Origin of the sequence: Lactobacillus hamsteri DSM 5661 = JCM 6256, from assembly GCF_000615445.1 — a bacterium.
Taxonomy (GTDB): domain Bacteria; phylum Bacillota; class Bacilli; order Lactobacillales; family Lactobacillaceae; genus Lactobacillus; species Lactobacillus hamsteri.
In genome coordinates this window covers 1-112,877 of record NZ_BALY01000001.1, presented here as the reverse complement: position 1 = coordinate 112,877, position 112,877 = coordinate 1, and the positions used below count along the sequence as shown (strand labels likewise).

The 112,877-nt window shown below is 36.0% G+C and carries 88 protein-coding genes, 5 tRNA genes, 15 pseudogenes and 1 riboswitch; of the genes and pseudogenes, 25 read left to right on the top strand and 83 right to left on the bottom strand.

The annotated features are described in order from the left end of the window. Positions 1–17: 17 nt before the first annotated feature. Positions 18–2,414, bottom strand: coding sequence for a phosphoketolase family protein (locus JCM6256_RS00555; protein ID WP_025079910.1), 2,397 nt, complete (start codon positions 2,412–2,414; stop codon positions 18–20). Between the two features lie 310 nt (positions 2,415–2,724). Here JCM6256_RS00555 and JCM6256_RS09320 point away from each other — a divergent pair. Then, positions 2,725–3,196 (top strand): annotated as a pseudogene (locus JCM6256_RS09320) (DeoR family transcriptional regulator); the annotation flags it as partial. 98 nt (positions 3,197–3,294) lie between these two features. On the opposite strand, the gene JCM6256_RS00545 reads toward JCM6256_RS09320, so the two are convergent. Continuing rightward, positions 3,295–4,479 carry an RNA-guided endonuclease TnpB family protein gene (locus tag JCM6256_RS00545; protein ID WP_025079909.1) on the bottom strand — a complete coding sequence of 395 codons (1,185 nt, stop codon included), beginning with the start codon at positions 4,477–4,479 and terminating at the stop codon, positions 3,295–3,297. 108 nt (positions 4,480–4,587) lie between these two features. On the opposite strand from JCM6256_RS00545, the gene JCM6256_RS09315 reads away from it, so the two are divergent. Next, complete coding sequence (locus tag JCM6256_RS09315) at positions 4,588–4,953, top strand: bacteriocin immunity protein (protein ID WP_025079908.1); 366 nt, start codon at positions 4,588–4,590, stop codon at positions 4,951–4,953. Positions 4,954–5,150: 197 nt separating this feature from the next. On the opposite strand, the gene JCM6256_RS00535 is transcribed toward JCM6256_RS09315, so the two are convergent. Further along, a complete protein-coding gene (locus JCM6256_RS00535; protein WP_025079907.1) occupies positions 5,151–6,071 on the bottom strand; it encodes an SLAP domain-containing protein in 921 nt (306 codons plus the stop codon). A gap of 338 nt (positions 6,072–6,409) precedes the next feature. Between JCM6256_RS00535 and JCM6256_RS00525 the strand changes: the two genes are divergently transcribed. Further along, the gene (locus JCM6256_RS00525; protein ID WP_025079906.1) at positions 6,410–7,279 is read left to right on the top strand and encodes an Rgg/GadR/MutR family transcriptional regulator; all 870 of its coding nucleotides are present in this window, start codon (positions 6,410–6,412) and stop codon (positions 7,277–7,279) included. A 256-nt stretch (positions 7,280–7,535) separates the two neighbouring features. Here the strand turns inward: JCM6256_RS00525 and JCM6256_RS00520 are convergent, their stop codons facing one another. The 10 genes from JCM6256_RS00520 to JCM6256_RS00475 all read right to left on the bottom strand — a co-directional run bounded on the left by JCM6256_RS00520 (position 7,536) and on the right by JCM6256_RS00475 (position 15,490). After that, complete coding sequence (locus JCM6256_RS00520) at positions 7,536–8,261, bottom strand: GntR family transcriptional regulator (protein ID WP_025079905.1); 726 nt, start codon at positions 8,259–8,261, stop codon at positions 7,536–7,538. Then, positions 8,262–9,185 carry a nucleoside hydrolase gene (locus JCM6256_RS00515; protein ID WP_025079904.1) on the bottom strand — a complete coding sequence of 308 codons (924 nt, stop codon included), beginning with the start codon at positions 9,183–9,185 and terminating at the stop codon, positions 8,262–8,264. A gap of 126 nt (positions 9,186–9,311) precedes the next feature. Next, positions 9,312–10,007 carry a ribose-5-phosphate isomerase RpiA gene (rpiA, locus tag JCM6256_RS00510; RefSeq protein WP_025079903.1) on the bottom strand — a complete coding sequence of 232 codons (696 nt, stop codon included), beginning with the start codon at positions 10,005–10,007 and terminating at the stop codon, positions 9,312–9,314. Positions 10,008–10,009: 2 nt separating this feature from the next. Next, on the bottom strand, positions 10,010–10,930 hold the full coding sequence (gene rbsK / locus JCM6256_RS00505) for a ribokinase (RefSeq protein ID WP_025079902.1): 921 nt from the start codon (positions 10,928–10,930) through the stop codon (positions 10,010–10,012). A 93-nt stretch (positions 10,931–11,023) separates the two neighbouring features. After that, entirely contained in the window at positions 11,024–11,491 is a 468-nt protein-coding gene (locus JCM6256_RS00500) for a Dps family protein (protein ID WP_025079901.1), read from the bottom strand. Between the two features lie 93 nt (positions 11,492–11,584). Beyond that, positions 11,585–12,514: an alpha/beta hydrolase family protein gene (locus tag JCM6256_RS00495; protein ID WP_025079900.1), complete on the bottom strand. Its 930-nt coding sequence runs from the start codon at positions 12,512–12,514 to the stop codon at positions 11,585–11,587. Positions 12,515–12,583: 69 nt separating this feature from the next. After that, on the bottom strand, positions 12,584–13,246 hold the full coding sequence (locus JCM6256_RS00490) for an amino acid ABC transporter permease (protein WP_025079899.1): 663 nt from the start codon (positions 13,244–13,246) through the stop codon (positions 12,584–12,586). Between the two features lie 13 nt (positions 13,247–13,259). After that, on the bottom strand, positions 13,260–13,892 hold the full coding sequence (locus tag JCM6256_RS00485) for an amino acid ABC transporter permease (RefSeq protein ID WP_025079898.1): 633 nt from the start codon (positions 13,890–13,892) through the stop codon (positions 13,260–13,262). After that, positions 13,892–14,734, bottom strand: a complete 843-nt coding sequence (locus JCM6256_RS00480) for a transporter substrate-binding domain-containing protein (RefSeq protein ID WP_025079897.1) — start codon at positions 14,732–14,734, stop codon at positions 13,892–13,894. Before JCM6256_RS00480 ends, JCM6256_RS00485 begins: the two co-directional genes overlap by 1 nt. Before the next feature lie 18 nt (positions 14,735–14,752). Further along, the gene (locus JCM6256_RS00475) at positions 14,753–15,490 is read right to left on the bottom strand and encodes an amino acid ABC transporter ATP-binding protein (RefSeq protein WP_025079896.1); all 738 of its coding nucleotides are present in this window, start codon (positions 15,488–15,490) and stop codon (positions 14,753–14,755) included. Between the two features lie 299 nt (positions 15,491–15,789). Here JCM6256_RS00475 and udk point away from each other — a divergent pair, with 299 nt between their 5' ends. Beyond that, entirely contained in the window at positions 15,790–16,431 is a 642-nt protein-coding gene (gene udk, locus JCM6256_RS00470; RefSeq protein ID WP_025079895.1) for a uridine kinase, read from the top strand. Positions 16,432–16,499: 68 nt separating this feature from the next. On the opposite strand, the gene JCM6256_RS00465 is transcribed toward udk, so the two are convergent. The 4 genes from JCM6256_RS00465 to JCM6256_RS00450 all read right to left on the bottom strand — a co-directional run bounded on the left by JCM6256_RS00465 (position 16,500) and on the right by JCM6256_RS00450 (position 21,204). Continuing rightward, a complete protein-coding gene (locus JCM6256_RS00465; protein WP_025079894.1) occupies positions 16,500–17,078 on the bottom strand; it encodes an ECF transporter S component in 579 nt (192 codons plus the stop codon). A 52-nt stretch (positions 17,079–17,130) separates the two neighbouring features. Continuing rightward, positions 17,131–17,220: riboswitch (TPP riboswitch) on the bottom strand. Positions 17,221–17,252: 32 nt separating this feature from the next. Beyond that, a complete protein-coding gene (locus JCM6256_RS00460; protein ID WP_025079893.1) occupies positions 17,253–19,022 on the bottom strand; it encodes an ABC transporter ATP-binding protein in 1,770 nt (589 codons plus the stop codon). After that, positions 19,022–20,758, bottom strand: coding sequence for an ABC transporter ATP-binding protein (locus JCM6256_RS00455; protein ID WP_025079892.1), 1,737 nt, complete (start codon positions 20,756–20,758; stop codon positions 19,022–19,024). The genes JCM6256_RS00460 and JCM6256_RS00455 overlap by 1 nt, the downstream gene beginning before the upstream one ends. Then, positions 20,755–21,204, bottom strand: a complete 450-nt coding sequence (locus JCM6256_RS00450) for a MarR family winged helix-turn-helix transcriptional regulator (RefSeq protein ID WP_025079891.1) — start codon at positions 21,202–21,204, stop codon at positions 20,755–20,757. Before JCM6256_RS00450 ends, JCM6256_RS00455 begins: the two co-directional genes overlap by 4 nt. Positions 21,205–21,418: 214 nt before the next feature. Between JCM6256_RS00450 and JCM6256_RS09310 the strand changes: the two are divergent. Beyond that, a pseudogene (locus tag JCM6256_RS09310) lies at positions 21,419–21,901 on the top strand (histidine phosphatase family protein); the annotation flags it as partial. A gap of 111 nt (positions 21,902–22,012) precedes the next feature. Here the strand turns inward: JCM6256_RS09310 and phnD (JCM6256_RS00440) are convergent. From phnD (JCM6256_RS00440) to JCM6256_RS00430, 3 genes and pseudogenes are all read right to left on the bottom strand, one after another. Further along, positions 22,013–22,951 carry a phosphate/phosphite/phosphonate ABC transporter substrate-binding protein gene (gene phnD, locus JCM6256_RS00440; RefSeq protein WP_025079890.1) on the bottom strand — a complete coding sequence of 313 codons (939 nt, stop codon included), beginning with the start codon at positions 22,949–22,951 and terminating at the stop codon, positions 22,013–22,015. Between the two features lie 194 nt (positions 22,952–23,145). After that, positions 23,146–24,083, bottom strand: a pseudogene (phnD, locus tag JCM6256_RS09305) (phosphate/phosphite/phosphonate ABC transporter substrate-binding protein). A 222-nt stretch (positions 24,084–24,305) separates the two neighbouring features. Beyond that, positions 24,306–25,388 (bottom strand): M42 family metallopeptidase, encoded by a 1,083-nt coding sequence (locus JCM6256_RS00430; RefSeq protein ID WP_025079889.1) that lies wholly within the window; start codon positions 25,386–25,388, stop codon positions 24,306–24,308. 112 nt (positions 25,389–25,500) lie between these two features. On the opposite strand from JCM6256_RS00430, the pseudogene JCM6256_RS09300 reads away from it, so the two are divergent. The 3 genes and pseudogenes from JCM6256_RS09300 to JCM6256_RS00415 all read left to right on the top strand — a co-directional run bounded on the left by JCM6256_RS09300 (position 25,501) and on the right by JCM6256_RS00415 (position 28,095). After that, a pseudogene (locus JCM6256_RS09300) lies at positions 25,501–26,705 on the top strand (multidrug efflux MFS transporter). A 9-nt stretch (positions 26,706–26,714) separates the two neighbouring features. After that, a complete protein-coding gene (locus JCM6256_RS00420) occupies positions 26,715–27,293 on the top strand; it encodes a hypothetical protein (protein WP_025079888.1) in 579 nt (192 codons plus the stop codon). A gap of 1 nt (position 27,294) precedes the next feature. Continuing rightward, on the top strand, positions 27,295–28,095 hold the full coding sequence (locus tag JCM6256_RS00415) for a MurR/RpiR family transcriptional regulator (RefSeq protein WP_025079887.1): 801 nt from the start codon (positions 27,295–27,297) through the stop codon (positions 28,093–28,095). Positions 28,096–28,126: 31 nt separating this feature from the next. On the opposite strand, the gene JCM6256_RS00410 is transcribed toward JCM6256_RS00415, so the two are convergent. Both JCM6256_RS00410 and JCM6256_RS00405 read right to left on the bottom strand, forming a co-directional pair. Then, entirely contained in the window at positions 28,127–28,606 is a 480-nt protein-coding gene (locus tag JCM6256_RS00410) for a VOC family protein (protein WP_025079886.1), read from the bottom strand. Positions 28,607–28,627: 21 nt separating this feature from the next. Next, the gene (locus JCM6256_RS00405; RefSeq protein WP_025079885.1) at positions 28,628–29,605 is read right to left on the bottom strand and encodes a Gfo/Idh/MocA family protein; all 978 of its coding nucleotides are present in this window, start codon (positions 29,603–29,605) and stop codon (positions 28,628–28,630) included. A 364-nt stretch (positions 29,606–29,969) separates the two neighbouring features. Between JCM6256_RS00405 and JCM6256_RS00400 the strand changes: the two genes are divergently transcribed. Beyond that, positions 29,970–31,304 carry a solute carrier family 23 protein gene (locus tag JCM6256_RS00400; RefSeq protein ID WP_025079884.1) on the top strand — a complete coding sequence of 445 codons (1,335 nt, stop codon included), beginning with the start codon at positions 29,970–29,972 and terminating at the stop codon, positions 31,302–31,304. Between the two features lie 58 nt (positions 31,305–31,362). Here JCM6256_RS00400 and JCM6256_RS00395 read toward each other — a convergent pair whose 3' ends face one another. Together JCM6256_RS00395 and JCM6256_RS00390 are read right to left on the bottom strand one after the other, a co-directional pair. Beyond that, complete coding sequence (locus JCM6256_RS00395; RefSeq protein WP_236694712.1) at positions 31,363–31,800, bottom strand: GNAT family N-acetyltransferase; 438 nt, start codon at positions 31,798–31,800, stop codon at positions 31,363–31,365. A 211-nt stretch (positions 31,801–32,011) separates the two neighbouring features. Then, a complete protein-coding gene (locus tag JCM6256_RS00390; RefSeq protein ID WP_025079882.1) occupies positions 32,012–33,784 on the bottom strand; it encodes an oleate hydratase in 1,773 nt (590 codons plus the stop codon). 168 nt (positions 33,785–33,952) lie between these two features. On the opposite strand from JCM6256_RS00390, the gene JCM6256_RS09295 reads away from it, so the two are divergent. After that, entirely contained in the window at positions 33,953–34,408 is a 456-nt protein-coding gene (locus tag JCM6256_RS09295) for a TetR/AcrR family transcriptional regulator (RefSeq protein ID WP_238318563.1), read from the top strand. A 3-nt stretch (positions 34,409–34,411) separates the two neighbouring features. Here JCM6256_RS09295 and JCM6256_RS00380 read toward each other — a convergent pair whose 3' ends face one another. From JCM6256_RS00380 to JCM6256_RS00370, 3 genes are all read right to left on the bottom strand, one after another. Next, a complete protein-coding gene (locus JCM6256_RS00380) occupies positions 34,412–35,866 on the bottom strand; it encodes an MFS transporter (RefSeq protein ID WP_025079881.1) in 1,455 nt (484 codons plus the stop codon). A gap of 110 nt (positions 35,867–35,976) precedes the next feature. Next, positions 35,977–37,446: an MFS transporter gene (locus JCM6256_RS00375; protein WP_025079880.1), complete on the bottom strand. Its 1,470-nt coding sequence runs from the start codon at positions 37,444–37,446 to the stop codon at positions 35,977–35,979. An 89-nt stretch (positions 37,447–37,535) separates the two neighbouring features. Next, positions 37,536–38,210, bottom strand: coding sequence for a type 1 glutamine amidotransferase (locus JCM6256_RS00370; protein WP_025079879.1), 675 nt, complete (start codon positions 38,208–38,210; stop codon positions 37,536–37,538). A gap of 177 nt (positions 38,211–38,387) precedes the next feature. Here JCM6256_RS00370 and JCM6256_RS09290 point away from each other — a divergent pair. Beyond that, positions 38,388–39,144, top strand: a pseudogene (locus JCM6256_RS09290) (MIP/aquaporin family protein). Between the two features lie 57 nt (positions 39,145–39,201). On the opposite strand, the gene JCM6256_RS00360 reads toward JCM6256_RS09290, so the two are convergent. Both JCM6256_RS00360 and rlmD read right to left on the bottom strand, forming a co-directional pair. Next, entirely contained in the window at positions 39,202–39,762 is a 561-nt protein-coding gene (locus tag JCM6256_RS00360; RefSeq protein WP_025079878.1) for a DNA-3-methyladenine glycosylase I, read from the bottom strand. 1 nt (position 39,763) lies between these two features. After that, entirely contained in the window at positions 39,764–41,107 is a 1,344-nt protein-coding gene (gene rlmD, locus JCM6256_RS00355) for a 23S rRNA (uracil(1939)-C(5))-methyltransferase RlmD (protein ID WP_025079877.1), read from the bottom strand. 391 nt (positions 41,108–41,498) lie between these two features. On the opposite strand from rlmD, the pseudogene nhaC reads away from it, so the two are divergent. Together nhaC and JCM6256_RS00345 are read left to right on the top strand one after the other, a co-directional pair. Beyond that, a pseudogene (gene nhaC / locus JCM6256_RS09285) lies at positions 41,499–42,874 on the top strand (Na+/H+ antiporter NhaC). Between the two features lie 89 nt (positions 42,875–42,963). Beyond that, on the top strand, positions 42,964–43,677 hold the full coding sequence (locus JCM6256_RS00345; protein ID WP_025079876.1) for a Bax inhibitor-1/YccA family protein: 714 nt from the start codon (positions 42,964–42,966) through the stop codon (positions 43,675–43,677). An 84-nt stretch (positions 43,678–43,761) separates the two neighbouring features. On the opposite strand, the pseudogene JCM6256_RS09280 reads toward JCM6256_RS00345, so the two are convergent. The 18 genes and pseudogenes from JCM6256_RS09280 to JCM6256_RS00255 all read right to left on the bottom strand — a co-directional run bounded on the left by JCM6256_RS09280 (position 43,762) and on the right by JCM6256_RS00255 (position 65,249). Continuing rightward, positions 43,762–44,681, bottom strand: a pseudogene (locus JCM6256_RS09280) (diacylglycerol kinase family lipid kinase). 23 nt (positions 44,682–44,704) lie between these two features. After that, positions 44,705–46,135 carry an Asp-tRNA(Asn)/Glu-tRNA(Gln) amidotransferase subunit GatB gene (gatB, locus tag JCM6256_RS00335; protein WP_025079875.1) on the bottom strand — a complete coding sequence of 477 codons (1,431 nt, stop codon included), beginning with the start codon at positions 46,133–46,135 and terminating at the stop codon, positions 44,705–44,707. Between the two features lie 4 nt (positions 46,136–46,139). Next, positions 46,140–47,579: an Asp-tRNA(Asn)/Glu-tRNA(Gln) amidotransferase subunit GatA gene (gene gatA / locus JCM6256_RS00330; RefSeq protein WP_025079874.1), complete on the bottom strand. Its 1,440-nt coding sequence runs from the start codon at positions 47,577–47,579 to the stop codon at positions 46,140–46,142. Next, a complete protein-coding gene (gene gatC / locus JCM6256_RS00325) occupies positions 47,579–47,887 on the bottom strand; it encodes an Asp-tRNA(Asn)/Glu-tRNA(Gln) amidotransferase subunit GatC (RefSeq protein WP_025079873.1) in 309 nt (102 codons plus the stop codon). Before gatC ends, gatA begins: the two co-directional genes overlap by 1 nt. Before the next feature lie 11 nt (positions 47,888–47,898). Continuing rightward, entirely contained in the window at positions 47,899–49,038 is a 1,140-nt protein-coding gene (locus JCM6256_RS00320; RefSeq protein WP_025079872.1) for a CamS family sex pheromone protein, read from the bottom strand. A gap of 15 nt (positions 49,039–49,053) precedes the next feature. Then, entirely contained in the window at positions 49,054–51,063 is a 2,010-nt protein-coding gene (ligA, locus tag JCM6256_RS00315) for an NAD-dependent DNA ligase LigA (protein WP_025079871.1), read from the bottom strand. Positions 51,064–51,096: 33 nt separating this feature from the next. After that, a pseudogene (pcrA, locus tag JCM6256_RS09275) lies at positions 51,097–53,345 on the bottom strand (DNA helicase PcrA). 90 nt (positions 53,346–53,435) lie between these two features. After that, positions 53,436–54,073: pseudogene (locus JCM6256_RS09270) on the bottom strand (glycoside hydrolase family 73 protein). Between the two features lie 130 nt (positions 54,074–54,203). After that, positions 54,204–54,288: transfer RNA gene (locus JCM6256_RS00300), tRNA-Leu, on the bottom strand. Between the two features lie 54 nt (positions 54,289–54,342). Continuing rightward, positions 54,343–54,801 (bottom strand): SprT family protein, encoded by a 459-nt coding sequence (locus JCM6256_RS00295; RefSeq protein ID WP_025079870.1) that lies wholly within the window; start codon positions 54,799–54,801, stop codon positions 54,343–54,345. 2 nt (positions 54,802–54,803) lie between these two features. Continuing rightward, positions 54,804–55,502 (bottom strand): glycosyltransferase family 32 protein, encoded by a 699-nt coding sequence (locus JCM6256_RS00290; protein ID WP_025079869.1) that lies wholly within the window; start codon positions 55,500–55,502, stop codon positions 54,804–54,806. A gap of 4 nt (positions 55,503–55,506) precedes the next feature. Beyond that, a pseudogene (locus JCM6256_RS09265) lies at positions 55,507–56,936 on the bottom strand (oligosaccharide flippase family protein). 10 nt (positions 56,937–56,946) lie between these two features. Beyond that, positions 56,947–58,095 carry a CDP-glycerol--glycerophosphate glycerophosphotransferase gene (locus JCM6256_RS00280; RefSeq protein WP_025079868.1) on the bottom strand — a complete coding sequence of 383 codons (1,149 nt, stop codon included), beginning with the start codon at positions 58,093–58,095 and terminating at the stop codon, positions 56,947–56,949. A gap of 90 nt (positions 58,096–58,185) precedes the next feature. Beyond that, positions 58,186–60,855 carry a calcium-translocating P-type ATPase, PMCA-type gene (locus tag JCM6256_RS00275; RefSeq protein WP_025079867.1) on the bottom strand — a complete coding sequence of 890 codons (2,670 nt, stop codon included), beginning with the start codon at positions 60,853–60,855 and terminating at the stop codon, positions 58,186–58,188. Positions 60,856–61,024: 169 nt separating this feature from the next. After that, positions 61,025–61,855, bottom strand: a complete 831-nt coding sequence (nadE, locus tag JCM6256_RS00270) for an NAD(+) synthase (RefSeq protein ID WP_025079866.1) — start codon at positions 61,853–61,855, stop codon at positions 61,025–61,027. After that, a complete protein-coding gene (locus JCM6256_RS00265) occupies positions 61,852–63,330 on the bottom strand; it encodes a nicotinate phosphoribosyltransferase (protein ID WP_025079865.1) in 1,479 nt (492 codons plus the stop codon). The genes nadE and JCM6256_RS00265 overlap by 4 nt, the downstream gene beginning before the upstream one ends. An 83-nt stretch (positions 63,331–63,413) precedes the next feature. After that, on the bottom strand, positions 63,414–64,502 hold the full coding sequence (locus JCM6256_RS00260; RefSeq protein ID WP_025079864.1) for a glycosyltransferase: 1,089 nt from the start codon (positions 64,500–64,502) through the stop codon (positions 63,414–63,416). A 3-nt stretch (positions 64,503–64,505) separates the two neighbouring features. Then, positions 64,506–65,249, bottom strand: coding sequence for a WecB/TagA/CpsF family glycosyltransferase (locus JCM6256_RS00255; protein WP_025079863.1), 744 nt, complete (start codon positions 65,247–65,249; stop codon positions 64,506–64,508). 133 nt (positions 65,250–65,382) lie between these two features. On the opposite strand from JCM6256_RS00255, the gene tagD reads away from it, so the two are divergent. Next, positions 65,383–65,769, top strand: coding sequence for a glycerol-3-phosphate cytidylyltransferase (gene tagD, locus JCM6256_RS00250; RefSeq protein WP_025079862.1), 387 nt, complete (start codon positions 65,383–65,385; stop codon positions 65,767–65,769). Positions 65,770–65,821: 52 nt separating this feature from the next. Here the strand turns inward: tagD and JCM6256_RS00245 are convergent, their stop codons facing one another. The 16 genes and pseudogenes from JCM6256_RS00245 to JCM6256_RS00165 form a co-directional block, all read right to left on the bottom strand. Beyond that, on the bottom strand, positions 65,822–66,520 hold the full coding sequence (locus tag JCM6256_RS00245; protein WP_025079861.1) for a GntR family transcriptional regulator: 699 nt from the start codon (positions 66,518–66,520) through the stop codon (positions 65,822–65,824). 57 nt (positions 66,521–66,577) lie between these two features. Then, entirely contained in the window at positions 66,578–67,693 is a 1,116-nt protein-coding gene (locus JCM6256_RS00240) for a hypothetical protein (protein ID WP_025079860.1), read from the bottom strand. A 157-nt stretch (positions 67,694–67,850) separates the two neighbouring features. Beyond that, positions 67,851–67,922 (bottom strand) — tRNA-Gln (locus tag JCM6256_RS00235). A gap of 55 nt (positions 67,923–67,977) precedes the next feature. Continuing rightward, positions 67,978–68,059: transfer RNA gene (locus JCM6256_RS00230), tRNA-Tyr, on the bottom strand. 63 nt (positions 68,060–68,122) lie between these two features. Continuing rightward, positions 68,123–68,674, bottom strand: coding sequence for a hypothetical protein (locus tag JCM6256_RS00225; protein ID WP_025079859.1), 552 nt, complete (start codon positions 68,672–68,674; stop codon positions 68,123–68,125). A 374-nt stretch (positions 68,675–69,048) separates the two neighbouring features. Next, entirely contained in the window at positions 69,049–70,818 is a 1,770-nt protein-coding gene (locus tag JCM6256_RS00220; RefSeq protein ID WP_025079858.1) for an SLAP domain-containing protein, read from the bottom strand. Between the two features lie 330 nt (positions 70,819–71,148). Continuing rightward, positions 71,149–71,469, bottom strand: coding sequence for a DUF898 family protein (locus JCM6256_RS00215; RefSeq protein WP_025079857.1), 321 nt, complete (start codon positions 71,467–71,469; stop codon positions 71,149–71,151). A gap of 73 nt (positions 71,470–71,542) precedes the next feature. Then, positions 71,543–71,614, bottom strand: a tRNA-Gln gene (locus tag JCM6256_RS00210). 185 nt (positions 71,615–71,799) lie between these two features. Beyond that, complete coding sequence (locus tag JCM6256_RS00205; protein ID WP_025079856.1) at positions 71,800–72,459, bottom strand: putative quinol monooxygenase; 660 nt, start codon at positions 72,457–72,459, stop codon at positions 71,800–71,802. An 82-nt stretch (positions 72,460–72,541) separates the two neighbouring features. Beyond that, positions 72,542–75,040: pseudogene (locus tag JCM6256_RS09260) on the bottom strand (AAA family ATPase). Positions 75,041–75,067: 27 nt separating this feature from the next. Further along, positions 75,068–75,271, bottom strand: a complete 204-nt coding sequence (locus JCM6256_RS00195; RefSeq protein ID WP_025079855.1) for a hypothetical protein — start codon at positions 75,269–75,271, stop codon at positions 75,068–75,070. Between the two features lie 21 nt (positions 75,272–75,292). Further along, a complete protein-coding gene (locus JCM6256_RS09255) occupies positions 75,293–76,408 on the bottom strand; it encodes a DUF8462 domain-containing protein (protein ID WP_035438034.1) in 1,116 nt (371 codons plus the stop codon). Between the two features lie 234 nt (positions 76,409–76,642). After that, the gene (locus JCM6256_RS00180) at positions 76,643–76,870 is read right to left on the bottom strand and encodes a pyridoxamine 5'-phosphate oxidase family protein (RefSeq protein ID WP_025079854.1); all 228 of its coding nucleotides are present in this window, start codon (positions 76,868–76,870) and stop codon (positions 76,643–76,645) included. Between the two features lie 139 nt (positions 76,871–77,009). Next, positions 77,010–78,485 carry a glycoside hydrolase family 1 protein gene (locus JCM6256_RS00175; RefSeq protein WP_025079853.1) on the bottom strand — a complete coding sequence of 492 codons (1,476 nt, stop codon included), beginning with the start codon at positions 78,483–78,485 and terminating at the stop codon, positions 77,010–77,012. A 74-nt stretch (positions 78,486–78,559) separates the two neighbouring features. After that, positions 78,560–80,539, bottom strand: coding sequence for a beta-glucoside-specific PTS transporter subunit IIABC (locus JCM6256_RS00170; RefSeq protein WP_025079852.1), 1,980 nt, complete (start codon positions 80,537–80,539; stop codon positions 78,560–78,562). Between the two features lie 134 nt (positions 80,540–80,673). Next, a complete protein-coding gene (locus JCM6256_RS00165; RefSeq protein ID WP_025079851.1) occupies positions 80,674–81,516 on the bottom strand; it encodes a PRD domain-containing protein in 843 nt (280 codons plus the stop codon). Between the two features lie 271 nt (positions 81,517–81,787). On the opposite strand from JCM6256_RS00165, the gene JCM6256_RS00160 reads away from it, so the two are divergent. Both JCM6256_RS00160 and JCM6256_RS00155 read left to right on the top strand, forming a co-directional pair. Beyond that, positions 81,788–82,075, top strand: a complete 288-nt coding sequence (locus JCM6256_RS00160; protein ID WP_035438033.1) for a type II toxin-antitoxin system RelE/ParE family toxin — start codon at positions 81,788–81,790, stop codon at positions 82,073–82,075. Between the two features lie 10 nt (positions 82,076–82,085). Continuing rightward, positions 82,086–82,406: a HigA family addiction module antitoxin gene (locus JCM6256_RS00155; RefSeq protein WP_025079849.1), complete on the top strand. Its 321-nt coding sequence runs from the start codon at positions 82,086–82,088 to the stop codon at positions 82,404–82,406. A gap of 324 nt (positions 82,407–82,730) precedes the next feature. Here the strand turns inward: JCM6256_RS00155 and JCM6256_RS00150 are convergent, their stop codons facing one another. Beyond that, positions 82,731–84,062, bottom strand: a complete 1,332-nt coding sequence (locus JCM6256_RS00150; protein ID WP_025079848.1) for an RNA-guided endonuclease InsQ/TnpB family protein — start codon at positions 84,060–84,062, stop codon at positions 82,731–82,733. Between the two features lie 98 nt (positions 84,063–84,160). On the opposite strand from JCM6256_RS00150, the gene tnpA reads away from it, so the two are divergent. Beyond that, a complete protein-coding gene (gene tnpA / locus JCM6256_RS00145; protein WP_025079847.1) occupies positions 84,161–84,625 on the top strand; it encodes an IS200/IS605 family transposase in 465 nt (154 codons plus the stop codon). A gap of 9 nt (positions 84,626–84,634) precedes the next feature. Further along, positions 84,635–85,422 (top strand): annotated as a pseudogene (locus tag JCM6256_RS09250) (Cof-type HAD-IIB family hydrolase). A 48-nt stretch (positions 85,423–85,470) separates the two neighbouring features. Here JCM6256_RS09250 and JCM6256_RS00135 read toward each other — a convergent pair. The 4 genes and pseudogenes from JCM6256_RS00135 to apf all read right to left on the bottom strand — a co-directional run bounded on the left by JCM6256_RS00135 (position 85,471) and on the right by apf (position 88,335). After that, a complete protein-coding gene (locus tag JCM6256_RS00135; RefSeq protein ID WP_025079846.1) occupies positions 85,471–86,055 on the bottom strand; it encodes a histidine phosphatase family protein in 585 nt (194 codons plus the stop codon). 6 nt (positions 86,056–86,061) lie between these two features. Further along, the gene (locus JCM6256_RS00130; protein WP_025079845.1) at positions 86,062–86,637 is read right to left on the bottom strand and encodes a histidine phosphatase family protein; all 576 of its coding nucleotides are present in this window, start codon (positions 86,635–86,637) and stop codon (positions 86,062–86,064) included. A 69-nt stretch (positions 86,638–86,706) separates the two neighbouring features. Further along, positions 86,707–87,515, bottom strand: a pseudogene (locus tag JCM6256_RS10440) (SEC10/PgrA surface exclusion domain-containing protein). Between the two features lie 167 nt (positions 87,516–87,682). Next, a pseudogene (gene apf / locus JCM6256_RS09240) lies at positions 87,683–88,335 on the bottom strand (aggregation-promoting factor). A 634-nt stretch (positions 88,336–88,969) separates the two neighbouring features. Here apf and JCM6256_RS00110 point away from each other — a divergent pair. Then, entirely contained in the window at positions 88,970–89,743 is a 774-nt protein-coding gene (locus JCM6256_RS00110) for a Cof-type HAD-IIB family hydrolase (RefSeq protein WP_035438031.1), read from the top strand. Here the strand turns inward: JCM6256_RS00110 and JCM6256_RS09235 are convergent. Further along, positions 89,744–90,063: pseudogene (locus JCM6256_RS09235) on the bottom strand (DMT family transporter). Between the two features lie 222 nt (positions 90,064–90,285). Between JCM6256_RS09235 and psiE the strand changes: the two are divergent. After that, positions 90,286–90,696 (top strand): phosphate-starvation-inducible protein PsiE, encoded by a 411-nt coding sequence (gene psiE, locus JCM6256_RS00100; protein WP_025079843.1) that lies wholly within the window; start codon positions 90,286–90,288, stop codon positions 90,694–90,696. 70 nt (positions 90,697–90,766) lie between these two features. Here psiE and JCM6256_RS10725 read toward each other — a convergent pair whose 3' ends face one another. Continuing rightward, positions 90,767–91,792, bottom strand: a complete 1,026-nt coding sequence (locus JCM6256_RS10725) for an SLAP domain-containing protein (protein ID WP_025079842.1) — start codon at positions 91,790–91,792, stop codon at positions 90,767–90,769. A gap of 154 nt (positions 91,793–91,946) precedes the next feature. Further along, a complete protein-coding gene (locus JCM6256_RS10860) occupies positions 91,947–92,105 on the bottom strand; it encodes a helveticin J family class III bacteriocin (RefSeq protein ID WP_236694714.1) in 159 nt (52 codons plus the stop codon). A 425-nt stretch (positions 92,106–92,530) separates the two neighbouring features. Between JCM6256_RS10860 and JCM6256_RS00090 the strand changes: the two genes are divergently transcribed. Next, positions 92,531–93,385 (top strand): helix-turn-helix domain-containing protein, encoded by an 855-nt coding sequence (locus JCM6256_RS00090; RefSeq protein WP_025079841.1) that lies wholly within the window; start codon positions 92,531–92,533, stop codon positions 93,383–93,385. A 65-nt stretch (positions 93,386–93,450) separates the two neighbouring features. Here the strand turns inward: JCM6256_RS00090 and JCM6256_RS00085 are convergent. The 3 genes from JCM6256_RS00085 to JCM6256_RS00070 form a co-directional block, all read right to left on the bottom strand. Beyond that, a tRNA-Thr gene (locus tag JCM6256_RS00085) sits at positions 93,451–93,523 on the bottom strand. 64 nt (positions 93,524–93,587) lie between these two features. Further along, positions 93,588–94,346 (bottom strand): NADPH-dependent oxidoreductase, encoded by a 759-nt coding sequence (locus JCM6256_RS00080; protein ID WP_025079840.1) that lies wholly within the window; start codon positions 94,344–94,346, stop codon positions 93,588–93,590. 81 nt (positions 94,347–94,427) lie between these two features. Beyond that, complete coding sequence (locus JCM6256_RS00070; protein WP_025079839.1) at positions 94,428–95,756, bottom strand: FAD-containing oxidoreductase; 1,329 nt, start codon at positions 95,754–95,756, stop codon at positions 94,428–94,430. A 187-nt stretch (positions 95,757–95,943) separates the two neighbouring features. Between JCM6256_RS00070 and JCM6256_RS00065 the strand changes: the two genes are divergently transcribed. Next, positions 95,944–96,384: a LytTR family DNA-binding domain-containing protein gene (locus JCM6256_RS00065; RefSeq protein WP_025079838.1), complete on the top strand. Its 441-nt coding sequence runs from the start codon at positions 95,944–95,946 to the stop codon at positions 96,382–96,384. Next, the gene (locus tag JCM6256_RS00060; protein ID WP_236694711.1) at positions 96,381–96,791 is read left to right on the top strand and encodes a DUF3021 domain-containing protein; all 411 of its coding nucleotides are present in this window, start codon (positions 96,381–96,383) and stop codon (positions 96,789–96,791) included. The genes JCM6256_RS00065 and JCM6256_RS00060 overlap by 4 nt, the downstream gene beginning before the upstream one ends. Positions 96,792–96,908: 117 nt before the next feature. Here the strand turns inward: JCM6256_RS00060 and JCM6256_RS00055 are convergent, their stop codons facing one another. From JCM6256_RS00055 to JCM6256_RS00045, 3 genes are read right to left on the bottom strand one after another with little or no spacing between them, the layout of a single operon-like run. Beyond that, on the bottom strand, positions 96,909–99,125 hold the full coding sequence (locus JCM6256_RS00055) for a DEAD/DEAH box helicase (RefSeq protein ID WP_025079836.1): 2,217 nt from the start codon (positions 99,123–99,125) through the stop codon (positions 96,909–96,911). Between the two features lie 15 nt (positions 99,126–99,140). Further along, positions 99,141–100,472, bottom strand: a complete 1,332-nt coding sequence (locus tag JCM6256_RS00050) for an ATP-binding protein (protein WP_025079835.1) — start codon at positions 100,470–100,472, stop codon at positions 99,141–99,143. Between the two features lie 4 nt (positions 100,473–100,476). Next, the gene (locus JCM6256_RS00045) at positions 100,477–102,357 is read right to left on the bottom strand and encodes a TerB N-terminal domain-containing protein (protein WP_025079834.1); all 1,881 of its coding nucleotides are present in this window, start codon (positions 102,355–102,357) and stop codon (positions 100,477–100,479) included. Between the two features lie 192 nt (positions 102,358–102,549). On the opposite strand from JCM6256_RS00045, the gene JCM6256_RS00040 reads away from it, so the two are divergent. Next, positions 102,550–104,208: a phosphoenolpyruvate carboxykinase (ATP) gene (locus JCM6256_RS00040; protein WP_025079833.1), complete on the top strand. Its 1,659-nt coding sequence runs from the start codon at positions 102,550–102,552 to the stop codon at positions 104,206–104,208. Positions 104,209–104,313: 105 nt separating this feature from the next. Here JCM6256_RS00040 and JCM6256_RS00035 read toward each other — a convergent pair whose 3' ends face one another. Continuing rightward, the gene (locus JCM6256_RS00035) at positions 104,314–105,039 is read right to left on the bottom strand and encodes a carboxymuconolactone decarboxylase family protein (RefSeq protein ID WP_025079832.1); all 726 of its coding nucleotides are present in this window, start codon (positions 105,037–105,039) and stop codon (positions 104,314–104,316) included. Positions 105,040–105,248: 209 nt separating this feature from the next. After that, positions 105,249–107,867, bottom strand: coding sequence for a bifunctional acetaldehyde-CoA/alcohol dehydrogenase (adhE, locus tag JCM6256_RS00030; RefSeq protein WP_025079831.1), 2,619 nt, complete (start codon positions 107,865–107,867; stop codon positions 105,249–105,251). A 313-nt stretch (positions 107,868–108,180) separates the two neighbouring features. Between adhE and JCM6256_RS00025 the strand changes: the two genes are divergently transcribed. Further along, entirely contained in the window at positions 108,181–109,554 is a 1,374-nt protein-coding gene (locus tag JCM6256_RS00025) for an amino acid permease (protein WP_025079830.1), read from the top strand. Between the two features lie 41 nt (positions 109,555–109,595). On the opposite strand, the gene JCM6256_RS00020 is transcribed toward JCM6256_RS00025, so the two are convergent. Genes JCM6256_RS00020 through JCM6256_RS00005 form a run of 4 tightly spaced genes read right to left on the bottom strand, consistent with a single transcriptional unit; the run spans position 109,596 to position 112,766 of the window. Then, positions 109,596–109,964: a DUF956 family protein gene (locus tag JCM6256_RS00020; protein ID WP_025079829.1), complete on the bottom strand. Its 369-nt coding sequence runs from the start codon at positions 109,962–109,964 to the stop codon at positions 109,596–109,598. Between the two features lie 8 nt (positions 109,965–109,972). Continuing rightward, entirely contained in the window at positions 109,973–110,893 is a 921-nt protein-coding gene (locus JCM6256_RS00015) for a PTS system mannose/fructose/sorbose family transporter subunit IID (RefSeq protein WP_025079828.1), read from the bottom strand. A gap of 28 nt (positions 110,894–110,921) precedes the next feature. Further along, entirely contained in the window at positions 110,922–111,734 is an 813-nt protein-coding gene (locus tag JCM6256_RS00010) for a PTS mannose/fructose/sorbose transporter subunit IIC (protein ID WP_025079827.1), read from the bottom strand. Positions 111,735–111,752: 18 nt separating this feature from the next. Then, a complete protein-coding gene (locus JCM6256_RS00005; RefSeq protein WP_025079826.1) occupies positions 111,753–112,766 on the bottom strand; it encodes a PTS sugar transporter subunit IIB in 1,014 nt (337 codons plus the stop codon). Positions 112,767–112,877: the final 111 nt, after the last annotated feature.

Sequence of the window (112,877 nt, the reverse complement as noted above, 5' to 3'; positions counted from 1 at the left end):
ATTTTACATTTTATTTATTACTTAAGGCCTTCCCATTTCCATTCCGTAACTTCAGGAATATCCTTACCATTATCACGGATGTATTGGTGGTGCTTAGCAAGCAATTTATCCATTTCATCTATAAAGTCTGCATGCTTACCAGCCAAACTTGGGATACTTTCAACAGCATCTTTAGCCAAATCGAAACGATCAAGATGGTTCAATACACGCATATCAAATGGAGTAGTAATATCACCATTTTCTTCATAACAGTGAATATGAACATTATAACGTTTACGACCGAACCAAATGGATTCCATCATACTCTTGTAACCATGCCATGCAAAAATAATTGGCACATCTGTTGGGAAGAGACGATCAAATTCTTTTTGTGAAATTGCATTTGGATTATCATCAGTGTTAATCAACTTCATAACATCAACAACGTTAATGTAACGAATCTTAAGCTCTGGGAACTTCTTATGCAAAATATCAATAGCCGCTAAAGTTTCCAAAGTTGGTTCTGTTTCTGTTGAAGCAAAAACAACATCTGGTTTTGCGCCCTTATCAGTTGAAGCCCAATCAATATAGCCTAAACCTTTATCAACAAGTTTTTCAGCTTCTTCAATTGAGAACCATTGTGGACGAGACTGCTTTGAAGTTACCAACACATTAATACATTCACGATCTTGGAATGCCTTATTAGATACGGCAAGCAAAGTATTAGTGTCTGAAGGTAAGTATTCATGAATAAGATCTGGGCGATTCTTTTCATATAAATGAGTCAAGATACCTGGATCTTGGTGAGTGTACCCATTGTGATCTTGTTGGAATACAGTAGACGTTGCAACAAAGTTAAGAGCTGGGTAATCATGACGCCAATATTGTTCCTTAGCTTTTCTAAGCCATTTCATATGTTGAGTAAGCATTGAATCTACAACGCGACCAAATGCTTCATAAGTTGCAAAGAAACCATGACGACCAGTCAAAACATATCCTTCAAGGAAACCTTCATCTTGGTGTTCTGACAATTGTGAATCAATAACACGACCACTTGGAGCCATATTTTCATCATTTGGTTCATGAACTTCCAATTCCCATTGACGTTTTTGATCGTCAAGCAAGCTGAATAAACGATTTGACTTAGATTCATCAGGACCAAAACCACGGAATGTGTCAGGATTTAACTTAGCCACTTCATTCAAATACTTAGCCCATTCCACCATATCTTCAGCTTCCATTTGACCTGGCTTAAACTTCAAAGCGTACTTGCGATAATCTGGCAAGTTTAAACGCTTAGGATTCTTGCCTCCATTAGTAACTGGATTCATAGCCATTCTATGGTCGCCTTCAGCAGTGTTTTCAGTCACAATTTCCTTAGGTGAACCATCTTCATTGAACAATTCTTCCGGCTTGTAACTTTCGAGCCAATCAACGAGCATATCCTTGTGAGTCATATCACTTTGAGATACAGGAATTGGAATTTGATGGGCACGGAAGGAGTTCTCAACTGGGTTACCATCTAAATCCTTCTTTGGGCCTGTCCAACCTTTTGGACATTGGAAAATAATCATTGGCCAATGTGGCAAAGTTGCATCGTTGTTTTCACGTGCGTGCTTTTGAATAGCCTTGATCTTTTCAATAACTTCGTCCATGGTCTTAGCCATTTCTTCATGAATTTGCATTGGATCTTTTTCACCATCAAAGCGTCCGCCCTTAAAGACAGAAACAAAATAAGGATCCCAACCCATACCGTGGAAGTATTCGGTTAATTCTTCATCGCTCATTCTAGAAACAATAGTTGGGTTAGAAATCTTAAAACCATTGATTTGTAAAATTGGAAGAACGGCACCGTCTTTAATTGGATTAATAAATTTGTCACTAAACCAGCTTGCTGCAAGAGGACCAGTTTCTGCTTCCCCATCACCGATTTCAACAGCAGCAATTACATCTGGATTATCCAAAATTGCGCCTGTACCGTGAGAAAGTGCATATCCCAATTCTCCACCTTCGTGAATTGAACCTGGAGTTTCAGGAGCAGCATGAGAAGCAACTCCGCCTGGAAAACTAAAACGTTTGAAAAGTTTAGTCATTCCCTCTTCATCTTGGGTGATTTCTGGATAACGTTCAGTATATGAACCATCAAGATATGAATTGGAAACCATAACTTGGCCACCATGACCTGAGCCTTCAATATAAAACATATCTAAGTTGTATTTTTTAAGGACACGATTTAAGTGAGCATAAATAAAGTTTTGTGGTGCAATTGTACCCCAGTGTCCAATTGGCTTAGGTTTAATATCTTCAGCAACTAATGGAGTCTTAAGAAGTGGATTCTTCATTAAGAAAAGCTGACCAACTGATAAATAGTTAGCTGCACGCCAGTAAGCATCAACGCTCTTTAAGTATTCTTTTGAATTGTAATCGACTGACATTTACAATCTCCTTTGAAATAATTTTATTTATTTTGATAACGTTTTCTCGTTTTATTTATAACTCTATAATACCAATTTTTTACAAAAGTTCAACTATTTTATTAATTGGTACCACCCAATTATTATGAATGAATTTAAGCGTTTCATTTACTACAATTATTAGTAATCACTGATTTATCAGTATTTTGATTTCTACATATCTGTATTCGCTTTTGTAAATACGGATATATGCTTAATAAAAAATATTAAACACGCACCAAATAAATATTTTTATTTCTAGTCATGATAGTATTCGATGTGGAGGAAGAAAATGACACAAGAAAAAAGATTAATCGAAATTAAACAGATGCTAAAAGACAAACATCAATTATCAACCCGTTTTTTAGCATCCCACTTTAAAGTCTCTTTTGATACGGCGCGTCGCGATGTCCTTCGGTTAACCACGACCGGACAAGCAATTAGAATTCATGGGGGCTTAATGGAAATTAATCAAAATGATGTGCCAGACTTTTTATCTCGTAATCAAATTCAATCTCCGATTAAAGAAAAAATGGCTAAAGTAGCCAAACGTTTCATTCATCCTGGACAATTTGATTTCATTGGTCCCTCTACAACTTTATGTCAGTTATGCAATATGCTTGGTGGAATCGATTTGCAAATAGTTACTAATTCAATCGATAATGCGGCAGCTTTGATGCGTTATCCGCTTCCAGCCGTCAGCATGCTCGGTGGAGAAATCAAAAAAAAGCGAACGCCTTACCTATTCTGCCTCCTCTTTAGATGAAATGAACTACACCGGCACTAAAGTGCCGGGGTTCTGGGAACACTAAGTAGTGTTTAGGATCTTACATTGATTGCTCAAATACCTAACTCACGGAACTCAGCTCTTTACCATGGCCAGTCCCTGACCATTTGGCTTTGCTTTATACAAGATATTAATTGCCGCGTTAATATCCCGGTCATGCCTAGTTTGACACTTAGGACAAGTCCATTCACGAATCTCTAATGGCTTGGCGCCGCTGTTATAGCCACATTCTGAGCAAATTCTTGAAGTGTTTTTAGGATCTACCGCAATTAGTCTTTTACCATACCACTTGCATTTATATTCCAGCATTTGTCTAAACATCCGCCATGAAGCATTGGCGATTGATTTGGCCAGGCAGTGATTGTGTTGAAGATTCTTGGTTTTCAAATCTTCGATGACAATCACATCATACTGCTTAACCAAATGTGTCGTTAACTTATGCAAATAGTCTCTACGCTGATTAGTTGCTTTAGCTTGATATCTGGCTTTTAGTTTTTGGGCTTTTTGCCAATTAACAAAGTTTTCCACGCTTCTAGGACAAAGCACTTTTCTATTTTTATCCTGCAAAGCCAACAGCTTAGCCAAATGTCTGCGGCGGGAATATTTTCTTTGCCATGCTTTGGCTTTCTTTTCAAAATAAGAGCCATCAAAGCTAGGGTATTTCAAGCCATTAGACAGAATTGCTAAATCAGCTATACCGACATCGATGCCAATTTCTCTGCCAGTTAAGCGAAGCTTTTGGGGTTCAGACACTTCTGCCTGCAGGGACAGATAATATTTGCCCGTTGATTCAAGCACAACCGTATAACGCTTGATTTTAGCACCTTCCAAAAACCCTGTTTTACTGGTTTTAATATAACCCAACTTAGGGATCTTCAGGTATCGCTTGCCAGCAACTTTGATGATCGACTTGCCAGTATAAGACTTCTTTAAATACTTGCGTGAATGAAAGCGCGGCTTGCCAATTTGGCCGCTTTTATCTTGAAAAAAGTTTTTCCAAGACTGGGTTAAAAATTCATTAACTACCTGCAGGCTTGAAGAATCGCTATTTTTCAAAAAGGGATATTCTTTCTTAAGCGGCTTAAGCAGGTAATTCAGCTTAAACTTGCCCAAAAAAGGCAAATCCTTATTGTTCTGGTAGCGCTCGTTCATCATAGCCAGCATCTGATTCCAGACAAAACGGTCATTGCCAAACATCTGCTCAAGCTGGTCTTGCTGGGTTTTATTAGGGTAGAGCCTTAATTTGATTCCTTTCAGCACATTTGTTCCTCCCTTCTAGTAACATTATATCAAACATATGTTCAAGAAAGAATGGGAACAAGCAAAAAACTAAAGAAAAAGCCGAATTCATCACAAGATTAAAATCCCGTGTTTTCTCCGGCATATAATCAATATAAACAAGCAAAAAAAGAAGAACAAGTTTATCAAATTTTAGATAAGTTTTATCGTAGTTTTTTTACCGATATGTACAATGAGTTAAATATTCATCGTTATCGTCAAATTAGGGACACCATTGGTTTAGTGATGCGTAAATTTGATGAACATGATCATCCACTAGCTTACACTAGCAAGTTGGTGATGTATATTCAAAGCCAAGTAGCAATAAATCATTTACCGTTAACTCGTCAGCAACAAGAATATATGCGTGAATTAACGAATCAAACTAAGTATGTCAATCTGAATTATGTCTACAGCGGTCCAGTAAATGATGCCAAACAATTCTCACGATTGTAGTTTATTTTCTAGATCAAAAACGAATCCATAAAAAAGTATCTGGGGAAAAACTAATTCTCAGATACCAAAAGACGATCAATCCAACTCTTGATTTGAGTTGCTTGACCGTCTTTTTCTTATTCTTTTTATTTGGGCTTAAAGAAGATTGTTTCTTAGACTATCTAAAATTGTTGTATTTTATTTCTCCTTGGATCAATCTAATACCGTGGATATTGCAATGGAAATGTCTTAATATCTGGACCAAAAATATAGTTTTCAGTACCTTTTACTCGCCAATAAGTTCTACCAACTTGGTATTCTCTATCAACGACTACTTTTTGACCTGGTTCAAATGAAAACGTCTTTTTCGTCAGTTTCATCCCATCACTATTTTTCTTCCAGATATAATATTTTCCTGTATCTTTACGCCATGGTTTTCCTATTACAACTGTAGCTTCAGCTGCCTTTAACTTTTTACCATTTATATAACCAATATTAATAGCTTTAATATAACCGCCATCGCCAATATTGTAGTATTGTTTACCTTTAACGGTACGATAACTTGGCCAAAGCATCTTGTCAGCTGTAGGTTGATTACCCGTATTAAAGTAATAAAACTTCGGCAAATTTTTATCCGTATTAGGCATTTCATTTAATTTACCAACGTAATTAACAGCTGTTCCTTTTCTAATCAAGATATTGGATTTACTTCCCTGATACTTCTTCAATCTTTTGCCGTTTTTGTCATAAATATATGAGTTTCTATATACGCTAAGCGTACCTTTGTTATCAAGGGAAGCAACATTGTAGCCCAATACATATCCGCCTTTACCAATGTTATAGAAAATAGCTTTTTTATTAGTATTCCTATGATACCAATTCATATATTTAGGCTTTCCGTAATAATCGACAGTTGTACCTTCCTCAAGGTGAGCCTTTTCAAGATAGGTTCCTGCTCCAGGATAATCGTTTAATGGCTTTCCATTTTTGTCATATACTAACGCACCACCAAAACGCATAGTAATGGTATTTTCAGATGTTGCTGCTTGAGCTTGATAAGCGTTTATTTCAGAAAAGCCAAAAGCTAATCCGGTAGACATCAATAATACTGAGCCAATTAATGCTTTTTTTAAATTCATATGATCTTCCCTTCTATGATAAAGATATTTGCCTTGAATTATTTCTTCAAAGCTTACTCTAATTAAATCATCATTTATTCTTTCATTGTGCTTTCTTCCCAGATATGGGAGTAAAATTATCTATATTTTTCCAGCAAAAGGAAAAGAATTATTCCCAATAATGAGAATAATTCTTAAAATCTAATATATTTATGAAATAATGTTTAGTGATTTAAGTAATTAAACATCACCATGAAATTACCTGGATTAAAGTGTGTGATTAATCCTCCACCTATAACGATAGTAATTATGGCTTGTATCCATTGTTTTTTATTTTGCATTAGTAAGGAATCTCTTTCATGACTAAAGATATAAAAGATCCAATTTATGGACCAAAATTTCGAGAATTAAGAAAACAAAACAATATTGACATAGTAACAGCTGCACAAGGAATAACCAGTAAATCTAGCCTTGACCGGTGGGAAAAAGGTAATGATAACTTATCTTTTAGTAAGGTGATTGACCTTCTTTACAGAATTCACATTCAACCTGACGAGTTTCTCGGTTCAAATACTCCATCACAACTAGCAAACTTATATAAACAATCAATGATTGCCTATTACTATAGCGATCTTCCGACCTTAAGAAACCTTGCCCAAAGATATCTTGAACTTTATAAAGATTCTCCTAAAGAAAAGGTATACGTTTTTCAAGCTTCAATCGCATGTAATTTCTATCAGGACTTGACCAACAAGAATATTTTTCCTAATTCTCTTCAGGTAAAATTAAACGAATATTTTTCCAATCTAGAAAACTGGACTTACGAAAATATTCTTTACTTTTCATGCACACAATTATTAATAAAGCCTCAATTATTATTTAGATTGGGCAAATCATTAATTAATTTTTCTATTGAAAATCACATTAACAGACAAAATTGGCATTCTTTATTACTAGAAGCAATTTTAAATGCAATTTTTGCTTTACTAAAAATGAAACAACCGGATAAAGCTCAAGAACTGGTAGACGGTTTTTACACTATGAAATTCAATGAAAATTTCATATTAGAACAAATAAGGATTAATTTTATGACATCTTTAATCCAATATACATCTACCAAAGATAAATCAGAAATTCACTCTCAATTGCTCTCTATTAAAAATCTTGGACTAGATCATCTATATAACGATTTAAAATTTGCAGCGAATCAGATATTCAGCCTCTATTAGCACCACTTCCTCTAAAGAGATGACTACACTTTTGAAAATAATACAAAAGTTAAGGGATTAAGAATTGCTATTGGTGCTAGCCGTTACACCGCCAGAATTGCATTTAAGAGTAGAAATTAGTCAAAATGTATTATTATAAGATAAAGACTCTGGGAAATAAGTCTTAATTTGATTTAATCATGATTCTTTAGAAAGTAAAAACACTGATATATCAACGTTTATTTAACGATGATTATCAGTGTTTTCTTTACATAAATTAACCATTTAAATTTACGAAAGTATTGAATCGCATGTATTTATAATGGACACGCATATTAGAAATTTCAAAAGGCGTTCCATCATCTAAGAAGAAAATCCCCTCCATAACGCCGACTGGTTCGGTTTCCTTAAGCTTCATTTGCTTTTGATCTTCTTCATTAGATGGTTCAACTGTAATATTTAAGAATGATTTAGTTACCGTCTTGCTTTGCTCATCTTCTAGATAGTTAAAAAGAGACGATTGCAAAATTTCCGGCGTAAGTTCCGGCATTATTTTAATTGGTAAATAACCCGTTTCAATTAAAAATGGCTGCTTATCGAGTAAACGCAAACGTTTGAATTCATAAACAAAATCATTTTCCTTCAAAAACAAATCCTGGGCAATTTCTGAAGAAGCTTTAATAACATGAAAATCAAGAAGCTTAATCGTCTGCTTTTTACCTGGCATCCGGAAACTATCAGTCAAACCCAAATTAGAACCCTCATATTGAAATAAGGCTTGATTTTTTAAATACAGCGGATTGATAAAAGTTCCACTACCGCGCTTTTTAAAAACGATCCCTTGATCAGCTAGCAATCCTAAAGCTCTCTTCATCGATGAACGACTGACATCATAATGTTCAGCTAAACTCCGTTCATCAGGAAGACGCATCCCTTCGTAATTGCCATTTAAAATATTCTGCTTAATATCTCGCATTACGTTACGATAAACAAAATCCGCCATTTAAATTCTTCCTTGATCAGCAACTTTAATACTATTAATAAACCATTGCGCAAATTTATCAACATCAACGTCCGTAGCGATTTCCGCATTTGGCTTATCACTCATGAAATCAATTACACTGGCACCATAAGTGTAGCGACCGGCAAGTTCAATTTCGACATTCGCTTTTTTCATTGTAAATACTTCTGGACAAAGGATAAGACCAACAGCTGTTGGATCAAAGATCTTAATACGTGGATCGCCATCAGGCTCACGAATATTTGAGAATAAAGAATAGAGCATGTTGCCAACTGCACCGCAAGCTTTAATTTGCTTCATCTGTTCAGGCGTAACATGAGCTTTATTGCCAATTTCAAGAGGAGCAACTTTAACCTTCAAACCGCTATGAAAGACAACTTGTGCAGCTTCAGGATCACCAGCAATGTTATATTCAGCAAGCGGACTGTGATTGCCTCGCCCAATATTTCCACCCATGATGACTAATTCTTCAATATTTTCCACGACATTTGGATATTGCTTCAAAAGCAAAGCATAATCAGTCAAAGGTCCAATACCTAATAAAGTTACCTTTTCTGGACTATCCATAATAGCGTTATACATCACAGTTGCAGCTAAACCTGGAACAATCAATTCTTCGGTAGCTTCTTCAAAGTCAAAACCAGCTACACCAGTTTTTCCATGAACTGATGCTGCACTAATTTTAGGTGCTACAAGAGGTTGACTTGCGCCAGAAACAACTGGTACTTCTGTATGCAAAAACTTTTCTAAGTTAAGCGTGTTTTGCAAAGTATATTCAAGTGCTACGTTACCCCAAGTTGGAACAATCATTTTAACATCTAAGTCCTTGGCAAAAAGACTAATAGTCATTGCCGCAATGTCGTCAATTCCGGGGTCAGTAGAAATAATTAATGGCTTTTTGGTCATTAAAATCTTCCTTTCAACTTTCATTCGTGTAAGTTAATGATACCAAATGTTGGCAAAACTTGTTGTTTTTTATTTTTGGAAAAATAAAAACGAGTGCATAACACTCGCTTTCACTATTTATAATAATTATTTTATCTTTTCTTCAATTGTACCATCGCTATGCGCAATAATTACTTCATCACACATATCAAGGAACAAACCATGTTCAACAACACCAACAGTGTGATCCAAGTAATCAGCCAAGCCATGAGGTGCAGGAACAGGATCAGCCGCTAAATCAATAATATAGTTGCCGTAGTGAGTCACATAGCGTTTACCATTTTCGTCTTTACGCCATTGTGGCTTTAAACCTTCTTGTTCAAACTTCTTAAAGTTTTGTTCACAAGAAATTGGCAATACTTCAACTGGAAGTGGGAAACCACTTAAATGATGAACCAGCTTGGATTCATCTACAATCCAAATAATCTTCTTGGAATTAATGGCAACATTCTTTTCTAAAGTTAAAGCACCACCGCCACCTTTAATTCCGTCCAAGTTGTCAGCAACACGATCGGCACCATCCACTGTTAAATCAGCTTGATCAATATCAGCCAATTCATCAACTTTAAAGCCTAAGCTTTCAAGTTGTTTCTTGCTTCTATTAGAAGTTGTCACAATATGCTTTAATGAAAAGCCTTCTTTTTCTTTTCTTTCACCTAAAGCATCAATAAAAAAGGCAACTGTTGAGCCAGTTCCGACACCTAACACAGAATTAGGCTTTACCATTTGTGCTGCTTTTGTTGCAGCTTCTTTTTTTAATTGATCTTGTTCTTTTTTATCCATATTTATTTCTCCATCAAATCTTGAACTTCTTTAGCAGTTGGAATTGAAGGTTGGGCACCTAAACGTTGAACGGCAATTGATGATGCACGACTAGCAATTGTTGCAGCTTCTTCAATATTTGATAAATCTTTTTCCAAATTTCCTGCTAAAAAGCCGATAAAAGTATCGCCAGCTCCAGTTGTATCAGTTGCTTCTACCTTAAAGGCAGGAACTAACTTTTCTACAGAATCTGTTGAAATATATGAACCCTTGTCTCCATAAGTAATTAAGACATTCTTAACGCCTAATTCATGAAGTTTTTTAGCATTGATAGCAATATCATCTTCATTTTTAATTGGAACGCCAGTAATAACTGCACTTTCTGTTTCATTTGGTGTAATTAAATCAGTTAATTGAAGCAATTCGCTAGGAATTTTTTCAATTGCAGGCGCAGGATTCAAGATAGTTATAGCACCTTGCTTTTTAGCTAATTTAAATGCTTCAATCGTAGCATCTAATGGTGTTTCAAATTGTGCAATCACACAATCTACTTTTCCAAGCAAATTGCTTGCTGCATCAATATCTGCCGCATTTAATTTATAGTTAGCACCGTGATCAATGATGATATCGTTTTGTCCCTCATCATTTAAAGTAATATAAGCATGGCCAGTATCTTCACCAGCAGTTGCTTGTACATAATCTAAAGAAACACCATAGCTCTTAAGCTGCTTCATCATAAATTCGCCAAAACTATCTTCACCAACGCGCGAAATAAAGTCAGTTTCTGCACCACTTTTAGCAGCCGCAATAGCTTGGTTAGCTCCTTTTCCACCACCGGCGATTGTTACTTCTGACGCATTAATAGTTTCGCCAGGCTTGGGAAAATCTTTAACATGTAAAGTCGTATCAACATTACTTGATCCAATAACAACGATTTTTTTCATGTTTTATCCTCTTCTAAATAGCATGTTATAACGATTTCATTATAACAAAAAAGCACTTTCAAAAGTGCTTTTTTAAACCTATTTAATTAAATGTTATTGATCAATTTCTGGAGCTTTGCCAATTTCAGCAGACATCATCCAAATACGCTTTTCAATAGCTGTATGGAAGCCAGTAAGCATATCATTAGTTGAGTAGTCTCCTTCTTCATCACTAACTTCGATACCCTTTTCATATAAGTTATCTAAATAGTGGTAACCATCAACAATTTTAGCATAGCGTTCATCAATGGTTTCATCCCAGTTACCTTTTTCATCAGGAATCTTTGTCTTTTCAACAATTTCACCTAAAGTGGAAACTGGATTACCATCCAAAGTAATCAATCTTTCTGAAACTTGATCAAGTTGATCAGCTAATTCATCCATTACATCATCAAGATATGGGTGAAGCTTTAGGAAACGGTTACCACGCATGTACCAATGATGTTGGTGAACAACCATGTGCATTTGAGTCAAGTCAGCAACTAATTGATTTAAAATTTCTTTTGTTTTTGGATATTTCATCTTTTTCTCCTTGCTAGGAATATCTTTCATATTCTTTAAACATCATAGCACACAAAGAAAGCACTTTCGCAATTATTAGCTCAATAGCAAATGTTATTTTTCACTATCTTTATCTTTCAAAAAACTAGTCTTGTTAAAAATTTCCGTCAACTTATTCCAAGCCTTATGATCAGGAAAACGTCTCTGCAATTCATCTAATTTTTCTTCGGCTAATTTGCTAAATTCAGGTCTTTGCCCCATCCTTTCAATTGAACGGGCCAAATCATTTGAGCGTGTTAAAAGTTTCCGCTCACTCATACTTTCTTCTAAAAAAGCATCATCAACATCGCGCAATTTCAAATTGCCATTTTCATCAAATTTATAACCGCCCCACATATGTTGCTTAATTGGCTGCATGGGCTCGCTATCAATATAGCGTAATTGTCCAACCATATGATGACTTGCTGTGATTCCCAAAGTTACAGGATCATAAATATCTACATAATTGAATATTTTATGCCGCATCTTACTAATTTTTGCCCTTTGATGCTGATCTAGCAAAATCCAAATATTGGTCCCCTCATATAAATATGCGCCAGCGATCATTTTAGGATGACGACAATTAGCTAAAGCATATTGAGCATTTATCGAACCAAGAGAATGTCCATAAATATAAAAACGGGCTCCCTTAAACTGATGAATCGTTGTATTTAACAATTTGGCTGCTGTTTTCAATTGACTCGGAATTTTCTTTTCATCAGCAAGCAAGGCTACTAAAATAGGCAAATTTGTTCTCAACCATTCATCCCGCCAAGTCGTAGGATTGCCCTTCACAAAGCCATACGATCCTTTAAACAAAATCGTAACTTCATTGGGATTAGTAATCACAAACGCGCGCAAACCATCTTCTTCATAAACCGAATTAGTAACAATCCCGATAAAATGATCACCGACAGTGACTCTTTCTCCCAAACTTAGTTCTTCATAAGATTTTTTAGTTAATTCGACTCTTTCTAAGTCGGTTAATTGTTTATTCGCATCCATAATAATTCCATAAAAAAATACTAACTACACACTTAATATAGCATGCAGTTAGTATTTTAAGAAAATTATTTAATCAGTTTTTGTATCAAATCTCTTTTGCAAGTATGATGCAACCATTGATAAGCAGAAACAAACGATGAAGTACATTACCGCAATAATCAAGTACATTGGGATCATGTATCTAGTATCTTGACTGTAAACGATTTGTGCTCTGTAAAGAAGTTCCGGCAAAATGATGATTGTTGCAAGTGAAGTATCCTTTACCAACGATACAAACTGTGACAAAAGCGTTGGAATCATCTTAAGAAGAGCTTGTGGCATGACAACGTAGAACATTGCTTGCATGTAAGTCATACCGTTGCTTCGTGCACCTTCCATTTGACCGCTTGGAACGGCGCCAATTCCAGAACGAACAATTTCAGCAATCATACATGATTCAAATACTACTAAAGCGATAATTGAAGCTACGACTGCGTTTACTCTAAGTCCAATTCCCGGCAAACCGAAGTAAGTAAAGAAGATAATCAAAAGAAGCGGCAAGTTACGAATAATATCAACTACGAAACCAACAACTTTTGATAAAATCGGAATTTTAGTATAACGAACCGTTCCTAAAACCAAGCCGATAATAAAACTTAAAGCAATTGAAATTAATGAAACATAAATTGTAACCCACAATCCTCGAAGAAGGAAGTGAATGTTAATCCATGAATATGCATTTGCGAAATCCATTTATATTCCTCCCTTATTTTCTTTCTAGGTATTGCATGTAGTATGAAAGTGGCAAAGTTAAGATCAAGTAGAAAATTCCGACAATAATATAAGTAGGAATTGTTTGGAAAGTTGTTGATGCAATAACATCACCTTGATACATCAAGTCAAAACCAGCAACAAAGGCAAGAACTGATGAGTTCTTAATCAAGTTAACAAACTGATTTCCAAGTGGTGGAATAACGATCTTAAAAGCTTGTGGCAAAATTACGTAGCGCATTGCTTGCCAGTAAGTCATACCATTGCTTCGTGCACCTTCCATTTGTCCATCACCGACAGATTGAATTCCTGAACGAACAGTTTCAGAAATAAATGCAGAAGTATACAAAGTTAAACCAATTGTACCTGCAGTAAAACCATTCATTTTTACCCAGAATTGAGGAATAACCAAGTAGAAGATCATTGCGATAACTAACAATGGAATATTTCTAAAAATTTCGATATAAACACGCGCTACACCACGCCAGAATTTATTTGGCATAGTTTCTAAAATGGCAAAACCTGAGCCAATGATCAAACTAAAGACTAAAGCTAAAATACTACACCAAATAGTATTCCAGAAGCCGATCAAAAAGGTTTGCCAATTATTTACTAATAACGACCACATTATCTTTCAGCCTCCTTAATACTAAATCCTGGGATACCATCAAACCATTTATGCATTAAACGATTGTATGTACCATTCTTTTCAAGTTCATCTAAAGCCTTGTTGATTGCATGAACCATCTTGGTTTGTCCTTTATCAACAGCTACACCATAAGGTTCATGAGTAAAGGTTCCGCCTACTACGTGATAACCCTTATTTTCGGCAGCAATACCTGCCAAAATACCATTATCGGTACTCATTGCTTGACCTTGACCTGCCTTTAAAGCTGTGAAGGCTTGACCATAGTCATCATATTCAAGTACGCGAGCTTTTGGTGCAAACTTACGAATATTGGCAACCGCAGTTGTACCTTTTACAGCAACAACTACCATTCCTTTTTTATTCAAATCTTTAATACTTTTAACTTTACTCTTAGCTGGTACAAGCAAAGACTGTCCCGCATTGAAATATGGCTTAGAAAAACTTACTTCCTTTTTACGGTCAGGAGTAATAGTTACAGTTGCCATTAATGCATCAACATTACCGTTTTTCAAAACAGGGATCTTAGTCTTTGATGAAGTTTGGAAAAGTTCAGCCTTTGCATCTTTCCCCAACATTTGTTTAGTGATAGCCTTAGCTAAATCAATATCAAACCCTACTAAACGGTCCTTCTTGATGTCCATTAAACCAAATAAACGCGTATCATTCCTTACGCCCCAAATAATCGTCTTACTTGATTTAACTTGGTCATAAACATCATTTTTTGCTTTTTCTTCTTGACCGTAGCTTTCACAGGCAGATAAACTTACTGCTGCTGTCAAAAGCACGGCAACAACAACGAGTTTTTTCCATAATTTACGCATCTAAACCCTCCACTTCGATTATTTAGTAATAATCTTGCTTAAGAATTCCTTAGCACGTTCAGTATTTGGATGATCAAAGAATTCTTCAGGTTTTCTGTCTTCAAGAACATGTCCTTGGTCAAAGAAAATCAAACGGTTGGCAACTTCACGAGCAAAGCCCATTTCGTGAGTAACAACTACCATAGTGATTCCTTGTTCGGCAACTAACTTCATAACATCAAGAACATCCTGAATCATTTCTGGGTCAAGAGCAGAAGTTGGTTCGTCAAAAAGAATAACCTTTGGTTTCATTGCAAGAGAGCGGGCAATAGCTACACGTTGTTGCTGACCCCCGGATAAGTTGCGTGGGAACATGTGCGCCTTGTTTTCAAGACCAACTTTTTCAAGCAAGTCCATAGCAATCTCGTCATTTTCCTTCTTAGAACGATGAAGAACAACTCTAGGAGCAAGTTCAATATTTCCTAAAACAGTATGATTTTCATATAAGTTGAAGTGTTGGAAAACCATTCCGACATCTTTACGAATTTTATTGATATTAGTCTTTTTATCGGCTAAATCATAACCGTTTACGATTAACTTTCCTCCATTAATACCTTCAAGTCCATTCATTGTACGAATAAGCGTACTTTTACCTGAACCTGATGGTCCAACAATGGAAACAACTTCGCCTTCGTTAATTGTTAAATTTATATCTTTTAAGGCATGAAATTTGCCATAGTATTTATCAACATGTTGAAATTCAATAATTGGCTTCATGTGGCTATCACCTTTCTTTAAACATAATAATTTTATTTTACCTTTTTTTCATAAAATAAAAAAGTCACATCCTACAATTTCCACACATTCAGTAAAGTAAAATCATAAATAGTTTGCTAGTATTAGTACTATTCAGGCACTTTTTAATAAAAACGTACGTTATTACCTGAATCAAGTATCTAACTATAAATGAAAATATTCGAATTTCTACTAATTATATTTTTGAAAAAATTAAAAAATAAGTTGTCATAATGGGCTTTTACCGTTAATATGTTATTGATTAATTGAAGGAGAATAACATGACAACACTTGATAAACCTGTCGTTATTGGAATTGCTGGTGGTTCTGGCAGTGGAAAAACTACTATTGCGCATGAAATTGCGGAAGGAATTACCGATCAAGATCGAATCGTAATTATTACGCAAGATTCTTACTACAAAGACAATACTGGCGTACCAATGGAAGAAAGAATGAAGATCAACTACGATCATCCTGATGCTTTTGATATGCCACTTCTTGAGGCTCAAATCAGTCAATTGCTTCACCGTAAGCCAATTGAAATGCCAACTTATGATTTTACTGCCCACACTCGAAGCGAAAAAACCATTCATATTGAACCAGCTGATATCATCATTCTTGAAGGAATTTTGGTTCTATCTAATGAAGACATTCGTAACCTAATGGATATCAAGGTTTATGTTGATACTGACGATGATATTCGCTTTATTCGTCGTCTTGAACGTGACATGAAAGAACGTGGTCGTTCACTTGACTCAGTAATCAATCAATATTTGGGTACAGTTAAGCCAATGTATCATCAATTTATTGAACCAACTAAGCGTTATGCGGACATTATTGTTCCTGAAGGCGGAGAAAACAATGTAGCAATTGACATGCTTACTACCAAGCTTCGTTCAATCTTAATCGATAAAGACAAATAAAAGATGAAAGCTAGAATCGATCGATTCTAGCTTTTACTTTCTTAAATTAATATTTCATTAGTAGTAGACTAAGCAATTTCAGGTTTAAAAATCTTATCAAATAAATTAGTAATTACTTTTACCAAAACCCCATCAAAAATTAATGCAGAGATTATTCCCGCAATAAACATCGCAACTTGTAAATTAACGGAATACTTATACCAACCATACAAGAAATATTGTGGAATATATGCACCTAAACTAGCAAAAAATGCTCCGGTTAAAACACTAAACCATGAAAATTTTTCATAGCGTGATTTTTTAGGGAAAAAGCCTATTTCATTAGCGGCACCTTGAATAAGTCCTTCTAAAATCGTTAACGCGCCCCATTGACCGCCAATTACCATTTCAACAATAGAAGCTAAAAGTTCACCTAAAGTTCCTGAACCCTTTGTCGGCACAAAATACATAGCAAGTGGCGCTGCCATAAACCATAGTCCTGAAAAAGCCATGTCCATTACGGGCGCATATCCTGTTGGCAAAAGCGCTAATTTAGCTAGGTTATAAATATTATTGAAGCCATAGGTGTAAACTACGCCCATGATAATTCCAATTAAAGCAACTAAAATAATTGCTTTAACATCCCACTTTGATGATCTTTTAAACATAAAAAGCTCCTTACTAGCCAATCAATAAGCCAGAAGGAGCACAATAATCATTATCTTCTTTAAAGCACTTCCCTTACGCAAGCATTGTCTTGTTCAGGTTCAAAGGGTATTTCTCAGCTTTTCAGCACCCCTAGTGACTTATGTTTTATTTAAATCGCTTTAATTATAGCATACTTACTCAAACGCAGTCTGATCAGTATAAAGCTTATAATAAAAGCCTTTTTGCTTAAGCAATTCGTGATGATTGCCCTCTTCAATAACATTGCCATCTTTTAAAACCACGATTTTATCTGAATTAAGAATTGTCTTCAAACGGTGAGCAATTACAAAACTAGTTCTACCAGCAATCACAGCATCCATTGCCTTTTGAATCTTTTCTTCCGTTACTGTATCAACATTTGACGTTGCTTCATCCAAAATCAAAAATGGTGGATTAGTCAAAATAGTTCGCGCAATTGAAATTAATTGTTTTTGTCCCGTTGAAAAGACTGAGCCACTATCGCTAACTTGTGTTTCGTAACCTTCAGGTAAACTTTCAATAAAATCATGAATATTAGCTTGTTTAGCTGCAGAAATCACTTCGTCCATCGTAGCATCAGGCTTACCGTAGCGAATATTATCGGCAATTGTTCCTGAAAATAGTACTGAATCTTGCAAAACAATACCCACATTATTTCTAAGAGAACCCAATTTTATGTCACGAATATCAGTTTCATCAAAAGTAATTTTTCCTGAATCAACATCATAGAAGCGATTAATCAGGTTCATGATTGTTGTTTTACCAGATCCTGTTGGCCCCACAACCGCAACTGATTTACCTTTATCAACTGCAACGCTGACGCCATGTAAAATTTCTTTATTTTTATTATAACCAAAGTGCACGTTTTCAAGCTTAACGCCTTTATTTAATCCAGAAATTTCTTCACCATTTGGCACAGCTTTTTCATCTGGTTGTTCTTCAACTTCGGCTAATCTTCTTGCCCCTGTTAAAGCAAGCTGAATCATGGAGTAAATTGAAGTCACTTGCGTAATTGGTTCAAAGTAAGTTTGTGAATATTCAACGAAAGTAACGATCAATCCCAAGCCAATTGCAGTTGTAACCTGGCCGGAAATAATCATCCACGCACCCATGGCAATAACAATTGCTAAGTTCAAAAGATTCAAGCCGTTCATTAATGGGAATAAAATACCTGAGTAAAATTGACCTTTAAACATAGCACTACGTACACGATTGTTGTAAATTTTAAAGCCATCGACAGACTCTTGACGCAAACCATTGGTAATAATTACTTTTTCACCATTAATTTGTTCAGTGATATAGCCGTTCAAATCGCCAATTTCATCTTGCTGTTTATCAAGATAAATGCGAGCTTTTTTCATTAAAATGATACTGACAATTAAAATAAAAGGCGTGGTCGCAATTGTCGTTAAAGCAAGTTGAGCATTCACCATGAACATAATAATGATCGTTCCGATAAAACGAATTCCTTGCGAAATAATTTCAAAAATCGCATTGTTCATCGCATTGAAAATGTTATCCAGATCTGAAGTAAATAGACTTAACAGCTTACCATCTTGATGAGTATCAAAATAGCGTACAAACATTCTTTGAAATTTTGAGAAAAGATTTTCACGCATATCATTAGTTGAATCTGCGTTAAATTTGGACATAACCATCCATGCAATAAAAATTGCCACCATGCTCAAAACATAAAAAGCTAACATTGATCCTAATGCGCTATAGAAAGTATCAATATGTGCGGACCCTTTTTTCAAATCGCCAAGATAAGTAGTCAATGCCGTAACTGAGCGTCCTAAAAAAGTTGGCGCAATAACGGCAGCACCACTTGAAATAAGCGACAAAACAATTACTACAGTAATGCCTTTCCAATAAGGTTTTAAATATTTAGCAAAATATTTAATCGCTTTTTTAGTATCTGTCATTAATTTTCACCTCGCACTTCTCTGGGTTTTTGCGTATTGTAAATTTCTTGATAAATAGGCGACGTTTTAAGAAGTTCTTCGTGAGTACCTTCGGCAACTAACTTACCATCATCTAAAACTAAAATTTTATCGGCATTTTTAACAGAAACAATTTTTTCCGCAATGATAAAAGTAGTCGTATCTGGAAGTTCATGTTCCAAAGCTTTTTGAACCTTCTTTTCTGATTCGGCATCTAGAGCTGAAGTAGAATCGTCCAAAATCAAAATTGGTGATTTTGCCACTAAGCCTCGCGCAATTGATAGACGCTGCTTTTGTCCACCAGAAAAGTTCGCTGAACGTTCTTCAACTTCATGATCGTAGGAATCGTTATAACGTTCAATAAATTCTGAAGCCTGCGCCATCCCAGCGGCTCTTTGCAATTCATGAAGCTTGGCACGATTATTGCCTTGACGCAAGTTGCTGGCAACTGTACCTGAGAATAAAATTGCTTTTTGCAAAACAAATGCGACAGTCTTGCGAAGTGCAGTTTCATTAACATTTTTCAAATTGTGGCCGCCAATCTTTACTTCACCTTTATCGGGATCATAAAGACGCGCAATAAGCTGTGCCAAAGTTGATTTTCCTGATCCTGTAGCACCAACGATTCCAATCATTTCACCTGCATTAACCTTAAAAGAAATATCCTTTAAAGTAGGTGCATCCCCGTCCGGATAAGTAAAAGTAACATCATCAAATTCAACACTGCCACCTAATTTTTCTGTTGATGCATTTTCATTAAATTTAATTGCAGGTTTAGTATCTAAAACTTCCTTGATTCGTCCTAAAGAAATATTTGCTCTCGAGAATTGCATCATCGTCATTCCGGCAATCATAATTGTCCAAAGAAGAGTCAAAATGTAGTTAACAAATGGACTAACTACCGTAACATCACTAGGATGTGCCGCAATATTTTTACCAATCAAGAACACTACCAAAGTAATCACAAGATAGGCAATTAATTGGAAAGCTGGCATAACGGCTGAAAACCAATAGCCAATAACAATGTTATAATCGTTTAATTTGTCTGAAGTCTGGTTAAATTTCTTAACTTCTTGCGGACCTTGATTAAAGGATTTTACAACGCGAACCCCTTGAAGAGTTTCTTGAGCATGATTAGAAATCTCGTCCATTTTTACTTGGTATTTACCAAATAATGCATTCATGCGCTTTAAAACGAATACACCGAAGCCCATAATCAACGCAACCATTAAGACAGTTGCCCACCAATAACGGGGAATGATGATAATACAGAAAATAAATGAACCCACAATTAAAATTGGCATTCTCAACATTTGCATAAAAAGCTGCATAATCATGTTCATAATTTGGTTCATATCATTGATCAACCGCGTAGTTAATGAACCAGCTGAGAATTCTTCAATATTACCGAATGAGAAACTTTGAATCTTTGCATAAGTTTCCTCACGTAAATCACTCGTCACGCCTTGTGCAACCCGCGCAGCAAAATATACATTAAAAATTCCGGCTACAATTGCAATTAATCCTAATACAATTAGCCAAATTCCATCTCGGATTACTGAATCACGATTATCTGCCATAATTGCTTTTTGAATATTTTCTAAAAGTTTAGGTTGATACAAACTTGAAAATGCGGAAACAAAAATTGCAACTAGAGCTAAAATTACGTCTTTCTTATACCGTTTAAAATGCGGCATTAATATCTTAAATGATTTCATTTATTCTCCTTTCCTTTCTGTTCTTTCAAAAAATGACTAAAAGTATCATTCCATTCATCGCTAAGATTTAGTAGCATCTCCATCTTTTCGATACCCATTTTTTCGGCAGTTTTATTTTCTAGTTCAAATAAAGGCTGAATCTTTTTTTGCGCGTATAATTTCCCAGATTCTGTCAACTCACAAAATTTAATTCGCTTATCTTTTTGATCAACTGTCATTTGCAGATATTCTTTTTCCTGCAAAATACGAATACCTTTATTTATTGATTGCTTGGGCATTCCGCTTAAATCAACCAATTCTCTTTGGGTTAGTTTTCCTCGCAAAATTAATTCATATAAAATCACGGTTAAATATCCAGAAAGCTGATTGTGCTTATCCCATTCTTGATAGAGTTTGCTACCTTTAACCATCGACATATTAAGTTGTTCTGTAATTCCTATCTCCATATTTTCACTTCCATAATTTAGTCTACTTGTGTACTTTTTAAAATATTAGTATATAAGTGGACTATTGTCAAACAATACATTAAGAATTGCTATAATGAAGTTGAATCTTTTATTTATAGAAGGGCCAAAAATGACTAAATTATATTTAATGCGCCATGGCGAAACGTATTTTAACGTTTGGCACAAAATTCAAGGTTAGTGTGATTCGCCACTTACACCTAAAGGAATTGCACAGGCAAAATATATTCATGATTATTTTGAAAAAAATAATATTAAACTTACTAAAGCTTATTGTTCAACAGCTGAACGTGCTAGTGATACTTTAGAACTCGTAACTAATTTGCCTTATCAACGTAAAAAAGAGCTTAAAGAATGTTACTTTGGAAACTTTGAAGGACAAGACGAACGTTTAAATCCGCAACCACCTTATAAAGACTTTTTCGTTCAATATGGTGGTGAAAGTGAAACACAACTGCAGGATCGAATGCATAAAGCTATTTTTTCAATTATGGAAAACACAGAAAAAGACGATCAAGTATTGATCGTCTCTCACGCTGGTGCCATCTTAAACTTTCTATCTACATTGAACTTAAATCCTTTCAAAATAAAAGAAAAAGGTTTTAGTAATTGTTCTGTTTTAGTTTTCGATTATAAAAATAAGGAACTGTCATTAGAAAAAATTATTAATCCTAAATGAATAAAGAAAACAGCACGCTTGAAATTATCAAACGTGCTGTTTGTATGTATGAAAATAGTGCAAATAGATTAATTATGAGGGTATTTTATGATCAATCTGAATTAATTTTAATTATTTTTGAATATTGTTTAACTCCTTTTGGTAATTACGAATAATATTGAAGTCCGAATCTTTAGCATCTACGTAGCCATAGTGCTGATAAATGCTTTCAATGATTTGTTTGCCTTTCTTAGACTTAGCAATTGCCTTAAATGCTTTAGAAAGTTTCTTTCTAAATTTTGGATTCATATCATGACGAACAGAAATCGTATCGTTTGGAATCCATTTAGTAAAGTAAATTGGCACGATATTCTTCATAACCTTAGGATCATCTTGAGCAGCAATTGGCCGAGCGTCCGCGAAGGTGAAGCAAGCATCAAGGTCGCCGTTTTCTACAGAAAGAATAGCTTGATCAGCGCCTTTAATTTGAACAATTTTACAATCTTTCAGAACATTCAAGCCTTTTTTATTAAGTTCAACGATTGGAAAGACATAACCCGAACTAGAAGTTGGATCCATTACACCAACTTTTTTTCCTTTCAAATCCTTCCAAGACTTGATTCCTGAACCTTTTTTAACGTAAATTCCGGCACGATATTCATGCATTAACTTATGATTTTGAATTCCCTCAGGTTCCTTATAGCCATAACGTTCCGCTTGAAGCAAAACATCAGCAATTTTCTTCTTGTGAGCTAAAACATAAGCATCGGGCGGCATGAAGCCGACATCAACCTTCTTTGAATCCATTGCTTCAACTAAGCCATCATAATCCGTTGAAACCGTTACGTGAACTGGAATACCTAATTGCTTTTTAAGTAATCCTTCAAGTGGTTTAGCCTTTGCCTCCATCTTATTTGCTTGAACAGATGGAACAAACTCTACATTTAAAACTTTTGGTGTATAACCTTGCTTTGTAGTTGTTCCTTGACTATTTGCTTTGTTGGAACAAGCCGTAGCCATAAACGCAGCTCCAATTGCTAATGCACCGACCAATAATTTATTAAGCTTCATCTTTTCCTCCGAAAATTCGCTTTTAACAGGTGAACAACTAGAGTATATGCAATATATTTTTGTATTTCAATATATTTTCTCAACTATTTTTATGATATTATTAAATAATGTACGTGTGTAGAAGAGGCGAAAACTATATTTTAAAACAAAAAAGTCATATCTACCTTACGCAGATATGACTTTTTACGTATTCATTATTTTTGAATCTTGCTTAATTCTTGTTGGTAATCACGAATAATATCGAAATCTGAATCCTTAGCATCTACATAACCGTAGTGTTCATAAATACTTTCGATAATCTTCTTACCCTTCTTTGACTTAGCAACCGCCTTAAAGGCCTTAGAAAGCTTCTTTCTAAACTTAGGACTCATATCATGACGAACAGAGATCGTATCGTTTGGAATTGGCTTAGTCAAGTAAATAGGAACAATATTCTTCATGATCTTAGGATCATCTTTTGCAGCAACTGGACGAGCATCAGTATAAGTAAAGGCAGCATCAAGATCACCATTTTCTACAGAAATGATTGCTTGATCAGCACCTTTAACTTGAACAACCTTACAGTCTTGCAAAACGTTCAAGCCCTTTTTGTGAAGTTCAACAATTGGGAAAACGTAGCCGGCACTTGAAGTAGCATCCATAACGCCGATCTTCTTACCCTTCAAATCTTTCCAAGACTTGATTCCTGAACCTTTTTTAACGTAAATACCTGAACGATATTCATGAACAAGCTTATTAGTTAACTTACCGCTTGGTTCAGCGTAACCGTAACGTTGAGATTGAAGCAAAACATCAGCAATCTTCTTCTTGTGAGCCAAAACATAAGCATCTGGTGGCATAAAGCCACATCAACCTTTTTAGAAGCCATAGCTTCTACTAAACCGTTATAATCAGTTGAAACCGTTACGTGAACTGGAATACCTAATTGCTTTTTAAGCAAGCCTTCAAGTGGCTTAGCTTTAGCTTCCATCTTATTAGCTTGAACAGATGGAACAAATTCAACATTTAATTCTTTTGGCATATAGCCACTCTTAGTCATTGTACCTTCGCTGTTTGAATTATTTGAACAAGCAGCAGTTATAGCGGCAACGCTGACAGCTAACATCCCGACAAGTAACTTCTTAATTTTCATTTTATCCTCCAAAGAAATGTCCGTTAAAAGCGACATCCTTGAGTATAAAGAAAATCAAGTTTAAAATCAAGAAAAATATGAACAAAAATTCACGCTCATTTTGATATCGTCCGTATTTTGTTCTATATCAAGCTAAACTAGTTAACTTTATTTAAAAAATGCACAAAAAACGCAAGTCACTAAGGACTTGCGCTTTCTTATTATTTAATTAATTGTTTGGAATTAAAGCAACTTAAAACTATCAAGTTTTTCCTTAGTCATATCGCGAATAATTGCTGTGGCTAAGTCAACTGAAGCCTTAAAATCTTTATATGCACTAAAGCAATATGGTGAATGTTCATAACGAACTGGAATACCAATAACGATTGTTGGCGCACCGTTTTCATAATAAATTGCCGCACCATCTTGGCCACCACCAGTTCTAACTGAACGCGTATATGGAATGTTATTCTTGTCTGCTAAATCGCAAGCATATTGTTGGAACTTAGGATTTGGTAAAAAAGTTGTATCCATATCACGAAGCATTGGTCCACGCTTAAGACCTGTTTGTGAAAGCCATTCAGGTTCAAAAGTATCATCGGCTGGGCAGCTTTCAAGAACAATACAAAGATCTGGCTTAACTTTTCTTGCAGTCACATATGCACCGCGAAGGCCAACTTCTTCTTGGGAAGAAAGAGCAGCAACCACATCAAAGTTAGTTTCTTCACCTTTCAAGTTATCTAAAATATCAACCATAGCGCCGGCACCGAAACGATCATCGAAATCTTTACCGAAGAACAAACCTGTCTTTTCGTTGTATTCGCATTTTACATCGACAAAAATTGGGCAACCTGTATCAATTTTAAAATCGTTAATCGTTTCTTCACGGCTAAGTGAACCAACATCAATGGACATGTCTGCAACTTCAGGAACATTATTGCGTTCAGCAGCAGTCATAAAGTGAGGCGGCTTAGTAGCTATAACACCGGGAATATATTCACCATCACGATTTCTAATTTTAACTTTTAAAGCTGGAATATTATATTTTACCCAACCACCAAGGGGAACAAATTTGATCATTCCGTTAGGACGAACAGCTTGCGTAATAAAACCAACAGCATCTGAGTGGGCATCCATTTGAATAACTGGACGATCACCTTTATTTTCTTTCTTAGAAGCATAAAGATTAAGCATGCCATCAACTTCAACGTTGGCAGTTTCCTTAACGTGATCTCTGAACATCTTTACAAATTCTTCTTCAAAACCAGATGTAGAATTGGCATCTGAGAAGTCCTTTAACATTTGGATTTCTTGTTCTTTTTTCATAATGAACCTCTAACTAAAACTTAGTTTTAAATCAATTTATTCTTAATTTCAATTATAATGGAAAGAAAAACGAATTTTAACCATTCTACTCAAAATTAGAAAAGAGATTTGTGTGAAGACTGAGAAACCTATTTGGAAAAGAAATTTATTCGTCTTATCAATTGCCGTATTCGTGGCAGGGATTGCATTTTCAGAAATTATGCCATTCCTGCCTTTATATATCAGCACGCTAGGTAATTTTACGCACCAACAATTAAACTTTTGGTCAGGATTTATTTATTCTGGAACATTCTTTGTTTCGGCAATCATTTCGCTTGGTGGGGCAAACTTGCTGATAAAAAAGGCCGCAAACCAATGATTTTGCGAGCATCCCTCGGCATGGCCATTGTTTTAGGATGCATGGGCTTAGTCACAAACGTTTGGCAACTATTCGCTCTAAGAATGCTTCAGGGAGTTTTTGCTGGCTTTATCTCAAACTCAAACGCCTTAGTTGCTACCGAAACGCCTAAAATCCACTCTGGACAAGCATTAGGAACAATTGCATCTTCAACTACTGCCGGCACCCTGCTTGGGCCACTTGTCGGCGGAGCCTTAACTTCAATCTTTTCTTACCGGATCACATTTTTCATTACCGGCGGACTACTTTTAATTTGCTTTTTCCTTAGTTTATTCTTCGTTCATGAAGATGACTTCAAGCCTGTTACTGAGAAAAAGCTCGACAAAGCTAGTGGCGTTATTAAAGAATTACATAGTCCTCAGCTTATTTTCGGGCTTCTTTTAACGACCTTAATCATCCAAGCAGCTAACAACTCAATTAATCCAATCGTTTCTTTGTATGTTCGTCAGCTTTTAAACGGTCACGGCAATGTTGTCTTTATTTCTGGCGTTATTGCGGCACTTCCGGGTATTGCAACCTTTCTTGCGGCATCACGCTTTGGTGCTCTCGGCGACAAAATTGGAACGCATAAAATTATTATTGCTGGCTTTATCGGTGCTACAATTTTGTTCTTTTTAACAGCTTTTGTACAAAACACCGTCGAGCTTGGTATTTTACGCTTTCTTGTTGGCTTCACGGATGCCTGCCTTTTCCCACAAGTTCAGACAATGCTTACTAAAAACTCACCTGCGAAAATTACTGGCCGAATCTTCTCTTGGAATCAGTCAGCAATGTACATTGGCAACATTGTAGGTCCGCTTTTGGGTTCAACTATTTCCGGTCTGTCTAGCTACAGCATGGTCTTTATCATTACTGCTGGCATAGTTGTTTTGAATTTAATCTTATTTAGAATTAACGTTATTCGTAATATTAATAAATAGAGGAAAATTATGTTTAAAAAGATTTCAATACTTATATTTTCATTGTTTATGTTTACTGCTTGTTCAAATCAAAACAATACTCAAAAACAAGCAAGCTCTTCTAATAAACCGAAAACTCACTATCAATCTAAAAATTCTCAAATCAAATCTACTAAACCTAATCTAAAGAAAAAATATCACGGTTTAAAATTAATGACTGTTCCATCTGAATTTAGGGGAACTTGGTATCGTAGCGACGCTTTTTCAAAAAAAGCTCGTAAATTAATAATTACTAATCACTTAGTAAACGAATCTGTTCTTTACAAAAAAGTTGGCAAATTTAAACTTGATCATAATTCTACTAAGCAAAATAAAGAATATGCCGGCAATATCTCTCTAGGTAAGTATTTGCAAAAGAATGGTCAATCTTGGCTAAGAGTTACCGATATTTTGGGTCCCGTTGACTTAGTTTATATTACCGGAAACTTTAAGGGGCATGAATGTCTATATCTCGCCTATTCTTCGGGTGACATCCACAGTGCAATTTTTAAAGACGCTAAAACGGCCGTCAAATATCGTAAATATGATTTTTCAAAAGTAAATAACTGATATGACTTTAAAATTATTTTCAAACCAACAAAAATATACTAATACTGAAGAAATTGTCATCACCTATCTAGAAAAGAATTTAGATAATATAGACGATCTAACTATCAATGAATTAGCTAAGCAAACCCATACTTCAAATGCCTCCATTATTCGTTTATGCCACAAAACCAATTCTTCAGGCTTTCCCGAATTAAAAATAAAATTAATAAAAGAACGTGAAAAGCAAAAGTTTATCAATAATGACGTAGATTTTTCGTTTCCGTTTACGCCTGCTGATAACTTGGATGAAATAGCAAAATCGATGACTAATTTATACTCCAACGGTTTAAAGCTTCTATATTCATCCCTCGATATGACTACCATTGAGCAGATTGCCAAAAAATTACTCTATGCTGATCGAATCTTTATTTTTGGTATCGGCGATTCTGGTTTAACTGCGCGCAGTTTTATCAATAAAGTTAACAAGCTTAATATTTACCCCATCTTTGCTTCCGAAAATAATGAAGCTAGCAGCAACAGTCAACATTTACGGGAAAATGACATTGCACTAATTGTTACTTATGGAACGAGCAGTGAAGAATATCAAAACGTTATGAATAATCTATCTATTGGCGATGGTAAAACTATCATTATCACGGCTGATTCTTCTAGCAATTTAGTTAAAAAAAGCGATTATTCTTTAATCATTCCCGATGAAGAAAAAAAGCATAAAGTAGCCACCTTTTATTCTCAATTTGCTTTCCATTATGTATTAAATTTAATTTTTGCCATCCTTTATCGCGAAACAATTTTAAATAACTAAAAGAGTCCTGCCTTTACAGAACTCTTTTAGTTTACTCATCAATATGACCAATTTTTTGATATGATTTTTCGGTAAATTGTTGTACTTCAAAGCGATTACCATCGGGATCTGCAGCCCAAAATTGCCAAGTCTCCGACGGTCCTTTTGAAGGTTCGCTAATAATTTTTATGCCTGTTTTTTTAAATTCATCAAAAGTCTTGTGAAGATCATCGACAGTTAACGAAAAGTGATTTAATCCTGTCCGCTTGTACCATTCAACATCGTGAGGAAGATCGGTATTAGGAAACATTTCAATAAATTGACCAGGAACAATTTCAAAGTAAGCATACATTATTCTTTCTGGATCAGTTTGAGCAATCTTTTGTTGTTCAGGACGATCGGGACGGTTTAAATATTCCTTATATTTAACCTCAACTTTCTTTTTGAGGCCAAGTTTATTTTCATAAAAATCAACCATTGCATCCCAATCATCAGCGACAATATTAACATGCATCAAAGAATTAAATTTCATCTTAATCACCTCAAATTTACTCTATTCCAACTCAAGACCGGCATTATCACAAGCTTTTTGGACAACTTGCATAACTTTATCACTATGATTAAGCATTTTCTTCGTTTTATCCATATCATGATCTTTAATCATACGAGCGAATTCATTAAATTCTTCGTACATGCGATGTGGGTAAACCTTATCATCAATATGTTCCGTCTTTTCATTTCCATGATACATATCGAATGAATCCATTACATTAGCCGGACCATTAACTACAATTGTGCCATCTTCGCCTTCAATCATTGAAGTTACTGGCGCCGCACAATCTTTAGCAGCAATTGAAACCGCCTTAAAATCACCATAATCAAGAAGTAGCATGCCTGAAGTATCAACATTTCTTTGAATATTGGCAACATAATGAACGCTCTTTGGCATTCCAAATAAACCAACTAAGAAGTGAATGTTGTAAATATTCAGATCCATTAAAGCACCGCCACCTTTTTTAGGATCAAAGACTGGCAAAACTTTACCTTCTTTAAAGGCGTTATAACGATGTGAATATTGTGAATAATTCATTGAAACAATGCGAACTGGGCCAAGCGATTCTACTTTATCTTTCAACTCTTTGTAGTTAGTCAAATATTGGTTGGTAATTGCTTCAACTAAAACTAAATCTTTTTCTAAGGCTAATTCTTTTAATTCCTTGAATTCAGCGTATTTAACAGTAAATGGCTTTTCACAAATGACATTTTTACCAGCATTCAAGGCTTTCTTCACAAATGAATAGTGTAAAAAGTTAGGAACGCCAACATAAACAGTATCAACATCAGCATTATTTAAAGCTTTGTCATAATCTGTATAAACTTCTTGAATTCCATATTCTTTTTGAAGCTTTTCCATTATTTCTTTATCATTTGACGTACCAACAATTGCCATTAATTCGACATCTTTTAAGTCTTTAGTAATCGTTAACCAATCTTGAACGATAAAACCTGCACCTGCAATAAGTAATTTCATTTTATTTCTCCATTTCTTTTTCGTTTCTTGCTAATTCTATTTTTCCATGCTAAGAAAATTCTTTTAACCAAAAATATCATTTCAGGTTGAAAGGTTCAGGATTTCATGAGTAATTGATATATTTTCTGAACTAAAAGTTCAAAAATCTCATTGACAAAATTCCTAAAAGCTAGTTAAATATAGACAACAATTGATGACCTTTAAATTAGTCCCGTGAGGCTAGGAAGGAAATCTGCATTTGCGACGCTTTTTTGCGTATGCCAAAACAGAAAGACCATCTTGGGCACGGAGTCCAGGTGGTCTTTTTTCTTCGGTCATCTATTAAACAATGTTGTTTGTTTCAATAGAAACATGAGGGAGTTTTATGAATAAATCTAAGAAACCTTTCCGTAATTCGGAAGCGATTTTAGATGTTTACGAGAAGCCTGAATTCGGGCAAGGCGTACTCTTATCGCTTCAGCACATGTTTGCCATGTTTGGTTCGACTGTTTTGGTTCCAATCTTAATCGGAATTAGTCCCAGCATCGCACTATTATCTTCAGGTGTTGGTACTTTGATTCACATGGTCTGTACCCACTTCAAGATTCCAGCATATCTGGGTTCAAGTTTTGCCTTCGTTGCTACAATGCAGGCTTTGATGAAGGCAGATGGTTATCCAGCTGTTGCACAAGGTGCAATCGCCGCAGGTTTAGTTTACGTAATCGTTGCAATTATTATTGGTCAAATTGGATCGGCTTGGGTTAACAAAGTTTTGCCACCGATTGTCGTCGGGCCAATTATCATCGTTATCGGTTTGTCACTTGCTACAACAGCTGCTAACGACGCCATGCTTAATCATCAAAAGTATGATTTAACTTACTTTGGCGTAGCCATCTTCACCTTGGTTATGACTTTAATATTCCAAATGTGTTTCAAGGGCTTCACAAGCTTAGTTTCAATCATGCTCGGTATCGTCTGTGGCTATATTCTCTCCTGCTGCTTAGGAATCGTTGATTTCTCAGGTGTTGAAAAAGCCGCTTGGTTCTCACTTCCAGCTTTAGATGTTCCTGGAATCAGCTATCACTTTAAATGGTATCCAGCAGCCATCTTGGCAATGGCACCTATCGCCTTTGTTACCATGACTGAACATATGGGACACATCATGGTTTTGAATTCATTAACCAAGCGTAATTTCTTCAAGAATCCTGGTCTTCACAGAACCATGCTTGGTGATGGTCTTTCAACAATTATCGCAGGGTTCATCGGTGGTCCACCAACAACTTCATATGGTGAAAACATCGGTGTATTGGCAATGACCAAGGTTCACTCAGTTTGGGTCTTAGCCGGAGCCGCAGTTTGTGCGATCATCTTCAGCTTTGTTGGTAAACTTGCCGCAATTATCGAATCAATTCCAATGCCAGTTATCGGCGGGATTTCCTTCCTACTCTTTGGAACCATCGCTTCTAATGGTTTGAAGATTCTAGTCGATGATAAAGTTGACTTTGGCGAAAAGCGCAACATGCTTATTGCTTCAGTCATCTTGGTAATCGGAATTGGTGGTGCATACTTGCAACTTGGTAGTTTCCAATTAACTTCTGTCGCTCTTTCAACAATCATCGGTATGATTCTTAACTGGGTATTGCCAAAACAAGCTGCCAGTGAAAAAGCTTTAGAAGAAAAGAATAAAGCAGAAAAGCAAGAAGGAAAAATTTACCAATAGAACTATTTATTTAAAGATCAAAAAAAGCGTTACCAATCAGGCAACGCTTTTTTAGTTATTATTTTTCAATTTTAAACTGATAAAAACCAAAGCTCATCTGCTTTAACGCCTTAACAAAGCCTGGCTTATCTAATTTTTTACCCGTAGTCAAAGCTTCGAACTCACCATCTTGATCTTTCAACTTTTGATCAGTTCTATGAAAACCATTGCGTTCATAAAACTTCAGGCGGCTAACTCTCTGCTTGTAATTCTTAGCAGTCGGTACCACTGGCTCGATATCGATGACTAACTGCTTGTCAGGATAACGATCTTCGAGCAAGGTTAAAATCTTTGTACCATAACCTTGACCACGCAAATCTTTATTAACAGCCAAGTAGGTTAAATAAACCGTTGTATCACTCTCTACAAAGTAAGCAATTCCGCAGAATTTACCTCCATCATATAAAGCATGAAACTTCACACTTGGTTTAAGTGACATCACTAATAACGATGGCATTGAGAAACGTTCCCAATCAGGAAAAGCACTCAAATACAACTTCTTGGCATCACGATATGCTTTTGTGCCCCATCGGGCGGGCTTAGATTCTAAAATAAATATCCTTCTTTTCTATATAAAAACATTTTAAAAATCTACTCCCATATTATACTCAAAAAGATCATGCTTGTCCTAAAAACAAGCATGATCTTTTATAGATAATAAGCTAATATTACATCAATCTATATTCTTTGAGTAAGTCCTCAATATATGTGCCCTTTACTTTCTTGAGCATCCCCTTAATTGCCAATTTTTCTGGAAGTGGCAAGTCAAGCTCAGTTAATTTCTTTTGGTCATTCAAGTAGTACATCGCATTCATAAGCATACGCACATCAAATGCAGAAGCAAATACTTCAGGAATGCCGCGATCAATATCAAGCAATGTGTAAACTGCTTCCATGGCCGTACGAACTGAGTATTCAGTAGTAAAGACTGTGTCTCTTTCCGTTTCGGCAAAATTACCGATGAAGGCTAAGTTCTTTGATTTTTCGGGAACAACCTTTGGACGATCACCTAATGCTCTTGGCATGAAGTATGAAGTAATGTATGGCATGTGAGCTGGAATAGTAACTGCTGCATGAGCCATTTCAGAAATCTTTTCATCTGGCACGCCCATATGGTAAAGCCATTCTTCACAAAGTTCAATACCGTTACATTCTGGCATTGTCTTCTTTACATAGTTACCGTTAGTATCTGAATAAAGTCCGTAAAGCCAAACAATTAATTCATTTGGTTTTTGCTTATGGAAGTGAGGCTGACGACTGATTGAGTAGCCGAGCATCCAATTAGAATCCTTAATCGTTGTTGGTCCGCTTGTTACGATTGAACCACTATGCGGATCTTTTTTGTTAATTTTTTCAATAAATGGAACAATATCATCGTTCTTAAAAGTTACCGTTGCGGACATTACCCAGTTGGCCTTTGGAATATTTTCGCAGAATTTTTCTGGATGACCAAAGTCACTATCTTGTGCAGCTAAATTCTTCCATAATTGCCAACTTGCACCAAATTCATGATGTTCATCGGCTGGATGCAGATTGTCACCATAAGTTGTACTTTCAGTAATTGAACCGTTTGTTACGAAGACTAGATCATCTGGGCTAAGCTTAATAGATTTTTCTTCACCGTTTTCGGTCATCTTAATTTCTTCCGCAACCTTAGCTCCATTTGAACGATTAACAATAATATTATTAACAACAGTGTCATAATGGAATTGTACGCCATGATCCTTCAAGAATTTAACCATTGGTAAAATCAATGATTCATATTGATTATACTTAGTAAATCTAAGTGATGAAAGATCCTTCAAGGTAGCTACGTGTTGAACAAAGCGCATCAAATAGCGACGCATTTCCATTGCACTTGCCCAAGGTTCAAACGCAAACATTGTTGCCCAGTAAAGCCAGAAGTTTGATTCGAAAAATTCTCTTGAGAATACTTCATTAATCTTTTTATCTTGTAAATCTCTTTCTGGAGTTAAACATAGGTTAACAATTTCTTTAACTGCCTTTGGCGTTAAAAGCAATTGACCATCTGTTGGTAATTCTTCACCACGGTTTACAATTACACGTGTCTTAGAAAAACTTGGATCTTTTCTGTTTAAACGATAAAATTCATCTAGGACAGTTTCACCAGGATTATCTAATGATGGAATCGATCTAAATAAATCCCATAAAGTTTCAAAGTGGGTTTCCATTTCACGACCACCACGGATAATGTATGATTGTTTAACTTGATCATAAATACCATCCATACTGCCGCCTGGAAGACTCAATTCTTCAAGAATATGGATCTTTTCACCCTTCATTTGCGCATCTCTAAGCAAAAAGGTAGCTGTCGCAAGTGAAGCTAATCCTGATCCAACAATATAAGCTGATTTTTTATCTACGTCTTTTGGTTTGGAAGCATGAACAAAAGCTTCGTAGTTACCATTTGAATAATGCATAAAATTTAACACTTTCTTTAAAAATCGTAACAGTTGTAACTATTTAACTATAATATAGTGTAAATGCTTTCAAGTGTCAAACTAAATGCTTACATTAAAAGGAAAATATTATGAATAAAAAAAAGTCTCCATACTCAACATAAAATTGAAAAAGCTTTATTTAAATTATTGGAAACTAAGTCATATCCAGAAATTACCATTTCACAAATCACACGCTTAGCTAAGGTTTCAAGAACTTCTTTTTACCGTAATTATGAACAAAAAGACAGCGTAATTAGCGAATTTATCAAGCGCCGATACGACAGGTTAATTTTAGATATTAAAGAAAATCACTTAGACGATTTATCTAAACAGCTCATCGCTTATCTTTCTTATTTTAAAGAGAATCCGACTATTATGCCCCGCTTACTTGATGCTGGTTTTGAAGGGATGCTTTTAAATGAACAGACAATTTACTTAAATAATTTATTGCAAATTTGTCACCCAGGTTTAAAATTGGAAGATTATGCCATCAGCTATCAATCCGGCGGAATTTTTATGCTTTTAGTTTGGTGGGTAAAACAAAACTACCAAACCCCCCTAGAGGATTTGGTAGCTTATGCACATAAACATATTATGATTTAATATTTAATCAATATTTTTCTTTTTGTTGAAGTGGAAGTTAATCCAAATAGAGGCAATAAGTAAAATAGCCGAACAAAGCATGATTCCGCGCAATCCAGAATAAAAGATTTGACGCATCGTTGGTAAAAGACTACTTGGCAAACTAGCGGCAGACTTAGCATCACTCAATTTATTCATCATGCTCATAGTAATGCCTTTATTGCTTGCTACCCCACGGGCCAAAGCCATGTTCATGATTACGCCATAAATAGCGGCCATAACAGTTTGCGCCAAAATTCTGATTAAGTAAGAAAGTGAAGTAGCCGGAGCCATATCTTTTTCACCAGCATCGACTTGGACCTTTACTTGTAAAAGCACAAAGATAAAGCCCACACCAAAACCAGAAAATGTAGCAATTAATGTAATAAGCCAAAAGCTAGCATCGCTTGGAATAAGCACCATTGATAAACTTGAAATAAGCATGCAGATAATTGCCATCAAAATCAATCCGCGATCACTAAAGCGTGCCTTAAGAGGATTAACAACCAAAGTACCAATCGTATCAGCAATTGAGTTAGGAATTAAAGTCATCCCTCCGATTAAGGCCGTTGTTCCTAGCAATCCTTGTGCCCACATTGGCAAATAAGTATTAATTGCTAAAAATGCGCCCCAAGTGAAAGTGAACAAAAGCAAGTCGCCAACCAAAGCTTTATTTTTAAACATACTAATTGGAATAACCGGATTGCTGTCGTGAGCTTCATGTTTGAAGAAGAATACTAAAATAAGCAAACCTAAAATAATTGAGCCTGCAATAATAAGTGGACTTACCAAGCCAAGAAGTTGAATTCCTAAAAGAATAAGGACCAAACCCGTTACAACCAAGAAAGAACCTAAAATATCAAACTTAGCTTCTTTCTTAACGACCTTTTCACGATAGTAAAGAACTGAAAGCAAAACAGCAATAAGACCAATCGGAATATTAATGTAGAAAACCCAGTGCCAAGAAAGTGAATCAACCAAATATCCCCCGACTAATCCTACGATTGCTGCAACACTAAAACTGGCACCAATATAACCTAAAATCTTTGTTCTCTTTTTAACATTGGTAAAAATCTGTCCGGCCATAATATATGGAATGGATCCCATTCCGCCGGCTCCAATTCCCATTACTGTTCTCGCAATTAAGAAGAAATACATATTTTCGGCTAAACCTTGGAAAAGCGAACCTAGTACAAACAATAAAAGCGAAAGTTCAAAGGCAGCTTTATTACCGATCTTTTCACCCAATTTGCTCCAAATTGGCGTAGAGACAGACATTCCTAAAAGCATCAAAGCGATAATCCAACCCATAAATTGGATTCCGTGCAAATCTGCGATAATTGCCGGAATAGCTGTATTAATAATCGTACTGTCTAGTCCTGCCATGACATTTGCTAAAATCATGGCATAAGTTACCATTGAAATTTGCTTTTTACTCATTCTTTCTCCTCATTTTTTTGCTAAATATAAATAAAGAGCCTTGATCATTTTGACCAAGACTTTTTTATTTTCTATATCAATTATGCTTGCGCCAGATTAAAAAGACAAGCTTATTTCAAAACTTTTTTAGGCGTCTTCTTCCAGTTAAAGTAGAAATTCAAAGCTGTCGCAATTATCAATAAAATAAATGAAACTAACATAATTTCTTTAATTCCGGAATGAAAAATTGCCCGCATGGTTGGAATTAGATTTTGTGGCAAACTCTTAGCAGAAGCCGCATCACTCAATTTATTCATCATATTCATTGTAATGTCAGTTCTATGAGCAATTCCATGTTCAAGTGACAAGTTCATGATTACGCCGTAAATTGCAGACATAATGGTTTGCGCCAAAATTCTAATTAAATATGATGTTGAAGTAGCTGTTGGCATATCTTTTAGCCCTGCATCAATCTGAACTTTTACCTGCAAAGCAACAAAGATAAAGCCTACGCCAATTCCTGAAAAGGCTGCAAGGGTTGTAAGAAGACCTAATGGCGTATGTAAATTAGATAAGAACATGCCACCCGTAGAAATCATCATGGTAACAATTCCAATCATAACTAAAGTAAATGTTCGCAAATGTTCTTGAATTGTAGCAACAGTTTGGGAAGCGATAATTTCTACAATTGAGTTTGGAATCAAAGTCATCCCACCGACTAAGGCTGACATACCAAGAAGCGCCTGTGCCCACATTGGCAAATAAGTATTTACCGCAATAAAGGCGCCCCAAGTTGTCGCAAACAACAGAAAATCACCGTTTAAATCACGTTTCTTAAAAATAGAAAGCGGAATAATAGGATTCTTTGCTTTTCTTTCGTTGTAAAAGAATAAAAATGCTAAAACTAAGCTGATAATAATAAGCAAGGCAACAATCCAATTAGCGGTAATTCCTAATAATTGAATCCCCATTAAAAACATAATTAAACTGCAAACCAAAAGACCTGCACCTGGAAGATCGAAAATTGGCAAAGATTTTGGTGTAACGGGTTTGTAGAAAATAATACAAATAATGAAAGCCAAAAGACCTATTGGAATATTGATATAAAATACCCAGCGCCAAGAAAGGGCATCAATTAACCAGCCCCCAACAAGAGGACCTAAAATTGCAGCACCGTTAAAGCTAGCTGTTAGATAACCTAAGACCTGTGTTCTCTTTTTAATATTTTTAAACACATATCCAGCGATGATATAAGGAAGCGAACCCATACCGCCGCCTCCGATTCCCATGACCATTCTGGAAATCAAGAAAAAGTAAATATTAGGCGCGATTCCTTCAAAAGTTGAACCTAAAACAAACAAAATCAAAGCTATCTCAAAAGCCTTTTTATTGGTAATTCGTTCACCGATTTTAGTCCAAATCGGAATTGAAACGGACATCCCCAATAAGTAAATAGCAACAATCCAGCCCATAAATTGAATTCCATGAAGCGCAGAAACAATTGCTGGAATTGCAGTATTGGTGATCGTACCATCAAGTCCGGCCATAACGTTACCCAGCATTAAAGCAAAGGTAACCATATTAATTTGCTTTTTATTCATTCTTTCGCTCTTTTCCAAACTAAAACAGCCCCTAATGGGACTGCAACTTAATTATCATTATGGACTGTGAAAACGGTTATTGTAAAGAACTAATTATTTTTAGTAATGTAATTCAAAATATTAAACATAATCTGTTTATTTTCTTCAGGAACTCCATGAGCAATAATTTCACTTGCTGACTGATGAAGCGCATTGTTTTCTTCCGGATATTCACTATCGTTTATAGCAATTTCACGAAGATTATCCTCTTCTGGCTCAAAATGAAATTGTAATCCAACTATATTATTACCAAGAATAAAACCTTGGTTTCTAACTAGATCACTTGCAAAAAGCAATTTAGCTTCTTTAGGCACTTCAAACATTTGTTCATGCCAATGTAAAGCCGTCATTTTATCAGGAAGGCCAGGAATAGTTTTATCTTGTAAATAAACTGGTGCCCAGCCTACTTCCTTTGCTGGTGCATCTGAAACTTTATATCCCAATGCTTTTGCAATTTGTTGAGCACCAAAACATGCTCCAAAAATTGGTTTATGCTGTGCCAAAAGTTCTTTAATTAATTTTCTTTCTTGATTAATCCAAGGTAAAGCATCATTAGGACTCATTGGCCCACCTAAAATAATCAATAAATCTGTTTCATTCACCTTAGGTAATTTTCCAAAAACTTCTGGATGATAAACATAAACATCTGCTTCTTGCTCATCAGCCCAAGATTTTATTGAACCTGGACCTTCATTAGGCGTGTGTTGAAGAATATTTACTCGCATTTTCTTCCCCTCTTATGCATAATTTTTAATATTTATATGCTTATATACCTTAGTTGTCAACTTTTTTGCTCAAAATTCGATATTTTTATAAAAAAAGCTAGGTTTCAGCGCATTCTTACTGTATACTTTTCCTTGCAGTAATTTTTCATCTATTTTTTCAGGGAGGAAAAAGTACTTATGGAACATACTTGGATGATGAAGTACTTTGCCGAATTTTTCGGTACGTTAATTTTAGTATTATTTGGAAACGGTGCAGTTGCCAACACATTTTTGACAGGAACTACCGGTGATCCAGAAGATGGCAAGGCCAATGGTGGTTGGCTTTTAATCGCTCTTAGTTTCGGTTTTGGTGTTATGATCCCATCAATGTTGTTCGGTTCAATTTCAGGTTGTCACATCAACCCAGCCGCAACTATTGCACAAGCTTGTGCAGGAATTTTCCCATGGTCACATGTTTTGCAATACATCTTTTTCCAATTTTTAGGTGCAATTTGTGGACAATTAATCGTTCTTGCAGTTTACTGGCCTCACTTTAAGAAGACCAAGGATTCAAACATTGTTTTCGGTTGTTTCTCTACTGTTGACGCAACTAACAACAAGTTGAACGGTTTTGTTGCCGAAGTTGCTGGTACAGCTGTTTTAATGTTTGTTGCAATCGGTCTTTACCGTGGCACTTTCTTCAAGCAAGCCGTTGATATTGCCAACATCGGTGTTGGATTCATGATTATGGCCGTTGTTATGGCTATTGGTGGTCCTACTGGTCCATCTCTTAACCCAGCTCGTGACTTGGGTCCAAGAATCCTTTACGCAATTTTGCCAGTTCCTAACTCTGACAAAAAATGCTCACTGGGACTACAGTTGGGTTGCATCTGTAGGTCCTATCGTTGGTGCAATTATTGGAATTTTCCTTTACAAATTTGCATTTGGACTTTAATTATTAAACTGCTAAAAAGAAAAGCGATGAGAAAAATCTCATCGCTTTTTTCATGCCTTAATATTTGAAACTACATTTTTCAATATGGTCATTAATTAAACCGACTGCTTGCAAAAATGAATAAATAGTTGTTGGTCCCACAAATTTAAAGCCTTGCTTTTTCATTTCTTTGGAAATCTTAGCAGACAATTCATTCTTAGCCGGTACATCACTTTCCGAATCAAAATGATGAATAATCGGATTAGGAATGAACTCACACAAAAAGGTTGAAAAGCAATTGCCATTTCGATGCCAATTGCTTAATACTTGCGCATTGTTAATAGCTGCATTGATTTTTAACTTATTACGAATAATTCCAGCATCATTCATTAAACGTTCAAAATCTGCATCTGTAAATTTAGACACTTTTTCAACATCAAAGTCTGCAAAAGCATGACGGAAATTTTCGCGTTTATACAAAATCGTAGCCCAAGAAAGTCCCGATTGAAAACTTTCCAAAACTAACATTTCATACAAATACTTTTCATCTAAATTGAATTTGCCCCATTCTTCATCGTGATACTTACGAGAAAGTTCATCATCAGTATCACCCCATGAACAGCGTTTGATCTCTGGCATTTTACTTAGTAAGAACTGCTACAGATTCAACATGCGGAGTTTGTGGGAACATATCAACAGGTGAAACTTCATTAAACTTGTAGCCCTTTTCCATTAACAATTGCATATCTCTAACTTGCGTAGCAGGATTGCATGAAATATAAACAATCTTCTTTGGCTTAGTAACAACAGCTGCGTCAATAAATTCAGGAGTTAAGCCTTTTCTTGGCGGATCAACAAAAATCACATCAGTTTTAAGACCTTCGCTTGCCCAACGTGGCATAACTTCTTCAGCTTTCCCAGTTACATACTGGGCATTATCAATGCCGTTAAGCTTAGCATTCTTATTAGCATCCCTAACCGCATCTTTAATTGTTTCCATACCTCGCACAGCCTTAACATGTTTAGCAACGCTAAGACCAATTGTCCCGATACCTGAGTAAGCATCAATTACAACGTCGCTTGGCTTCAAATCAGCCTTTTTAATTGCCAAATCGTATAAACGTGGTGTTTGCAAAGAATTGATTTGAAAGAAACTCTTAGGAGAAATTCTAAACTTCACATCGCCGATTTGGTCAGTAATATGGTCATTTCCTCTAACAACATAATCGTTTTTACCCAAAATAACGTTAGTCTTCTTTGGATTATGGTTCAAAATTACGCTAGTAACGCCTTCAATTTGACTAATTTCTTCAGCCACCTTAGGAAGTTGTTCAAAGTCCTTATGAAGACAAACTAAAATCACCATAATTTCGCCAGTTGACTTGCTACGGCGAACATCAAGATATCGAACTTCACCCTTATTATGAATTTCATCATAAGCAGGAACATTATACTTACGTAAAATATCACGCGTTGCAACAAGAACACGGTCAATTTCAGGATCAGTTGTAAAGAAGTTGGTAAGTGGCACTAAATCGTGGGAATGACGTCTGAAAAAGCCGATTTCAAGTTGACCGTTAACTTCACGAACTGGAACTTGTGCCTTATTGCGGTAGCCTTTTTCTTCCGGACTAGCTAAAGTTTCATCAACCTTAACATCATCTAAGTGTGCCTTTTTAAGAAGGTTCACAACTTGATTGCGTTTAAATTCAAGTTGCTTATCATACTTAATATGCGCAAGAGAAGCCAAACCGGTTTGAACCCATTGATTTAATTTAACATTGATTCGATCTGGACTTTCTTTAATGATTTCTTCAATCTTGGCAAAAGCAAACTTCTTCTTAACTTTTAAAATTTTTGCCTTAACTACTTCGCCAGGCAAAGCATTATTTACAAAAATAGTTAAACCTTCATAGTGAGCAACCCCCATTGCTTCATATGAAAGGTCGGTAATTTCTAATTCAACAATTTGATTTTTCTTCATGTAACTTGCTCTATTCTTTTCTAAAAAATGTCTACTTCTATTTTACAGTAATCTGAACGTTAAAGCTTGTCTTTACTCTAAATCAAATGCAAAAAGAAAACTTTTTTAATTAAAGTATTGACACCATTTTTTAATATTGCTATCATAATGACCAACAATAAACGAAAAAAGTAGTAACTTCGTTCAGCGTTCAGAGAACTGGTGGTTAGTGCAAACCAGACAGGCGAAGCTTATGAATTACATCGCTTAGAGAATTGTTCGGAATTATTCAGAGCCGTTATCATCTGATAGAGTTTGAGTTCTTATGCTCAAAGTGTGGGTGGTACCACGGTTAGCAAATCGTCCCGTTGACTTTTAGAGTCAGCGGGATTTTTTATTTGGAGGAAAAGATATGAAAAAGAGAATCTCTTTTGCGGAATCAATTATCATTCTCGCACTTCTCCTAATTATTTTGGGAGTTGCAGTTATCAAATTCGGACTTTCACCAGAAGTTCCAGTTTTATTTACTGTTTTGCTTTTAACTTTTTGGGCAAAATTCAAAGGCTTTTCTTGGCAGGAAATTCAAGATGGAATTAAGGAAGGAATCGGCGTAGCCATCATTCCTATCTTTATTTTTATCTTAATTGGTGCCCTTATTGGTCTCTGGATTCAAGCTGGCATTATTCCATCAATTATGGTTCTTGGTTTTCACTTAATCAATGGTGCATTCTTCGTTCCATCTGTTTTCGTAGTTTGCGCAATTGTCGGTGTTGCGATCGGAAGTGGCTTTACTACAATTTCAACAGTGGGTATCGCTCTTTTCGGAATTGGTACAAGCATGAATGCTAATCCTGCTTTAGTTGCCGGTGCAATTATTTCCGGAGCCGTATTTGGCGATAAAATGTCTCCACTATCTGATTCAACTAATCTTTCTTCCGCCGTTGCTGAAAGTGAATTATTTGCGCACATTAAAAATATGATGTGGTCAACTATTCCTTCTTTTGTTGTTTCTTTCATTCTTTTCTGGATTTTAGGAAACAGCGGCAAGATGGATTTAACAAAAATTGAACGTACTTCAACTATTTTGCAAAATCAGTTCTTCATTAGCTGGTGGGCAATAGTACCAATTATTTTGATGTTGATCTGTGCATGGCGCAAAATCCCAGCAATTCCTACTTTGTTTATTAATATCACTGCAACAGTCATTATGATTTTCATTACTAATCCGCATATGTCAGTTACTGCCTTGAATAATTTGATCATGAACGGCTTTGTAGCAAAAACCAGCGATGCTTCAGTTAATGCTTTGCTTACTCGTGGTGGAATTTCTAGCATGATGCAACTGTTGCCTTAATCATTTCTACGCTTTCACTTGGCGGAATGCTTATGAAATTTAAAGTAGTTCAAAGTGCAATGGAACCTCTTGTAGAACATTTAAAGAAACCTGGTCGTTTGATTACTGTCACTATTCTTTCAGGCATCTGCATTAACCTTTTTGTGGGTGAACAATACCTTTCTGTAATTTTGCCAGGCCGTGCCTTTAAAGTAGCTTACGATAAAATTGGTTTGTCACCATTAGCTCTCAGTCGTGTTCTTGAAGACGGAGGCAGCGTTATTAATTACCTTATTCCTTGGGGTGTTGCCGGTTCCTTTGCTGCATCAACTTTAGGTGTTCCGGTTTTGGCATTCCTGCCATTCACTTTCTTCAGTTTGCTTTCACCTGTTTTCTCAATCATCAGTGGCGTAACTGGAATTGGTTTAAAATGGGCAAAAAAACCTACTAAATAAGATTTAAATTTTAATATTTTTCTTTAGTCCTTTCTATTTTTGTGATAGCTTATTTAATGAGTATATCTATATGTAGAAAGGATTTTTTTATGGATAACTTTTCAAGTACTCCTGGACGTCGTCAAGTTCAGGATGTTTCTGCTGTTAACAGCTTTTTAGCTAAAACTTACAGCATTATGGCATTAGCTGTTTTAGTATCTGCTTTAACTGCATTTTTATCAACAACTGTTTTTAGATCAGCTTTTATTGCCCTTTTCAGCAATCAAGCATCCGCATGGATTATTTTATTCTTGCCTTTAATTCTTACTTTTGCAATTAGTTTTAGAGCAACTCGTAATCCTGTAGCTAGTTTTGTCATGTTAATGATCATGTCTGTAGCTTATGGGTTAACCTTTGCAATCATTTGCGCTGCTTATACTGGCGCTACAGTTGCTACCGCCTTTGTTTCAGCCGCAGCTGTTTTTGTAACTATGGCAATTTATGGTACATTTACTAAGCGCGACTTATCAAATATTGGTGCTTACACAACTGCTGCTTTAATTGGTTTTATCGTAGCTACAGTTGTTAACATGTTCCTTAAGAACCCAATGATCACATACATTTTCGCTTACATTGGTGTTATTATCTTCGTTGGTTTAACTGCTTGGAATGCTCAACAAATGAAGACTATTTACGCTAAGTACGCTGACCAAACTAACTCATTAGGTTTGGCAACCGCTGGTGCTTTGCAATTATACCTTGATTTCGTGAACTTATTTATGTTTTTCCTTCAAATCTTTGGTATGGGCGGAGAACGTCGTTAAAGTAAAAGTTTCATAGATACAAAAAAGACGCTGAAGTTAATTCTTCAACGTCTTTTTTTGATTTTCAAAATTATTTAACCAAACTTATGCACCAACATAAAATTCAATATGTTGTTTTAAGTTTTCAAAACTTACTGGGCAATAACCACCAATTTCACCATCTAAGTTAACTGGCAATTCCTTGCCTTCACTCTTACCAATAAGTTCTGCCTTCAAGCTCTTAGTCTTAGTATAAATGATATTTGGATCATCTACGTGCTTACCGTTTAATGCTAAAGCCATAAGCTTCATCATATTAACAGGATCAGATGGCTTAACAACGATCAATTGGAATAAACCATCACTAAGTTGAGCATCAGGCATAATTTGTTCGAAGCCACCAATTGAATTTGTCATTCCAAGTAAGAACATAGAAAGCCCGCCTTCATAAACGCCATCATCATAAGTTAAGCGCATCTCATTTGATGTCAAACGTGGCAACATTTCCGCACCTTTAATCAAATATGCTGCATAACCTAATGCAGATTTTACTTCTGAAGGAACACCATAAGTAAGTTCAGTTAAAGAGCCACTGGCAGCAATATTGACAAAGTATTGGGACTTTTCACCAAAATCGGCCTTACCAATATCCATCTTGCGAGTTTTATTTTTAAGAATAACTTTGGCAGCGTCCAAAATACTGTCACGGGGAATGCCTAAAGCACGGCATAATCGTTGGTTGTACCAGCAGGAATGATTGCCATCTTGGGTCTCTCATCCAAAAATGCCAAACCATTAACAACTTCATTAATAGTTCCATCCCCACCAGCAGCTACGATTAATTCAAAGCCCTCTTTTGCCGCACGTGTAGCTTCATTTTGAGCACTCATTTCTTCTGGTGTTGTTCTAAAAGCACTAGCTTCATAGCCAGCTTGTTCTAGAATATCCAAAATATCGGCCACATTTTTAGGCATTTGTTCGTGACCTGATACAGGATTATAAATTAATCTTGCTTTGCGTGTCATAATTACTACCTTGGTTCTAAAATTTAACGACTAGCTAATTCCTTGTTCAAAAGCTTGTTAACAACCTTTGGGTTAGCCTTACCACGAGTTTGTTTCATGATTTGACCAACTAAGAATCCAATAGCACGATCCTTACCATTCTTGAAGTCTTCAACAGATTGTGGATTATCATCAACAACCTTAGTAACCATTGGTTCCAATACAGAAAGATCTGATAATTGAACCATGCCTTTTTCTTCAACATACTTCTTAGGATCAGTACCGTTGGCAATAGTTTCAGCAAAGACCTTCTTGGCGATCTTAGATGAAATAGTACCATCTTGGATCAACTTGATCATTTCAGCTAAGTGTTCTGGGGTAAGCTTTACATCTGCCAAGTTTACACGGTTATCGTTCAAGTAACCATTAACTTGTGTGTTCATCCAGTTAGCTGCAAGAGTTGGATCAGCACCAGCTGCGACAGCTGCATCGAAGAAGTCTGAACTTTCCTTAGTTTGAAGCAAAACATTTGCATCGTAAGGCTTAATGCCAAACTTGTTTACGTAGTCATCGTAACGTTCAAATGCAGACTTAGGAAGTTCCTTAGCGATTTCATCAATCCATTCTTGGCTGATATGATCAGGAGCAATATCTGGTTCTGGGAAGTAACGGTAGTCGGAAGCACCTTCCTTAACACGTTCCAAAACAGTCTTACCAGTTGCTTCGTCAAAACGACGAGTTGAAAGTTGAATATGACCACCAGATAAAAGAACTTGTTCTTGACGTTTTTGTTCATATGCAAGTGAACGACGAACGTGATCAAATGAGTTCAAGTTCTTCATTTCGACCTTAGTACCAAGTTCCTTTTGTCCTGCTGGACGAATAGAAATGTTGGTGTCGACACGCATTGAACCTTCTTCCATCTTAACGTCAGAAGCGCCAGTAAATTGAACAATCTTACGTAATTTTTCAAGGTATGCGTATGCTTCTTCAGGATCTTCCATATCAGGTTCAGAAACAACTTCAAGAAGTGGAACACCTTGACGGTTTAAGTCAACATATGAGAAACCATTAGTTCCGTGAGTGTTCTTACCGGCATCTTCTTCGATGTGCATTTCATGAATACCGATACGCTTCTTCTTACCGTGAACTTCAACTTCAATGTAACCGTCACAAGCAAGTGGTTGGAAGAACTGAGTAATCTGGTAAGCCTTTGGGTTATCAGGATAGAAATAGTTCTTACGGTCAAAGTGAGTTGTTGGCAAAATATGTGCGTGTGTTGCCAAAGCAACCATAATACCCAAACGATAAACATTCTTGTTAACCATTGGCAAGACACCAGGCATAGCCCAGTCAATTACGTTAGTCTCCGTGTTTGGTTTTGCACCATAACTTACTGGTGAAGGAGAGAAAATCTTGCTCTTTGTCTTTAATTCGAAGTGGACTTCTAATCCGATAGTCGATTTAAAATTCATTCAATTAATCCTCCATTCCAGTTGGTGTTTTTTCGTAGAATTTGTTGTTGCGTTCGATAAAGTCAGCAGTCTTGAAGACATTGCCTTCGTCAAAACGCTTAGCCATAATTTGAAGACCAACAGGCATTCCATCAACCAAACCAGCTGGAACACTAGCAGCAGGAATACCTGCCAAGTTTGCTGAAATAGTCAAAATATCGTTGTTGTACATCTTAACTGGGTCAGAAATTTCTTCGCCAATGCCAAATGCAGGAGTTGTAGTAACAGGTCCTACAATTACATCGTTTTCAGCAAAAATCTTATCAAAGTCATTGCAAATCAAGGTTCTAACCTTAGCAGCTTGTCTAAAGAACTTGTCGTATGAACCAGCTGAAAGGGCAAATGAACCAAGCATGATACGACGCTTAACTTCTGTACCAAAACCTTCTGAACGTGACTTAACATAAACGTCAAGCAAGTTCTTAGTATCCTTAGCACGGTAGCCGTAACGAATACCATCATATCTTTGCAAGTTTGATGAAGCTTCACTTGAAGCAATAATGTAGTAAGTTGGAACAACATACTTAGTATGTGGCAATGAAACTTCGTTAATAACTGCGCCGTTTTCTTTCAAAAGATCAATTTGCTTTTGAATAGCTTCACGCATGTCGCCATCGACAGCTTCCATGTATTCCTTAGGAACAGCTACGCGAAGACCTTCAACGTCTTGACCTAAGAACTTAGTAAAGTCAGGAACTTCACGAGTTGAAACAGTTGAATCGTGTTCATCAGCACCTGCAATTACGTTAAGAACTTCTGCTGAATCCTTAACGCGCTTACTCATAACACCGATTTGGTCAAGTGATGAACTAAATGCGATAAGACCCCAACGTGATACACGACCATAAGTTGGTTTAATACCAAAAATTCCATTAAATGCAGATGGTTGACGAATTGAACCACCGGTATCTGAACCCAAAGCTGCAACAACTTGGCCGCCAGCAACAGCAGCTGCTGAGCCACCGGATGAACCACCTGGAACTTTATCTAAATTCCAAGGGTTGTGAGTTGCGCCAAAGTATGAATGTTCAGTTGATGAACCCATTGCGAATTCATCCATGTTGGTCTTACCAACAAAAGTTGCTTGAGCTGCCTTCAACTTGCTAATAACAGTAGCGTCGTACATTGGCATAAAGTTATCCAAAATGTGACTTGCAGCAGTAGTCTTAACACCGTTAGTAACAATGTTGTCCTTGATACCGATTGGAATACCTGCCAACTTATTCTTTGAAAAATCAAGATTTTCAGCTGGCTTAGCATCATCTTCAACAGTGATCCAAGCGTTTAATTTCTTGTCAGTATCCTTAATGTTTTCAACAGTATCCTTAGCTAATTGATCAGCTGAAATTTCGCCACTGGCAAGTTTTTTGTTTAATGAGTCAATAGTTTCGTTTAAGTAATTCATTACTCGTTATCGTCCTTCTCAATAATTACAGGAACCTTAATGAAGCCATTAGCCTTTTCAGGTACGTTTTCCATTAATGTTTCTCTATCTTCGCCTTGCCAATGTTCAGGCTTATCTTCTCTGAAGACAGTATCACGGTCAACAACTTGAACCGTTTCTTCAACACCTTCAGTATCAACTTCTTGAAGTTGACTTGCCATATTAATAATTGAACCCATTTGTTCAGTAAATTTACCGATTTCGTCGTCGCTAAACTCAAGTCTTGAAAGAGTAGCAACGTGCTTAACCGTATCTTCTGTGATTTCCACTCAAATACCTCCTATTCGCCGCCATAAATGTGGACTTGGTAACCACTATCTGCTGTTTCTTTAGCAATTAAGGCTTGCACATTATCAACAGAACCAATCTTTATTTCAATTGGAACATTGTTTGCCAAATACTTCTTCGCGGTAGATAAAACAAGCTGTGTAAAGCTTTGTGTTTGCTCATAACCATAAAATTGCGTGGTAATTGAAATATTTTCTTGAGCAAGCTTATCATCATCATAACGCAAAGTTGCTGTTACTCCACTAATATTAGGGAAATAATTTTGGATTGCTGTCTTAAAACTGTTGAAATTAGATGCATCATTGCTGTTTACAGCTTTAGCATTACCAACTGTCGGTAAAACTTGCGTTTTTACTGAGACAGACTTCCATTTAGTTATTTTACTACTATTAGCGCTAGCTGTCCCGTAAGCAAAATAACTTCCTCCAACTAAGGAGTCTTTGCTTGTCTTTGAGAATAATCCAACAGTAATCGGAATATTCTTCAAAGCCTTTTTCTTACGCAAACGAGCAATAACTTGCTGGGCCATTTTTTCGCCCTGAGCACGTTGAACAGATCTTGGAATATCATATTGATATTGTGGTCCATCTTTTACTTTTTGATAATAATCAACAGAATTCATTGCCAAGCCAATGCTGACTCCACCTAAATGATAGTTAGAGCCTGAACCTGTTAAGTAATCCTGTTCTAAAATTTCTTCCAAATAGTATGGATTGTAATGTTTTTTAGTTCCTGCAGCAGGGTTCAAACCTGTTGGATTATCTTTTGATTTTCTGCCAAGCCAATCAGTTACAGTTGATGAATCTAAATGTTGGCCTTCTTGGAAAACATAAGAACTAGGCGCATATTCATTTTTAGAAATTTGCACTAAACCACGTTCTAATTCACGTGTATCCACAGAATTATCATTGTCAGTAGCCGTTAAACCAGAAATTTCACTAGTGACATAGCGACCATTTTTTAATAAAACCGTATAACCATTTTTTCCTGCATTAGTTGTTTGATAACTTTTTGTTTTTACGTTTGAAGTAGTTGTAGCATTATTTGCCAAATTCGACTTTTTCAAATTGCCGCAGGCAGTTAAAGTCGTTGCTACTCCAAGCAAAGCTAAAACTTGCAAATATTTTTTCACAATTAGATTGTCCCTTTATTCTATTTGTGCAATTGCTTCTTCTTCCGTCAAAAGCGGCACGCCTAAAGTTTGTGCCTTAGTGTATTTAGAACCTGCATCTTTGCCGTAAATTACATAATCGGTCTTATGCGACACCGATCCTGTAACTTTTGCTCCTAAAGACTGCAATTTCTTAGTAAATTCACTTCTACTATAATGCTCTAACTTGCCCGTTAACACAACTGTTTTCCCTTTAAAGTAGTTGTCTTGGATATCTTCTGAGTCAGTATCTTGACCAAGATAATCCATGTTCAAGCCACTTTCCTTAAGTTCTTCAATCAATTTTTGTGCAGCTGGCTGAGCAAAATAAGTTGTTAAAGATTCTGCAATCGTCGTTCCTATTGTATCGATTGCAGCCACATCTTGCACCCCTGCAGACGTAATCTTTTCCATATTTTTAAACTTTTTAGCAATTAAGCGGGCAGCTTTTGCACCAACATGATCAATTCCAAGTCCTGTAAGAAGAAGCTCAACCGAATTTTTCTTAGAATTATCAATCGCGGTTAATAAATTATTGATTGACTTTTCTTTAAAGTGATCAAGATCGGCCAAATCATCAGGCGTTAAATGATAAAGATCGGCTACATTATGAACCAAATCATTTGCAATCAATTGTTTGACAATCTTCGGTCCCAAACCACCAATATTCATGGCTGGACGCGAAGCAAAGTGCGTAATCCCTTCTTCAACTTGCGCTGGACAAGATGGATTAATGCAGCGAAGTGCAACTTCATCTTTAAGATGAACCAAATCTTGACCACAAGATGGACAAATTGTAGGAATTTCATAAGGAACTGAATCTTCTGTCCTTTTTGACAAAACAACTTCAGAGATTTCAGGAATGATATCGCCAGCCTTATGAAGTTTAACCGTATCGCCAATTCTCACATCCTTTTGCTTCAACAAATCAGGATTATGAAGAACGGCACGAGCAACGGTGGTTCCCGCAAGCTGAACAGGATCCATTACGGCCGTTGGCGTTACAACACCGGTTCTACCAACTGTCCATTCAATATCGCGGACAATCGTTTCTTGTTCTTCAGGCGGAAACTTATAAGCAATTTCCCAACGCGGAACTTTAACGGTATTCCCCAATTCTTGTTCGATATTTAAGTCATCAACTTTTAAAACAATTCCGTCAATTCCGTAAGTTAAACTGTCACGCTTTTCAGTATATTCATCAATAAAGTCAAAAATTTCATCTAAACTAGAAAGCTTGCGACCCGTTTCATTGGTATGAAAACCCAGCTTGTGCATTTCTTCAATAGCTTGGTGCTGACTGGTAATACCTTCAGGTGGATTTACCCAAGTATAGATAAACGTACTTAAATCGCGTTTTTTTGTCACTTTTGCATCTAATTGACGAAGCGAGCCAGCAGCAGCGTTGCGCGGATTGGCAAAAACATCCTGCCCATTATCGTCACGCTCTTGATTAAGCTTGGCAAAAGCTTCCTTACCCATGTAACATTCCCCACGTACTTCAGTTGTTAAAGGCTCAGATAAAGTTTGTGGAATATCGCTAATATAACGTGCGTTGGCTGTAACATCTTCACCAACGTTACCATTTCCTCGTGTTGAAGCTCGCACCAACTTGCCGTTTTCATATTCAAGTGAAAGTGACAAACCATCAATCTTCAATTCGACGTTATAGGCAACCGGATGTCCAACTAATTTTTGAATTCTTTGATCGAATTCTTTAAGTTCGTCTTTAGAAAAAACATCCCCCATCGAAAGCATCGGAATTTGGTGTGCAACTTTAGTAAAATCTGAATCAATTTCACCACCGACTCTTTGAGTAATTGAATCGGATGTCACTAATTGCGGAAATTCTTTTTCTAGTTCCAACAAACGGTTGTATTTTTGGTCATAAACATTATCTTCGACTTCCGGCGCGTCCTTTGAATAATAAGCTTCAGCCCATTCATCAAGCTGCTTGCGTAAAGCTGCAACTTCTTTTTGCGCCTCATCAAGAGTTATCTCTGCCATAATTTTTCCTCCTGACTAAAAATCATAAGTTAATTATACCTTCTTAATCGGTGCAAAGGCAGCAAGAAGACGTTTTACACCCTTATTTGCAAATGCAATATCAAGTTCCATATCTTCACCTTCGCCATTAACCTTCATAACAACGCCGCGTCCCCATGCTTTATGTTCAACTTGGTCGCCAACATTCCAGCCTTTCTTTTCAGCACCGACAGCACCTGAAGCCTTTTTAGCAGTTGTATAAACTTGTGCGCGAGCACGTTCATCTTTACGGGCAAATGGTGCAGCTTGGGATTGATAAGAATGACCGGCCAAAAACGAATTGCCAGCATTTGGATTTTCCACATCCATATCCTTAGCGTCAATTTCATCCAAAAATCTTGAAGGGGGATTATTTTGAATACGGCCATACATCATTCTTGAATATGCATTGGTTAAGTAGAGTTCCTTCTTAGCACGGGTAATCCCTACGTAGGCTAAACGACGTTCTTCTTCAAGCTGGCCATCATCCATCATTGAACGTGAAAGTGGGAAAAGCCCATCTTCCATACCGATCAAGAAGACAACCGGAAATTCCAAACCTTTAGCAGCGTGCAAAGTCATTAAAGCAACTTGATTATCATCTTCATCAAGATCATCCTGATCGCTAAGAAGCGAAACTTCAGCAAGAAAATCGCTTAATGGGCTAGAATCATCTTCCTCTTGTTCATAACTATCATCAAAACGCTTGGTTACTGAAAGAAATTCATCCAAGTTTTCCAAACGCGTATCTGCTTCAATAGTATGCTCAGCCTTTAAAGTTGAGCTGTAATCAAAGTCTTCTAGAATCTTTTCAGTTAAACCTGTTACGCTGTGATCCTTAGCAAAATTAATTGCATCATGAAGTTTAGTACCAAAATCACTTAATTTAGAAGCGGCACGATTAGAAATTGTGGACATTCCCACATTATCCATGGCTTCCAAAGTATTAAAATGATTTTCATCCGCAAAAGCAAACAACTTATCTACAGTTGCTACACCAATTCCACGTTTTGGCGTGTTAATAATTCTGTTAAGACTCATTGTATCGGCCGGATTGGCAACAAGCTTAAGGTAAGCCATGATATCTTTAATTTCTTTACGATCGTAAAATTTATGTCCACCAACAATTTGATAAGGAACATTTGACTTAACAAAAGCTTCTTCGACTGTACGTGATTGTGCGTTAGTTCTGTATAAAACCGCAAAATCCTTATAGCTGCGCTTATTATCTTTAACTTCTTCCTGAATCTTAGAAATAATAAAGTGGGCTTCATCATCACCGCTTTGGGCCTTGTAATAAGTTATCTTTTTACCGTCGCTTGATCAGTCCATAAATTCTTGGCTTTACGGTTTTGATTATTTTTAATAACGGAATTAGCCGCTGACAAAATATGGCCTGTTGAACGGTAATTTTGTTCCAATTTAACGGTTTTAACACCATCGTTTTTGTAGTCATTTTCAAAATTCATGATGTTTTCCATATTAGCGCCACGCCAACCATAAATTGACTGATCGGCATCCCCAACTACGCAAATATTTTTGTATTGTGCAGCCAAAGCGTGGGTCAATTCATATTGTGCTTCGTTGGTATCCTGGTACTCATCAACCAAAATATATTGGAACTTATTTTGATAATAGTGCAAAGTCTCTGGATCTTTTTTAAACAAAACCAAAGTTTGCATAATTAAATCATCAAAATCCATAATTTGATCACGCTTAAGACGACGTTGATATTCCGTATAAATCTTAGCCGCCATCTTTTCAAATGGTGAAGAAGCACTCATTTCAAAAGCTTCAGGAGTAAGCAAATCGTTTTTGCCGTTAGAAATTGCTGACAAAATCCCACGTGGATCATACATTTTAGGATCAATATTCATGTCCTTTTCAATATGCTTCACTAAAGTCAATTGTTCAGCTGAATCTGCAATTGAAAAGTTATGACTATAATCGATTTTATCAGCGTCACGGCGCAAAATACGCACACAAAGAGCGTGGAAAGTTGACATCCAAATACTTTCAGCCGCAGGCCCTAATAATTTTTGCTCACGTTCACGCATTTCGTTTGCTGCCTTGTTGGTGAAGGTAATTGCCAAAATATTCCAAGGGGCAACATTATTTTCTTCAACCAAGTAAGCAATACGACGCGTTAAAACTGAAGTTTTGCCTGATCCTGCTCCGGCAACTACTAAAAGCGGACCTTCAGTAGTTTCAACAGCTTGTTTTTGTTGTGGATTTAAGCCATCTAAAATAGATTCTTTGCTCATTTTGATTCCCTTCACGTATAAAAAATATAGCCTCACTATTATAACAAAAAAGAGAAGGACGAACGAGTGTTCATTCTTCTCTTTTTATATCTATTTATCATACTTGGCTAAATTATATTGTTCAATCAAACTAATTAATTTATCTGAATAATTTGGATCCGTAGCGTAACCATCGGTTACCAAGCTTTAGCCTGCTGCTTGTAATTCTTAGATGCTAAGACATGCTTATACTGCTTATGGTTCCAAGTTGTACCATTTTGGAACAATCTTGCGTGAGCACGAATTGATGCCTCATAAGAATCATAAATTTGAAAGCGTGCTTTGACATTTATCCACTTGCCGTTTTCATATTCTTTGGTTACTAAAACAGCCGAAGTATTGGGATTAGTCCCTTTTACCCCAAACAAATTATTATACTTTTGCGAAAGTGCACTTTGACCATAGTCACTTTCAAGACATGCCTGAGCAACGGTAATGCTTGGAAGCAAGTCATAAGATTTATCAACTTCACGAGCAATTGGCCCGATTTTTTTAATGAAAGCTTTACGTTGACGAATCAATCTAGCTTGCTCTTGTTGACGCTGAAGCTGTTCTTGACGAATTTGTTCAGTTTGAATCGCATAGCGTCGATAATATCTAAATGCGACAAATGCAATTATTAAAACAAATAGAATTAAAAATACCCGAATAACTACAGGAATACGATGTTTCTTACGCCTTTTAGCCATATAATTTTCCTTATCTCAATTATTTTATATATAAATTAAGTATAATCCGCCAAAACGAAAAATGAAGTCTTGATATTAATTTTTATAGATACAAAAAAAGAAGTCGCTCATCAGCGACTTCTTCATCAGGTGCGGGCGAGAAGACTCGAACTTCCACGATCTAAAGCGATCACAAGATCCTTAGTCTTGCGCGTCTGCCATTCCGCCACGCCCGCGGTACTCCAATATAGTACCCCATAAATTGGACTTATGCAAGGGAAATTTGAAAATTATTTGAATTTTTTTGCTAAAATCAATTTTCCCTGACATTTACCGCACCGATAACGTCTAGTATTAATGCGACGATTGCGCGGATATTGTTGCTTGCAGCTTTGGCAAATATAAAGATAATTTATTTTTCTTTTTTGCCGTAAACCAATATCAGGTGCATAACGACTGCCACCGACTTTTTGCAATAAGAATTTAAAATCACGATTGCGATGTTGATAGCCTCTACCTAATAAATGCAAATGATAATGACACAACTCATGTTTAATAATACCAACTAAATCATCATAATGTTCAGCTGTTAAAAAATGAGCATTAATTTCAATATGATGATCGTCTAAATGATAACGGCCACCGGTTGTCTTCATGCGACGATTGATTTTCACCTGATGAATAAACGGCCGGCTAAAATATTTTAATGAAATTTTTTCAACTAAATTTTGTAATTCAGTTTGATTCATTTTTAGCGAATTATTTTTTGATAAATCGCTGCTTCTCTAGGCGTCGAAATACGACGTTTTAAAGCAGTAACTACTTTCTGTTTAAAGCTATGCCCACCATCCATCCAAGTTCCTGTAAATAGATGAATTGTCTTAGAGTAAGCACTTGGATTACAAAGAACACCATCAGAATAAACATGAATATCATCTTTTAACAATTGCTCAAAATTTCCTGTTTTTAAATCATAATTCTCTTTCAAAATATCAGTAACAGATAAACTATTTACACCTGCCATTTGATTATTTTTATCAAATTTAAAATCACGATTTATATAATAATCCAAAATATCTTTAATAAAAGGATGTCCATTTTCCGCGCCAAAAATTGCAGCTGAAAGATAATCTTTATTTTCAAAACCAATAAATGCACTATTAATTAATAATTCATCTAATTTATCAATTACACGTACATCTGTATCTAAATAAATACCACCTTGATCATAAATAACACGCGCACGAATATAATCAGAAACAAACGCCCATTTTTTAGCCGCATATGCTTCTTCAATATAACGATTTTCGTGCATATCAAAGTTTTCTTCATTCCATTCGATAATTTTATAATCGGGTAATTTTTCATGCCAAGTTTTAATACATTCTTCAATAATCTTTGATTTAGGATTGTGTCCTACCCAAACATAATGAATAATTTTTGGAATCATTTTATTATCCTCGTTTAAAGAAATTTTTGACCAGTTTAATTATATCTTGATTAAAATCCAACTTCATAATAAACATCAAAATCGTATATACCATTATCATTATTATTGATTTTAATGTCATATTGAAAAAGACAGATGGGATGATGTTAGGTATAATCATCCCCACCACCAAAGTAATGATTGCTATTAATAAATATTTTGGAACATCATGAAAAACATATTTAAAGTTATAGGCATCTCTAACCACCCATAATCGCAAAATCAAAACAACAAATTCTGTAGTCAAAATTGCAATCATGCTCCCATAGCGCCATAGGGACGATCAAGCAAGTAACTTAAAACAATTTCTAAAATAGCACCAATAACAACAGGAAAAGCATAATCCTTATCACGCCTATTAGCCAAAGCAAATTGATTAGCAAATACACCACCAGTAGGAATCATAATAATTGTTAATGTAAAGAAAAACATAAGTGGCGTCATTGGTATAAATTTTTGCCCAAAGAAAAATGGCACAAATTGTTTAGTATTAGCCATGATAATTACTGAAAATAGGGTTCCAAGCATTACTGTTGCTTCTAATGACTTTTTCAAAACAATCTTTTGTGTCTTTTCGCCTTCACTTGCCATTTTTGGCATAATAACCAATGAAATACTGGTAATCACACCTAAAATCATATTAGAAATTCGTTGCGAATTATCATAAAAAGCTACCTGCGTTGAATTTTGGAAAATTCCTAAAATCGGCTTATCAAGAGACGTATAAATTTGTGTAGCGATCTGTGGAATCATTAGAGTGACAATAGATACAATTGTCGACTTATATTTATAAAAATGATTAACAGGTCGACCAACATAGCGATGAATATCAAACCAAAATACAAATGATCCCAGCATGGTTGAGACAGACATAATGAGTAGATATTTCCACAAATCAGCTGATGATTTAACCCAAAGCAAAATAAGGATAACGCTAACTAATTTAACAGCAGTATTTTTCAAAACAACGCGGCCGAAATCCGCTAATCCTTGGAAGAACCAAGAAATATCTACTTGAGCAGAAATCAAATATGGGGCCATCAGCAAAATATAATTCCAATATTGAATTCTAAAAAATATACAAGCTGAAGCTGTTAATGCAATAGTTACAATACCAGCTAGTCCCTGAAAATACCACAAGCCCCAAAAGGCCTCTGTTAGGTCCTGAGGATCGCCATACGCTCTTACCCTTGAGATTGTTCGCATCCCAATATAAGACACGGATAACGTACAAAAGACCATTAAAAACTGCATGGTATTGTTAACGCTGCTGTAAATACCATAAGTTTTCGGTCCTAATACTCGCGATAAATATGGAACAGTAATTAGCGGCACAAGTACTAAAAAGATTTGATATACCGCATTATATACAATATTTAAAAAAGTCTTTTTCACTCTTTATCACCTATTCGCCATTAGTCATGCATTTAAAGGCTTTTTCACAATAATTATCGCCTTTAAGTTGATTAGTTAAATCAAGCCAATATAAACGGCGATTCTTGATCTGCTGGTTATCTAACTGATCAAGGCTTTGAACTAGCTCACGTTGTGAATTAACGCTAATTCCAGGCGTAATTTCTTCATATGGTCCCATAAGAAGGCCCCGCGTTTTTTCATATTGTTTAAGAAAATTAGTGACGAATACGATCGGCTTGTTTAATTGCAAATAGTCAAAATAAATTGATGAGAAATCGGTCATTAAGAAATCTGTATCACCGAGCAATTCGTATAAATCATAGTTGTGATCAAACAAATAATCATTATTTAAAAAGGCTATGTTGGAATATTTGCTATCGAAGTTGGCAAACAGACGCATTTCGTAGGGATGGAGTTTCACAATTAAATATTGATGACGTGCTTTTAAAGCATCATTTAGTTCGTCACCATCAAAGTCCTCAAAAGCAAAGAAGTTTCCCTCTTTTATTTTCTCCATGATTGATTGATCTTCTAATTCATAGCGGAAAGTTGGCATATAGATTCCAATTTCAGCTTGCTTATCTTCAGTATTAAACAAGTCTTTAAGGAGTTGTTCTTTAGAAATTACTGGATTTTGCAAATAATCCAATCTTGGAAAACCAACTTTGCGATACTTTTCAGTTTCAATCGCTAAGCACGAACTCATCAAAGTTTCATATAAATCCGAACTAGAAGCCACAATATCTGCGTTTTTATGCCACAACTTTTCATTGCGCTTATTATCCTTGCGGCGGGTATTATTGGCCATAATTCCCATTCGCTTGAGCGGTACGCCATGCCAAAATTGTAAGTTAATCTGATTTTTCCTTACTTTAAATGGCTGGTGCGTAGTAATTACGTAACGAGCAGCACCAATTTTTTGCCAAGTCTCCCACTTAAAATGTGAAGAAGGCCATGGCTCAACCAAAGTGACATTGTATTCGGGATGATTCGTTTGCAAATATTTATAAAATAAATATCCGTTAGAACCTGATCGTCCCGACCCATTTAAAATTACGACATTATTGTCTTCCATAGTGGTGAATTTTGCTAAAAAACTCATCCATTTTAAATAAAGACGAAATAAAAAACTTTTCATTCAATAAACTTCCTAAAAAATATACTTACTTTTTAGGGTACAAAAAAAGCCTGAGTAAACTCAAGCTTTTCTTGCGTATTTTTATAAAATTTATTCTTTGCCGGCTTTTCTTTGGAAGAACTTCACAATTTCTACAATGAAGATCATGCAAAGTCCAGCAATAAGAATTACCAACCATTGACCGCCATCAAGTTCAGTTACGTCAAAGAACTTAGTCATAAATGGCAACTCAACAGCAGACATAATCAATGCGGCAATAATGATCGCCCCATTAAACCATTTATTTGAGAAAATATGCTTTCTGAAAATTGATTGGTGAACATATTTAGAATTAATAGCGTGGAATAATTGAATAAGGCCCAAAGTAAGGAAGGCCATTGTTAATGCATCCCCATGTTGCAAGCTTGGATTATCAATATGCGGACCAACATGAAGGCCAATTTGGTAAGCTCCTAAAACAAGAATCCCTTCTAAAATACCTTGGTAAATAATTGAACTAGCTACACCGCCGCTGAAGAAGTTTGACTTTTTACCACGAGGCTTGCGCTTCATAATTCCATCTTCAACGGGTTCAACCCCCAAAGCAATAGCTGGCAAAGTATCCGTTACCAAGTTGATCCAGAGAAGTTGAACAGGAGCTAAAATATCCCAACCAAGCATAGTCATCATGAAGACAGTTAAAACTTCCCCAACGTTACAACTCATAAGGTAAAGAATTGCCTTTTGAATATTGCTGAAGACTTTACGGCCTTGCTCAACAGCTTCAACGATTGTAGCGAAGTTGTCATCTGCTAAAACCATATCGCTGGCGCCTTTAGATACTTCTGTACCGGTAATTCCCATTCCGATACCAATATCAGCTTGCTTTAAACTTGGAGCATCGTTTACACCGTCACCTGTCATGGCAACAATTTTTTCATTAGCTTGCCATGCCTTAACGATTCTAACTTTGTGTTCAGGAGAAACACGCGCATAAACGCTGTAATCACTAACGTGCTTCGTGAAGTAATCATCGCTTAATTCATCAAGTTGAGCTCCCGTTAAAACGCGCTTGTCTTGACCAGGTTTCAAAATACCCAATCTTTCAGCAATCGCTTGAGCTGTAACTTGGTGGTCACCTGTGATCATAACAGTGCGAATGCCGGCACTATGAGCTTCGGCAACGGCAGCCTTAGCTTCTGGTCGTTCAGGATCAATCATGCCGACAAGACCAGCAAAGATCAAATCTTGTTCAACATTTTCAGTAGATGGATCGTCATAAGGCTCATCCACTTTTTTGTAAGCTAAACCAAGTACACGCAAGGCTTTTTTAGCCATTGCTTGGTTGGTATTAAGAATATCTTGTTTTTGAGCATCTGAAATTGGAGAAATTTCACCATTAACAACAACAGAAGTTACTCGCTTCATAAGTTCATCAGGAGCGCCTTTAACAGCAACGAAGTAGTTATCGCCATCTTTGTTGACTGTACTCATAAGTTTACGCTCTGAATCGAAAGGAACTTCTTGCACACGCTTGTATTTATCAAGCATGGCATCAACGTCAATATTTTTATCAAAAGCGTATTGAATTAATGAAGTTTCGGTTGGATCACCAAGCAAATCACCACCGTTTTCAATTTTGGTATCATTAGCCAAAACCATAGATAAAAGAGCAGGATTAGTTTCTTCAATTGCTTCATCATCGTTATGAATAGTGCCTTGGTAATAAACCTTTTCCACTGTCATTCTGTTTTGAGTAAGCGTACCGGTTTTATCTGAGCAAATAATGTCAGTCGCACCCAAAGTTTCAACGGCTGGAAGCTTTCTAACAATTGCCTTGTGCTTAGCCATAGTTTGCGTACCAAGAGCCAAAATAATGGTTACAATTGCTGGCAAACCTTCAGGGATTGCTGCAACAGCCAAGGAAACAGCAACTAAGAACATATTGATCATCAAAGTTGAGTTTCGATCAGCTGGATTGGCCTTAAGAACTCCAACAACGAAGACAATCACACAGATTGCCAAAATCATAATAGTTAAAGTCTTACCAAGATGATTCAAATTTTCTTTCAAAGGAGTATCGGTTTCATCAGCGTTGTTAAGCATCGTGGCAATCTTACCAACTTCCGTATTCATTCCCGTGCTTACAACCACACCTTCACCGCGTCCATAAGTTACGTTGGTGTTTGAATAAGCCATGTTGATGCGATCACCCAGAGCAACATCTTTACCTTGCAAAGTTTCGTCACTTTTATCAACAGGAACAGATTCACCTGTCAAAGCTGATTCTTCAATTTTCAAACTATGAGCAGCAGTCAAACGAAGGTCGGCAGGAACAACATCCCCAGCTTCAAGCAAAACCACATCGCCAGGAACCAAGTCCGTACTTAGAATTTCTACAATCGCGCCTCCGCGTTTAACATGCGCATTCGGCGTCGCCATTTCTTTTAAAGCTTCAATCGCAGCCTCAGAACGCGCTTCTTGGAAAACACCCAAAATGGCATTCAAAATAACCACGATCATGATAATTGCGGCGTCAGTCCATTCTTTAGCCACGACACCCGAAAGAACAGCTGCGATAATCAAAACAATGATCATGAAATCTTTGAATTGATCAATAAAGCGCATAAACATGCTTTTCTTCTTTTTAGCAGCTAATACATTTTCACCGTACTTTTCTAACCTTTTTTTAGCCTCATCATTAGTTAAGCCATCGGCTAGAGAAGTATTTAAATCTTTTTCCACATCGGGAATTGTCTCGGTGTAATATTTCTTAACCATTTTTACCTCCTTATGAAAAAAGAGACCTACATGCCTTACGCACATAAGTCTCACAAATTAAGATAAGTCCAGAAGCGTTTTGCTTCGGCTGTTGGGCTTATCGCAAACTAATTGCTGTTACTCCTTATGACGAAATTCATTATAAAATGATAATTCAATTTTTAAACAATTATTTTTTATAAAAATCATCAAAAATAGTAACTGGTAAATGACGCTTGTGTTTACTCTTGTTCCAAAGTCTTTCGATTTGTTCAGCAGATTTTTCTGGAACTTCCTTGCCTTCAAGATAATCGTCAATATCCTTGTAAGTTACACCTAAAGCTACTTCATCTGGCAAGTCAGGCTTATCTTCTTCAAGGTCAGCTGTTGGAGCTTTTTCATAAAGATGGGCTGGACAGCCTAATTCCTTAAGAAGAGCCTTGCCTTGACGTTTGTCCAAACGGAATAATGGTGTCAAGTCAGCGGCACCGTCACCAAATTTAGTGTAAAAACCGCAGAAGTTTTCAGCCGCATGGTCAGTACCTACAACAGCCCCCTGGTTAGCACCGGCAATTGCGTATTGAACAACCATTCTTTGACGAGCCTTTATATTACCCTTATTAAAATCAGTAATCTTTTGGCCAGTTGCTTCAACAACTTTAACCATTGCATCAACAGGTTCCTTGATGTTAACGATTAAATCTTGGTCTGGCTTTTGGAAAGCTACGGCATCTGCCGCATCATCAGCATCGGCTTGAACGCCGTATGGCAAACGAACAGCGATAAATTGATAAGAATCATCGCCAGTTTCTTCACGCATTTCTTCCATAGCCATTTGGCAAAGCTTACCAGTCAAAGTTGAATCTTGGCCACCAGAAATTCCTAAAACGTAAGTCTTAAGAAATGGATTAGCCTTTAAGTAATCCTTTAAGAAATCAATTGAACGTCTAATTTCCTTTTTAGGATCAATTTCTGGTAAAACATGTTCATAAGCAATAATTTCTTTTTGTAATTCTCTCATCGACCAATGCTTCTTTCTCTAATCTTGCGACGGATTTCTTGAATAAGCTCCATCTTGCTTTCATAAAGATCTTGTGACAAATCAACCGGATATTCTTGTGGGTTCAAGCTACGTTTATATTCATCCCACAAGCCATCAAGATTGTCAGCTACAAACTTCTTGATATCTTTCAAAGGTGGTTGCTTGTAAACCAATTTTCCTTCTTTAAAAATATCATGCAAAAGCGGAATAGCAGTATAGTTAGTTACCACCTTATTAATGTAATTATATTGTGGATGGAACATGAATAAAGCATTAAACTTACGTGGATCTTCATCAGCACGACTTACCCAGTCGCCTTCGTTCTTCTTGGCAGTGTTGGCACTAATTCTCCAAACTTGCTTCTTACCAGGAGTTGAAACCTTAATAGCATTAGAAGAGATCTTCAAAGTATCACGCATAGCATGAACTTCATCTTCAATAGCAACAAGCTTGTAAACAGCACCAAGAGCTGGTTGATCATAAGCGGTAATATATTTAGTTCCGATTCCCCAAACATCGATTTTAGCGCCTTGCATCTTCAAGTTGGTAATTGTGTATTCATCAAGATCGTTAGAAGCAAAAATCTTGGCATCAGTATAACCAGCATCATCAAGTTCTTTACGAACCTGTTTAGAAATATATGCCATGTCACCTGAATCGATACGAACGCCTAAGAAGTTGATCTTGTCGCCCATTTCATTAGCAACTTTAATTGCATTTGGAACACCACTGCGAACAGTATCATAAGTATCCACAAGGAATACGCAATTTTTATGAGTTTCAGCGTAAGCCTTAAAAGCATCATATTCACTGCCGAAGGCTTCAACTAAAGCATGAGCGTGTGTACCTGAAATTGGAATACCAAATAATTTTCCGGCACGAACGTTACTGGTTGAATCAAAACCACCGATATAAGCGGCACGCGCACCCCAAATTGCTGCATCAGTTTCTTGTGCACGACGTGAACCGAATTCCATCAAGCCATCACCTTGAACAGCAAGTTTGATTCTAGCTGCCTTAGTAGCAAGCAAAGTTTGGAAGTTAACAATATTCAAAATTGCAGTTTCCACTAACTGACATTGAGCAAGCGGACCTTCAACTTGAATAATAGGTTCATTGGCAAAAACCAATTCCCCTTCTTTCATAGAACGAATTGTTAATTTCAATTTTAAATTACGCAAGTAATCGATAAAGTCATCATCGTAATCTTGCGTTTCTTTCAAATATTGCAAATCGCTTTCCTTAAACTTAAGGTTTTGCAAATATTCAATAATATGTTCAAGACCGGCATAAACGGCATAACCGTTGCCAAATGGTTCTTGACGATAAAAAGTTTCAAAAACGGCATTGCGATCGGCAATTCCTTTCTTGAAATACGTGTACATCATGTTAATTTCATACAAATCTGTATGTAAAGCCAAAGAATCGTCTTTGTCTATTTCTTGGTAAAACATTCTTTCCTCTCAGTCAAACTATAATAAAGTTTGTTTTAATTATAACCATGTAATGTTATATCATCAACGATTTGCTACGATAATTACAAATCTTGGTATACCTTTTCAATTGAATCAAGCTGATTTTTAACAGAAAAATGACTGGCAACGTACTTTTTCTCACGAGCAGCCATTTGTTCAAGCTTCTCTGGAGATTCATTGATTGCCTTTTTAAGTTGGGCTGCAATTGAATCAACATCGCCGATTTTTGCTATAAAACCATGTTCCTCATCAGGGATCATCATTTTAATATCGCCAATATCTGTAGATAAAATAGGAATTTGATTATCACTAGCTTCTAAAAGCACAAGCGGGAAGCTTTCTGAATAAGAGGTCAGCACCGCTAAATTCATACGACGATATAAATTGGTAAGTTGCTTTTGCGTCATGAAACCATTGAAAGTAACTTGAGGCGCGATATCGAGTTCTTGAGCCAGCTCCTTCAAAGTATCAAGCTGACTGCCGTCACCAGCAATATATAAGCGAATATGCGAATCGTCGATCTTTTTAAGTGCTTTAAGCAAAAGTTCCTGTCCCTTTACTTTCTCGGTTCGTGCAACGTTAATAATGTTGAAATACATATGCTCATATTTAGCAGGGATTTCACTATCATCATGGAAAAAGATACCATTATAAATCACATGAACTTTAGAAGCAGGTACATTTACTTTATTAATCATAAGTTGAGCAAAACGTCTGGTGACGGCAAAAACACAATCTGCTTTGCGCAAAGCATGTAAATTAAGCTTCGTAAAAATTTTTCCTAAAATTCCTCGTCCTTCAAAGTCCAAATATGGATCTGAATGAACAGTAATGCACCAAGTTGCTCTAATTTTTTTATGAATCAGAGATAAAAACAAGTTAGCTCGCGCACCGTGCGTATGAACAATATCATAGTGGCGATCATTAATAAAAGCTGCCAGTCTCTTCAAACTTGCTAAATCATAGCGGCTGCCAGCACCTAAGACGTATGTATCAATACCGGCTTCACGCGCCGCCTTAGCAACAGGCCCTTCGGCTAAAGTCAAAAGTTCAAAATCCTTGCCCTCAATTTTAGCTTCTTTAAGCAGGTTAACAATGTGCGATAATCCACCGCCATTTTCAAGACCAGCGTTAACATGCAAAACTTTCATTAATTATTTTTTACCTCTCTTTTTCTTGAATTGTGATTGTTTAACTTTTACAACAAATTGTGGCAAAACCATCATCCGCTTAAATCTGGTTGGATTAGTAATTAAACGATAAAACCACTCAAGATGCGACTTTTGAAATGCTTCAGGAGCACGTCTGACTTGTCCGGAAAAAACATCAAAACTGCCACCAACCCCCATCATCAAAGCTGGCGTCGCATTTTTACGTAAGATAGAAAGCAATTTTTCCTGCTTTGGAAAGCCTAATGCTGCAAAGACTAGATCAGGCTGTGTTCTTTGAATTCTGCGCGCAACCAGATCAAGATCTTCAGTAAAGTAGCCGTTTTCTGCGCCCACCAATTGAATATCAGGATATTCTTTAGCAATTTTTGCCTGCACAGCGTGGATAACAGCAGGCTTAGCCCCGATTAAGAAAACACGCAAACCACGTTCATTAGCCAGCTTCATTAACCAAGTAAAAAGATCATATCCTGTTACTCGCTCTGGAAGTGGCTTTTTAAGCATCTTAGCTGCCTTTACAATACCAATTCCATCAGCAGTAATGTAGTCAGCATCTTCTTTTAAAATCTTCATAAATTCAGGATTTTCATTGGCTGCCATCACAATTTCCGGATTAGCAGTGACGACAAAAGTCGACAGGTGATTATTCATGCGATTAACAAATTCATTTTGAAATTGCTTAAAAGTTTTATTATCAAAATTAACCCCTAAAACATTTACTTTATCCATCGTAAATACCTCATCCTAAATTATTTAACTTTATTTTATCAAAAGATCGTCATAGGTGGGCATCCCTTTACCTTTTCTTCAATTATGCTATGATTAATTCGTTTAATACCGTTTAATGAATTAGGAGCTTTAAATGAAAAAAGTTATTACTTACGGCACCTTTGACCTCTTGCATTACGGTCATATTCGTCTTTTAAAACGTGCACGAGAACTTGGCGATTACTTAATCGTTGGTCTTTCTACTGATGAATTCAATGAATTTAAAAAGCATAAAGAGGCTTACAATACTTATCCTGAAAGAAAATATATTTTGGAAGCCATCCGTTACGTAGACGAAGTCATCCCTGAAAAAGATTGGGATCAAAAAATTTCTGATGTCCAAAAATACGATGTTGATACCTTTGTTATGGGCGACGACTGGAAAGGCAAGTTTGACTTTTTAAAGCCTTACTGCGATGTTATCTACTTGCCACGCACACCAGGAATTTCTACTACTAAAATTAAAGAAGACTTGAAGTAAAAATAAAAGCATTGCCGATTGACAATGCTTTTTTAGTTTCATAAATTATTTTCTACTTAGAAAAAGTAAATTCAAATCTTTCAGCAACATAGCGCGCACGCGTGTATTCAAACGGCTTGCCATCAGAAAGTTCAGTAACCTGACGACGAGTAATTAATGCTTCACCCTTCTTAGCTTTAAGAAGACGAGCATCATTTTCATTGCAGACAGCCGCAGAAATATGTTCAGTTACTCGACCGATTTGATAGCCGTTCTTTTCTAAAGTCTCATATAAATGAGTTGAAATATCATCTTTAGAAATATTTTCTACGAGTTTGTAAGGAATCGTAACTACTTCGTGACAAATTGGCGTATCATCCGCAAATCTGATTCGTTCCATTCGAAGAACTTCGTCATCCGGCTTGATTCCCAAGCGTTCCTTTTCAGAAAGAGATGGCTTGCCAATTTGATAAGTAATCAACTTACTTGAAGGCGTTTGGCCATTCGCTTCGGTAATTTCAGTAAAGGACATAATTCCTGACATTTTTTCTTGGACTTTTTGGCTAGCCACATAAGTTCCGCTACCCAAACGACGTTCAAGGATTCCCTCATCTTCCAGCGTCTTAATAGCTTGACGTAAAGTCATTCTTGAAACACCAAATTTAACTGCTAATTGTCTTTCAGCCGGAATTCTATCTCCCACTTTATAAACGTGCTTTTCAATATCGCGTTTAATTTGATTATGAATTCTGATGTACATTGGTTCTTCCATGAACACGCACCTCCTCCAACACCATTATCATTATATGACAAATTGGTCTAGATTGCATTACTTTTTCTTCGCTGTCCAATGCATGCCCATAATTTTAACATTCGGAACTTTATTGCATTCTACTTCAATGCTGCTCTTGTCACTAGCAAGAACATTGGTATTAAAGTGAGCATCATCTTGAACTGCAAGTTGTGAATCATTGGCATTAAGTATTAAATCATGGCCAGCAAGACGAGCACGACCGCTTAAAGCAAGGAAATATTCATAATCCATATTACCGTTGAACCCAACACGTGTTGCATCAGCATTTGCCTCATCTTGAAAATCAGCGTGAGCAATGATTTGTGAATTAGTCATGGTGATTTTGGCTTTATCTACGGCAATCATTCTATTAATCGTGCAATTTTGAATAATTGTCCTCGTTTCCTTATCCAAAAAGACGCCGCCATGAAACTTAGAACCGACAATATTGCTCCAACATGAATCGCTGATATAAAGACACGAATCTTCCGTTGATAAAATTTCTGAATTAAGCATATTCAGCCAAGTTTGACCACGAAGCAAAATATAATCCAACTTTGAATTATTGATATCAAGTTCCATGTTGGTTTTTTCAAAAGTATTAGTTGAACCATGAATGCACGAGTTGTTGATAATTGCCGTTCCTTTTCCTTCCAAAGCGAGGGCACAAAACTCATCTGAAGCATAATCAATCACTGAATCATTCATTTCCAGACGAAAATCTGAATTGGCAAACATGGAAAGTGAGCCATTTATCACCTTAGTCGAATACAACTCTAAAGTCGTTTTACCATTAATAGCAATAGCTGCTGTATCGGTATTCGTTCCTTTAATAATGCAGTTGCGTAAGCTTAGATAACCATTTGCTTCTGTAGGTACAGATAAGCTGTTATGATCCGTATTTGTATTAATGCAGAGATTTTCCAAGTTAACGAATCTGCTATCTTCAGAAGTACTAATATAGCCTAAGATCGTCGTATCTTCTGGTGTTGAGCCCATGCCTTTCAAAGTAATGTCAGTTAACTCCAAACCTTGAGGCAATTCATAAAATCCCGGCTCAATTAAAAGCACATCATCAGCACGTAAATCCTTTAAAGCTTCATGCCAATCGATTTCACTCCCGCCAGCACCTACTTTAATTATTCTTGCCATATAAGAAATCCCTCTCTAAAATTTGCAAACTATTCCTAGTTTACTCGTTATTTTCCATAAGTACGAAAATAATGCTTACTTGTTTAAAGGCAAAAAAAGAAACAAGCTCATGTGAACTTGTCTCTTTTTCGGGTTGGGTGTTCATTTCTTAGAACAATTGGGTTAGCTGGATTCGAACCAGCGCATGATGGTACCAAAAACCATTGCCTTACCACTTGGCTATAACCCATTCGCTTGAACTTTTACTTGTTGTTCAATGTACCAGCTGAAGAAAACTTCAGCAATGGAGGAGGGTGGATTCGAACCGCCGAACTCAGAGAGAGCGGTTTTACAGACCGCCGCGTTTAGCCACTTCGCTACTCCTCCGTAACAGCACGTTTATTATAATAACTAAATCACACTAAAAATGCAAGTAAAAAAATTAAAAAATTAATTCTTTTTTCGTAAAACTACGTATTGACGCAATTTTGGATACTTGAAAAACAAATAAGTATCATATGTCCAGCTTGAACTAAAGTTAAGCACCCAGATAAACCATGAACTTTCATTCGTAAACATCACAATGCTCGACATATCACGTAAAATTTCAATCGCTAATTTTTCTGATAATTCTTCGTGATTAATCTCAGCACCATATGCCATTTCTACCAAAATGCTAATAACAAAAATAGCGATCCAGCCAATCAAATAATACCAGCCACGTTTAATTTTTACTTTTGGTAATTGATACTTATTCAATTCATCCGTTACAGTGACTTGCACTTTCTTTGTTTGAAAAAGTCCCACCGTGATTCCTACGATAATTAATCCTAGCGTAATTAATAGCGTCTGTGGCGTGAAATTTTGTCCAATAGTAAAAATCATCATTAATGCTGAATAAATTGGAATAATAACCAGCGAAACGCGTGTTGCTGTTTCCTCTTCAAAAGTTTCCTTCACAAAGAAATAAATCAAAATTAACAAAAATATCCATAAGCCCATAATTACATATCACTTTCATAATCAATTCACTCTAGTATACGCTTTTCTGCAAAGTAAAAGAGCCAGATATCTAGTCAAATTCCAAAAACAATAAAAATTATAGTAGTAATTTTAATTTTTAAACAAAAAGAAAGGACTAATCAAAATGATTAGTCCCCAGGAATAAAGTGTGTAATAAGTATATAGTGTATAGATGTTATAATGCAAAGTTACATAAGCTTCCTTGCACAGCTAGTATATCACTTCGTATAAATAAAAACTATATATTTTTATTATTCTGCATATTTGCACCTAAAATTAAAAATATTGCTTTTATAATAGAAAGAAAAAAGACGATGCCGAAGCATCGCCTTTTCAATATTATCTAATTTGATTTAGAAGTTTGCTGCCTTGATGTATCTCTTGTTGTTGTTTCTGCAGCCTTCAATTCTGTAGTACTTCTTACCGTTCTTAAATGTCATCTTACCACCGTAAGTAGTAACGGTTTCACCCTTGTACATCTTGCGAGCGCCTGGTGTACGACGGTTTGATGACCAGTAAACATAAGCATTGTGGCGTAACTTACGCTTGTTACCAGTAATGTTAGTTACACGAACATATTCGTCCTTGTTAGCTACCTTGTAGTAAGTCTTACCCTTGATAGTTACAACTTCTGGAACAATGTCAATACTGTTGTATGCATAGTAATCCTTGCCTAAGTAGTTACCATTCTTGTCGTAAGCTCTTGAGTTTACCATGATGGTATGAGTTGCAACGTTAGTATCGCCTGCAGGCTTAGCTAATGCAGAAGTTTCAATCCAAGTATTTCCTGCATCTGCTGCAGCTTTAGATTGAGTTGAAACCTTTGAGTAAGATACATTACCAATAGTCTTAGTATCATTACCTACATAAACTTTATTACCTTTAGCAATAGTATTGCCAGTAGCTTGAACATTATCACCATAAATATTGTAAGTCTTAGCATCTGCATAAAGTTCTTGTAAACCATTTGATACAACTAAAACAGTATATGAATATGTTGAAGTCTTCTTACCGTTATTAGTTGCTGTTAAAGTTACGTGATAGAACTTACCTGCTTCTGAAGTATTTACAGGATTTGAAGTTGCAGTTATTTCAGCAGCTTGAGAGTTCTTATTACTTTGAATAGCTGAGAATTTAATCTCATCACCATTACTTGTAGTAAAGTCTAAAGGATTAAAGTTAGAACCTGAAGCAATTTGATAATACTGATTATTTGCTGCCTTAGTTGCTGTACCAAAAGTTGATTGTCCCATAGCCTTAACTGCAACTTGGATTTCTGGAGCATCAGTTTGAACGGAACCTGCTGGAACAAATGGAATCTTAACAGTAGCTGTCTTTCCATTAGTTAATGTTCTACCTGTTAAAGTTACGTTGAAACCACTAGCAGCCGTTACCTTCGCACTTCCGTCATTACCATTTACAGTAACACCTTGTTGCTTTAATTCATTAATTACATCTGAAGGAGTAGTAATAATTTGAGCATTATTAACATCATTATTCATAGTATCACGGAAAGTTACAACACCTTCTGCAGCTTTGATAATATTGTCAATAGTTTCACCATTAGTAACACTCAAGCCATCAGCAAGTGGTGCAATAGCATTATTATTTAAAATTGAACCATTATTATTCAAAATAAATTGAGGAATGCCAGCTGCATTTGGATCGTAGACATGCATAGAAACATCAAAAGTTACAGTCTTTGATACACCACCACCATTAACATCTACAGCTGAACTCTTATTAACTGTTACACTATTATAACCAGTTAAGCCGTTTAAGTTAGCTGCCACTTGTAAAGTATAGGTCTTTCCACCTTGTAAACTATCCTTAGAAGTAACAGTATTGTCTCCATCTTTAATTACTACAGATTCTACACCTGCAATTAAACCTGATGACAACTTAACATTATTTTGTACCCAACTAGGAGTAATGTCAGAAACTTTAACTGAATTATTAATAGAAAGAATATTAGTAGATAAATTTGCAGTCTTAGTAGATTTAGCATTGCTACCAGCTTGCACAGTATTTACACCTGAAACTGGAACAACGCCAGTAGCTACAGGAGCAACTGCCAATAAAGCAGCGGCAGCAACACTAACAATTCTTAAATTCTTTTTCATTATGTGGTCTTTCCTTTCTGAATGGAATAAAACATGGCAATAGATAAAACCTTTATCTATCGTTTACCTCTATATTATACAACGCTTACAAACTAAAAGATAACTTTCAGCTCATAATTAGTACTTAATTTTAAGATGAGGTCCTTTTCCATTGCAAATAATATAATACTATAAAAGATCACCGTAAGCGTTACAAATGACTTACATCTTGTTAAATAAGCATTACAAAACTTGTTATATTTGAAATATATTAATCATCAGTTTTGTATAATACAATCTAAAAAAAACGCACCCATGTGTAAAAAGTGTAGTAGTCATACATCCCTACTACTAATTTCTAAATCGGGTATTCTTAGCCTTCCAATCCAGAAGCTTAATTCTCACCCAAAATGAGTAAATACCTAAAGTAATAATTGAAAGGAGCAACCATTTAATCCAGTTGCCAAACAATCCCCAAGCACTGCCGATGAATTTCATTCTTCTGCCTTCAATTACCGTATGATTGATCCGCCATCCATAGATCATGCAAATTGCCCATGGATAACAAATTCCTAAAGTAAAAAATGTAACTAAAAATCCTAAAATATGCCAACCAATTAAAGCAAACAAGCCACCATCAAAAAATGAATTTCTTCCGTATTTAGTTTCCAATCTAAAGCCACTTTCTATCTTTGCTTTTCAATGCACAAAAAAAGATCAGGCCAAAGCCTGATCTTTTATATTATTGGGTTAGCTGGATTCGAACCAGCGCATGATGGTACCAAAAACCATTGCCTTACCACTTGGCTATAACCCAATCTTCAAACCTTTTACTTGATTGGTTCTATTTGAATGACCTCTCGATCACTCAACAGTTAATAGTATATGGGATATGGTGGATTTCGTCAAGGAAAAATTTGAATTTTTTTGAATTAATTTTCCAAAGCATCAAAAAAGGCATTAGAATCACCTTCCAATGCCTTTCTACTATTTCTTAATTATTTAGTCCATAACGATTGGGCCTTGCGTTGCCATTACATCGCGAACTAATTCATGAAGTTGCTTGTCCTTAACAATGTCTTCGCTGCCTTTAATGTAGTCAATGAACCACTTGCTCTTAACATGCTTGTCATAGGCTTCGTCATTTGCGTAAACTTCGAAGAACAACCATTCATTTTCGTTTTCCTTGTTAGAACCAGCCATTAAAATTTCAACGCCAGGTTCTTGAGCAATAGCACGACGCATCTCCTTCTTTACAGTTGCAGCGAATTGATCATGCTTGCCGTCTTCAACTTCAACCTTAGCAACACGAATGACAAAATTGTTTGCGTAAGCATCAAGAGCTTCCTTAGGCTTAGTAGTAATCCATTCGCCGTTCAAATCGTAAACTTTTTTGTCAACTGTCATATCACTAATTGTCTTGTCATAGTGATCAAAGTAATTTGCCATACTGTGAGCTTCGTAAGCCTTAGGATTACGGTAGAGTTCAACAACATAGTTTTCCAAGCCTTGGGCATCTTCGTGACCGCTGGCAAAGAGCAAAGTTCCTTCTTCAGCTGGAATTGAGTTTTCAAGTTCAGCTTCTTGTTCCTTAATAAAGCCAGCACGATCTTCTTTTTTAATGTTTAATTTTGTAATTTTAAAAATAGGTTTATTATCCATTCTTTACGCCTTCTAATAAATAAAAATTATCTCCTCTTTTATTCTAATGTTCTTTAGAAAAAATGAGAGATAATTTTTGAGATTATTCAAATTGTTGCCAGTATTCGGCTAAATATTTCGTAGTCAAGCTTTGTGGATCTTTAATCAAATCACCTGGACGGCCCTGAGCGACAATTTGTCCGCCGTTTTCACCGCCACGTGGTCCCAAGTCTAAAAGATAATCTGCATTAACCATTAAATTCATATCATGCGTGATTGTGATAATTGTTGCGCCTTGATCAATCAACTTTTGCATAACTTCAGTCAAAGTCTTCACATCTAAAGGATGAAGACCAATCGTTGGTTCATCAAAGACAAACAAGGTGTCATTTTGCTTATGACTAAGGTGCGTAACAAGCTTCAAGCGTTGTGCTTCACCACCAGAAAGCGTTGGCGTGCTTTCACCCAAATGAAGATAATCCAAGCCCACTTCCTTGAGAAGTTTTAATTCTTGCTCAATCTTCGGTACCTTTTTAAAAATTGGCAAGGCTTCATTAACATCTAAGTTCAAAACATCGACAATGGACATCCCGTTCCATTTAACATCTTCAATTTTCTTATCAAAACGATCGCCATGACAAGTTGAACAAGTCTGTTCCATATCCGGCAAGAATTGAATATCCAGCGTCATGATTCCTGTTCCGCCACAAGTAGGGCAAGCCCCCTGCTTATTATTGTAAGAAAACCAGCTAGCTGTATAATGACGTTTTTTCGCTAACTCTTGCCGAGCAAATAATTTTCGCAAATTATCCATAATCGAAGTGTAAGTTGCGACCGTTGAGCGCGTACTTTTGCCAATTGGGGAAGCATCGACACTAACGACATTATTAATGGAAGAATTAAAACTCTTGATTTGCTTTGGCAAAGCTTCTTTTTTGCTTTGCGCCTTAATCGCGGGAACCAAACTATCCAAAATAAGACTTGTCTTCCCCGCACCAGAAAAGCCTGTTACAGCCGTAATTTGATTTATTGGAATACCGGCCTTCACATTTTTCAGGTTAAAGTAATCATCAACTTCAAAAGTTATTTGCTCAGTATTAACTTTGTCGCAACTTTTCTTGCAAAAAGTTTCGCCGTGCTATCAAGATATGGTCGAATGAGTGACTGCTTGTCCTGCTTGATCTCATCAGGTGTACCTTGATCTAAAATCTTACCACCAAGCTCACCTGATCTGGGGCCGATTTCGATGATTTGATCGGCTGCCTTGATAATATCAACGTTATGATCAACCACAACTAAAGAATTGCCTTGCGCAACCAATTTTCTTAAAACCTTAATCAAACCATCAACATTCGCTGGATGAAGACCAATAGATGGTTCATCCAAAACATACAAGACGCCTGTTGTTTCCGTGCGAAGCGTTCTCGCTAACTGAATTCTTTGTAGTTCTCCTGTTGATAAGGTATTGCCGCTACGCGCCATGGTTAAATAATCCAAACCTAAATCAAGCAAAGGCTGAAGATTTTCAATCATTTCGTTAAACACAGCCTTGGACATTTTTTGCATATCATCAGGAAGTTTAGCTAAAACTTCATCACGCCAAGCAGGCAAATTACCCAGCTGCATGTTGGCAACTTCATTGATGTTTTTTCCACCAACAAGCTGCTTAAGAAGTTTTGGCTTCAAGCGTGAACCATGACAAACCGGGCAAGTTGAATAAGTAAAGAATTCTGCGATTCGCTTTTGCGCACGTTCACTCTTGCTCGTCTGGGCAGAACGAATAACGGCTTGGTGAGCATTTTCATACAAAGCATTAAAATCATGAAAGACGCGACCAGTTCCCGAAAGAAAATCCATCTTGTACTTTTTCTCAGGACCATTTAAAACAAAGTCTTTTTCTTTAGCAGTTAAATCCTTAAACGGAACATCAATCCGCACGCCCGCATGTTCAGCCACATTAGGCATGAAGTTACGACCTGGCAAACTCCAAGAAGCAACAGCACCATCTTTAATTGTCAAATTTTCATCAACAATCAATTTACTTTCATCAAGTTGACGAACCTTTCCTGTTCCGCCACACTCTTCACAGGCTCCATCAGAGTTAAAAGCAAATTCTTCAGCACTTGGTGCATAAAACTTCTCACCGCAGACAGGACAAGTAAGTTGGCCCATTTCTTCACCGGATTTACTCATTGCCTTAGCAATTTCTAAGCTCGGCTTTAAATAGTGTCCATTTGGACAAACAGGCGAACCTAATCTTGAAAAAATCAATCTAAGAACGTTAAAAGTTTCACTCATCGTACCAACCGTTGCTCGTTCATTTGGCACGCTTGGACGCTGACGAAGTGCTAAAGCTGATGGAATATGCTTAACGCTTTCCACGTTAGCCTGACTGCCTTGCTTGATTCGTCTTCTCATATAAGTTGAAAGTGCGTCTAAATATCTGCGCGAACCTTCTTCATAGAGAATCCCCATTGCAAGATGATTTTCCTGAACCCGAAAGTCCTGAAATAGCTACAAACTTGTGAAGCGGAATATCTACATTAATATTTTTAAGATTATGAACTTTTCCACCACGAACTTCAATTTGAGTTGGCAACATCAGTTAACCTCTTTTTAATTCCTGCCACTATAATTGATGAAACTTTACAGTCTTATTTTTGAGTGAAATTTTCTCCACTTCAAAACCATAATTAGATAATTCTTTTTTATACCGTAAAAAGGAATGGTCGATTGGTAAACCTGCTGCTTTTTCAATTGCATCAAATGAAAGGTCAAAATCTCCACTTTCGTTATCTTTGATGTATTGCCATAATTGATTATATTTACTCATATTTATACTTCTTTCAAATTTTTAAGATAAATGTTCTAAATTATACTTTTCAACAAATTCTGCAAAAAACGGTAATGCCAATTGCACCACCCCTCTTTGAGGTGACGTAATTAACTGATCATCTAATAATCTTGCTCGATAAACTGAAATATAATTAATCGGTTTATGCAAAATATTCTGTAATTGTTTTGTTGATACTCGTTCAGTTCCGGCCTGAATAATTGCATTAATAAAATCACGATCAGTTTTAGAAATATCCATATACATTCTTTCATAAGCATTTCTAAACAGATCTATTTTTGTAGCTTGAATAGTTTTCCTTAAGACCTCTTCATTAAGCTGCAAAGATTCTTGACTAAAACGCCAAGCATAGTAACCAATAGTTTGAAAAGCATAAGCATACCCTTTAACTGCGTGGCTCATTTCATCTAATATCATGAAATCAATTTCACGTTTACCTTTAGTAAACGCCTTTTCATAGCTATAAGCTATTGTTTCCTCATCTAATGGTGATAAGTAAACACGATTGCTACGTAATAAAAAAGTTAACGTATTATCATTCTGAACTTCTGAAATCCGACTTGGTAACCCCGTCATTATTAATGAAAGGTCATATTCATCACCAATCAATGTTTGATATTCTGATCCAAAAGCTCGAACATCATCACTAATTTCAATTTCATCTATTCCGATTAAAACTGATTTTCCTTGCTTCTTTAATCTACTTAATAAAAGCGAAATATATTCATCATAATCAATCTGTCGCGATTCTTGTAACGTCTGCCAGGTAATTCCATTCCCCATAATGTTTAGACTTTTAACACTTTTTAACAGGTCAACCAATGAAACACCTGCAGCACGTTGTAAACCATGCATCAATTGAAAAAGCAAATTGCCTTGGCCATTGTTTAACCGAATGAATACCCAATTATCCAATTTTTCTAAAGATCTTTGAACGTTTAAAAGAAAAACTGTTTTTCCTGATCCTCTTGCGCCGTAGACCAAAGAAGTTTGATATTTAGCATCATGTGTTTGTAATCCTGTCAAATAATCAGTCAATGCCTCTTGTTGATCGATAATAATTTTAGGGAAACGACCGAAGCTAGGCATAAAGGGATTTAACATTTTTCCTTCCATAAGAGCCTCTTTTATACACTTTTTATAATCCAGATTTCAATTTTATAGTTTTTTTATAATTTCCATCTATTATTTTATACTTTTTTTATAATTGATTAAAATAAAAAAGAGTTATCCTTACAAAACTAGATTTTTTACAACTTATGATGAATCAAACTTTGGTTACCACTAGCATAATGCCCCCACGCACTAAAAATTATTACTTCTTGATTAGCGCGATCTGGGGATCTACTCTTAATTCTTTGTATATTTTTTGATAGGTTTTAAATGAAAGTTGCCATCTTTAATAGTAGAAAAAATTAATTTATTATTTTCACGCAACTCAATATCGGCTGCATTGCTGCGGGGGTGACCTGCATCATCTACCGTCGCAAAAATCACAGTTTGAAAGCTTTCGACGATCATATCTAAGAAATCTTCCTTAGTAACTTGATCATTTAATTTAGGGACATCTTTACGCATACGAATTTCCTCCTTATAACCTTTAATTCAAGGATAAGCTGTAACGCGACGGCATAGTCAATAATTTAATTAACAGAAAAATCGCTACTCATATTTGAGTAACGATTTTCTTATAGCCAATAACATGTAGGAATTATTTTTAATCTAAATCTTCACCGTGAGAAGCAATGACTTTCTTGTACCAATAGAATGAATCCTTTGGCATTCTCTTAAGACTGCCTTCACCGTTATCATCACGATCAACATAGATGAAACCGTAACGCTTAGACATTTGACCAGTTCCCGCAGAAACAAGGTCGATACAGCTCCAAGTTGTGTAACCGATCAAATCAACGCCATCATCAATAGCCTTTTGCATAGCTTCAATGTGATCACGAAGGTAATCAATTCTATAATCATCGTGAATCTTGCCATCGTCAGCAATCTTATCTACAGCACCTAAACCATTTTCAACAACCATCATTGGAATGTCGTAACGGTCATACATAACTTCAAGATAATATTGAAGTCCAGTTGGGTCAGTTGCCCGGCCCCATTCTGAGTATTTCAAGTATGGGTTCTTAGCACCAGCTGAGAAGTTGCCGCCAACTTTATCCTTAACTTCATGAGTAGTAATAACGTTGCTCATGTAGTAAGAGAATGTGTACATGTCAACTGTACCTTCAGCCAAGTCTTTCTCATCTTGCTCAGTAATATCAAGGTGAACATTATGTTCATCCCAAAGACGTTTAGCATAAGTTGGGTATTTACCCTTGCATTGAACATCCCCACAATAGTAAATATTCTTTTCCATTGCGTGACGAGTTGCCAAAACATCTGCAGGATCTGAAGTTAATGGATAATCAACAACACCACAAATCATGTTGCCGACAACGTAATTTGGATCAATTTCATGAGCAGCCTTGACTGCACGAGCTGAAGCTACGAATTGATAGTGAAGCTTTTGGTAAGCATGTTGATAAGTAGCATCATCAGTTACATTGTTACCAAAAGCGTTAAGCATAAGCAAAGTTGTGTTAATTTCATTAAAAGTAAGCCAATACTTGACCAAGCCCTTGTATTCCTTAAACAAAGTTGTGGCATATTTTACGTAAAGATCAATCATCTTACGATCTTGCCAGTCATTGTATTTTTCACTTAAGTAAAGTGGATCTTCGTAGTGAGAAATAGTAACTAATGGTTCGATATCGTACTTTTTGCATTCTTCAAAAACTCTACGATAGAAATCTAAACCTTTTTGGTTTGGCTTTTCTTCATCGCCTTTTGGAAAAATTCTTGTCCAAGCAATTGAAAGTCTGAATGTCTTAAAGCCCATTTCGGCAAACATCTTAATATCTTCTTTGTAGTGATGGTAGAAGTCAATCGCTACATGGTTTGGATAATAAGCATTGGGATCGATTGCGCCGACTGCGCCTTTTGGCAACCCAGCACCAGGCATAGCTGGAGCTTTTTCCATCTTGCCATTTAATTTATAAGTTAAATATCTTGGCTCATTTAAACTTCCGGCAGTTGTAATGTCTGTTACTGAAAGTCCTTTGCCGTCCACATCATATGCACCTTCGATTTGGTTGGCAGCAGTAGCTCCGCCCCATAAAAAGTTCTTTGGAAATGACATCTTTTATCTCCTTCTATTTTTAATCGTCATAGTTTATTGTAACTGAAAGCGATTACTTATTCAAAATTATTATGCTATTTAGGTTGAACATTAGTCTGTACGGACTTTTCATCTGCACCTTGCAAAATCATAATCTTTTGCCCAGCCTTAACTGCACCATTAACAATAGGCTTAATATCTTCATAGTTCTTAGAATTAGTAATAACAATTGGAGTTGTTACAGTGTAGCCTGCTTTTTCAATTGCTGGAATATCAAATTTAACTAATTCATCGCCAGCCTTAACTTGCTGGCCCTTCTTAACTAAAGTTTCAAAACCTTTCCCTTGAAGGTTAACAGTATCCATACCAATATGCATTAAAACTTCTGCACCATCATTAGTTCTCATGCCAATTGCGTGGCTAGTTGGGAAAGTCATAATAATTTCGCCATCTGCAGGTGCGTGAAGTAAACCTTCGCTTGGCTTAATAGCCATGCCTTTACCCATTGCACCGCTTGAGAAGACTTCATCTTTTACATCTGAAAGTGAAATTGCTTCACCATTTAATGGACTTACTAAATCAGTTGAAATATTTAATTGAGGAGCAGCTGGAGCTTGGGCAGCTTCTTCTGCTTTCTTAGCTTGTTTTTCATCGTATTCTTGATCAACACTCTTCTTACCGAATAATAATTGAAGAACTAAACCTACAACAAAGGCAACAACACCGGCAATGATAACACCGATAATTTGCATACCTGAACCACCTTTAGGGTTAGTATATGCAGGAATTGCGAAAATCCCCATTGAAGGAAGCATGTAAACAACTGAGCCAAAAGCTCCAATGATTGCGCCACTTACTGCACCACCAATACAACTTAAAACAAATGGAACTTTTCTTGGTAAAGTTACACCATAAATAGCGGGTTCTGTAACACCAAATAATCCTGAGAAGAAAGCACCAATAGCGTTCTTCTTCAAACTTGGATCCTTAGTTTGTTTAATAATTGCTAAAACAACACCAACTTGTGCGTAACAAACCATTAAAGATAAGGCCAAAATTGGATCATAACCCAAAGCAGCAAGGTCAGCAGTTGTAACAGCCACAATTCCCCAGTGAACACCGAAGATAACTAAAACTTGCCAAAGAGCACCCATGATAACGCCGGCCAAAATTGGACTAAAGTGGTAAACAGCTGACATAACAGCACCGATTGCATCCCCAACCCAAGTAGTTACAGGGCCAATAACGATAAATGCAACAGGCAAAGCAATAATCATTGTTACTACAGGAACTAAGAATGTTTGAACAACAGTTGGGATCCATTTCTTTGCCCAGTGTTCAATAATTGAAGCGAACCACACAGTAAAGATAATTGGCAAAACCATTGAAGTATAGTTCATGGTAATAACAGGAATCCCAAAGAAATTAGTATGAATTTCTGAAGCAAACGGCGTTCCTTGGAAAATTGTTCCTAAGATAGTTTTGCTTGAAGCCAAAGCTACCATTGTTGGATAAGTTAAAACACCACCAATAGCTAAACCAATAAATTGATTCATCTTAAATCTTCTGGCACATGTTACACCCAAGAAAATTGGAAGGAAGTAGAAAATACTATCTCCGATTGCATAAAGCATTTGATATGCACCTGAAGTTTTTGAAAGCCAGCCAAATGAAGCAGCCATAACAACTAAACCTTTGATGATACCTCCAGCACTAAGTGGTCCTAAGATATCGGTAAAGATTCCTGAAATTAATGAAATAGCTTTATCCATGAAGCTTGAATTGTCGTCTTCATCATCAGCTGGAACTTCGCCGCCACCAGCAAAGCCACCTTCTTTAATTACAGCGTCATAAACATCTGCAACTTCATTACCAATAACAACTTGATATTGTCCTGCCGCTTTTACGACAGTTACAACACCATCAGTATCTTTCAAGGCATCATCATTTGCCTTTTTTTCATCTTTTAACTTAAAGCGAAGACGTGTCGTACAGTGGACAACACTGTTAACATTATCTTTACCACCAACATCTTTGATGATTGTTTTTGCCAAGTCATCATAATTGTTAGCCATAATCTGTTTCCCCCTCATGGAAATAATAAAACCCAAGCTAATGCATAATAATGAAGACAAAAATTCATTATCATACAATAACTTGGGTTAATGCCTAATCTTTAGTAACACACCTCAGAAATGTATCTAGGTATTTAATTTTTATTTTGGCGACTAGTTACACGCCAAATATGTAAAACAAGATAAAACTTGTCATCCGGGCCTAAATTCCAGCCCATCTTTGAATGCAAATATACTGCTATCCGCTCTGCGGTTTCATAAGCATGATTATATTTGATCTTCATGAATCCGAGTAAAGAAGGATCAAGTTCTTCAGTGTCTGCTTTTTGATCTCTGATCAATCTAATTAACAGTGCTCTTAAGTGAGTAATGAACCGACTATAGTTGAAAGATTCTGTATCTAAAACCATTTGATAATCAAGCTGAATAATATTAATAACTCCTGAAATCAAGTTGGTAATTTCAACAGTTTCTTGAACCTGCGAATCATTAGAAGAAGCATTTACTAAGTGATAAGTCATTAGGACCGATTCACTTTCAGGAAGCTCAACATCTAATTCTTGATTAATCAACTTTACAACCTTTTTAGCAATTGCATATTCTTGTGGGAAAAGATTTTTTACTTCCCAACGCGTATTGTTATCACTTAGATCAATATTGTCCTTAACTCTTGTAAGAGCAAAATCAATATGATCCGCTAAAGCTAAATATTGATAATCATTAAATTTAATATTAAGCAGTGGTTCAACCATTTTGACAGCCTTATTGGTTACATCAAGTGTAGAGGCGCTGATATCCTTAACCTGATCAAAGCTTTCTTGATCATCAGCCGTGATAAATCTGCGCTCTATTTTTGACTCATCAACTTGATCACCTTTTTTAAGGCCAAAACCAATTCCCTTGCCTAGAACAACTTCTTCTTTTCCATCATCCTCTACTATGGCGGCACTATTGTTTAAAGTTCTCAGAAATTTCATCAACGAATCACCTAACAATTTTTTGTAAAAAATAAGCTATCACAAATAAGTATACGCTAAAATCACGCTACTTATCTATGATAGCTAAGACCTGATCGAATCAGTAATCCGCTTCTTTACGGTTATTATATTAGCAATATATGTAAGCGGTGTCAAGGACGGATTACAAATAATTTGTTTAATATAAAAAATTATTGCCATTTTTTGCGTACTTAATTAGGGAAGGAAAAATCAATCGTTTTCGTTTATATATTTAGAAAGTACGTTTACAATGAATTATATAAAATCTTTCGCAAACAAAGATACTAAACGAATTTATCAAGGAAAATTCGTTAAAAGATTTCCATCCTATTTAGCACGAAAAGCACAGATCAAGCTTATTATGATTGATCATGCTACAAATATTAATGTACTCAGAAGTCCTCCTTCAAATCATCTTGAAAAATTAGAGGGTGATCGTCAAGGACAATATAGCATTGCCATTAATTCACAATGGAGAATTTGTTTTATGTATCAAAATAATAATTTCTACCACGTAGAAATTGTAGATTATCATTAGGAGTTTTTATATGGAAAAATTAATCCCCATACCAACTATGAAAGAATTTATTTGGGATGAATTCATGAAGCCACTTCATATTTCAACAAGCCAACTCGCTCATGATATTCAAGTTCCAGAATCAAAAATTAAAAATGTACTGGATGGTAAAGAAAAAGTATCTGCCGATTTATCAATTCGCTTAGGTAAATATTTCAATCTTCCCGAAGACTATTTATTAAACATTCAAAATGATATTGATACTCGTGTAGCTAAGCGAAATCATGCTGCTATTTTCAAAAAAATTAAACCGATAATTCCAAGCAACAAAAAAGATATTTCATTAGCTTAACTCTTAAATTTCCCTCTTCATAAGCAATTGTAGTAACTAGAAGCTATGATTGCTTTTCTTTTTGAATTATAATGAAATCGATTACAGATGGAGGGAAAATATGGCTATTAAACTTATTGCACTAGACACAGATGGTACTCTTGTCAACTACCCCAGAATAAATTCTGGGGCTTGGTAGCTCGTTAGCTTGCGCTAACCAGAACACCAACTTGCTTAGATACAGGCTTGACTTACTACTAATAATCTTACGACTATTACCAGCAGAGGCCACCCAATTACCAAAGCCGTTTGAGTCCGTGGGTTGCTAACGGACTGCAGCCTGTTTTAGGCTGCTTTTTCTTTTCTGGGATTCTGCCAAATTCCCTGTCCTTTTTCTAAGATATTCACTGCCGCATTCCAATCTCGAATGTGGTGAGTCTGACAGACAGGACAAGTCCATTCACGATCCTGCAGCTTAAGCTTGCAATAGCCATTTTGTCCCATAATCGTGCCGCATTGATGACACCTTTGCGTGGTAAATTTTGGATCAATTGTCTTGAACTGCTTGCCATATAAATCTGCTTTATAAGCCAGCATGTTAAGAAAGCTGCGCCAGCCTGCATCTGAAATGGATTGAGAAAGAGCATGATTCTTTAACATGTTTTTGCTTCTTAGTTCCTCGGCAACTACTAAATCGTGGTTTTTGATTAATGCAGTTGAGAGGACTTGCAAGAGGTTTTCACGCTGCCTGCGAATCTTGTCATGCAGCTTAGCGACTGCCAGGCGCTGCTTTTGGTAATTCCTTGCTGTCCGCAAATTGCGTCCTTCTTGCTTTGCTCGTCTTTGTCTGCGAGAGAGCACACGTTGAGCGCGGGCAAGCTTCTTTTTTGCTTTACAGTAAAAACGTGGATTGGCAACCATTGATCCGTTTGACTCCGTCAAGAAATTATCAAGGTTAAGATCTATCCCAATTTGACTCTGCGTTGTGGGCAATTCTTGGACAAAAGAAATATCGCTGCCTAATTGCATTGATAAATAGAACTGATCATCAGCCGTCTTTTTAATTGTAACTGTCCCGATTCTAGTTGGAATATGATTAAGCAAACGATCTTTAATTAGTTTTCTAAAACCAGCAATGCGGACGACTCCCAGCTTAGGCAACTTAACATGTTTAACATCAATGAACTTAGCTGTTCCGTTATCAAGATAAGCTTCTGACTGCTTGGGGTATTGGCAATTAGTCTGGTATGACCAAGCGCTGCTTTTCTTGTGGAAAGTCGGGATTCCATGTCCGATTTTACGGTAATTGTTCCAAGCTTTATGATAATTTTGAATAGCATTGGCAAGCGCTAAACTATCAATTTCCTTAACCCGCAAAAAATCATAGGCATCACGAATGCTCTTGGGTTTAGCTAATAACTCGTCATTAGCAGCTATTGTTTCTGCCAGCTTGGTTTCATAGCTATTGAGAGCAGAGAAAGCAAATGGCATTGCTTGGTGCTGTTTAGCAGCCAGAAAACGTCGAGCATGATAATTAGTCCGATTGCGTCCTACATAAGAGTTGTAGACAAAGCGCTGCGCATCATAGTTCAGCTTGATCATTTTCTTTTGTTTGGAACTAGGATAAAAGCGAAGCTTAATGCCAAAATGGTAGGCTAAACTGCTCATTCTCTTCATATTTTCACCTCCTCGTATTATTGCAGTTTGATTATAGCCTATGTATATCTTATAATCAACAGTAAGCAGGTACATAATAAGCAAAAGAGGATTATACTATGAATAATAAAAGAGACAAAATAAAAGACGCAGGCTATGAAAAGCACTACGTCTATAATGCGCACTATCATTTGATTTGGTGTACTAAATACCGCAATCAAATCTTTAATAATCAAGACCTGGCGCAAGAAATGCAAGACCTGCTCAAGCAAATAGCCGCAGATAATCAAATCAAAATCGAAAAAATGGAGGTAATGCCTGAGCATATTCATTTGCTTATTAGCTTTAGGCCATCGAAATCAGGTTCAAGTGTGGTCAAAGCACTCAAAGGAAGAAGTGCTTTTTTATTTTTCCAGAATCATCCCGAAATTAAGCAAAGTAAGATGTGGGGCGGCCATTTATGGTCACCAAGCTATTACTTTAGCAGTGTAGGAAATATGTCTAAAGAAGTAGTAGAAAAGTATATCAATGACCAGATCTACAATGCCGTTTCTGGCGGCAAGTCCTATCCATCCCCTCACTAAAGTAAGGGGATTTTCGGGCGTTTTTCATTAAATTCAAAAAGCAAAATTTTATCTAGCACTAAAGAAGCTGTCAAAAAAGCATTGAGCAAAGGTATAAAGTGGTCCTTTGCTCTGGTCGTCCTATTAACGGCTTGAAACATTATATGGAAGAATTGAGTATTCGTGGTTCAGCCCAATACGTTGTAACTCTTAACGGGGCAATCATTCGCAACACCGATGATGACATTATTAGTCAAAATCTAGTTGCAAATAGCTTTTACAGAAAAATGATTGCTTTTGGAATTGAGCATAACGTTCCTTTCAATATTGTGGATTCAAACTCTCGCATCATTACAGCTGATCACAACGTTGATCCGATGGTTTACCAACAAGCTTATGAGAACCAAGATCCGCTTTACATTCGTACGCCTGATCAACTTGATGAAAATAAGATTCGTATTGCTAAGGGATGCTTCGTTGGTGACCCTAACTTGCTTGACCAAGTTGAACCTTTAGTTAGAAAGGAATTTGGCAAAGAACTTTACGTGGTCAGAGCTGAGGCCCACTTCCTTGAACTTCTTCACTTTGACGTTAATAAAGGTGCTGCACTGAAACAATTATGCGACAAATTAAATCTTTCTGCCGATGAGGTTATGGCTATTGGTGATGAAAGAAATGATATTACCATGTTTGACTTTGCTAGCACAAGCGTCTGCATGGGAAATGGCGGTAAAGAAGCAAAGGAAAAAGCCGATTTTGTCACTGCATCAAATGATGAGGATGGCATTAGCAAAGTATTTGATAAATTTGTATTTTAATCTAATTAAAAAAGCTTGAGACATGGAGTCCCAAGCTTTTTGTTACTTTTATTCACTTAAGCCTAATCTTACATTTTTTGCTGGCCACACCGTACTATCATAATCAATAGTTTGACCATCAGTCACCAGTTTTACAAACTGAGCATTCTGAAATCCTTTAAATTTCGTATTTCCACTTTTAGCACGAATATACTGACTAAGACTATCGCCATGGCCCACAACCAAAATCTTATCGCCATCTTGTGCATCCCGCAAAACTAAATTCATTCCACGTTCCATGCGTTCAACAACATCATGATTATCTTCAACTTTTGGACGAACTAGAAAATGATGAAATACCCACAAGAAATTTTTCTTACCATCAAAAAAGCCATAATCTTTTTCACGAAGATCTTTGATTCGCTCATAATCTAGCTGGTGATTAGTAACTATTTCAAGTGTTTCACTAGCACGCTCCTGTGTTGAACAATATGCTTTATTAAATTCAATACCATGCTTAATGAAATAATCACGCGTGGCTTCCACTTGCTTAACACCCAATTTAGTTAAGCGGGAATCCGAACTGCCTTGCATGCGATGCTGAGCATTAAATCTTGTTTGACCATGTCGCATTAAATATAAGCTTGCCGTCATTTTTGTTTATTTAACTTCCTCTGCTGGCCAGACATAACTTTCGTAATGTGGCTTTTCTCCTTCAAAAGTCAACTTAACAACACTGGCATTGCCAAAACCTGCAAAATCTTTATTTTCGGTTGCATCGCGCACGTATCTTGCTAAAATATCGCCATGACCAACAACCAATGCAGTTTGACCATCTTCCATGCCATCAAGAACTTCCAAAACAGCACGACGCATTCTAGCCACTACTTCTTCATTAGGTTCCATAGTTGGATCGACATTATCGTTACCATAATTCCATGGCAAAAGGAATTCATCGCGACCTTCAAAGATGCCGTAACATTTTTCGCGTAAATCCTTCAAACGAGTGTATTTCATCTTGTGATCAGTAATAATTTCAAGCGTATCACTAGCACGTTCTTGTGTTGATGAAAAAGCGACATCAAAGTTGATATTATTTTCCTTAAAATAATCACGCGTAGTTTCTACTTGACGAATTCCTGTTTCATTTAATGGGGAATCACAACGGCCTTGTACCTTGTGGTAATAATTAAAATAAGTTTGGCCATGTCTTACTAAATAAATTGTTTTTGTCATTTTTATCCTCCGCTTATTCTCGTAATTACTATAACAAAAAAAGCGCATCATTTGATGCACTTTTCATAATTAAGGTCTAAAAGATAAATTGTATTTACTGCTGTTCACTACAAAAGTTGGCACACTGATAAAATGCATTGAGTAAACTTTACCGTTTTTAGACACGCTAAAGCCAAAGTAATTATAATCACCATCCGTATTTTTAGAACCCTGCGTGTTAAATAAATCACCGGCATGCTCCCATTCACGATAATTGTTCTTCTTGTTGCGGCCTTTTTCATTGCTGCCAACATAGCCAAACATCATTTGTTTTAAACCAAAGTAAATGTTTTTCTTCATTGCGGTCATCGTCATCTTAGGAGTTGGAGAAGTGAATCCGGCCATATCTTCTACATAATTATCTTCTAAGTTTAAACCATTTTTTTGGCAAGCACGGACAATACCGGGAACATAGTGACTGCCATTGTTAATTCCACGTTTATTTTGCGTATATTCTTTTGCAATATCGTTTGCCAAAGTTTGAACGCCAGAACTATACTTCCAAGGTTTTAATTTTAAATCAGCTCGAGCTTCATTAATCATTTTTAAAGCAAAATTTGCTAGTTCTTTCTTTTGCTTAGCAGTCAGCTTATTAATATTGATTTTAGTCTTATTATCACGGGCACTTTCACCAGCTTAATACGGCTGAAGTCATTGTCCTTCATACCTTTCATTGAAGCCTTAATAAAACTAGCACTAGGCTTGCCCTGATATGCTTTAAGAAGCGCTGACCGTGTGTAGCCTTTAGGCAGTTTCATTTTAGCTTTTACATATTTTTTACTTGCAGCTTGAACAGTTTGAGGATTAAACAAATTGCTACTTTCAGTAATTGTTTGCATTCCAACAGTTAATCCCAAAGCAATAGTTACTGCTGTCAGTGTTTTCTTAAAATTCATATTTTCTCCAACATTCTAGTCACTATTTTCATCTGACTATATCTTAATGAAAAAAGGATTTAAGAACTACCCTTTCTTAAATCCCTTTCTACATAATTATCTATTTAATTTTAGTACCAGCCATTTGCTTGCCAGAAACTCTTAGCAGCTGACCATGAACCGTAACGGCCCTTTACATAGTTGTCAGCAACTCTTTCTTGGTTAGCAGCTGAGTAATCACCATTAAGGTATGATGCTGATAATTGGTACTTACCAACGTATTGACCATTTCTTGCACCGTATGAACACCTGATTCACGACCTGCAATCCAAGCCTTTGCACTAGCTTCTGAACCTGAAGCATTTGAAGTGTAAGATACGTTTGAAGTATTAGTAGTTACTGAAGCATTGTTTGAAACAGTTTGAGTGTTTGTGTTGTTTACAGTATTTACTTGAGCCTTTGGAGCTGAAACCTTAACAGTTTCATGCTTTTCAGCCATAACCCATTGGTGCTTACCAAGATCGTACCACTTGTTTCCTTGTGCATCGTAAGCAGTCTTGATAACTTTCCATGAAGTATTTGCTGCTAAAACTTGTCCAGTAGCTTGACCATTTTCGTAGTTGTTGTATACAGTAGCTGAAGTGTGAGTTGTGTAAACTGCTGCATCGTTTTGAACAACAGCAGCTTGAACGTCATTGTTGTTAACGTTATTCATTGCGACAGCACCTACTAAAGTAAAAGCAGCTGCTGTAATTGACTTGGTTAAGATAGATTTGATTTTCAAAAAAATTCTCTCCTTAAAAGTTAAAGTATTTGAATTCTGTTTATGTTTGTCTGTCTTTCCAATTGACAGCCTATATATTACAGGGAGAAAATTTCAGAACCATAACAGGAATATCACTCAAGCATTAAGAAAATATTACCGAATGTGACATTTTTGTAACATTTGTAATATTTATAAAAATTGCTTTTTGTACTATAAGATGTTGTTACATCAACATTTATAACTAATTTTTAAGCAAAAAGCACTTATGTTCGCTATGTATTTTGCTATATTTTTCATTTCAATTTTGCAATAATTACATGGCGAATATCTGTTTTTTCAAAATTGTTATATCGTCAAATTCAAGTTTTTTAGTTAATAACATGGATTTATATGATGTAAGTAATATAATTGAAAGTGTAAATTTCAAAAAGCGAGGAATTAATTATGACTAAATATGTTGTTGAATTAAGTGAAGAAGACTTGCAAATGATTAAGGATTGCCACTCAAAGAACCCTTCAATCATGAAAGCTATGAACGAAGCTAAGAAGGAAGACTAATTATTTAGTTTCCTGACAAAAAGGAGTTGGGTGAATCACCCAACTCTCTTTTTTTGATATTGATATAGAAATACATAGAATAGAAAGAATTATCATGACAATTAAAGCAGCATTTTTCGACGTCGACGGGACCCTCTTTTCTCATACAAGCAATAGCGTGCCAGAAAGTACCAAGTGTGCCTTTGACGAAATGCACAAAAACGGTATTAAAATTTTCACGGCAACTGGACGCCACATTTTAGAATTGCGCCGCATGCCAGTTAAAGATTTAAAATTTGATGGCTACGTTACACTGAATGGTCAAATTGGATTAGACAAAGATCAAAAAATCATTTTCGATAATCCAATTGATGAACATGATACTAAAATTTTGGCACAAGCATTTGCCGATAAAAAGATCACTGTCAATATGGTTGAAGAAGACAAGATTTTTATCAACTTTATCAATGATGATGTAAAAATTACTTTGAAGCGAATTTTGTCACCTTTGCCAGATATCGGTACATATAATGGTAAGAAAATTTATCAATGCATGACTTATGGTGATGGAACCCTTGCTAGACAGTTAATTGCTAAACTTCCAAATTGTAAATTAACACAATGGAATCCCCTTGGCTTTGACATCATCCCTAAAGACGGCAGTAAAATGGTCGGCATCGAAAAAATGATGAAGCATTTTGACTTAAAAGAGGACGAAATTATTGTCTTTGGCGATGGTGATAATGATTTAGAAATGCTTAAACATGCCGGCACAAGTGTAGCTATGGGCAACGGTATCGAAGAAGTTAAAAAGACCGCTGATTATGTTACTGATGATATTGATAAAGACGGTATTTATAATGCTTTGAAACACTTCAACGTCATTTAACTATTCACCAGAAGTAATTTTAATTCCAATAATTCCTACTATTAAAAGCCCTACAAATAAGAGCGTGATCCAATTAAGGTCTTCGTGAAATAGAAAAATACCGACCAGAACTGAACCAACTGCGCCGATTCCTGTCCAAACTGGGTACGCAATACTAATTGGCAAATGCTTAGTGGCAATAATCAGGCCCGCAAAACTAAGGATCATGCTACAATAGTAAGAATTGAATAAGATAAAATACTGAAGCCGTGGCTAAGCTTCATAAAAGTTGACCACACTACTTCAAAAATTCCTGCAATAATTAAATAAATCCAAGCCATTATACTTTTCCTTTCCAAAACAAAAAACGAGATAGTCGCTGTTCTCTTCAAAGACCTAATGAAAACAGGCGCTATCTCGCTTTATTTTTCCCCGGTGGGAATATTTACTTTTTACGCTATTATCTTAGCAAACTAATTTTTAATAAGCAATAATTTTTGGGCGGGTAACTCCAAACTTTTAACTAATACTTTTAGGTATAATATTGTTAGCGAGGAAAAAATATGAAAAAACTTGAAGAAATAACTAAACAATTTGGTCATCTTTTACAGGGATTGCTTATATTAGCAATGGCAATTCTAGGAATTATTTTAATTTTTGCTTTATTCAGAGAACTTGTTCCTTTAGTTCAGGAAGTTATTTCCGGTTCAATTACGTCCAGCAATAACAAAATTTTAGATGAGGTAATTGTCTTTTTCTTACTATTTGAATTTACAGCAATGACCATTTCGGCTTTAATGCATCATGGCCACACAAGTATTAACTTTTTGTTAGGTTTGGGCGTAACGGCATTAACCAGAAACTTACTTACGGCTCACGGCAATATAGAGGACATTTTGATTAACTCTGTTTCTATTCTGCTTTTGGCTATTAGCATGGTGGTTTACAATAAGCATTTTAAAGATGATATATAGCAAAAAAGAAGCTAATGAAAATTTAGCTTCTTTTCATTGTGATTATTACTTTCTTATGTGAGCCTAGGGATTATTCAAAATTTGCTACTTTAACATAGCGCTTGTTAGTAGCTGTGGCGCCTTCAATTCTGTAGTAACGTTTGCCGTTCTTGAACTTGTATGAGCCACCGTATGTTGTGATTGTTTCGCCCTTTTTAAGAACTGTTCTGTCTGCACGACGCTTGCTTGTTGCGTAGATGTAGGCATTCTTGGTTAAAGTACGCTTGGTGCCGTCAATGTTTGAAACCTTGAGATAATCTGGACGATCAGAAATCTTATAATATCTTGTACCTTGAATTGTTTTAATTTCTTGATCAACTGTTACGGTTGTAAAAGCAGCTATGTGTCTAACTTTTGATCCGCCAACATCATCGTAAACCAAAGCCTTATGCATTACAGTTTTTTCAACAGTTTCTGGAGCAGGAGTTTCATTGGCTAAATATTTGGTTTCAACCAGCCAGCCCTTTGCCTTGCTGTTGGCTTCTTCTTGAGAAACAGAAGAAATTGGAGAATATGATATGCCATTAATAATTTGAGTATTATTGCCTACATAAATTTTTTGGCCTTGACTAAAGAATATATTCGAATCTCCTAAAGCCTTAATCCATTGACGAGGAGCAATATTAAGTGTCTTTTGTCCCGTTGGCGCTACGAAAATCTTATAGGTTACAGTATCCGTTCCAACAGTCAACTTTACCGTTCCAACGCTGCCAGCCTTTGACGTATCAACTGTGTTAGAATCAACGGTCACCTTTTGATTATTAGCAGCAACAATCTTAAATTGATTGCCGTTGCTTCCAGTAAATTCTGTAGGATTGAAGCTGGAATTTGGAGATACTTGGAAGTACATCCCATCCGGATTAATGCTTTGCGTCTTGCCGTCTTGGGTAAATTGAATAGCAATTGGAAAATCTGAAATTGGATTTGTATTAGTATTTTGTGTAACTGTATTGCCTGTCTGTGTAGCATCTGCGGCACTTACGATTGAAGTTGAAGCAATTGGTGCGACAGCCAAAAGTGCAGCTGCAGTCAAGCCAATAATTTTTGTTTTTTTCATATAAATCATTCCTTTCGGTCAATATAAATATATAAAGAAAGTTTCCAATCAGTTGTCTAGCTGACTAGAAACTTATAGATAATCTATTTAAATATTAGAAGTCCAGTTAACTTTGTAAATTAATTCTGTTCACATAAGTTAAAGCATCAGAATTCTATGATATGTAACTGTTAAGTATTAAATCATTATCGCTAATAAGTTGAATACCCTCTAACTCGGTGGAATATCCACTTTCATTTAACGATGAAACATTCGTTAAAGAAACTTCTTCCCAATTAGCTGAATCTGTACTTCTCCCAGAAATTTTAACAATTTTTCTATCTGTGTTACCAGCAAATTGACTTGAATCATAATAGTTAGCACCATTATCACTATAATGATTTAAATTGTACTCTAATTAGCTGAGACATTAGTTGCTGGAATTATAATAAAATCCTCACTTTCTAAAAACAAACAATATTATCTTGCTTGCCTTATATTATATTCATTATTAAAAATAAAAATATGAAGATTGACCATTCCTGGGAAAATTTATTATTAATTTTTATTAAAGCCAATCTTATCCATAATGTATTAAAAAAGAATTGATAATCTTTAGATATAAATATTGATTTATAAATCCTTTTTACTATTTTAAATTTATTTTTCTTTTTATTCCCTGTATTGGGAAAATAATAATTTTTTTGTATCTAGGGAGGTAAGATATATTTAATCAAAATTATAATTAAGGCAAATACTATGAATAATAAATATGGATTAAAATTTCGTAATTTAAGAAAAAGGCAACATATAACTTTAGTTGAGGCAGCTAATGGCATCACATCTAAATCTAGTCTTCAAAGATGGGAACAAGGAAAAGACAATTTATCTTTTAACCAAGTTCTTCTACTTTTAAAACGAATACACATCCAGCCAATGGAATTTTTAGAAACTATTACTTCTTCACAACTGTACAGAATAGCCAACAAAATTAACATAGCTTATGTAAAAAGTGATAAACAGGCATTACATAAATATGCTTTAGAAAATATAGCAAAATATAGATCAAATCCTCAAGATATAAATTCATTCTTTGAATCTTGCATAGCTTGTAATTTCTATAATGACTTATTTAATGAAAATCTTTTAAATTATAAAGAAATAAATCAATTAACATCAAATTTAATAAATATTGACGAATGGAACTATGAATACCTTTTTTATTTTGGTAATACTTTAGGATTGTTAGATTCATCAAGTATTTATCGTTTATCTATTTCATTAATCAATTACTCAAACAATGAAAAAATATTCAATAGAAAATGGTACGATGATGTCCTTAATACTCTTCTTAATGCTATAACTAGCTTAATACGAAAAGATTATAAAAAGGCTCAATTATTACTTAATAAATTTAATAAACTACAAATTTCAGATCGGCATGCATATGAAAAGATACATGCAAAAATGTTTCAAGCTTATATTAATTATATAGAAACAAAAAATGACATAGAAATACAACGTATAATTGAATATATAAAATTTTTAGATTTACCTGAACTTGAAGATGGTTTTCAAACAGGCTTCAAACAAATTAAACGAATTTACGGATAATATTATCAAAAATAAAAAAAGCGTCTCTAGAATTATCTAGAAACGCTTTTTGTTAGTACTCTGAGTGCTGATTGCCAGAATCGAACTGGCGACCTTTTCTTTACGAGGGAAACGCTCTACCGACTGAGCTAAATCAGCATACCCGTAACATGTAAATTATACCAAATTTACATGTTAGGTTCAATATTCTTAATACTAGGGTTTACTTCCAATCCAAGCAAAGTTCTTGAGCGTGAAGAAGTTCAGGCAATTCATCTCGATCAGTTTCATGATTATTGAGTTTTGCACCTGTGATTTGTTTAGTGAAAGAATCAATTCTTCGATTGGCATCCCGCAAGTCATAGTAAGTAGTTACTACTTTATCGTAATCAGCCAAATCTTTAACATCAAAATCCTTCTTATATTCATCTTCAAAGCAGGTAAATTCAAGTGGCAATCTTGGCTTTAATTGTGGCTTTTGATCAGGCACGCCAACCTGCATCCCTAAAACAGGAAAAGTAAGCTTAGGTAAGTCAAGCGTAGCCAGCATTTTCTTAGGATGATCATTCACTGTACCAAGAGGCACATAGCCTAAATCCATGCTCTCCACAGCGTTAGCTACGTTTTGAAATGCTAAAAGCGTGTCTTCCATTGCTTGGAAGAAAATATCAGTTGTGTGAACACGGCCATCATCTTTACCTAATTGCTTACGAATTTGCTGGTTGCGGTACAAATCTACGACAAAAATAAATAAGTCGCCTTCTGCACCAACATAATTTTGACCACAAAGCTCCTGAATTTTCTTCTTTTTATCAGGATCCGTAATATGAAGAAGCGAAGCATTTTGCATGAACATGCTTGTCGCTGTACGCTGGAAGACCGTGTATAAAGTTGTGAGTTGTTCCTTATTTAAAGTTTGATCTTTAAATTTTCTGATTGAACGATGATTAATTTGGGTATCAATTGTTGAATTATGAATCATAAATTTACTTCTTTCCATTTACTTACTAAAAGTATATAACAATCAACAAGCAATTGGCAAAATACACCAATTACTTTTAACTTATTTAAATAAATCATTAAATGCTTCACTCATAGTCGGATGAGTGTAAATTTGATCTCTAAGCACACTTGCTGGGATTTTTTGATTAATTGCTAACGAAATCATATTAATTAATTCATATGATTCAATACCATACAAAGTAGCACCTAAAATTTGACCACTTGCTGGATCAACTAATGCCTTAAATAATCCTCTTGGGTCCTTAGCTACTCTAGCCTTAGGAATAGCAGCAACAGGTAATTTCTTTAATTCGTATTCAATTCCTCTTTCTTTTGCTTGCTTCTCATTCAACCCCACTTGTGACAATGCCGGTTCAATAAAGACGCTATATGGTACATTAATTCGATCGCTTACTTTACGTTTGCCATCCCCAAATAGTTGATCTTTGATAATTCTAAAATCATCTAAAGAAATATAAGTAAACTGTAAGCCACCTTTTACATCGCCAATTGCCCACACATTATCCACACTTGTTCTAAGATAATCATCTACTTCGATTGCACCACGATCAGTAGTTTTAATATGCGTATTTTCTAAATCCAATCCCTCAGTATTAGGTTTTCTGCCCGTAGCTGCAAGAATTCTTTGACCTTTAGCTGTCAAAATTTGCCCATCTTTTTCATAAACAACTTCGGCTTTATCTTGATGATCGACAACTTTTTGAATCTTAACTCCTAATTCGAACTTTACGCCAATTTCTTCTAAATTCTGTTTAATCATTGCTGAAATATCAGTATCTTCACGTGGCATGAAATCAGTATGATTATCCAAAACAGTTACTTCTGAACCATATTCCGCAAACATTGAAGCAAATTCAAGACCAATATAACCTGCACCAATAATGACTAACTTTTTAGGCAAGCTGCTTTCATCCATTGCCTGTGTTGAATCTAAAACAAATTTGCTGTTTTGAAGACCGGGAATCGGCAATATATTTGGAAGTGCTCCTGTATTGATAAAAATTCTTTCACCTTCATATTGCTTAATGCCATCTGCCGTTTGCACTTCAATTTGATGATCATCAATAAAGTGAGCTTCTCCATCAAGAACAGTTACTGTTTGTTCATCAGCCAACATATGATAATTTTTATCGCGCAAAAATGCGGTCATTTCATTTTTACCGTTAATCGCATCAGTAAACTCAACACCATTTGCCGCTTCAATTATTAGACGCTTTGAAGGAAGGCAAGCAATATTGATGCAGGTACCGCCATACATTTGATTAGATTTTTCAATGATTAAAACTTCTTCACCCTTTTGTGCTAAAAACTTAGCCAAAGTTTTTCCGCCTTTACCAAAGCCAATAATCATATTTTTTACTTTTTTCATAAATCCTTCCTCACTAATAGTAAGTAATAATTACTAGCTATAATGTAATGCTACGACAAGAATTTGTCACTAAATATGCTTACAGAAGAAAATACTGCCGATTACTTTTAAAAATTAACCGATAATTGTAATTACCAAGTATTTTTTTACATTTTTATATATACTTCAAAGTGAAAGGAGGATTCCAATGAAATTCCATTTATTAATTACACCTCACGAAGAAGAAAAAGTTACTGCTCAACTTCACCAAGAATCAACTTTTTCGAACGATTTAAAAGAATTTGTATTAAGCCAAGGAAATTCAAATAAACTTATTGCTTACGATGATAATGATTTGGTGCAAATTTCTTTCGAAAATATTGCGTTCATTACCATAATTTCTGAAAAACTATATCTCATAACTAAGGAGAATAAAAAATATCTTCTTAAGGAGCGTCTTTACCAAATAGCTCAAAAATTACCTGATTATTTCTGGAAAATAAATAAGTCTAGCATTGTAAATCGCCACGAAATCGAACGCTTCAATGTTATTTCTGGTACAGGTGTAAATGTCATTATGAAAAACGGTATTAGTGATTATGTTTCTAGACGATGTTTCTCTCAAATTAGAAAGGAGCTTGAATCATGAGATACTTTAAAACTTTCTGTTTACGTGGATTAATCGCTATGGGCTTTGGGCCAATTATTTTAGTATTTATCTATCTCGGTCTTAATCAAGCAAATATTGTCCATAGTATTCCTATTCCCACTTTAAACTTAGCGATTATTTCCAGTTTATTAATTGGGTTCATTGAGGGTGGCATAGGCGTTGTATATCAAATTGAGCGCTTATCATTAGGCAAGGCAACTTTAATTCAAAGCTTGGTTATCTATGTCTCTTTACTTTTCTTTTACTTCATAAATGCTTGGATTCCACGAAATTGGTCAGGTTTTAGCATTTTTTCAATTATATATTGGATTGCATATGGAATTATCTGGTTAATTATCTATCAATCCGTTCTCCGTCATGTCAGAAAAGTAAATTCTAAATTGTAATTTTGTTGTATATTCATCGCATATCATTTAAGATACATGTATAAGTGTTTTGAAAATTATGGCTAATAAAGTAATAATTGGCAAGCATAAAAAGCCAGAGTCGCTTGACTCTGGCTTTTACATTTGTGCAACGCACCCTTTCATTTCTTTAACATCAAGCACGCTTTCCGCAAACTCTTTACGAATTAATTCATCAGGCAAATATTCATCATATTTGTCAAACACAGGCACTTCTTTTGGATAAACTAAATCCATTGGATTGAAATCTTTTGCAGCTTCCTCTTTCAAAATTTTGAAAAATTCTTCTTCAGTTGCATCCATCGCAAATTCCATATAATAAGGACGCGATGAATTAAAACCACGCAAGTTCAAACGATCGCTACATTTTATCCTGATTAAACGTTCCAATGCTAAAAAGGCATACGAACCAGTCCACGGAAAGAATGCCCACATTTTCCCGCCTAAATTAATCAATTGCTTCTGTGGTAACCCCGCGATATTACAAGTATCACGCACTTGCGTCAAACGCGCCTTCGCATTTTTCATCAAATATGGATACATTGTTTTTTCATTTAAAATCTTTCGCATTCTATGCAAAATATGCGGATGAATATTACCTGGAACATCCCCAAAATAAGCGGGAATTCTGCCTTCAACACCATGACAATAAACCTGATGCCGCTTGCGATCAATATATTCGACTACCCAAACACGGCCTGCAATCGCAATTTTATCTCCAACAGGAGGCGGCTTAACGATCGTTCCCAATTCTTCACTGCCGGCATGAACACTGAATTCCTCATTTTCTTGGAAAACGGCATAAAACTTAAAGTTATTCACAACTCTTTCACCAGCAAGGCCCAAAATCAAACCGCCATTTTCCGTTCGCTGAATCTGATCTGTTTTAAGCAAATGTCTTAATAATACCTTGTAATCATCTTGACTAACATTATGAAAATATGACAAAGTCAAAACGCGTGAAGCAAGTTCAGCCGGAGTCATTTCTCCACTTGAAGCAAGCGTGCTCATCGTTTGATGGTATAAAAGACTGTACGGCAAACGATTAGGTTCAGGTGGCTCAACCCATTTTTCTTCGATATAAAGCTGAACCAAAGCAATCCCCTGAAGAAGCGACCATGGAATTAAATCTGGAAGCATAGTTCTAGATTCAGGATGCTCTTCACGCATGACAAAGTGCATTTCTGGCGGATCACCACGTCGTCCGGTTCTTCCCATTCTTTGCAAAAAGCCCGAGACAGTAAACGGTGCATCAATTTGAAAAGCTGACTCTAGTTTTCCAATATCGATTCCTAATTCCAAAGTGGCTGTCGCACATGTCGTCATGTAAGAATCTTCATCTTTCATCGCCTGTTCGGCTGTCTCCCTAAGGGCCGGCGACAAATTACCATGATGAATTAGAAAGCGATCAGGCTCATGATTGTAGCGACAATATTCTCTAAGTTCCTGACAAACAGCTTCACATTCCTCACGACTATTTGTAAAAACCAAGCACTTTTTGCCACGAGTATGTTCAAAAATATAGCCAATTCCTGGATCAGCTAGAGCCGGAGCTTTATCGGTTTTTGGTTCGACAATTTCTGCTGGGTCAAAATCTTCGCTGGCGGCCTGTGGATTAGTTTGATAAAAATGCTCCATTGAAAGTCGCCAAACTTGGCGATCATTTTGAACTTTCGGAGCAACTGTCGCGTGTCTACTGCCTGCTCCCAGAAATTTACTTGCTGCATCAAGATTACCGATCGTTGCAGAAAGGCCAATTCGGCGTGGATTTATATTGGCTAATTTTGAAATTCTTTCAATTAGAGAAAAAGTTTGCCCGCCACGATCGCTTCTAAGAAAAGAATGAAGCTCGTCAACGACAATAAATTTCAAACCATGAAAAAGTCGCGGAATATCCATATGCTTATTGATCATGAAACTTTCAAGAGATTCAGGCGTTATTTGCAAAATTCCTGATGGCTTTTTTAACATGCGCCTCTTCTGGGATTGGGCAACATCCCCATGCCAGCGCCAAACTTTTATATTCGTATCAACACACAAATCCGTTAAACGATCATACTGATCATTGATTAATGCCTTCAATGGCGCAATATACAAAACTTGAATTGAATCACTGGGTTCTTCATAAATTTCTGACAAAATTGGAAAAAAAGCTGCCTCAGTTTTTCCTGAAGCCGTTGATGCCGACAAAAGCACATTATGATCCGTTTCAAATATTTCTTCGGCCGCTGCAACTTGAATCGGACGCAAAGTCTGCCAATTATGCTCATAAATATAATTTTGAATAAAGGGTGCATAATGATCAAAAACGTCCATTGCTAGTTTCCTTTTCTAAATTGTAAATTCTGTATAATCTTCATCCTTCTTGTCGGACACTGCTTCAGACTTGGTATAAGAAAATTGATCTGAATTGAGCAATTCTTCAATATTGGTTTGGGGATTTTGCCAAACAATATCGAGAAGTTCAATAAAGTCACGAATAACTTCACGAGGCGTAATATTAGTATCGGCACCAATGCGAGCATATTCAATCTTGATAAATTTTGCTAAATCATCGTCAGTAATTGTACGTTCATAGCCATAGAGATTGGCGTGCATATCCGCTAACTTTTCTGTCAAAACCAACATTTCTTCGGCAGTCAATGGATCAAGCTTAATCACAGGTGCATACATATCTCGTGCTCCAGCTTTAGAAAATTTACCTTCTGAAAGACGAGAACGGAGAGCTTCGTATGAATAAACGCCACGGCGCCGATCTTCAATAGCCTGTGGAGTCCCAGCCATAATAATACCAAGATATTTGGCTTTGCCTTGCAAAGTATCATTGTACATGGTCAAAATCTTCTCATAATTGTACTGACGACTAATTGAATTTGGTATCTTATAAATATTGACCAATTCATCAATCATAATCATCAAACCAGCATAGCCTGCTTGTCTGAAAAAGGCTGCGAAAAGTTTTAAGTATTCGTACCAATCATCATCTGAAATGATAATGCTAACGCCTAACTCTTTTTTAGCTTCTGTTTTGTGTGCATATTCACCACGGAACCACTTAATTACTTTGGCTTTAGTTTCGTCATCACCTTCAAGATAGGCGTGATAATACATATTTAATAATTTGGCAAAATCAAAACCATGTACCATTTCGTTCAAGTTGGCAATTACCGCATAAATTTTCTTATCCATTTCGGTAGTAAATTTAGGATCAGAATCACTAAGTCCTGTTTCTTGAGCAACTTCTGATTGCACAGAATTGATCCAGCGATCCAAAATTAGGGTTAATGCACCGCCTTCAGGGCGCGTTTTTGTGGATAAGTTCTGAATAAGTTCACGGTATGTCGCAAGTCCTTGTCCTTTAGTGCCTTGCAAACGTCGTTCTGGGGATAAATCACCATCTACAACGACAAAATTTTTATCCATTACATAATTACGAATAGTTTGTAGCAAAAAACTTTTTCCAGAACCATAGCGCCCTACAACAAAGCGAAAAGATGCACCACCTTCAGAAATTACATCAACATCATGAAGCAAGGCTTCAATCTCTGCTTTTCGACCAACAGTAATATAAGGAAGGCCAATTCGCGGTACAACTCCACCTTTTAAAGAATTTAAAACTGTTTGAGCTATTCTTTTTGGTACTCTGCGTTTTCTTTCTGGCATTTCATCATTCTCCTTCATCTGATAAAAACATTTCTTCTAAATCCGGCAAATAATCAGCAATAATTTCTGGTTGGTCTTGATCATTGAACTCGATAACGGCATCCCCGATTTCATCGAATAACTTATCATTAATATTATCCGCTAAAATTGAAGCCATTAAATGGCGCTTTTTAACGTAATCCTGCCATGACTTTTTAGTTAGTAAGGACATTAAGAAAAACAGCTCATCTTTACTTAAACCGTAAGTTTCTTTTGTTTGTGGCTCTTTTTCCACAGGTGGATTACTTTCTTTAATCTTTTGCGTTTCTTTTTTCTCCTCTTCTGCTTCCAGTTGTTTTTCTTCATCTGTTAACAAACTGTCTCGCGTTACAGAAGCATCCGCACGAATTTGTCCCAAACTTGCAAAATTAATTTCAATTTTAGGCCGTTTAGCGTCTTCTACTTTTTGCTGGTAAGTATCTATCCCAGTTTCAATTGCTTGTAAAAAAACTTTTTCTAATTTTCTTGGCTTAAGCGGCCGTCCAAGTCGAAATTTTATCCGCATTAAGCGATCTACTTCATGAATAAAAGTATTAAGCTCGCTACGCTGCCTTTTAACAGGATGCAATACACTAACATACCATTTATCAGCCTTATATAAATATTTTCGTTCCGGGTCAATAATATAGCTTTGCAATTCATTTTTTTGCGGATAAAAAACTGCGCCCGTAAACAGATTTTCAACAAGTAAATTACGATGAGCGACGTATTTACTGAAAAAGGAAATATTATTTTTTCTTTTTAAAACTAAAATTCGATTCCATATTTCTGCAAAGACTTGATCGAAATTATCTCCTAACTTCTTGTAAGACAAGCAAGTAGAAAGATACGGCGACAATCGTTTAAAAACTTCAACAAGCTCAGAAATTGAATAATCATTAGGATGTAACAAAACATGATAATCTTTATCCGTTGCTATCTCATTTTCAAAAACTTGATTAACTTTTTCACGATCTAAATGATAATACAACACATAATCTTTGAGCCATCTATCAAGATTGCCTACTATCTCAACATCGTATTTCTGGGCATAATATTCTTTAAATTTATTCAGTTTTTCAAAACCATCATCCGAATTTTTAACGCCAATATTATTCAATAATTCATAGATATAAACATAAGCATATGATGTGCTAGTCTTTTCAAACTTTCCCTCTCTAATTTTTTTACGCCAAGTAAAGTATGTCCTTAACTGTGGCACCATCATATCGTGATAAGTTGGATAGTAGCGTTTAAAAGCTGCAGGTTGATCATATTCTTCTGAATAATCTGCCATCATTTTAGCTTGATTATAGAAATTTTTCGCTCTGCCTTTTGCTGGCAAAATACTGTAATCATAACTTTCAAGCATTTTTTGAATTTGATCAGGAACTTGCTTTTGTTTATTGCGCCTAATCACTTCCCTACGTGGCTTTATTTTTTGTTCTTGATATTTCTCATCCGTTTTTTCGCCAGGAACATAAATATATTGGGTATCAGCAATATTTAACTTATCGCCATTCATTGCCAACTTAAAAGCATAGTCAAGCGCATTTTTGATAGCTTGATCATTTCCTCTATCAAGCCACACGCCAACCCAATCTTTACTTTTTAAACGAAAAGCCGAAGTAAATCCCGGCAAATCACGAATCATATCAGAAAAATCTCCACACCGTAAATCAAGAGTTGCAATATGACCTGGTCCATCAATGCCGGCATCATCTTTTTTTATTCGTGACATCATCGCAAAATATGAACTATCAAGTGGCGACATCAATACATATAATTCCTTTGAACCCGGTATAGCAGGCTGAAATTTTAAACCATATTTTTGATAAACATATTTGCTTAAATCATTGAAATCCACTTGTGTCGCCTCCAATTCGTACATACGTTCAAACATTATAACAGTTTTAAGTCTTCAATTAAAATACTTGTTATCGTTACCTAAAATATATATTTTTTAATATTAACTAGTTACGGCCAGCTAATTATGTTATTATATATTTGTTAATTGATGAAACCGCTTTCTTTGGTTTCGAAGGAGGAAAAATCACTAATGAGTACAAAAGAACGTTATTCACAAGATGAATTAAAAAAAGCTAACCCAATGTTCAGTCGTGTACGCGCCACTATTGAAAGTGCCTTTTACGGCAACAACGTTCACGAAGTTACCAGTGTTGCAGAAGCCTACAACTTAGCCAAAAAACAATCAGGAGTTATCGTTACTGACTTGCCAATTTTGCATACTAAAGAATTAGGCTTGCCACAAGGTGCTACTCAATTAGTTTATAATCACGGTAAAATCTTGGGAAGAACTGCAAGTGCCCGTCACTTTACTGATGATCCTAAAGAAGATGCAGAAGCATTAGCCGGCAATTTGCGTGAAGATATTTACGCAGGTCACGAGCAAAAGTACTTAAAGGCTACCGTTTTAGTAGGTCTTGATCCATCATTTACCGTTAAAGCGCACGTTATGATGCCTGAAGATCAAGCATTCAACTTACTTTCATACATTTTAAACTTCCACTTCTTTGATGACGAAGCTGCCGAAATGTATAAGAAGTCAAAGGCATATGATGAACCTGATATTTACTTCTACTTTGACCCTAATGTTCAAGATCCAGATTACCCAAAGGGCTTAGGTGTCTTTGACGCTCCTCACAACTGTGCCGCTGTCTTCAACCTTCGTTACTTTGGTGAACTTAAGAAAGGTACTTTAACCTTAGCTTGGGCAATTGCTCACCGTCATGGTTACACAGCATGTCATGGTGGTGAAAAGTCATTCCACTTTACTGATAAAGATGATAAAGTATTTGCATTCTATGGTTTGTCAGGTTCAGGTAAATCAACCTTGACTCACGAAATGTACGATGGCAAATACGATATCACAGTATTGCACGACGATGCTTTCATTATTTCTCGTGAAGATGGTTCTTCTGTAGCTCTTGAGCCTTCATACTTCGACAAGACTCACGATTATCCAGCAGGTCACCATGAAACCAAATACTACACTACCATTATGAACTGTGACGTAACGTTAGACTCAAATGGTAAAAAAGTTATCGTAACTGAAGACTTACGTAACAACAATGGTCGTGTTATCAAGACTCGTTATACTTCACCTCATCGTGTCGACTTTGAAAAGGCTCCAATTACTGCTTTATTCTGGATTATGAAAGATGGTTCATTGCCTCCACTTCTCAAGATTGATGATCCAGTTTTAGCAACAACCATGGGTTGTACTTTAGCAACTAAGAGAACTTCTGCAGAAAACTTACCTAAAGGCTTTGATATGAATACCTTGGTAATTGAACCATTCGCAGACCCATTCCGTGCATATCCAGTATCTGGTGACTATAGAGACTTCAAGGAATTGTTCACTAAGCGTGGCGCAAGTTGCTACATTTTGAATACTGATGCATTTATGGGCAAAAACATACCTAAGGAAGTTACCAAGAAAATTATTGAAGATTTAGCCAACGGTACTATTACTGACAATGACTTCAAAGCATTCGGCAACTTCAAAGGCGTATCTTACTTACCAATTGATGGCTATGAAGTTCACTTAGATGATCCTGAATATCAAAAGACTTTAGCTAGAAGAATGCAAGATCGTCTTGATTGGCTTAACAATTATGATAAGGAGCATCCAGAAACTCCTATCCAAGATGAAGCTAAGGAAACCTTGGAAGGTATTATCAAGGAATTAAGTTAACAATAAATAATTAATGACAGTAAAATATTATAGAATTTCTTAATTACTACTAAAAAAGAAGATTGGACAAATCCAATCTTCTTTTTATTTTCTTTAATATCAAAATTACTTATTAAGTTCACTGTCGGCTTGGTTAACAACACTAATTGCATTTAAACTACGAGGATAACCAATAAATGGTTCATTTTGCAAAACAATTTTTGTCAAAAATTCTTTATCATTGCCTAAACCAATATTTGCTTTAGCATGTGCCAAAAGTTGTGGTTCCACCCCACCTTGAGCGGCTAAATAGCAGAAGGTAATCATTTCACGATCATTATCATCTAAACCTTTTCTAGTGTAATAATCACCAAAACAATTATCGACTAACCATTTATTAATAATTCCTTTTTCAGCAAATCCTTTCATTTGTGGGCCAAATAACCGCATTTGTGTCTCTTCACCTTTTTCAAGACGATCTTCCATTGTCGTAGTGGCTTGGCCTTCAAGCGGCATTTTAACTCCACGTACAGTTAGTACGTCATTAGTAACCTTAAAGAATGGCATTACTCGGCCTAAGCCTAAGTAATCTATTGCTTGATATAAAACTTCTTTTGCTTCAACCGGACTTACACCATTGTCAAGTGCAACAGGAAGCATAATTTTATATTCATCTACTCCTTGACATCCCAACAAATAAGCTAATGTTGAAAGCATTTTGGTTCTATCTGGCAAATCAACATCTTCTTGAACTTCATCAAAAGTAAAATGGTTAATTCTTTCTAAGGCTTCAGGATCAGTTTTTTCTAATAAGTTTGCATGTGCTCTTTGGGCATCTTCTTTAATTGACATATTGTTTCTTCCCTTCTACATCAATTTATCTTCACTTTTATTAAAGATCATTTTCAATTATTTGAAAAATACTTATATTAAATTCATAAAAATAACTTTCGCTTATAGTAAAAAAGAACCGTAGTACTTAACTACGATTCTTTTATTTATCTCAAAAGTTAGACAATGTTGGTATTACGATTAACTAATTAACGCGATTTTATATTGTATTACTTAATACCCTTGCCCAAGTAACAGTCCTTCATCAAACTAGTAATTTGAGTAATTAATGGAGCAACTGGGTTAGTTACAGTATTTTGATCACCATAAGCTTCAACAGCCAATTCATCAACTTTGCTGTCAAATTTGCTCTTATCAACACCATATTCTTTGAAGGCTAACTTGATATCAACTGAATGAGCTAATTCAATAATCTTTTCAACTAACTTTTCAACTAATTCATGATCGGTTGAGCCAGTTAAACCTAAAGCTCTAGCAATATCAGCATAATCTCTTTCAGCACGGTAAACTGAGTAATGAGGCCACATAGCAAGTTTTTGTGGACGTTTAGCATTAAAACGAATTACTTGTGGTAAAACGATCGCATCACTTACGCCACTTGGAATATCAAATGTTGAACCTACAGTATGGGCAATTGAGTGTTCCAAACCAAGGAATGCATTTGAGTATGCCATACCGGCAATTGTAGCTGCATCATGCATTCTCTTACGTGCATCTAAATCACCATCATATGAAGGTTTCAAAGTTTCAAAAATAGTCTTAATAGCTTCAAGTGACCAACCACGAGTGAAGTCAGTAGCCATAGTTGAAACATAACTTTCAATAGCATGACCTAAAGCTTCAAAACCTGACCAAGCAATTAAGCGTTTTGGCAAAGTTTGTACAAATTGATCATCAACAATTGAAACATCAGGAGTTAAAGCATAATCACATAAAGTATGCTTAATACCAGTCTTAGCATCACTAATTACAGAAATTGGTGAAACCTCGGAACCTGTACCTGAAGTAGTTGGAATACATACCAATTGAACGCCATTAATCTTTGGGAAACGAACTACTCTTTTTCTAATATCCAAAAACTTTTGGTAAGCTTCATCAAAAGTCATATTTGGATTTTCGTAGAATAAACGCATTGCCTTAGCAGCATCCATTACTGAACCACCACCGATGGCAACAACAACGTCAGGCTTAAAGATGTTCATACGGTGAACACCATCTTTAATTACGTCAGTATTTGGATCAAGAGTTACAGCCTTGAATACTTCATATTCTTTAGCACCACGGCGCTTAGAAATAATATCAGTAATTTCATCAGCGAATCCTTGGTCAGAAACCCCTTCATCAGTAACGATAAAGAAACGATTTACATTTGGCATATGACGTAGGTAGTTTGCAGCATTATGTTCAAAGTATGTTTTTGCTGGAACTTTTACCCATTGCATATTGTCACGGCGCATTGCAACAGTTTTGATGTTAAGCAAGTCTCTTGCACCAATATTGTGTGAGAAAGTATTAGCACCATATGAACCTGTACCCAAAGTCAAGGATGGAAGCATATTGTTGTAAAGATCGCCAATACCACCCAAGGCAGCTGGAGAGTTAACCAAGATACGGCAAGCTTCCATCTTCAAAGCAAATTTTCTAATTAATTCTTTATCGCTTGAGTGAAGACCTGCAGTATGACCACGACCACCATAGTTAAGAAGGTCTGTACAAATCTTAAATGCATCATCATGGCTCTTAGCACGATACAAAGTAAATACAGGTGAAAGTTTTTCAGCTGAAAGTGGGAATTCCTTACCGACACCGTGATATTCAGCAATAATAACTTTAGTGTCCTTTGGTACATCAACACCACAAAGCTTAGCAATTTCATAAGCTGACTTACCAGCTACAGGACCAGCTACAGTTCCTCTTCTTGGATCAATAAAGTGCTTTTCGAACTTAGTAATTTCTTCTTTGTTTAAAAAGTAACAATTCCAGTTCTTAAATTCTTCCTTAACTTTGTCATAGATTTCAGTATCAACTACAACTGAGTTTTCTGAAGCACAAACCATACCGTTATCAAAAGTCTTTGATAAAACGATATCGTAAACAGCACGATCAATGTTAGCAGTCTTTTCAATATATGATGGGCCGTTACCAGGACCAACACCAATTGCTGGCTTACCTGATGAATAAGCGGCCTTAACCATACCTGGACCACCAGTTGCCAAAATAGTTTGAACACCTGGATTGGTCATCAAATCAGTAGTTGCTTGCAAACTTGGTTCTTCGATCCATTGAATTGCATCTTTTGGAGCACCAGCAGCAACAGCGGCTTTTTGTAAAATTTTTCCAGTTTCTACACAGCATTTTTGAGCTTGTGGGTGAAAACCAAAAATAATAGTATTTCTAGTCTTCAAAGCAAGCATTGTCTTGAAAATAACAGTTGAAGTTGGGTTAGTAACTGGAGTAACACCAGCAATAACACCTTTAGGTTCAGCAATCTTAACTAAGCCTTGTTCTTTATCTTCATCAATAATGCCAACAGTCTTTTCATGACGAAGACTGTTCCAAATATTTTCACTTGCGTACATGTTCTTAGTAGTTTTATCTTCAAGAACACCACGTTTGGTTTCTTCAATAGCCATTTTTGCTAGTGGATAAGCATTTTGTTCACCGGCAGTTGCAATAGCTTCACAAATTTTATCAACTTGTTCTTGTGAGAAATCAGCCATTTTATTTAAAGCGACATGTGATTTTTTTACCAAATTATCAACCATGTCATAAATTTGCTTGTTTTTCTCATCTTCAGTGAGATCTTGTTTTTGTTGTGCCTTAGCCATTTAAAATTACCTCTAAGATATACTAATTCTTGTGAACTAATTTACAATGCCCACTATATCACTTTAATTTGAAATGTAAATGCTAAATTTCCTCATTATTACTAGTGAACAAGCATTTTTTAAGGCCAACAATTTCATAATTCCGGTAATGGAAGCGCTGTCTTTAATAATTGTTTGTGAATTAACAAACTTTTGAATTTGTTATTTCTTTGTTTTTTAGCAATTATTTTTTAAAAAAATCTTAAAAATTATGGAAGAGAAAAACTCAAATGATAAAATATTTAATATACATTAAATATATTGGGGAGATTAAATGACTGAAAAAGATTCGCAAACTAACTCAGGCTATAAACGAACGCTGAGCAATGCTCATATTCAGTTGATTGCCTTAGGTGGAACTATCGGAACCGGTTTATTTTTAGGTGTTGGCGACAGTATTCACCGAGCGGGCCCGAGTGTTATTCTAATTTACATCATTGTAGGAATTTTCTTATTCCTCTTAATGAGAGCGCTAGGCGAACTAATCATGTCCGACCTCAGCAAGCACACGTATATTGATTTTATTGAAAAATATTTAGGAAAAAATATCGGTTTTATCACTGGATATCTTTATTGGATTAGTTGGATCACCTTAGGGATGGCTGAAACAACTGCCTTAGGAATTTACTTCCAATATTGGTTTCCAAGTTTAAAACCTTGGATTCCTGGCCTAGTTACAATTGTAGTTTTATTAATTATTAACTTGATTTCAGCAAGAGTATTTGGAAACCTAGAATTTTCATTTGCCATAATTAAAATAGTTACAATTTTAGCTTTTGTAGTTTTAATTATCTATTTGTTACTTACTGGTGGAAAAACTTCATTTGGCCCCGTTGCTTTTGCTAACCTTGAAGATCATGGTGGCTTCTTTGCACGCGGCAGCAAGGGATTTTTACAAGGATTTCAAATGGTAATCTTTAGTTTTATCGGTGTTGAATTGATAGGACTAACTGCCGCTGAAGCTCAAAATCCTAAAGTAACTTTAAGAAATGCTATCAATCAATTACCAATTAGAATTATTCTTTTTTACGTCTTAGCAATTTTAGCAATTCTATTGGTAATTCCATGGTCTAAAGTTTCTACAAATTCTAGTCCATTTGTTCAAGCCTTAGGCGCTACCGGTATTCGCAGTGCAAGTTCAATTATTAATTTTGTTGTAATTTCAGCCGCTGTATCATCAACAAATAGTTTTCTATATAGCGCTGGTCGATTATTATTTTCTGTTACTTTCAATGAAAAAGGGAAATGGAATCAAACCTTTGGTCATTTGTCACATCGACAATTACCCCAAAATGGTTTAATTTTATCAGCTATTTTAATGGGATTAGCACCATTAATCACATTAGTAATTGGCGACCAAGCTTTTAATTTTATTTCATCCACATCAACTAGTATGTTTTTGATCATTTGGTGCTTGATGGTATTAACACACATTTCATATCGCCATCACACTCCTACAGATCAATTAAATGACTTTAAAATGCCTGGTTTCCCTTATCTTGATTATCTAATTTTAACTTTCTTTATATTAATGATAATTTTATTATTGATTTTACCAAGTTATCGCATCCCAATGATTGCAGCTATGTTAATCTTTTTGATACTATATGTGATTTCTAAAATATGGGATAAAGAAAAGGCTGAATAATAAAATAGCTCCTAACTTCTGATTGAAGTTAGGAGCTATTTTTATTTACTCTTTCGAGTAAAGCGTTGCTTTAATCCTTGCCATAATGTCAAAGATTTTCGCATTCTTTGAGCAGGAATATAATTTCGAATTACACGCAAGGTCCTTTTTACATCTTTAGTTACAAAAATGAAATTACCATTTTGTCTAGTTCGAATTTCAAATCTTGGAATATATTTTCCATGGAAATGTACATCAGCAACTACATATGTTACTTCTTCCCAAGGTATTTGCACAAAGTCTGTTACATTCCTCTCGTTATAAAATTCAAAAGCTTTATCACCGATCATAACTTTACCATAAGATGGCATTCCTCTAAACCAGGTACCATTTACAGTAAGATCGACCTTCGTATTAATTGATTTAACCATTTTTCAGATTAAAGGATTCCCCAAACGTGGAATACAACACCAACAACGAAGATACCAATAATGATCCAAATTGGTGAAACTTTCTTCTTTAATAACCACATGCAAAGGAAAGTCAAAAGAAGACCTGCTAAACCTGGAATTAATTGATCCAAGTTATCTTGCAAAGTAGTTACCTTAGTATTAGTTAAGGCCTTACCATTGCCCATGTTCCATTGCAAAAGTGCTTCTTGAATACCCTTTGCACCTGAAGGAAGCTTGTCCCATTCGATGTATCCACCCTTTTGGATAGGGGTTTGTGAAACGATTGGAGTGAACTTGATGTTAACCCAACGTTCAATTAAGGCACCTAAAACGAACATACCCATCATGGAAGCTCCACGAGTTACCTTTTGAAGCAAACCACCTGACATGTCATTAGTAATAGCAGAACCAGCCTTGTAACCAAATTCTTGTGAGTACCATAAGAAACCAATTCTGATTAAGTTCCAAAGAACGAAGAACAAGATAGGTCCAAGAATATTACCAGTTAAGGCCATTGATGCACCTAAAGCACCAATAATTGGACGAACAGTGTACCAGAATACAGGGTCACCAACACCGGCTAAAGGTCCCATCATACCAACCTTAACACCTTGAATTGCTTCATCTTCAACTGGAGCACCATTAGCTTTATCTTCTTCCAAAGCCAAGGTAACACCAAGAACAGGTGATGCCAAGTATGGGTGAGTGTTAAAGAATACTAAGTGTCTTTGTAATGCAGCAGATAAATCCTTCTTGTCTGGATATAACTTTCTCAATGCTGGAATCATAGCATAAGCAAAACCACCGTTCTGCATTCTTTCATAGTTCCATGAACCTTGAAGGAATTGAGAATGCCACATAACGTTAAAGCGGTCACGCTTAGTTAATTTAATTTTCTTATCAGCCATTATAAAAATCCTCCTCTAAGCGCCAATTTTAATAGTCATCAATAATATCGCCGAGTGGATCACCGGTACCTGCGTCACCTGAGTTAGAACCGCCTTTACCACCTTTAGCTTCAAGAGCTAAGTAGATCAAAGCAAGTGACAAGCCGATAGCACCAAGGGCAATTAAAGTTAAGTCCTTAACAGCAGCTAAAGCAAAACCAATTGCGAAGAATGGCCAAACTTCCTTAGAAGCCATCATGTTAATAACCATTGCATAACCTACGGCAACAACCATAGCACCACCAATAGTCATACCTTCACTAAGCCAAGTTGGCATCATTGCAAGCCATGATTGTACGTAGTGTGCAGGAATGGCAAGAAGCAATGCAGCTGGGATAGCAATTCTTAAACCTTGCAAACATACAGCAATCCATTGCCATACGTTGATCATGCGCCAATTACCCTTCTTAGCTTGTGCATCCATAATGTGAACGATAGCAGTAGAAATAGTACGTACGATCATAGTTAAGAACAAACCAGCAACAGCTAATGGGATAGCAATACCAGTGGCCATACCGATACCCTTAGTACCTTGACCACTTTCTACCAAAATAATTGCTGAAGCTACAGAAGCTAAAGCAGCATCTGGTGCAACAGCGGCACCAATGTTTGCCCAACCCATAGCGATCATTTGTAATGAACCACCTAAAATAACACCTAAGTCCAAGTGGCCAGTTACTAAACCAATTAAAGTACATGCAACTAATGGTTGGTGGAATTGCCATTCATCCAAGATACCTTCCATACCTGCAAGAAAGGCAACAACCACTACCAAAATCATTTGTATAGCGTTTAAGTCCATTTATTTACTCCTAATTAATTATTTCTTTTGTTCATCAAGTAAATTTTGTGCTTTATTCAAGATAGCATCCATATTACCTGGATTATCTGCAGGAACCTTACGTACGTCAAACTTCACACCTAACTTTTCAAGTTCGTGGAAAGTATCAACGTCTTCTTGATTCATAGATAATACATTGTTGGCGTTAACATCGCCTTCCTTGTATGACATTGAACCAACATTGATTTCCTTAAGATCGATACCATCTTTAATAGCACGTAAAACATCTTCTGGGTTTTCAAACAAAAGAAGTGCATGAGTTTCACCAAAGCGTGGATCTTTAGCAATTTCTTCCATCTTCTTCAATGGAACAGTATGTGCCTTAACACCAGCTGGTGCAGCTTCACGAATCATACTCTTACGCAATTCGTCTTTTGCTACACTATCTGAAACAACAATTACACGATCTGGGTGAGTTGCCGGAATCCAACCAGTAGCAACTTGTCCGTGAAGTAAACGTGAGTCAATTCTAGCTAAAACATATTTGATATGACCATCACCAAGAACAGTACCTTCTGGAATAGTCTTCTTAGAACCAGAATTATTACCCTTAGCTTCTGCTGGAGCTGCCTTTTCAGTCTTAGGCATCAAATCTGAAGGCTTAGTCTTAATACCATCCTTTGCAGGTTCAACTACAGCAGTTGCAATTTGATGAGCAGTTGCATTAGCATTCATCATTCTTTCAGTTAATGCTTGTACAACCATTGGTAAATTCATACCAGCAACGATTGCCCATTTGTCAGCATGCTTTTCACAAAGACCGTTTGCTTGATTGAAAGGCGTGCCTCCCCATAAGTCAACTAAAAACAACACTTCATCTTGGCTATCAAATGAAGCAATTGCTTTTTCCATTTTGCCACGAATATCATCTGGGCCTTCATTAGGCTTCAAAATGACATGAGCAAAATTTGTTTGTTCGCCAAATAGCATTTGAGCTGATTGAGCAATACCATCGGCAAAACCACCATGGCTGGCTAAAACAATTCCTACCATGTTATTTCCTCCTCTAGATCAAAAATGAATCCTTATCTATTGTATCAAAAAACGCTTACATATAAAACCGTTTTCTTTGATTTTTTAATTATAATACCATACAAAAAAGAC

What these genes read in the sequence shown, in the direction of transcription:
- JCM6256_RS00555 (WP_025079910.1), bottom strand. Translation starts at nt 2,414, where the DNA reads ATGTCAGTCGATTACAATTCAAAAGAATACTTAAAGAGCGTTGATGCT.
- JCM6256_RS00535 (WP_025079907.1), bottom strand. Translation starts at nt 6,071, where the DNA reads ATGAATTTAAAAAAAGCATTAATTGGCTCAGTATTATTGATGTCTACC.
- JCM6256_RS00525 (WP_025079906.1), top strand. Translation starts at nt 6,410, where the DNA reads ATGACTAAAGATATAAAAGATCCAATTTATGGACCAAAATTTCGAGAA.
- JCM6256_RS00520 (WP_025079905.1), bottom strand. Translation starts at nt 8,261, where the DNA reads ATGGCGGATTTTGTTTATCGTAACGTAATGCGAGATATTAAGCAGAAT.
- JCM6256_RS00515 (WP_025079904.1), bottom strand. Translation starts at nt 9,185, where the DNA reads ATGACCAAAAAGCCATTAATTATTTCTACTGACCCCGGAATTGACGAC.
- rpiA (WP_025079903.1), bottom strand. Translation starts at nt 10,007, where the DNA reads ATGGATAAAAAAGAACAAGATCAATTAAAAAAAGAAGCTGCAACAAAA.
- rbsK (WP_025079902.1), bottom strand. Translation starts at nt 10,930, where the DNA reads ATGAAAAAAATCGTTGTTATTGGATCAAGTAATGTTGATACGACTTTA.
- JCM6256_RS00500 (WP_025079901.1), bottom strand. Translation starts at nt 11,491, where the DNA reads ATGAAATATCCAAAAACAAAAGAAATTTTAAATCAATTAGTTGCTGAC.
- JCM6256_RS00495 (WP_025079900.1), bottom strand. Translation starts at nt 12,514, where the DNA reads ATGGATGCGAATAAACAATTAACCGACTTAGAAAGAGTCGAATTAACT.
- JCM6256_RS00490 (WP_025079899.1), bottom strand. Translation starts at nt 13,246, where the DNA reads ATGGATTTCGCAAATGCATATTCATGGATTAACATTCACTTCCTTCTT.
- JCM6256_RS00485 (WP_025079898.1), bottom strand. Translation starts at nt 13,892, where the DNA reads ATGTGGTCGTTATTAGTAAATAATTGGCAAACCTTTTTGATCGGCTTC.
- JCM6256_RS00480 (WP_025079897.1), bottom strand. Translation starts at nt 14,734, where the DNA reads ATGCGTAAATTATGGAAAAAACTCGTTGTTGTTGCCGTGCTTTTGACA.
- JCM6256_RS00475 (WP_025079896.1), bottom strand. Translation starts at nt 15,490, where the DNA reads ATGAAGCCAATTATTGAATTTCAACATGTTGATAAATACTATGGCAAA.
- udk (WP_025079895.1), top strand. Translation starts at nt 15,790, where the DNA reads ATGACAACACTTGATAAACCTGTCGTTATTGGAATTGCTGGTGGTTCT.
- JCM6256_RS00465 (WP_025079894.1), bottom strand. Translation starts at nt 17,078, where the DNA reads ATGTTTAAAAGATCATCAAAGTGGGATGTTAAAGCAATTATTTTAGTT.
- JCM6256_RS00460 (WP_025079893.1), bottom strand. Translation starts at nt 19,022, where the DNA reads ATGACAGATACTAAAAAAGCGATTAAATATTTTGCTAAATATTTAAAA.
- JCM6256_RS00455 (WP_025079892.1), bottom strand. Translation starts at nt 20,758, where the DNA reads ATGAAATCATTTAAGATATTAATGCCGCATTTTAAACGGTATAAGAAA.
- JCM6256_RS00450 (WP_025079891.1), bottom strand. Translation starts at nt 21,204, where the DNA reads ATGGAGATAGGAATTACAGAACAACTTAATATGTCGATGGTTAAAGGT.
- phnD (WP_025079890.1), bottom strand. Translation starts at nt 22,951, where the DNA reads ATGAAGCTTAATAAATTATTGGTCGGTGCATTAGCAATTGGAGCTGCG.
- JCM6256_RS00430 (WP_025079889.1), bottom strand. Translation starts at nt 25,388, where the DNA reads ATGAAAAAAGAACAAGAAATCCAAATGTTAAAGGACTTCTCAGATGCC.
- JCM6256_RS00420 (WP_025079888.1), top strand. Translation starts at nt 26,715, where the DNA reads ATGTTTAAAAAGATTTCAATACTTATATTTTCATTGTTTATGTTTACT.
- JCM6256_RS00415 (WP_025079887.1), top strand. Translation starts at nt 27,295, where the DNA reads ATGACTTTAAAATTATTTTCAAACCAACAAAAATATACTAATACTGAA.
- JCM6256_RS00410 (WP_025079886.1), bottom strand. Translation starts at nt 28,606, where the DNA reads ATGAAATTTAATTCTTTGATGCATGTTAATATTGTCGCTGATGATTGG.
- JCM6256_RS00405 (WP_025079885.1), bottom strand. Translation starts at nt 29,605, where the DNA reads ATGAAATTACTTATTGCAGGTGCAGGTTTTATCGTTCAAGATTGGTTA.
- JCM6256_RS00400 (WP_025079884.1), top strand. Translation starts at nt 29,970, where the DNA reads ATGAATAAATCTAAGAAACCTTTCCGTAATTCGGAAGCGATTTTAGAT.
- JCM6256_RS00395 (WP_236694712.1), bottom strand. Translation starts at nt 31,800, where the DNA reads ATGCCATCGTTATTAGTGATGTCACTTAAACCAAGTGTGAAGTTTCAT.
- JCM6256_RS00390 (WP_025079882.1), bottom strand. Translation starts at nt 33,784, where the DNA reads ATGCATTATTCAAATGGTAACTACGAAGCTTTTGTTCATGCTTCCAAA.
- JCM6256_RS00380 (WP_025079881.1), bottom strand. Translation starts at nt 35,866, where the DNA reads ATGAGTAAAAAGCAAATTTCAATGGTAACTTATGCCATGATTTTAGCA.
- JCM6256_RS00375 (WP_025079880.1), bottom strand. Translation starts at nt 37,446, where the DNA reads ATGAATAAAAAGCAAATTAATATGGTTACCTTTGCTTTAATGCTGGGT.
- JCM6256_RS00370 (WP_025079879.1), bottom strand. Translation starts at nt 38,210, where the DNA reads ATGCGAGTAAATATTCTTCAACACACGCCTAATGAAGGTCCAGGTTCA.
- JCM6256_RS00360 (WP_025079878.1), bottom strand. Translation starts at nt 39,762, where the DNA reads ATGCCAGAGATCAAACGCTGTTCATGGGGTGATACTGATGATGAACTT.
- rlmD (WP_025079877.1), bottom strand. Translation starts at nt 41,107, where the DNA reads ATGAAGAAAAATCAAATTGTTGAATTAGAAATTACCGACCTTTCATAT.
- JCM6256_RS00345 (WP_025079876.1), top strand. Translation starts at nt 42,964, where the DNA reads ATGGATAACTTTTCAAGTACTCCTGGACGTCGTCAAGTTCAGGATGTT.
- gatB (WP_025079875.1), bottom strand. Translation starts at nt 46,135, where the DNA reads ATGAATTTTAAATCGACTATCGGATTAGAAGTCCACTTCGAATTAAAG.
- gatA (WP_025079874.1), bottom strand. Translation starts at nt 47,579, where the DNA reads ATGAATTACTTAAACGAAACTATTGACTCATTAAACAAAAAACTTGCC.
- ligA (WP_025079871.1), bottom strand. Translation starts at nt 51,063, where the DNA reads ATGGCAGAGATAACTCTTGATGAGGCGCAAAAAGAAGTTGCAGCTTTA.
- JCM6256_RS00295 (WP_025079870.1), bottom strand. Translation starts at nt 54,801, where the DNA reads ATGAATCAAACTGAATTACAAAATTTAGTTGAAAAAATTTCATTAAAA.
- JCM6256_RS00290 (WP_025079869.1), bottom strand. Translation starts at nt 55,502, where the DNA reads ATGATTCCAAAAATTATTCATTATGTTTGGGTAGGACACAATCCTAAA.
- JCM6256_RS00280 (WP_025079868.1), bottom strand. Translation starts at nt 58,095, where the DNA reads ATGAAAAGTTTTTTATTTCGTCTTTATTTAAAATGGATGAGTTTTTTA.
- JCM6256_RS00275 (WP_025079867.1), bottom strand. Translation starts at nt 60,855, where the DNA reads ATGGTTAAGAAATATTACACCGAGACAATTCCCGATGTGGAAAAAGAT.
- nadE (WP_025079866.1), bottom strand. Translation starts at nt 61,855, where the DNA reads ATGAGAGAATTACAAAAAGAAATTATTGCTTATGAACATGTTTTACCA.
- JCM6256_RS00265 (WP_025079865.1), bottom strand. Translation starts at nt 63,330, where the DNA reads ATGTTTTACCAAGAAATAGACAAAGACGATTCTTTGGCTTTACATACA.
- JCM6256_RS00260 (WP_025079864.1), bottom strand. Translation starts at nt 64,502, where the DNA reads ATGAAAGTTTTGCATGTTAACGCTGGTCTTGAAAATGGCGGTGGATTA.
- JCM6256_RS00255 (WP_025079863.1), bottom strand. Translation starts at nt 65,249, where the DNA reads ATGGATAAAGTAAATGTTTTAGGGGTTAATTTTGATAATAAAACTTTT.
- tagD (WP_025079862.1), top strand. Translation starts at nt 65,383, where the DNA reads ATGAAAAAAGTTATTACTTACGGCACCTTTGACCTCTTGCATTACGGT.
- JCM6256_RS00245 (WP_025079861.1), bottom strand. Translation starts at nt 66,520, where the DNA reads ATGGAAGAACCAATGTACATCAGAATTCATAATCAAATTAAACGCGAT.
- JCM6256_RS00240 (WP_025079860.1), bottom strand. Translation starts at nt 67,693, where the DNA reads ATGGCAAGAATAATTAAAGTAGGTGCTGGCGGGAGTGAAATCGATTGG.
- JCM6256_RS00225 (WP_025079859.1), bottom strand. Translation starts at nt 68,674, where the DNA reads ATGGGCTTATGGATATTTTTGTTAATTTTGATTTATTTCTTTGTGAAG.
- JCM6256_RS00220 (WP_025079858.1), bottom strand. Translation starts at nt 70,818, where the DNA reads ATGAAAAAGAATTTAAGAATTGTTAGTGTTGCTGCCGCTGCTTTATTG.
- JCM6256_RS00205 (WP_025079856.1), bottom strand. Translation starts at nt 72,459, where the DNA reads ATGGATAATAAACCTATTTTTAAAATTACAAAATTAAACATTAAAAAA.
- JCM6256_RS00195 (WP_025079855.1), bottom strand. Translation starts at nt 75,271, where the DNA reads ATGAGTAAATATAATCAATTATGGCAATACATCAAAGATAACGAAAGT.
- JCM6256_RS09255 (WP_035438034.1), bottom strand. Translation starts at nt 76,408, where the DNA reads ATGGAAGGAAAAATGTTAAATCCCTTTATGCCTAGCTTCGGTCGTTTC.
- JCM6256_RS00180 (WP_025079854.1), bottom strand. Translation starts at nt 76,870, where the DNA reads ATGCGTAAAGATGTCCCTAAATTAAATGATCAAGTTACTAAGGAAGAT.
- JCM6256_RS00175 (WP_025079853.1), bottom strand. Translation starts at nt 78,485, where the DNA reads ATGTCATTTCCAAAGAACTTTTTATGGGGCGGAGCTACTGCTGCCAAC.
- JCM6256_RS00170 (WP_025079852.1), bottom strand. Translation starts at nt 80,539, where the DNA reads ATGGCTAACAATTATGATGACTTGGCAAAAACAATCATCAAAGATGTT.
- JCM6256_RS00165 (WP_025079851.1), bottom strand. Translation starts at nt 81,516, where the DNA reads ATGAAATTTCTGAGAACTTTAAACAATAGTGCCGCCATAGTAGAGGAT.
- JCM6256_RS00160 (WP_035438033.1), top strand. Translation starts at nt 81,788, where the DNA reads ATGAATTATATAAAATCTTTCGCAAACAAAGATACTAAACGAATTTAT.
- JCM6256_RS00155 (WP_025079849.1), top strand. Translation starts at nt 82,086, where the DNA reads ATGGAAAAATTAATCCCCATACCAACTATGAAAGAATTTATTTGGGAT.
- JCM6256_RS00150 (WP_025079848.1), bottom strand. Translation starts at nt 84,062, where the DNA reads ATGAAGAGAATGAGCAGTTTAGCCTACCATTTTGGCATTAAGCTTCGC.
- tnpA (WP_025079847.1), top strand. Translation starts at nt 84,161, where the DNA reads ATGAATAATAAAAGAGACAAAATAAAAGACGCAGGCTATGAAAAGCAC.
- JCM6256_RS00135 (WP_025079846.1), bottom strand. Translation starts at nt 86,055, where the DNA reads ATGACGGCAAGCTTATATTTAATGCGACATGGTCAAACAAGATTTAAT.
- JCM6256_RS00130 (WP_025079845.1), bottom strand. Translation starts at nt 86,637, where the DNA reads ATGACAAAAACAATTTATTTAGTAAGACATGGCCAAACTTATTTTAAT.
- JCM6256_RS00110 (WP_035438031.1), top strand. Translation starts at nt 88,970, where the DNA reads ATGACAATTAAAGCAGCATTTTTCGACGTCGACGGGACCCTCTTTTCT.
- psiE (WP_025079843.1), top strand. Translation starts at nt 90,286, where the DNA reads ATGAAAAAACTTGAAGAAATAACTAAACAATTTGGTCATCTTTTACAG.
- JCM6256_RS10725 (WP_025079842.1), bottom strand. Translation starts at nt 91,792, where the DNA reads ATGAAAAAAACAAAAATTATTGGCTTGACTGCAGCTGCACTTTTGGCT.
- JCM6256_RS00090 (WP_025079841.1), top strand. Translation starts at nt 92,531, where the DNA reads ATGAATAATAAATATGGATTAAAATTTCGTAATTTAAGAAAAAGGCAA.
- JCM6256_RS00080 (WP_025079840.1), bottom strand. Translation starts at nt 94,346, where the DNA reads ATGATTCATAATTCAACAATTGATACCCAAATTAATCATCGTTCAATC.
- JCM6256_RS00070 (WP_025079839.1), bottom strand. Translation starts at nt 95,756, where the DNA reads ATGAAAAAAGTAAAAAATATGATTATTGGCTTTGGTAAAGGCGGAAAA.
- JCM6256_RS00065 (WP_025079838.1), top strand. Translation starts at nt 95,944, where the DNA reads ATGAAATTCCATTTATTAATTACACCTCACGAAGAAGAAAAAGTTACT.
- JCM6256_RS00060 (WP_236694711.1), top strand. Translation starts at nt 96,381, where the DNA reads ATGAGATACTTTAAAACTTTCTGTTTACGTGGATTAATCGCTATGGGC.
- JCM6256_RS00055 (WP_025079836.1), bottom strand. Translation starts at nt 99,125, where the DNA reads ATGGACGTTTTTGATCATTATGCACCCTTTATTCAAAATTATATTTAT.
- JCM6256_RS00050 (WP_025079835.1), bottom strand. Translation starts at nt 100,472, where the DNA reads ATGCCAGAAAGAAAACGCAGAGTACCAAAAAGAATAGCTCAAACAGTT.
- JCM6256_RS00040 (WP_025079833.1), top strand. Translation starts at nt 102,550, where the DNA reads ATGAGTACAAAAGAACGTTATTCACAAGATGAATTAAAAAAAGCTAAC.
- JCM6256_RS00035 (WP_025079832.1), bottom strand. Translation starts at nt 105,039, where the DNA reads ATGTCAATTAAAGAAGATGCCCAAAGAGCACATGCAAACTTATTAGAA.
- adhE (WP_025079831.1), bottom strand. Translation starts at nt 107,867, where the DNA reads ATGGCTAAGGCACAACAAAAACAAGATCTCACTGAAGATGAGAAAAAC.
- JCM6256_RS00025 (WP_025079830.1), top strand. Translation starts at nt 108,181, where the DNA reads ATGACTGAAAAAGATTCGCAAACTAACTCAGGCTATAAACGAACGCTG.
- JCM6256_RS00020 (WP_025079829.1), bottom strand. Translation starts at nt 109,964, where the DNA reads ATGGTTAAATCAATTAATACGAAGGTCGATCTTACTGTAAATGGTACC.
- JCM6256_RS00015 (WP_025079828.1), bottom strand. Translation starts at nt 110,893, where the DNA reads ATGGCTGATAAGAAAATTAAATTAACTAAGCGTGACCGCTTTAACGTT.
- JCM6256_RS00010 (WP_025079827.1), bottom strand. Translation starts at nt 111,734, where the DNA reads ATGGACTTAAACGCTATACAAATGATTTTGGTAGTGGTTGTTGCCTTT.
- JCM6256_RS00005 (WP_025079826.1), bottom strand. Translation starts at nt 112,766, where the DNA reads ATGGTAGGAATTGTTTTAGCCAGCCATGGTGGTTTTGCCGATGGTATT.